This is a genomic window from Nocardia mikamii NBRC 108933, assembly GCF_001613505.1.
GTDB lineage: Bacteria > Actinomycetota > Actinomycetes > Mycobacteriales > Mycobacteriaceae > Nocardia > Nocardia mikamii.
Window position 1 is genome coordinate 171,378 of record NZ_BDCM01000007.1, and the last position, 115,343, is coordinate 286,720.

The 115,343-nt window shown below is 68.9% G+C and carries 43 protein-coding genes (2 of these 43 cut by a window edge); 17 read left to right on the plus strand and 26 right to left on the minus strand.

Going from position 1 to position 115,343, the window contains the following annotated elements; translation table 11 throughout:
* The 3 genes from NMI01S_RS10045 to NMI01S_RS10055 form a co-directional block, all read left to right on the plus strand.
* A protein-coding gene (locus tag NMI01S_RS10045; RefSeq protein ID WP_157126117.1) for an MFS transporter crosses the window boundary here: on the plus strand, nt 1-6,003 show its 3' end. Its footprint begins 41,985 nt before the window's first position; only the last 6,003 of its 47,988 coding nucleotides appear in the window; the start codon falls outside the window, past its left edge; it ends in the stop codon at nt 6,001-6,003.
* 193 nt (nt 6,004-6,196) lie between these two features.
* A complete protein-coding gene (locus tag NMI01S_RS10050; RefSeq protein ID WP_062995877.1) occupies nt 6,197-6,442 on the plus strand; it encodes a DUF2630 family protein in 246 nt (81 codons plus the stop codon).
* Nucleotides 6,443-6,458: 16 nt separating this feature from the next.
* Nucleotides 6,459-7,964 carry a carboxylesterase/lipase family protein gene (locus NMI01S_RS10055; protein ID WP_062995879.1) on the plus strand — a complete coding sequence of 502 codons (1,506 nt, stop codon included), beginning with the start codon at nt 6,459-6,461 and terminating at the stop codon, nt 7,962-7,964.
* A gap of 1 nt (nt 7,965) precedes the next feature.
* On the opposite strand, the gene NMI01S_RS10060 is transcribed toward NMI01S_RS10055, so the two are convergent.
* The 3 genes from NMI01S_RS10060 to cobF all read right to left on the minus strand — a co-directional run bounded on the left by NMI01S_RS10060 (nt 7,966) and on the right by cobF (nt 10,821).
* Nucleotides 7,966-8,832 carry an Fpg/Nei family DNA glycosylase gene (locus NMI01S_RS10060; RefSeq protein WP_062995881.1) on the minus strand — a complete coding sequence of 289 codons (867 nt, stop codon included), beginning with the start codon at nt 8,830-8,832 and terminating at the stop codon, nt 7,966-7,968.
* A gap of 147 nt (nt 8,833-8,979) precedes the next feature.
* The gene (locus NMI01S_RS34045) at nt 8,980-9,936 is read right to left on the minus strand and encodes a hypothetical protein (RefSeq protein ID WP_157126118.1); all 957 of its coding nucleotides are present in this window, start codon (nt 9,934-9,936) and stop codon (nt 8,980-8,982) included.
* A gap of 132 nt (nt 9,937-10,068) precedes the next feature.
* The gene (gene cobF / locus NMI01S_RS10070; RefSeq protein WP_062995886.1) at nt 10,069-10,821 is read right to left on the minus strand and encodes a precorrin-6A synthase (deacetylating); all 753 of its coding nucleotides are present in this window, start codon (nt 10,819-10,821) and stop codon (nt 10,069-10,071) included.
* Between the two features lie 71 nt (nt 10,822-10,892).
* Here cobF and NMI01S_RS10075 point away from each other — a divergent pair, with 71 nt between their 5' ends.
* From NMI01S_RS10075 to NMI01S_RS10105, 7 genes are all read left to right on the plus strand, one after another.
* Entirely contained in the window at nt 10,893-11,705 is an 813-nt protein-coding gene (locus tag NMI01S_RS10075; protein WP_062995888.1) for a thymidylate synthase, read from the plus strand.
* The gene (locus NMI01S_RS10080) at nt 11,702-12,208 is read left to right on the plus strand and encodes a dihydrofolate reductase (protein ID WP_062995890.1); all 507 of its coding nucleotides are present in this window, start codon (nt 11,702-11,704) and stop codon (nt 12,206-12,208) included. Before NMI01S_RS10075 ends, NMI01S_RS10080 begins: the two co-directional genes overlap by 4 nt.
* Before the next feature lie 132 nt (nt 12,209-12,340).
* Nucleotides 12,341-12,667 carry a cupin domain-containing protein gene (locus NMI01S_RS10085; protein WP_062995892.1) on the plus strand — a complete coding sequence of 109 codons (327 nt, stop codon included), beginning with the start codon at nt 12,341-12,343 and terminating at the stop codon, nt 12,665-12,667.
* Nucleotides 12,668-12,731: 64 nt separating this feature from the next.
* Nucleotides 12,732-13,784 carry a Dyp-type peroxidase gene (locus tag NMI01S_RS10090; protein ID WP_062995893.1) on the plus strand — a complete coding sequence of 351 codons (1,053 nt, stop codon included), beginning with the start codon at nt 12,732-12,734 and terminating at the stop codon, nt 13,782-13,784.
* The gene (locus NMI01S_RS10095; RefSeq protein ID WP_036505546.1) at nt 13,781-14,581 is read left to right on the plus strand and encodes a family 1 encapsulin nanocompartment shell protein; all 801 of its coding nucleotides are present in this window, start codon (nt 13,781-13,783) and stop codon (nt 14,579-14,581) included. The genes NMI01S_RS10090 and NMI01S_RS10095 overlap by 4 nt, the downstream gene beginning before the upstream one ends.
* A gap of 31 nt (nt 14,582-14,612) precedes the next feature.
* Nucleotides 14,613-15,203 (plus strand): hypothetical protein, encoded by a 591-nt coding sequence (locus tag NMI01S_RS10100; protein ID WP_245716806.1) that lies wholly within the window; start codon nt 14,613-14,615, stop codon nt 15,201-15,203.
* A 44-nt stretch (nt 15,204-15,247) separates the two neighbouring features.
* Nucleotides 15,248-15,646, plus strand: coding sequence for an NUDIX hydrolase (locus NMI01S_RS10105; RefSeq protein ID WP_084512839.1), 399 nt, complete (start codon nt 15,248-15,250; stop codon nt 15,644-15,646).
* Between the two features lie 37 nt (nt 15,647-15,683).
* Here NMI01S_RS10105 and NMI01S_RS10110 read toward each other — a convergent pair whose 3' ends face one another.
* Nucleotides 15,684-17,471 (minus strand): MFS transporter, encoded by a 1,788-nt coding sequence (locus tag NMI01S_RS10110; RefSeq protein ID WP_062995897.1) that lies wholly within the window; start codon nt 17,469-17,471, stop codon nt 15,684-15,686.
* Nucleotides 17,472-17,618: 147 nt separating this feature from the next.
* The gene (locus NMI01S_RS10115) at nt 17,619-18,101 is read right to left on the minus strand and encodes a MarR family winged helix-turn-helix transcriptional regulator (protein ID WP_062995899.1); all 483 of its coding nucleotides are present in this window, start codon (nt 18,099-18,101) and stop codon (nt 17,619-17,621) included.
* A gap of 104 nt (nt 18,102-18,205) precedes the next feature.
* Between NMI01S_RS10115 and NMI01S_RS10120 the strand changes: the two genes are divergently transcribed.
* The gene (locus NMI01S_RS10120; protein ID WP_062995901.1) at nt 18,206-19,321 is read left to right on the plus strand and encodes a GDSL-type esterase/lipase family protein; all 1,116 of its coding nucleotides are present in this window, start codon (nt 18,206-18,208) and stop codon (nt 19,319-19,321) included.
* A gap of 81 nt (nt 19,322-19,402) precedes the next feature.
* Here the strand turns inward: NMI01S_RS10120 and NMI01S_RS10125 are convergent, their stop codons facing one another.
* The 4 genes from NMI01S_RS10125 to cobM form a co-directional block, all read right to left on the minus strand.
* A complete protein-coding gene (locus NMI01S_RS10125) occupies nt 19,403-20,980 on the minus strand; it encodes a hypothetical protein (RefSeq protein ID WP_062995903.1) in 1,578 nt (525 codons plus the stop codon).
* On the minus strand, nt 20,965-21,732 hold the full coding sequence (locus NMI01S_RS10130; RefSeq protein WP_062995905.1) for an ABC transporter ATP-binding protein: 768 nt from the start codon (nt 21,730-21,732) through the stop codon (nt 20,965-20,967). Before NMI01S_RS10130 ends, NMI01S_RS10125 begins: the two co-directional genes overlap by 16 nt.
* Before the next feature lie 186 nt (nt 21,733-21,918).
* Nucleotides 21,919-72,279 (minus strand): non-ribosomal peptide synthetase, encoded by a 50,361-nt coding sequence (locus tag NMI01S_RS10135; protein WP_084512840.1) that lies wholly within the window; start codon nt 72,277-72,279, stop codon nt 21,919-21,921.
* 393 nt (nt 72,280-72,672) lie between these two features.
* Nucleotides 72,673-73,440: a precorrin-4 C(11)-methyltransferase gene (gene cobM / locus NMI01S_RS10140; RefSeq protein ID WP_062995910.1), complete on the minus strand. Its 768-nt coding sequence runs from the start codon at nt 73,438-73,440 to the stop codon at nt 72,673-72,675.
* A gap of 165 nt (nt 73,441-73,605) precedes the next feature.
* Here cobM and NMI01S_RS35830 point away from each other — a divergent pair, with 165 nt between their 5' ends.
* A complete protein-coding gene (locus tag NMI01S_RS35830; RefSeq protein WP_245716807.1) occupies nt 73,606-74,280 on the plus strand; it encodes a cupin domain-containing protein in 675 nt (224 codons plus the stop codon).
* 10 nt (nt 74,281-74,290) lie between these two features.
* On the opposite strand, the gene NMI01S_RS10150 is transcribed toward NMI01S_RS35830, so the two are convergent.
* The 3 genes from NMI01S_RS10150 to NMI01S_RS10160 all read right to left on the minus strand — a co-directional run bounded on the left by NMI01S_RS10150 (nt 74,291) and on the right by NMI01S_RS10160 (nt 76,627).
* The gene (locus tag NMI01S_RS10150) at nt 74,291-74,716 is read right to left on the minus strand and encodes a PPOX class F420-dependent oxidoreductase (RefSeq protein ID WP_062995912.1); all 426 of its coding nucleotides are present in this window, start codon (nt 74,714-74,716) and stop codon (nt 74,291-74,293) included.
* Between the two features lie 97 nt (nt 74,717-74,813).
* A complete protein-coding gene (locus NMI01S_RS10155) occupies nt 74,814-75,431 on the minus strand; it encodes a response regulator (RefSeq protein ID WP_062995914.1) in 618 nt (205 codons plus the stop codon).
* On the minus strand, nt 75,428-76,627 hold the full coding sequence (locus NMI01S_RS10160) for a sensor histidine kinase (protein WP_062995916.1): 1,200 nt from the start codon (nt 76,625-76,627) through the stop codon (nt 75,428-75,430). The genes NMI01S_RS10155 and NMI01S_RS10160 overlap by 4 nt, the downstream gene beginning before the upstream one ends.
* Nucleotides 76,628-76,756: 129 nt before the next feature.
* Between NMI01S_RS10160 and NMI01S_RS10165 the strand changes: the two genes are divergently transcribed.
* Together NMI01S_RS10165 and NMI01S_RS10170 are read left to right on the plus strand one after the other, a co-directional pair.
* Nucleotides 76,757-77,806, plus strand: a complete 1,050-nt coding sequence (locus NMI01S_RS10165; protein ID WP_062995918.1) for an FtsX-like permease family protein — start codon at nt 76,757-76,759, stop codon at nt 77,804-77,806.
* 25 nt (nt 77,807-77,831) lie between these two features.
* Complete coding sequence (locus tag NMI01S_RS10170; RefSeq protein WP_062995920.1) at nt 77,832-78,560, plus strand: ABC transporter ATP-binding protein; 729 nt, start codon at nt 77,832-77,834, stop codon at nt 78,558-78,560.
* Nucleotides 78,561-78,580: 20 nt separating this feature from the next.
* Here NMI01S_RS10170 and NMI01S_RS10175 read toward each other — a convergent pair whose 3' ends face one another.
* Genes NMI01S_RS10175 through NMI01S_RS10200 form a run of 6 tightly spaced genes read right to left on the minus strand, consistent with a single transcriptional unit; the run spans nt 78,581 to nt 86,638 of the window.
* Nucleotides 78,581-80,527: an acetoacetate--CoA ligase gene (locus NMI01S_RS10175; protein WP_062995922.1), complete on the minus strand. Its 1,947-nt coding sequence runs from the start codon at nt 80,525-80,527 to the stop codon at nt 78,581-78,583.
* A gap of 7 nt (nt 80,528-80,534) precedes the next feature.
* The gene (locus tag NMI01S_RS10180; protein WP_062995924.1) at nt 80,535-81,353 is read right to left on the minus strand and encodes an HpcH/HpaI aldolase/citrate lyase family protein; all 819 of its coding nucleotides are present in this window, start codon (nt 81,351-81,353) and stop codon (nt 80,535-80,537) included.
* An 8-nt stretch (nt 81,354-81,361) separates the two neighbouring features.
* Complete coding sequence (locus tag NMI01S_RS10185; RefSeq protein WP_062996075.1) at nt 81,362-81,847, minus strand: MaoC family dehydratase; 486 nt, start codon at nt 81,845-81,847, stop codon at nt 81,362-81,364.
* A gap of 8 nt (nt 81,848-81,855) precedes the next feature.
* The gene (locus NMI01S_RS10190) at nt 81,856-83,016 is read right to left on the minus strand and encodes an acyl-CoA dehydrogenase family protein (RefSeq protein WP_062995926.1); all 1,161 of its coding nucleotides are present in this window, start codon (nt 83,014-83,016) and stop codon (nt 81,856-81,858) included.
* Nucleotides 83,013-85,055: an acetyl-CoA carboxylase biotin carboxylase subunit gene (locus tag NMI01S_RS10195; RefSeq protein WP_062996073.1), complete on the minus strand. Its 2,043-nt coding sequence runs from the start codon at nt 85,053-85,055 to the stop codon at nt 83,013-83,015. Before NMI01S_RS10195 ends, NMI01S_RS10190 begins: the two co-directional genes overlap by 4 nt.
* A 5-nt stretch (nt 85,056-85,060) precedes the next feature.
* Nucleotides 85,061-86,638 carry a carboxyl transferase domain-containing protein gene (locus NMI01S_RS10200; RefSeq protein WP_062995928.1) on the minus strand — a complete coding sequence of 526 codons (1,578 nt, stop codon included), beginning with the start codon at nt 86,636-86,638 and terminating at the stop codon, nt 85,061-85,063.
* Nucleotides 86,639-86,765: 127 nt separating this feature from the next.
* Between NMI01S_RS10200 and NMI01S_RS10205 the strand changes: the two genes are divergently transcribed.
* Nucleotides 86,766-87,389 (plus strand): SACE_7040 family transcriptional regulator, encoded by a 624-nt coding sequence (locus NMI01S_RS10205; protein WP_062995930.1) that lies wholly within the window; start codon nt 86,766-86,768, stop codon nt 87,387-87,389.
* Here the strand turns inward: NMI01S_RS10205 and NMI01S_RS10210 are convergent.
* Entirely contained in the window at nt 87,386-87,829 is a 444-nt protein-coding gene (locus NMI01S_RS10210; protein ID WP_062995933.1) for an SRPBCC family protein, read from the minus strand. The two genes, NMI01S_RS10205 and NMI01S_RS10210, sit on opposite strands and share 4 nt — an antisense overlap.
* Before the next feature lie 504 nt (nt 87,830-88,333).
* Between NMI01S_RS10210 and NMI01S_RS10215 the strand changes: the two genes are divergently transcribed.
* The gene (locus tag NMI01S_RS10215) at nt 88,334-89,524 is read left to right on the plus strand and encodes a TetR/AcrR family transcriptional regulator (protein WP_063920699.1); all 1,191 of its coding nucleotides are present in this window, start codon (nt 88,334-88,336) and stop codon (nt 89,522-89,524) included.
* A 4-nt stretch (nt 89,525-89,528) separates the two neighbouring features.
* Here the strand turns inward: NMI01S_RS10215 and NMI01S_RS10220 are convergent, their stop codons facing one another.
* From NMI01S_RS10220 to NMI01S_RS10230, 3 genes are read right to left on the minus strand one after another with little or no spacing between them, the layout of a single operon-like run.
* Entirely contained in the window at nt 89,529-90,179 is a 651-nt protein-coding gene (locus NMI01S_RS10220; RefSeq protein WP_062995935.1) for a hypothetical protein, read from the minus strand.
* A 47-nt stretch (nt 90,180-90,226) separates the two neighbouring features.
* Nucleotides 90,227-90,937, minus strand: coding sequence for an NUDIX hydrolase (locus NMI01S_RS10225; RefSeq protein ID WP_036505725.1), 711 nt, complete (start codon nt 90,935-90,937; stop codon nt 90,227-90,229).
* A gap of 52 nt (nt 90,938-90,989) precedes the next feature.
* Nucleotides 90,990-91,427: a hypothetical protein gene (locus tag NMI01S_RS10230; protein ID WP_036505726.1), complete on the minus strand. Its 438-nt coding sequence runs from the start codon at nt 91,425-91,427 to the stop codon at nt 90,990-90,992.
* Between the two features lie 529 nt (nt 91,428-91,956).
* Between NMI01S_RS10230 and NMI01S_RS10235 the strand changes: the two genes are divergently transcribed.
* Nucleotides 91,957-95,304: an ATP-binding protein gene (locus NMI01S_RS10235; RefSeq protein ID WP_084512841.1), complete on the plus strand. Its 3,348-nt coding sequence runs from the start codon at nt 91,957-91,959 to the stop codon at nt 95,302-95,304.
* Nucleotides 95,305-95,373: 69 nt separating this feature from the next.
* Here the strand turns inward: NMI01S_RS10235 and NMI01S_RS10240 are convergent, their stop codons facing one another.
* The 4 genes from NMI01S_RS10240 to NMI01S_RS10255 form a co-directional block, all read right to left on the minus strand.
* Nucleotides 95,374-95,775 (minus strand): ArsR/SmtB family transcription factor, encoded by a 402-nt coding sequence (locus tag NMI01S_RS10240; RefSeq protein WP_062995939.1) that lies wholly within the window; start codon nt 95,773-95,775, stop codon nt 95,374-95,376.
* Entirely contained in the window at nt 95,772-96,431 is a 660-nt protein-coding gene (locus tag NMI01S_RS10245) for an SRPBCC family protein (protein ID WP_062995941.1), read from the minus strand. The genes NMI01S_RS10240 and NMI01S_RS10245 overlap by 4 nt, the downstream gene beginning before the upstream one ends.
* A gap of 124 nt (nt 96,432-96,555) precedes the next feature.
* The gene (locus NMI01S_RS10250; protein ID WP_030517136.1) at nt 96,556-96,774 is read right to left on the minus strand and encodes an MbtH family protein; all 219 of its coding nucleotides are present in this window, start codon (nt 96,772-96,774) and stop codon (nt 96,556-96,558) included.
* A 420-nt stretch (nt 96,775-97,194) separates the two neighbouring features.
* On the minus strand, nt 97,195-115,343 hold the 3' portion of the coding sequence (locus tag NMI01S_RS10255; protein ID WP_062995943.1) for a non-ribosomal peptide synthetase. Its footprint extends 13,582 nt past the window's final position; only the last 18,149 of its 31,731 coding nucleotides appear in the window; its start codon lies beyond the right edge, outside the window; it ends in the stop codon at nt 97,195-97,197.

The following is a 115,343-nucleotide window of genomic DNA, read 5'->3' on the forward strand; positions in this document are numbered from 1 at the left end:
GTCGCCCCCGAATTCGATCCGGCGATCCTCGACCGTCCCGACCGCGGCGCCGACCGACGACCGGTCGACCATGTTCCGGCAGAACCGATGTGGGCGATGGGTTTCCATCATGGGCCGAACGGGCGACCTTGGGACGCACCGCAGGCCGCGGACGAGCAGCCGGTCACGAGCCGGGTGGCCGCCCCGCCCGCCGCACGGCCCGAGAACACAACGAGCACTGCCCCGGTACCGGCGTTCCCGAGCCGTCCGAGTGACGAGGCGATCGAGCTGTTCGAGCGAATTCTCGAGGCGGAGAAAGCCGGTAATCGACCGGCGACAGCCCTGCGGGCCGAGGCGCACCGACTCATCCCCGACGAGATCGACCGTGCCTATGCCGAGCGATATACCGGGAATGCTCGCCGGTCGGCGGCACTGGCCGCAGAACTGGGGATCACACCGGAACAACTCGACGCGCTGACGGCCGAGGAGCTGAAGCAAGCATTCGAGGGTGAGATCGTGCATCGCGCCAAATCCTCGGATCTGCTGAAAATCATTCGAGACGGCAGGTTCAAGACCCTGTTCGAAACCGCAGGGCGAAATATGCGTTTTCTCGGACGAGGTCCGCTGGACGACAGGCAGAAACTCGAACAGGTCCTGTTCGGGTACGGTCCGGATCTTCCGGGGGAGCTGCGACCGATCCACAGCCGGATTCGCAAGACGTCGCGCGCGTGGATCGACGAAGCCGATTTCGCGCCGGTGCAGGACTACGGCGACGCGGACATCGTGTTCAAGTCTGCGGTCCGGGAGCGAACCACGGCCTGTCTCGGTAGTCCGTCCCTCACCGCGGTCACACCGAGCGCACTCTCCGATCCGCGGCCGGAATCCTTCGGTGCGACGCCGACCGGGCACGGCGAGTTCGGTTATGTCGGCCTCGAAGGTGTCGGCCGTGATTACGAGGGCAACCGTTTTCACCGAAGGGTTCTGATCCAGGCCCAAACTCACGGCGGTGTGCGAGTTTCCGACATCGCCTACGTCGTATTCCACGGCGAACGCCCCGATCAGGAATTGCGGGAAGCGCTGGCGGCGGCCGGCATCGCCTGGATCAGTTCGATCGACAATCCGGGCCCGACGCCACCGTCGCTCGCAGCCGCCGTCCGACCCGCCGACCACAATTCCGACGCTCTCCGCGGCGCGAACGCGCAGGCCGGTGCGGAAGCGAGCACGAACCCGCTGCTCACCGCCGCGGACCAGCCGTTCGGGTTACCGCCGCTCGATCGGATCACCGTGCAGCACATATGGGAGGCGGCCGAATTCGCGGGAAGGACCGATCTGGCGGCGATGGAGGCGATCGTCGCGAATCCGGAGGCTGCGACATTCGAGAACACTGTGCGTCCCTACGCGGAGTTGGGTCACACCTTTGCACTTGTCAATACGATTTCGAAGGTTGTCGCCACGGCCGATCCGGAGATAGACGCGATTCTGCCGGAGCTTGCGAAATGGGCCAGCCGGCATCTGCACGACTTGCGATCGAACGAGAAATTCCGTGCCAGAATTCAGGACCTGCACGACCGTCTCCGACGCAACGAACTCGAGTTGACACCTCGGCAGGCAGAGCATTTGGAACGGATCCATCGGGATTCGACCCCGGAGCGACGAGTTCTGTCCGACGCGGACCGCGACCGGCTACTCGCCATCGAGGACGAGTTGATCGAGTTGTACGACACCTACGGCCACAACCAGCGCGAGGCAACCGAACAGGCCGCACTGCACTTCGACGATGCGGCGGCACTCGACGGATTGTCGGAAGGTGAAATCGCCAGAGCTCGAGCGGCTGCCGAGGCACAGGGACGGCCCGGCTACATATTGAAGCTCGCCGGCAACCGGAGCGGCAGCCGGCAACTCGTCATCGACCGGCTGAACGACCCCGATACCCGACATCGCCTTCACCAGGCGACGACGACACTGTGTGTCGGCGGCGAATTCGACAACACCCGGATTGCCGACCGGATCTTCGCCCTACGGGCCGAGAAGGCCGGACTGCTGGGTTATCCCAACTTCGCCGAATACGCGAGTGTCAACGAGCCCATCAGCCCGGCACGATCGTTGGAATTGATACGGAATGTCGCACCCCTGGCCGCTGCGACGGCCGCACGGGAGTACCGCGACGCGGCAGCGAAGACGGGCCGCGACCAACTCGAACCGTCCGACTACTACAACGCGCGATCGCAATCCGCGGTGGCGTCGGTCCCGTCAGCCGCCACGACCGCCGACGACGTGCGCGATCACCTGTATTTGGGCATGACCTCCGAAGACAACCACGGGATCGTTCACGATGGCTTGTTCTTCACTGCGCGAAAACTGTTCGACCTCGATTTCCGTCCTCGTCCGGACATCCCCACCCATCATCCCGATATCCAGGCATTCGAGGCGGTCGACGCCCACGGCAGGACACTCGGCCTGCTCATGCTGGATCTCTTCGCCCGGCCCGGAAAACGCGGCGGCGCCTGGACCGAGCAACTGATCACGAAATACGAACCCACCGGACAGGTCCCGGTGATAGTTCTTTCGATGAACCACGCCAAACCAGCTGTGGGTAAACCCGATTCCATCGAGTGGGATCAGGTCCGCCTCCTGTTCCACGAGTTCGGGCACGCGATCAACATCATCTTCGGTGACAGCGTGCTCGAGCGCACCGGTACCCGCATTCCACGCCACTTCGGCGAGGGGCCCGGAAAAGTCATGGAAATGTTCCGCGACCACCCACTCGTGTTCGCCAACTACGCCAAACATCACCGAACGCGCCGGCCCATACCGGCAGATCTGGTCGAGACGCTGCACGCAAACACCACATCTCGCGGCGACAAGACCGTCGCGGACCTGACACTGTCCCTGCTGGACCTGGCAGTGCACATGCAGCCGGCCGGAGCCCGAATTCCCGGCACGACTCGCGCAGCCCTCGAACAGATGGGGGCGCCGGTACTCGATCTACCGTGGTTCGAGAACATCTGGCGCAAACAGTTTTTCGGCCATATTTGTGCGCCACCGACCAAGGAATACAACTACGAAGGAACCTACGGCTCCTACGTGACCACCGAAATGTTCGCCGCCGCCGCACGTGAGGCGTATAAGCGTGAGTTCGGAGACGGAGCGGAGGCTCTGGGCCCCGAGGGCGGACGCTGGCTGATCGACAAGATCTACCGGCACCACGAATCCAATCTCCGTCCCGTCGTCGAGGCTTGGTTCGCCGCCGACCCCCACGGTCTCGCCTTCGCCAGAAGCCGAGGCCTGTACCGTTCCGCTGCTCCGGCGAATCCGTTCTCCCCGGAGGAGGCGCTCGACCTGCCGCGGAAGAAGAATCGGAGACGAGCCCCCGATCCGAACGCGTATCACCACCGCCCGGCTGACGGCATGCCATGGGATCCTGTAGTGCCGCAACACAAACCGGCGACACCGTCGCCCTGGAGCGGTACGAACACCAGTACGCCCGACGCCGAACGCGCCACACCGTCGCCCGACACGCGCTCGGATGCTGCCGGTGCGAAGACCCGGACCGAGAAGGCCGGCGCAACACCGCGCGCGGCCGATGAGCGGGAGACGGACCCGGTCCGGCGACGGATCGATGATCACCTCTCGCAGGGCGAGGTCCACAAGGCAGTCGCGTTACTCCGGGAACGATTCGCGCACAACGTCTTTCCGTGGGTTCGACAGAATGTGCGTTCACCTGAGGCGGCGCGAGAGATCTTCGAGGCGGCGTGTCGGCGCGCGATAGGGGATATCGGCCGGATCGGAGACCGGGATCTCGAACGATGGCTCGTCGTCAACGCCAGAGAGCTCATGTCCCAGCACCGCGCCGAGACTCGGCCGGCAACGACCGAACCCGGCCGGTCCGCAGCAGCCCAGCCCGGCACGCGGCGCGGCGCGATGCCCATTCACGGCGGAATACCCGACGGCGCAATAGCTTTCCATCACCAGCCCGACGGCACACCGTGGTCCGCCAACCCACAACGGCGACAGAACGAACTGGATCGACAGCATTCGGGTACCGGTTCCGAGCACCCTACCGATGATGGCTCGCAACTCCCGGCCCCACCGCATGCCGACCTGCCCAGTTATGACGCCGAGACGGCGCGCGGCATCAAGCAGGCTCTGGCCTGGGAAATTTTCGATACCTACCACATCGATGTGGTCGGTCTCGAGAAACTATCGGTTGCCGGGGCGCTCTCGGTGCGGAACGCGATCATCGATGAATACGACGAGATATTCGAACTGTACAAGCACGGGATCACCCTGGATTCTTCGCTTGCCGAGCGAAAATCTTTACTCGAAACACTGCCCGCGCCATCGGGGTTCAGGATCGATGTGTTGGCCGTCGCCCCGATCAACGCAAAAGCCGACGGCGTCGCCATACAACTGAAGATGGTGCCCGGTCTGCGTCTGTTCGTTCTCAGCGAGCAGTTGTTCCAGGAAAGATACGGACAAGAAGCTTTGGTCGCGGCGAGCAACGGCTTCGTACACCATCCGACAGGCGACCCTCTCTACACCGTAGTGCGGCACGAAATCGCGCACCTCCGAGACCCGAAGGGGCGCAGTGACGACCGACAGCAAAAGCTCGAATCAATCGAGGCGAAGACATTCGGGTATCTCCTGACATATTTCGAATGTCTGAAGAACCCGGAGCGATCGCTTCGGAACGAAGAACTCGGCCACTGGACCGAGAACGATTCGAAAATCCTCGGAGAATTCCCTTCCATACCTGCGGACACCAGTTTCGAAGACTGGTTGAACCAGCTCGACGGATACAGCAGAGTAAAAAAGACCACATACCCGAACGACCGCATATTCGAAGTATTCCGGCATTGGCTGAATCAACCGAAGAGCAAACCCGGATTCGATATCGATATGTCCGAACTGGACCGCGCCTACCCGAACGGAGACATCCCTCTGCCGGAAGTCTTCGCCAGGTGGTGGGGAAAGATCTCCGCGGACCCTGCGCGGCAGTCACTACTTCTCGCGGACCTGTCACGCCACAAACAGGCATCGCGCGGCCGAAACTCCGAGCCGCCTCCCGCATTCGGTAGCCGCGAGGTTTTCAACCCGATCGAAGCCCTGGCGGAGGCGAATCTCGCTTTCGGTAGGAGCGCGCCGGCGGACTTCACGGATCCGGCCTACGCCCTGCAAGCGCTGCTGCGCGGACTCACACCGGTAGAAGTGTGGCGTGATGCCGCCCGACGCAATGAGGTTGCGCGCCGACGAGCCGCGGACCGCGGGCCTGTCCCCGCGGCATCGAAATCACACCCGACCATAGCCGCCGACGGCCCGGCAGCACGGCTCGCACGTGCCTGGCGTGCGGGCCCGGACCCCGAGCAACAGGCGATACGCGCCGAACCCGGATTCTTTCAGGTGCCCCCGGGCACGCCGTTCGTATACGACGAAATGGCGCGCCTTGTGGATCGACAGCGCGGCCTGTGGCTGGGTGTCGAACCGGACGCGGTCGTGACAGCCGCCGAACAGCCGGCATCACAATTCATCGAACACCACCATGTCCCGACCGGTGAGCTGGCGCAACAGATTCAGGAAATGGGGGACCTGGCCCGAGAGCGCATGCACCGCCTGGGTTCGATCCACGACGCACTGACTGCCGCCGGTATCTCCGACATGCTGGGGCTCGGCGAGTGGGCACGTGCGGGAGCCACCGCAGCCGAACTGGACCTGCCGCTACTGCGGCAGCGAGTCGAGGACATGGTGGCTCGCGGCGCCGAGCAAGGCTTCGAGATGGCTGCGATCCTATCCACCGCGAACATCGACGCGGTGGCTCGGATCGAGGCCGATCTGAGGCAGGCCAAGGCTCGGGCGGAGGAGTTGGCGATCAGGGCCATCACGAAGTCCTCCGACGGCACCCGATACAATTATGACAAATTCCGCACCGAATTACTCACGCGTGCAGATGATTACGACCACCCCGCAGAGTTCCCTCGAGTACTCCTGCAAATCGATCTATCCGGTCGGATACTCATAGAGCAATAATCGAGCAGCTCACCCAGCACACCACAGCACCTTGCCTCGACCTCACGCTGTTTCGGCATATGTTGACGGCCGACACCCGCCCCGGGGTCGCGCAGGATGCCCGGGAGACCTTCGAGACGGCGTGCCCGCGCGATCCGTCAGGCTGCATCGGGAGGACCGCATCACACCCCGCCGCGCGCCGTACCATGGCCTCATGACCGAACAGGACATCCTTGCCCGCATCCAGGACCTGGTGAAGCAGGAGCATCAGCTGCGGTCCAAGGCCACCAGCGGGGAACTCGATCCCGAGACCGGGCGGGCCAAGCTGGCCGATCTCGAGGTGATGCTCGATCAGTGCTGGGATCTGCTGCGGCAGCGGCGGGCCCGCATCGAGCAGGGCGGCAACCCCGACGAAGCCCAGGCCAACCCCGTGAAGCAGGTCGAAGGGTACCTGCAGTAACGGTTACCATCGGGAAATGGTTGACATCACGACCGCCGACGGCGTTGTCCGCGGTCTCCGGCGGCGTCGTATCGCGCAGTGGCGTTCGATTCCCTTCGCCGCGCCGCCCGTCGGCGATCTTCGTTTCCGCGCGCCGCAGCCCGTCGAGAGCTGGTCCGGCGTGCGCATGGCCACCGAATACGGATTCGCCGCGATGCAGCAGCGCGACGGCGCCCGCATCGGCCCGCGCGGCCCGCAGCCGACGAGCGAGGACTGCCTGACCCTGAACGTCACCGCGCCCCTGGAACCGGCCACCGCGCCCCGGCCGGTCATGGTGTTCATCCACGGTGGCGGGTACGTGCTGGGTACCTCGGCGCTGCGGCTGTACTCCGGCGCCCGGCTGGCATTGCGCGGCGATGTGATCGTCGTGTCGTTCAACTATCGGCTGGGCGCCTTCGGCTATGTCGACTTCAGTGAGTTCTCCACGGCGACACGGCCGTTCGAATCCAATCTGGGTCTGCGCGACCAGGTGGCGGCCCTGCGATGGGTGCAGCGCAATATCGCGGCCTTCGGCGGTGATCCGAACAATGTGACCATCTTCGGCGAATCGGCCGGCGCACACGCGGTGGTCAGCCTGCTCGCCACCCCGGCCGCGGCCGGGCTGTTCCATCGAGGCATCGCGCAGAGCGCGCCGGCGGACTGGTCGCTGACCGCCGAGGAGGCGCGGATCTTCGCCCGGCGCTGCGTCGACAATCTCGGCGCCACGTCGGACGACGCGGCCGAGGCGCTGAGCAGCGCCGGTGCGAACGACATCCGCAAGGCCGCCGACCGCGCGATCGGCGACGTGCTGTGGCGCCAGCCGGGCAGCTTCCCCGCCGCCCCGGTCGTCGACGGCGACTTCCTGCCGATGGATCCGATCGATGCCATCGCCGCCGGGCGCGCCCACGCCGTCCCGCTGATCATCGGCACCAACCGCGACGAGGCGACCCTGTTCAAACGCTTCGACCGCACCCTGCCCACCACCGCCGAACAGCTGCATGTGGCGCTGTCGCGATGCGGCGACGCCGACCTCGAAAAGCGGGTCGTAGCAGCCTATCCCGGCTATCCGTCGCGGCGGGCCGCCGTGCGCATGGGCGGTGACTTCGTCTTCTGGCGCCCCACCGTGGAGGTGCTCGAGGGCCACAGCCGCCACGCCCCGACCTACGCCTATCGGCTCGACTACGCACCGCGCGCGGTCCAGCTGGCCGGTTTCGGCGCCACCCACGCGTTCGATCTGATTCCGGTATTCGGCGGCGTGGACAGCGCGATCGGACGTAGCCTCACCGCGGCCGGCGGCTATCGGGACTTCCTCGCGGTGCAGCGCGAATTCCAGGACAACTGGCTGTCGTTCGCCCGCAAGGGCGAGCCGCTGCCGTCCTGGCCGCAGTACACCGAGCAGCGGCGCAGCACCCGCATCATCGACAGCCCGGCGCGGGTGGAGGTCGATCCGGATCGCGCGAAACGGCTCGCGTGGCACGGAGTCCGGGTTCCGGCGCTGGTCTGAGCTATTTGAGCAGCCGGGACATCCGCCGATCGGCGAGGATCTTGCCGCCGGTCTGGCAGGTCGGGCAGTACTGGAACGATTTGTCGGCGTAGGCGACCTCGCGCACGGTGTCACCGCAGACCGGGCACGGCAGTCCGGTCCGCGCGTGCACCTGCATGCCCGACCGCTTCTCCCCCTTGAGCCGCGCCGCGTCCTGACCGACGGAGCGGGTGATCGCGTCGGTGAGGATGGCGCGCATCGCCCGGTACAGCTCGGCGGCCTTGTCCGCGCCGAGTGTGGAGGCGGTGGCGAAGGGTGAGAGCCGGGCGGCGTGCAGGATCTCGTCGGAGTAGGCGTTGCCGATGCCTGCCAGCACGGTCTGATCGGCCAAGACGGTCTTCAATCGCTGCGAGGTGCCGGCGAGGAGTTCGGCGAACTGGTCCTCGGAGATCTCGAGCGCGTCGGGGCCCAGGCGGGCGATTCCGGGCACCGACCGCGGGTCCTCGGTGATCCAGACCGCGAGGCGCTTCTTGGTCCCGGCCTCGGTGAGATCGAAGGCGGGCGTCGCGCCCTCGGGGGTGAAGAAGTGGACCCGCAGCGCCAGTGGGCCTTTTCCGGGTTTCGGTGGCGCGGCACCGGGTTCGTCGATCCAGCGCAGCCAGCCGCCGCGGGACAGATGCGTGATCAGCCACAGCCCGTCGCAGTCGAGGCCCAGATGCTTACCCCAATGCCCGGCGCCCGTGACGTCACGCCCGGACAGCGCGGTCACCGGCGGATCGAACGTCTTGAGCACACTCAGTGCCGCGACGTCGACCCGCCCGACAACCGCGCCGACGGCATGCTCGACCAGAAACTGTTCGAGCGCCATGATCTCCGGCAACTCGGGCATTCCCGCAGCCTACCGGCGCCCACCGACAACCGGCCGCATTCGCGCGACGGCCGCCGGCCCGGCCGACGCGGACGGCCGCGTTCCCACGGGGAGAACACGGCCGTCGGCATCACGGAACGCGCGAATCACAGCCGAACGCGATGCGGATCACATCTGAGCGGGAGCCGCCTGCGGCGGTGTGGCCACACCGGGGGCGACCGCACCCTCGATCGCGCCCACTCCAGCGCCGATCGCGGCGCCCGCGGCAGCGGCCGGCGCCGCGATCACCGCGTAACCGATGGCCGCGCCGACGATCGGCATGACGACCAGGCCTGCGGGCAGGAACGGGATCCCGGCGATGAAACCGGCGACCGCGCCGACGACCGCGCTGGTACTCGCGATGGGGCTGCTGACGATATTGCCCACGCTGGACCCGATCACCGCGCCGCCGAGGGTGTCCGCGGCGATGCGGTCCGAGCGCGACGGCTCGAACCCGGCCGAGTCCAAGGTCTGGGCCAGCCCCGCCTCGGTCTGCGCGGCCGAATCGTTGATCTGCGCGGACAGCTGCGGATCGATGAAGTCGGGCCGGGGCGTGACGACCGAACCGATCCGGATGGTGCCGTCGGGCGCCTTGATCGGCGCCACCTGCGGCGCCGGATGGGCGAAGTCGGGCAGATGCAGCGCGCCCGGATTCACCATGGCCGGCGCGGTGAGATCGGGAACCGCCCGAGTGCTGTTGGCGGCGTTGCGGTTCGACGAGACGGCGCCCGGGGCGGGTGCGGCGGCCGGCGCTGCGGCGGAGGCATTCGGTTCGGCATCGGCGACCGCCGCGGCGAACGGCGGTACGGCCGGGTCGGTCGCGGCACTCGGCTGGAACTGCCACGGGTTGGCCTGGGTGACTACGCGTGCCACGGCATCCGCCGCGCTCGAGACGCCGGCCGCGACGGTTCCGGCGTCCGGCAGCATCCCGGCGGCCGGCGCCACACCCGCATCGGCGGTCGGTGCGGCCGCCCCCGCCACACCCGTCTGCCACAGCGCCACGGTCAGTGGCAACGCGCCGATGACGAGTGAGGAACCAACGCGCCGGCACCACTGCCCCGATGCCGCCGAATGCTGCCCTGCCATGAAGACCTCCAGTCGGATTTCGATCGAATGACAGTGATTCGACACCGGCCGGTGGTCTGGATCACATTCGTATCGATTTATTCCACAGCAATTTTGGGGCTATTTCGGACATATCTGCGGCACGAACACCCGCTAATCGGCTCTGCGCAAGAGGTATATGTCCATCACCCATCCTTTGGCTTCCCGAAGTTCGTTGCGGCGCCGAACGATTCGATCCTCGACCGCGCGCAGCGGACCCTCGATCAACGTCTCGTCCGGCATGCCCAGGTAGGCACCCCACCAGATGTGCAGATCGTCGCCGGGTACCTGCGTGAACGAGCACTCGCCGTCGAGCATCACCAGTGTCGACCCGTCGGCCGCCGCGCCCTCGGTGCGCAGGCGGCGGCCGGTGGTGATGTGCACCGGTTCGCCGATCTCGTGCAGCACGATGCGATGGGCCGCCGCCAGCGCCTGGGCGCTGGTGACGCCCGGGATCACCGCGTACTCGAATCGCGTTCCCGCGTCCAGCACTCGCCGCACCATCCGCAGGGTGCTGTCGTAGAGCGAGGGATCACCCCAGACCAGGATGCCGCCGACCCCCTCGGTGGCATCGAATGCCTCGGCCAGCAGTTCGGCGCGGCGGCGATGCCAGTCCTCGACCACCTCGCGGTAATCGGCGGCGCCCTCGACCGTGCGTTCGCGCGGCGGATCGGCGATGGACACCACGCGATGCTCCGGATCGGCGTGTCCGGCGAGGATCGCGGCGCGGACCTCGGTCAGTTCCCGCTTGGTCCCGCCCTTGCCGATGACGAAGAACGTGTCGACCTGCCGAATCGCCTCGACCGCCTGCACGGTCACCTGCCGGGGATCGCCCGCGCCGATTCCGATCACATAGAGCATGCGCACGGTGCCCCAGGCTAGCCAGCGGACCACCGGGCGATGAGGGCGGTGGTCGCCCGAAGGCTAGGCTTGCGGATATGGACGGCGCGCCCGGAAACGACACTCAGTACGAGGATCTGCTGCGGCTGGTACTCGAGCGCGGTACGCCGAAATCCGACCGCACCGGGACGGGTACGCGTTCGATCTTCGGACATCAGCTGCGCTACGACCTCTCCGCCGGATTCCCGCTGATCACCACGAAAAAGGTGCATCTGAAGTCGATCGTCTACGAATTGCTGTGGTTCCTGCGCGGCGATTCCAATATCCGCTGGCTACACGAGCACGGCGTCACGATCTGGGACGAATGGGCCGACGCGCACGGTGAACTGGGCCCGGTCTACGGGGTCCAGTGGCGCAGCTGGCCCACGCCGGACGGCACCCATATCGACCAGATAGCGCAGGTTTTGCAAACCCTGCGCACCGACCCGGATTCCCGCCGGATCATCGTCTCGGCCTGGAATGTGGCGGAGCTGGACAAGATGGCGCTGGCGCCTTGCCACGCGTTCTTCCAATTCCACGTGGCGGACGGAAAACTGTCCTGTCAGCTGTACCAGCGCAGCGCCGACCTGTTCCTCGGGGTGCCGTTCAATATCGCGAGCTACGCCCTGCTCACCCATATGGTCGCGCAGCAGACGGAATTGGAGCCCGGCGATTTCATCTGGACCGGCGGCGACTGCCACATCTACGACAACCATCTGACCCAGGTCCGCGAACAGCTGAGCCGCGAACCGTATCCGTTCCCCCGGCTGCATCTGCGGCCCGCGCCGAGCCTGTTCGACTATGCCTTCGAGGATGTGGAGGTGCTCGACTACCGCCATCATCCGGCGATCAAGGCGCCGGTGGCGGTATGAGCCGCATCGGGCTGATCTGGGCACAGACCCCGGCGGGCGTGATCGGCGCCGACAACGCCATTCCGTGGCGGGTGCCCGAGGATATGGCGCATTTCAAAACGGTCACCGCCGATCATCCGGTCCTGATGGGCCGGCGCACCTGGGATTCGCTGCCCGCGCGCTTCCGGCCGCTGCCCGGGCGGCGCAATATCGTCATCACGCGGCAATCGCAGTGGTCGGCACCGGGCGCCGAACGCGCCGATTCGGTGGCCGGCGCCATCGCACTGGCCGCCGCCGACACCGTATGGATCATCGGTGGCGGCGAAATCTACCGGCAGGCAATGGATTACGCGACCGACCTGATGGTCACCGAAGTCGACACCGATATCCCCGGCGACGCCTACGCACCCGCGATCGAGGGCGAGTGGCAGGTGGAGGACGCGCCGTGGTCGCAGTCGCGGTCGGGTCTGCGTTACCGGATCCGGCGCTTCGCCCGCGACACCGCCCCCGCGACCGTCGGCTGAACGGACCCGGCAGGTCTCGAACCCGAATCGCATCGGCGAAACGCCCGACCGGGCGAGGTGGGTCCGGCATACTCAGCGATATCCAGCCTGTGACCACAGCCCCGATCCCGGCTGAACCGCGAGAGGCAGATCATGGACAAGAAATCGCTGACGGCGGCGGCTCGCCAGCAGCTGAAACTGGCCGCATCCGCCACGAGTGGACGCAGTTCGCAAACCCTCTACGGCGGCCACACCCACAGCCTGCGCCAGACCCTGATCGCGCTGACCGCCGGCCAGAGCCTGGCCGAGCACGAAACTCACGGTGAAGCCACCCTGCAGGTTCTGAACGGAACCCTGATTCTGATCTGCGGCACCAACGAGTGGAAGGGATCGCCCGGCGATCTGCTGGTCATTCCGTCGGCCCGGCACAGTGTGAAAGCGATCGACGACGCGGTATTCCTGCTGACCGTCGCGAAGTGAGGCCGGTCTCGCCGGCCCGGGCCGTCCGCACGCCCTGTCGGGCGAGCACCGTACCCTGTTGATCATGGGTGAGCCGCAGCCGATCCTCGATCCGCTCTCGCGCGCCGCGATCTTCCTCGTCGCGACCATCGACGAGGGCGGTGAGCCGGTGGTGCGCGAGCTTCTCGCCGATCTGGCGGGACTGCGGCGCTCGATCGGATTCCGGGTGCCGCAGACGCGGCTGTCCTGCGTGACGAGTATCGGTTCCGCCGCCTGGGATCGGCTGTTCGCCGGCCCCAAACCCGCTGAACTGCACGAATTTCCGGGCTACGCCGGGGCGAAGCATCAGGCTCCGGCCACGCCGGGCGATCTGCTGTTTCACATCAAGGGCGAATTGCCGGACGCCTGTTTCGAATTGGCGATGTTGATCGGTTCCCGGTTGAAGGGCGCGGCAACGATCATCGACGAGACGGTCGGATTCCGCTATTTCGAACAGCGCGATCTGCTCGGCTTCGTCGACGGCACCGAGAATCCCGAGGGCCCCGCCGCGGTCGCCGCGGCACTGATCGGTGACGAGGATCCAGCCTTCGCCGGCGGAAGTTACGTCGTCGTGCAGAAGTATCTGCACGATCTGGAGGCGTGGAGTTCGCTGACCGTCGAGGAGCAGCAGCTCGTCATCGGCCGTACCAAACTCGAGGATCTGGAACTGTCCGACGAGGACAAGCCGGCGGATTCCCATGTGGCGGTCAACACCCTGATCGACCCGGACGGCACCGAACGTCAGATCCTGCGCGCCAACATGCCCTTCGGCAGTGTCCGCGAGGGCGAATTCGGCACGTACTACATCGCTTACGCGGCCACCCCGGATGTCACCGAACGGATGCTGGTGCGCATGTTCCTCGGCAGCGACGAAGCGCCCTACGATCGGATTCTCGATTTCTCCACCGCGATCACCGGCACCCTGTTCTTCACCCCGGCCAACGATTTCTTCGACGACCTTCCCGACGCCCCCGAGCAGGAGGCGAAGCCGGAACAGGACCTGGAACTCGGGGCAGCAGGTATCGCCGAGCTGCCCGTGGCCGCGCCTTCCGGCGACGGCTCCCTCGGTATCGGCACGTTGAAAAGGATTCCTCAATGAACAATCTGCACCGTGAACTCGCGCCGATCACCTCCGAGGCGTGGTCGGCCATCGAGGAGGAGGCGACGCGCACCTTCCGGCGTCATATCGCCGGTCGCCGGGTGGTGGACCTGTCCGGTCCGCACGGCACCGACTACTCCGCGGTCGGATTGGGACGCACCACCGTCATCGACGCGCCGGATCAGGGCGTGCAGGCCCGCCAGCGCCTGGTGGCGCCGCTGGTCGAGTTGCGGGTGCCGTTCACGCTCTCCCGTGAGGAGCTCGACAACGTCGAGCGCGGCGCCGAGGACGCCGATCTGGATCCGGTGAAGGATGCCGCCCGCAAGATCGCGTTCGCCGAGGACCGCGCCGTCTTCGAGGGCTACCCCGCCGCCGGGATCACCGGCATCCGGGCGGCCGTGTCGAACACCCCCGTCACCGCGCCGAGCGATCCGCGCCTCATCCCCGAGGCCATCGCCCAGGCATTGAGCAAGTTGCGACTCGCCGGTGTCGACGGGCCGTATTCGGTGCTGCTGAGCGCCGATCTGTACACGGCCGTGAGTGAGACCTCCGACCACGGCCATCCGATCCGCACGCATATCGAGCGGTTGATCCCCGAGGGCGAGATCATCTGGGCACCCGCCATCGACGGCGCCTTCGTGCTGACCACCCGCGGCGGCGACTTCGATCTGCAACTGGGTCAGGATCTGTCGATCGGCTACCTGTCCCACGACGCGGAGAGCGTGCAGCTGTACTTCCAGGAGAGCTTGACCTTCCTGGTCTACACCGCCGAGGCCGCAGTCCCGCTGCGCGGCTGAGCACCGCGCGAGCGATCTTCGAGGTATCACCATGAGTGACGACGTCCCGCCGGTTTCCGAACCCGATATCTCCCGCCGGTCCCGCGGGCCGATGCGTGCGGTGCGGGCCGGTGTCGTCACCGGCCGCCGCACTCTCACCTACAGTGCGCTCGCCGCGCTGTCGGTGCTGGTGATCTGTGGTGCCGTGGTGGTCCTGTTCGGGGTGAACCGGATCTTCACCGGGCTGCTGGCCGGGGCGGTGGCGGGCATCGCGCTACTGGTGGCGCTGTTCGGTCGCGATGTCGTCGTTCTCACCGACCGCGCGATCTATCGGCGCACCCCGTGGGGCGAATCGCGGCTGGAGTGGAATCGTGTGGTGGCAGGCCGGTTCGCCCTCGACGAGCGCGCCCGCTGGTCGCTCGCGCTGGATCTGACCGGCGGCGACGAACCGCACGACGAGCTGGTCCTGCTCAGCATTCCGCCGGTGCGGCATCCGGTGTCCAACGCCTACGAACATCGCAAGCGCGAACAGGTCGCCGAGATTCGCCGGATCCTGCGGGAGAAGCGGATACCGGTCACCCTGCTGCCCGAGATCGCCTCGGCCCTGCACGAACACTGGAAGCTGGCACCGGCCGCCCAATGAGCTCCGCGCCCGCCCGTACCGACCGTATCGTGAAGGCTCCCTCCATGATTCGCACCGCCGCGCTCGCCCACATCCGGGATCGTCGTCTGCTGCAGACACGGTCGACCGGCAAAGAGGTGTTCTACATGGCGGGCGGGAAGATCGACCCCGGCGAATCACCGGTGCAGGCGTTGTACCGCGAGGTGCGGGAGGAACTGGGTGTCGAGGTGACGGCCCATGACGAGCTCGGTGTCTTCGAATGTGAGGCGTACGGGCACACGCCGGGCACCGCACTGCACATGACCTGTTTCACCGCGGATCTCACCGGCGAACCGACGCCGACGAGCGAGATCGCGGAACTGCGCTACTTCACCGTCGGCGAGTACGCGGCCATGCCGCATGTCGCGCCCGGCTCGATGCTGGTGTTCCGGCGGCTGCACGAACTCGACCTGATCGACTGGTGACGGCGACGGGCGATCCCGTGCGGTGACCGCGGGATCGCTACGTCGCGTCGCCGCCTTCGACCGGCGCGGCGCCCTCGCCATCGGTGGTCGGGCGCGACTCGGGTCGCTCCAGGTCTCGGTCGCGGGCCACCGCGCCGGGCGGTTCGCCATCGATCCGCCCGGCGCCGGTCTGCTCGGTGCCGGTCTGCTCGGTGCCGGTCTGCTCGGTGCCGGTCTGCTCGGTGTCGGACGGAATGCGTGTCGCGACCACGAACGCGAGGAGCAGCACGACCGCGACGCCGAGCAGGGCCACGCGGGTCGCGTCGGCGAATCCGTTGGCCAGCGCGTCGGTGACCGCGGCCGGTGCGTGCTGGGCACGCAGGCCGGCGATCGCGCCGCCCGCCGAATCGCGGGTGGCCGCACCCACGGCCCCGGCGGCGCGGGTGGCCAGGCCCGGGACGTAGCTCAACCGGTCCGGCAGGAAGTGGCCGAGACCGATCGAAAGGGTACTGCCGAGCACCGCCACACCCAGCGCGGCACCGGCGGGCCGGGCCGTGGCCGCGGTGATCGATCCCGGATCCGATGCCACGGCTCCCGCGCCGCCCCGCATACTCGCCGTGAGCGGGGCGGCGGCCAGCCCGAGACCGATGCCGTAGCAGGCCAGTAGCACGGTCGGCACCCACACCGGAATCGTCGAGGTCAGCGCCAGCGCGGTCACCGCCATCGCGAGCAACGCGATCGCCAGGCCGATCCGTACCAGCCACAGTGGAGGTACCGTTCGCAGTGGTCCGGCGGTCAGGACCGCCGAGATGAGCGCGCATCCGGTCAGTACCACGAGAATCGAACCCGTTCGCAGCGTGGACAACCCGAGGCAGTTCACCAGGTACAGCGGCAGCACGAAGAGCAGTCCGAACTGCGCCGCCGCGATCAGCAGGGCCGCGCCGTCGCCCCAGTGCCGGGGATCGCGCAGATGCGAGAAGTCCACCAGCGCGGCATGTTCCACCTTCACCCGATGTCGTTCCCAGAAGACGAACAGCACCAGCAGCAGCACCCCCACGCCGAGTACGAAGGGTATGGGCGAACTCGCCGATTGGGTCGACCAGGTCACGCCGAACACGGTGAACTCTCGCCGCGGCCGCAGCCAGCCGTAGCGCTGCCCCTCGATGAGGGCGAAGATCACCAGCGCGAACCCGGCGGTACTGAGCAGCCATCCGTCCACATCCGGTCCGGTGGCCGCGGCGCCGATGCGGGTTTCGGGCACGAGCACGGTCCCGATCAGTACGACCACCGCGATCGGCACGTTGATCAGGAAGATCCACGGCCAGGTGAAGGAGTCGACGAACCACCCGCCGAGCGCCGCGCCGACGACCGCCGCGGCGGCCGGGGCGACCACCCACGCGGTGAACGCGATCACGCGTGCGCGACCGTGGAACGTCGCGGCTACCGTGCCCAAAGATCCCGCCACGACCGCCGCACCGCCGATGCCCTGCACGAGCCGGCCCCAGATGAGCGGGCTCGCGGAATCGGCGGAGGCGGCCAACAGGCTGCCACCGACGAAGATCAGCACTCCGAGCGCGAAGAGGGCGCGGCGGCCGAAGCGGTCGCCGATCCGGCCGGCGGTGATCAGCAGGACCGCGAGCACCACCGAGTACACGCAGAAAACCCACTGCGCCTGGGTGAAATCGAGTCCCAGATCATCGATGATCGCCGGCAGCGAGACACCGACGGCGGTGCCGTCCAGTGTCACCATCGCGAGCCCCAGCGCGAGGACCGCGAGGGCGTACCACCGTCTGGCACCGGTGGGTGGCGAACCGAGCTCAGCGTCTGTTCGAACGTGATCAGCCATGCGCCGCTCCCGTCGTCGACCGATGTCGCTGGGAAGTAACTCGTATCGGTCGAGTCTACGAGCCGAACCGGGCGAATCTCGGCAATAGGGACCGGGCGATACCGGACCGTGCGGTGAACGCGAGCATTCGGCTACCCCGGCACCGGATCAGTCGGAGAGCCGGCCGGCTTCGGGGAAGGTGGCGTCGCGGATGATCCGGAGTCCGCTGATCAGCGCCTCGCACTGCTCCGGGGTGAGCTGACCGTAGAACCAGGTGTCGAGGATCTTCAGATATTCCGGCAGCACCTTCGCCAGGCGCGTCGCACCGGCGGCGGTGAGGGCGGCATAGGAGCTGCGGCGGTCGTTCGGGTCGGACTGGCGACGGGCGAATCCGTTGCGTTCGAGCCGATCCACCAGGCGGGTGACACCACTGGTCGACAGCTGGGCCTGATCGGCCAGATCGGTCATGCGCAGCCGACGGCCCGGCGAGCGGCTCAGACGCATGAGTGCGGTGAAGTCCAGCACCGACAGCCCGTTGGCCGACCAGGTCGGTTCGAGTTTGCGGCGGATGCCGCTCGTCGCCTCGAACAGCATGCCGATGTCGGAGAGGCGCGGGTCGTCGAAGACGTCGGCGGCGTGCGTGTGCTCCATGCGGTCAGCCTAACGCACAGTTGTTGCGCGGATAGTTGACATGAGGAATATCTTCCATATTATTGCTGCGGGGATATTCCTCGCAGCAACTAAATGGAGATGTCATGACCAGCACCTGGCTCGCCGGATTCCGCTCCGCGATCATCAGCCCCTACGAGCAGTTCCAGTTGACCGAACCCCGGGGGTTCACCGATCGGACCGTGCGCCAGGTGCTGCACATGGCCGGCGGCGGGCGGCAGCTTCGGGTGCGATTGAGCAATCGGTACGGACGCGACGCGCTCGAGATCGGTGCCGCTCGAATCGCGTTGCGCAAGAGCGGGTTCGCGACCGTCGCCGAGACCGATACCGTGCTGCGTTTCGACGGAGCCGACCGGGTGCGCATCCCGGCAGGTGGCGAACTGGTCAGCGACGCGGTCGATCTCGCGGTGGACGGCGGCGACGATCTCCTGCTGAGCCTGTATCTGCCGAAGCCGACCGGACTCGCGACCTTCTCACATCAGCCGATGGAGATCGCCGCCGTGGTCGCCGGTGATCACACCGCCGATCCGGACCTGTCCCAGGTCGAGGAGGTTGCCTCGCGCTTCTATGTGACGGGTGTCGACGTGCTCGCCGACGCCGACACCCCGGTGGTGGTGGCGTTCGGTGACTCGTGGTTCGACGGCGCCGGCACCACGGTCGGCGCGAATCGCCGCTCGGTCGACGCGCTGAATTCGCTGCTGACCCGCGGCTGGGTGGTCAATCAGGGCATCGGCGGCAACCAGCTGCTCACCGACGAGGTCGGCGAACACGCGCTGGCCCGGTTCGACCGCGATGTGCTCGCGGTGCCGGGCGTCACCCACGTGGTGGTCAATCTCGGTATCAACGACCTCGGGCTGGGCGAGGTGGCCGCCGCCGACGATCTGATCGCCGGTTACACCGAACTCGCCGCGCGGGCACACGCCGCCGGACTGCCCGTCTATGCCAATACGATCGGGCCCTTCGCCGGGGTGATCTATCCGGAGGTGAATGTGGATCCCGCACTGCCGGTGCGCGTCGTCGTCAACGAATGGCTGCGGACCACAACGGTTTTCGACGCCGTCTTCGATGTGGCGACCGCGGTGGCGGACCCGGAGCGACCCGACTTCATCCGCCCGGATCTCGACAGCGGCGACGGACTGCACCTCAACGACGAGGGCGCCCGCATCATGGCGGAGACGATGCGGATCCCCACGCTGCGCTGACGGATCCGCCGGAACCCTACCCGGCCGGCCTCGGCGAACTGCCGGCCGCAGGCCTCGGGTTTCCGGCGGATCGCCTCGGGATCATCGCGGCTTCACCTCGGCGAGCAGTTCCGGCCCATGGGATTCGATGCGCCGGGTGGCGAGGTGCGCACCCAGTACGGCCGCGCCGAGGCCCAGTGCCAGGCCCACCGGAAGCGCACCCCATTCGACGAGCGCGTTGCCGAGGTACGTGCCGAGGACGAGCAGGCCCAGCACCGGCAGGCCGACGATCAGCTGGCCGAAGGCGACCGCGAGTTGTATCAGTGCGCGCGCACAGCCCGGATTGCCACTGTTGCCGGCGAACGGGTTACCGCGTTGCTGCGGAAGGGGATACGCGGCGTAAACCGACAACAGCATCGCGGCCGCGACGCCGACACCGAGTACCACCGGCAGCATCGACACCACCCACGGATACCACCGCGCCGCGCCGACCGCACCGGGCAGCACGAGGGTGAGTACCACCGCCACGGGACCGACCAGCACCAGCCAGCCGATGATGCGGCCCCGCACATCGGCACGCACCGCGCCCGGAATCACCAGGGTGTGCCACAGTGCGGTGCCGTCGAAGGCGTACATGTTCGCGCCGGCCATCGCGGCCAGCCACACCACGAACAACCCGGCGAACGGCACACTGGCCCCGCCGTTCTGCAGGCCGAGGAAGATCGGCAGCACGACACCGACGAGTATCAGCGGCAACAGCGCAGCACGTCGCCGGCCGTCGCGCCACCACGTGCGCAACTCCTTGAGGACGACCGCGCCGACGGGAGTCGGGCGGATCATCCGCTCCAGCCGGCCCGAACCCGCCTGTGCGCGAACGGGACCGGCCGCAGCCGCAGCGGTCGTGAGGCGCCGGCGCAGCAACACCGCCCACGCCTGCCACAGCAGCGCCGACAGCGCGGCGAGTCCGGCCAGTGCCGCCACACCGAACCACCACCGGCCCTCCTCGGCAGCCTGCACGGCATAGGGCGCCCACCCCGAGGGCAGGATCCGCAAGGTCGCGCCCAGGCCCGGCGACACATGTTCCAGGCGCGGGCCCAGATACGACAGCAACAGTTGCAGCGGGTAATAGGCGAGTCCGGTCAGAGCGGCGAGGACCACTCCCAGATCGCGACCGCGTCGCGACCGCATCGCGGCACCGATCCACGCGAGCAGGGCGCGGGACAACAGCACCACGAAGACGAGCTGCAGACACATTCCGAGGACGGCGAACACCGCTGGTACGACGCCCAACTGGATGCCGAGGGCGAGCAGCCCGGCGAAGGCGATCAGATTCACCGCACCGGCCGGGCCGGTGAAGGCCACCGCCGCGAGACCTATCGACAATTGGCGGTAGCTCAGCGGCAGCAGCCGGAAATGTTCGGGCTGCAGGGTTTCGTCGCTGCTGCCGGTGAGGATGGGGCCGGCCAGCCAGCCGAGTGTCCACACCGCGTACAGGGTGGCGGCCACATTGATCGCGGCCCGCGGCTCCCAGCCGTGCCCGGCGATGGCCATCAGCACGGCCGTGCCGACGGCTGCGACGAGGCCGACGAACAATCCGATCCAGAAGCCGACCGCGGCCCGGCCGCTGGTCATCGCGCGGACGGTCAGCCGCCAGCGCATCCGGATCAGGACGCCAACCACGACAGCCCCTCGTCTCCGCCGATGCGGCCGCCGACCAGGCGGACGAACGCCTCCTCGAGACTGCCCTCGCCACGCACCTCGGCGACCGATCCGGCGGCGACCACCCGTCCCTTGTCGATGACGGCGAGGTGATCGCACAGATTCTCCACCAGCGCCATCACATGACTGGACAACACCACCGATCCGCCGGCGGTGACGAACCGCTGCAGAATCGTGCGAATGGTACTGGCCGACACCGGATCCACCGCCTCGAACGGTTCGTCGAGCACCAGCAGCTTGGGCCCGTGCAACAGTGCGGTGGCGAGCCCGATCTTCTTGCGCATCCCGGCCGAATAATCCACGACCAGAGTGTGTTCCGCCTCGGTCAGTTCCAGCACCGAGAGCAATTCCTGAGCGCGCTCGGCCACCGTCCCCGCCGGCATACCGCGCAAAAGCCCGGTGTAGGTGAGCAATTCGCGACCGGTGAGCCGCTCCGGCACGGCCAGACCGTCCGGCAGCACGCCGACGATCGTCTTGGCCCGCACCGGATCCGCCCACACATCGGCGCCGAAGATCTGCGCCCGCCCCGCATCCGGCCGCACCAACCCGACCGCCATCGACAACGTGGTGGTCTTACCGGCGCCGTTGGGCCCCACCAGTCCGAAGAACGACCCGGGCGGCACGGCCAAGCTCACCCCGTCGACCACCCACGGTCCGCCGAATCGCTTGTACAGACCGCTCAATTCCAGCGCAGGAGTGTTATCCGGTGGCATATCCCCTCCTCTGCGAGCCTGGCCCGCCTCACGATACGGATATCGCCCGTGTGCGACACCCCTGCGAAAGATGTCGCCGTCCGGCATCCGGTTCGTTATCGCCACACAGCGACCGGATCCGGTCGGCCGGTGCCGAGCCGCGACCGCGCACCGTATGTGCGGCCGCACCCCGTGCACCGGCCTCGCTCACTCCGCGACGATCACCCGGACCTCGTCGCCGGCCGCCTCGGTCGACTCGCCCACTGGGGCGAACCAGTGGCTCACCTCGCCCTCGGCCAGGTCGCTACCGATATCGCCGGTGGGCAGTACCGACAGGGCACCGGCCGTCGCGGCGACCAGGAATTCCGCCAGCGCCGCCGGACCCGCTGCCGCGGTGGTGTACGTGGTCGATTCGTAATCGATCTCGTACTCGTCGCGCAGGGTGTCCGCGTGCTGGAGGGCCTGCTCCTGGGTCAGGGTGCGCAGTGCGCCATCCGCCGCGCGGACCACGAACGCCGGGTGGTCGTCCTGCAGCGTCCGTACCCGGTCGGCGTAGGAAACCGGATGCGCTTGTGCCGCATCGATTTCCGCGCGCACCTTGGGGTCGGTCGGGACCAGCCAGCGCACCGACTTGGCAGCCGGCTCCAGCGCGATCCCGAATCCGGCTCCGGCGGAAACTATGTCACCGAAGGAGAGCCCTGCGGCGAACAGCGCCGCCGCACCGGCCTTTTGGACGGCCCACAAGGCGATCACCGCGTCCACCGAATGCGGTAGCGCCACCGCGACGATGTCGCCCGGCCCCACACCCCGGCTGATCAGCACCCGCGCCAGCTTCGAGGAGCGGGAATCGACCTCGTGGTAGGCGGTTTCCGCGTCGCCGGCCAGCAGTGCCGGTGCCTGTGGGTCCGCTTCGACCACCTCGGCCAGCGCGGCGGCCACCGTCCGGGCACCGATCCGGGTCGGCTCGGGGTCGGGTGCGGTGGCGACCCGCGACTCCGCGAGGATACGGGCGCGCTCCGCCTGATCGAGGATGTCGACCGCGCCCACCGACCGCTGCGGATCGTCCACCAGCGCGGTGAGTACCCGGACCAGTCGTTCGGCGAGTGTGCGCACGTCCGATTCGGAGAAACGGCTGGTCAGATACTCGAGGTTCAGACCGATGGTCGCTTCCGCGGTGACCCACAGGGTCATCGGATAGTGCGTCGCGCCGGCGAAGTCGACACCCGTCACCGACATGCCGTCGATCGAGGTGACCGCCTCGATCGACTCGCGATCGACCGGATAGGACTCGAAGACCACCAGCGAGTCGAAGGCCGCGGCCGGCCCGCTCACCCGCTGGATATCGGTGAGGCCCACATAGTGGTGGTCCAACAGGGAGGCCTGTTCCCGCTGCAGAGCGGTGAGCATTTCCGCCACCGTTGCCCGATCATCGAGATGCACCCGGACCGGCAGGGTGTTGATGAACATGCCGACCATGGACTCCACCCCGGGCAACTCCGGTGGACGACCGGAGACGGTCGCACCGAAGACCACGTCTTCACGGTTGGTCAACCGCCCGAGCAGCAGACCCCACGAGGCCTGCACCAGGGTGTTCACCGTGATGCCGAGGTCGGCGCAGAACTTGTTCAGCCGCCGCGTCAACGCGGTGTCGAGTTCGGTGAACCACTTGTCGGAACCGTAGGTTTCCGCCGACTGCGCCTGGTGAGCCAGCTGAGTCGGCTCGGTGACCCCGGCCAGCGCCTGCTGCCACGCCCGCAGCGAATCCTCGATATCGCGGGTCGACAACCAGGCCAGGAAGTCGCGATACGAGTTCACCGCGGGCAGCGCGGTCACGTCACCGGCGGTGGCGTACAGCACCAGCAGATCGCGCATCAGCAGCGGCATCGACCAACCGTCGAAGACGATGTGATGCGCCGTGATCGCCAGTTGCCACTGCTGCGCCTCGGTGGAGCCGACCCGGTACAGCGTGAACCGCAACAGCGGTGCGATCGCCATGTCGAAGCGCGTGCTGCGATCCTCGGCGAGCCGCTCCCGCAGTCTCGCCTCGCCTTCGGCGGCCGGCAGACCGGTGAGGTCCACTTCCTGCCACGGGACGTCGACCTGGTCGAGCACCAGTTGCACGGGCAGGCCGTCGTGGTCGACGGTGAAGGCGACCCGCAGGTTGTCGTAGCGGTTCAGCATGGCCTGGGCGGCCGCGCGCAACCGCTCGACCTCCAGCGCTCCTTCGAAGGCGATGATCGCCTGCTGTCCGTACACATCGACCGTGGACTGGGTCATCATCGCGTGGAAGTGCAGACCCGACTGCAGCGGCGACAGCGGCCACACTTCGACCAGGCCCGGATACTCCCGTTCCCAGCGACTCAAATCGTCCGGATCGACCTCCACCAGCGGACCGGTCGGCAATTCGAGCGGTCCGCGATCGCCGAGCTCGGCCGCGGCGGCGAGTGCGGCGATGGTGCGACGTTCGAAAACGTCTCGGGCACCGAAGTGCACGCCCCGCACCTTCGCCCGCGCCACCAGCTGGATCGAGAGGATGCTGTTTCCGCCGACGGCGAAGAAGTCGTCGTCGACACCGATCTCGTCGTTGCCGAGCATCTCGGTGACGATCTCGGTCAGCACCTGCTCGGCCGGAGTCGACGGAGCCCGGTACGCCGTGGTCTGGAATTCGGGTTCCGGCAAGGCCTTACGGTCGAGTTTGCCACTGCTGTTGAGCGGCAACTCGGGTAGCACCACAAAGGCCGACGGCACCATGTACGACGGCAGGGCCTCGGTCAGCGCCGCCGCGATCGCATCCGGATCGACACCGGTCTCGGCGTCGGCCGGGACCAGATAGGCGACCAGCCGGTCGCCCAGCCGCTCGTCCGTCTTCGCCAGCACCGCGGTCCGCGCGACGGTGCCGAGTGCGAGGATGGCTGCCTCGATCTCGCCCAGCTCGATGCGGAAACCACGGATCTTGACCTGGAAGTCGGTGCGGCCGCGGTAATCCAGTTCGCCGGACGCGGTCCAGGCCACCAGGTCACCGGTGCGATACATCCGCTCTCCCGCGACGAACGGGTCGGCGACGAACCGGTCCGCGGTCAGATCCGGGCGGGCAAAATAGCCACGCGCCAACTGCACGCCGCCGAGATACAGCTCACCGGCGACGCCGTCCGGCACCGGACGCAGCCGCGAATCCAGGACATAGACCCGGCTGTTCCACTCCGGCCCGCCGATCGATACCGAGAGCTGGTCGGCCTCGGTCACCCGATGGTTGGTGATCGACACCGCTGCCTCGGTCGGACCGTACACGTTGTACAGCCCGGCCCGGCTGGCGCCGAGGAAACGCTGCGCGGTCGCCGCCGGCAACGCCTCACCGATGGTGAGCACCTGCCGCAGCGAATCCGGCAGTGCCCCACCGGAATCGATCAGCAGCGCATCCAACAACGACGGCACCAGATGCAGACTGGTCACCGCTTCGGAGGCCATCAGCTCGTTCAGGTAGGCCGGATCGCGCTGACCACCGTCGCGAGCGATCACGACGCGGCCGCCCGTGACGGCCGGGGACCAGTACGCCCACACCGAGATGTCGAAGGTCGCGGGTGCCTGCAGCAGCACCACATCGTCGGCCCCGAGCTCGAATTCGTCGGCCAGCCAGAGCATCTGGTTGACGATGGCGGCGTGCGGGACCGCGACACCCTTCGGGCGGCCGGTCGAGCCGGAGGTGAACAACACGTAGGCCGTGTTGTCCGGGCGCAGCGGCGCCGTCCGGTCGGCGTCGGTGATCTCGGCGGCGGAGTACGCCGACAGGTCGAGTTCGTCGATCGTCAGCACCGGTGCGAACTCGGTGGCGAATCCGGTCTCGGCATTGGTCAGCACGCGCACCGGCGCGGCCGTGTCGAGGATGTAGCCGATGCGGTCGACCGGCTGATCGGGGTCGATCGGCACATAGGCACCGCCGGCCGTGGCCACCGCGTACACGGCCACCATCAGGTCGACAGAGCGGCGCATGGCCAGCGCCACCCGGGTCTCCGGACCCACGCCCAGCGAAATCAGGTGCCGGGCAAGGGTATTCACCCGCGCCGCCAGTTCGCCGTAGCTGACCTGTTCGCCCTCGGGCCCGGTCAACGCCACCGCTTCCGGTGCCGCCGCCATCGCCTGCCGCAGCAGCGACACCAGCGTCGCCGTGCGATCGGTCTCGTGGGCGGTCTCGTTGCGGGCCGCCAGCTCACGACGCTCGTCCGCATCGAGAATTTCCAGCTCGCCCACGGCCAGCTCCGGCCGGGCGACGATGCCGCGCAGAATCCGCACGAACCGGTCCACGAATCCGCGCACGGTGGATTCGTCGAAGACGGCGGTGGCGAAGGTGAGCGCACCGGTGATGCCGGTGGGCGCACCCGAGGTGTCGTAACCGTCGGTGACCAGCAGGTTCAGGTCGAACTGCGACACCTCGGTATCGAGTTCGACGCCGGACAGCCTCAGTCCGGGCAGCTCCAGGCTCGCCTGGCCCTGGTTCTGGAACGACAGGCCGACCTGGAACAGCGGGTGGTGCGCCGTCGACCGGACCGGGTTGAGCACCTCGACCAGCCGCTCGAACGGAATGTCCGCATGGGTGAAGGCCTGCAGGTCGGAGTCGCGCTGCCGGCCCAGCAGCGCGGCGAACGACTCACCGCCGTCGACCCGGGTGCGGAACACCAGGGTGTTGACGAACATACCGATCAGATCGTCGAGCTCGCGCTCGCCGCGACCCGCCATCGGGGTACCGATGGCGATGTCGTCGGTACCCGACAACCGCGCCAGCAACAACGCGAACGCGGTGTGCACCACCATGAACAGCGTGGCGCCACGTTCGCGCGCCAGCTCCACCAGCGCCCGGTGCAGCTCGGCGTCGATCTCCACCGCGACCGATGCGCCCAGATAGGACTGGTTGGCCGGCCGCGGGCGATCCAGAGGCAGATCCAGCTGATCCGGCAGATCGGCCAGGGCCTCGGTCCAGAACGCGATCTGCTTGGCGGCCAACGACTCCGGATCGTCCTCGGAGCCCAGCAACTCCCGCTGCCAGACGCTGTAGTCGGCGTACTGGACGGGTAGCGGCTGCCAGGTGGGCGCCTCACCGATCGAACGGGCGGCATAGGCGGTCATCACATCGCGGGTCATCGGTCCCATCGAGGAACCGTCCCCGGCGATGTGGTGGACGACCATCGACAGCACGTACTCACGTGCCGCGGGCTGATCACCCTCGGGCCGCACATCGGTCAGTTCGAACAGCACCACTCGCAGCGGCACCTCGGCGGTGATGTCGAACGAGGTCGACACCACCTCCAACAGCGCCGCCTCCAGGTCGGCCGAGGTGACCGTCCGCAGCTCCAGTTCCGGCACCGCGTGACCCACCGGCAGGATCTCCTGCACCGGATCCATCGTGGCCACACCGGATTCGTCGGTGCCGAGCGGATAGATCGTGCGCAGCACCTCGTGACGGGCCACCAGATCGCCGATCGCCGCGCGCAGCGCCGCGACATCGAGCACACCGGTCAACCGCACCGCGATCGGCATGTTGTAGGCGGCCGAATCCGGATCGAACCGGTTCAGGAACCACATGCGCTGCTGCGCCGGCGACAACGGAATCCGTTGCGGCCGTGGCAGACTGCCGAGCGCGGGCGCATCGGAGTCGCGAGCGTGCGATTCGATCGCCGCGGCGAAACCGGCCACCGTCGACCGCTCGAACAGCGCCCGTACCGCGATCCGCGTACCGACCGCCGTCGACACCCGGGCGATAACCTGGGTCGCGATCAGCGAGTTGCCGCCGAGTTCGAAGAAGTCGTCGTCGGCACCGATCCGCTCGACACCGAGCACCTCGGCGAACACGCCGGCCACGATCTCCTCGATCGGGGTGGCGGGCGCCCGGAACTCCCGGCGGCTGAACGTCGGCGCGGGCAGCGCCTTGCGATCCAGCTTGCCGCTCGGGTTGAGCGGGAACGCCGCCAGCTCGATGACCTGCGACGGCACCATGTAGGACGGCAACTGTTGGGCCGCGGCCTCGAGCAGGACCGCCTGGTCGAGCCGCTCGCCCGGCTTCGGCACCGCGTAGACCACCAGCTGGTCGCCCAGCTCCGAATCCACCACCAGCGCGGCGGCCTGGCTGACCGACGGCTGCGCGAGCACCACCGATTCGATCTCACCCAGCTCGATGCGCTGACCGCGGAACTTCACCTGGAAGTCGGTGCGGCCCAGGTAATCCAGGACACCCACACCATCGATCTCGCGCCACCGCACCAGGTCGCCGGTGCGGTACATCCGCTCACCGCGCCCGAACGGCGCGGCCACGAACCGCTCGGCGGTCAGGTCCGGGCGCTGCGCATAGCCGCGAGCCAGCTGATCGCCGGCCAGATACAGCTCACCGACCACGCCGGCGGGCACCGGCCGCAGCCAGCGATCCAGCACGTAGACCCGAGTATTGCCCTGCGGACGGCCGATCGGAACGCTCACCGCCTCCGCTCCGGTGGCGGTCCAGTGCGTCACACTCACGGTCGCCTCGGTGGGCCCGTAGAGGTTGTGCACCTGCGCGTCACCGATCGCGTGGACGGCCGCCACCGTTTCCGGCGGCAACGCCTCACCGGCGGCGAAGATCGTCCGCAGCGACGGAATCGATCCAGCCGGGGTGTGCGCGGCCAGCACCGTCAGCATGGACGGCACGAAGTCGGACATCGTGACCCGCTGCGCGGCAATGGTTTCCGCCAGGTACAGCGGATCGCGATGACCGTCCGGGGTGGCCACGACCAGCTTCGCGCCCACCCGCAACGTCATGAAGTAGCCCCACAGCGAGATGTCGAACGTGGTGGGCGTCTTCTCGAGGTAGACGTCGTCGGCGGTCATCGGATACTGCGCCAGCATGACGCTGATCTGGTTGTGGATCGTGGCGTGCGAAATCACCACGCCCTTCGGCCGGCCGGTGGAACCCGACGTGAAGATCACGTAGGCCGGGTTGTCCGGACGGATCGGCGCCACCAGCTCGCCCTCGCGGATCGGAGTGGTGTCGAAGCCGTCCAGATCCACGGTGTCGAGGTTCATGACCTCGACACCCGCGGGCACCGGCACCGCATCCGCGGTCCGGGTCAGCACGCAGACCGGCTGCGCGGTTTCCAGCACGTGCGCGATCCGCTCGGCCGGATGATCCGGATCCAGCGGCACGTAGGCGCCACCGGCGGCGACGATCGCGTACATGCCGACGACCTGATCCAGCGAGCGTCGCAGCGCGAGGCCGACCAGCGATTCCGGGCCCACGCCCTGCCAGATCAACCGGCGGGCGAGCAGATTCACCCGCTCGTCGAATTCCCGGTAGGTCAGTTCGTCGCCCTCGTAGGAGACCGCGACCCGGTCCGGATAGTCGGCGACCGCGCGGCGGTAACCGTCCAGCAACAGGCCGGGTTCGACCGGTACGCCGGTGTCGTTCCACTCGACGAGGATGCGGTGGGCTTCCTCGTCGCCGAGCAGCACATCGACATCGGCCACGCGGGCATCGGCGGCGCCGGCGAGTGCGGTCAGCACCCGGACCAGCCGCGTCCCCAGATCGGCCACCTCGTGTTCGGTGAAGCGGCTGGTCAGGTATTCGAGCCCGATCTCGATGACCGATTCCGCGGTCACCATCAGGGTCAGCGGATAGTGCGTGTTGCCGACGAAGTCGACACCCGCCACCGACATCCCGTCGATCGCGCTGGCCGCCGCGATGGCGTCCTTGTCGACCGGATACGACTCGAAGACCAGCAGCGAATCGAATTCGACCGCGTCACCGGCGGCCTGCTGGATATCGGCGAGGCCCAGGTAGTGGTGATCGAGCAGAGCGGCCTGCTCACCCTGCAGGCGGGTGAGCAGTTCGCCCAGGGTCGCCTGACCGTCGACGCGCACCCGCACCGGGAGCGTGTTGATGAACAGACCGACCATCGATTCGATACCCGGCAGCTGCGCGGGGCGACCGGAGACGGTCGCGCCGAACAGCACGTCGTCACGCCCGGTCATCCGGCCCAGCAGGAGGCCCCACGCCGCCTGCATCACGGTGTTGACGGTCACCCCGAGTTCGGCCGCCCGCCGGCTGATCCGGCCGGTGGTCTCGGCGTCGAGCACGACACGGTGCTTGCCCACCTCGTAGGTTTCGGCCGTCCTGGCCTCGCCCGCGAGCAGGGTCGGCTCGTCGACGCCGGCCAGCGCCTCGCCCCACACCCGCATCGACTCGTCGCGATCGCGAATCGACAACCAGGCCAGGAAGTCCCGGTAGGAGGTGAGTTCGGGCAGGGCGCTCCGATCGCCGTGCACGGCGTAGAGCACCAGCAGATCCCGCATCAACAGCGGCATCGACCAGCCGTCGAACAGGATGTGGTGGGCGGTGATCGCCAGGCGCCACAGCGGCTGCGCGCCGTCCGCGGCGACGGTCCGGTACAGCGCGAAGCGGACCAGCGGCGCGGTCGCCATATCGAAGTGCCGGGACCGCTCCTGCTGAAACTCCCGCTGCAGTTCGGCTGCCCGCTCGGTGTCGGGCAGTTCGGTCAGATCGACCTCGCGCCACGGCACCCGGACCTGGTCCAGCACGATCTGCACCGGCCGGCCCTCGGCGTCCGAGGTGAAGGCCACCCGCAGGTTGTCGTAGCGGTCGAGCAGGCCCTGCGCCGCGGCCCGCAGCCGCTGCGCGTCCAGGGCACCGGTGAAGTCGATCACCGCCTGCTGGGTGTAGATGTCGACCCCGGACGAGGTCAGCATCGCGTGGAACAGCAGGCCGGACTGCAGCGGCGAGAGCGGCCACACCTCGACCAGGCCGGGGTAGGTCTGCTCCCAGCGCCGCAGATCGGCCGGATCCGGCTCCACCAGCGGCCCGGTCGGCAGCTCCGGCTCGTCCAGATCGGTTTCCACCGAGGCCGCGGCCAGACCCGCGACGGTGGGACGTTCGAACACGTGCCGCGCGGTGAACCGCACGCCGCGCGCCTTGGCCCGCGACACCACCTGGATCGACAGGATGCTGTTACCGCCGAGACCGAAGAAGTCGTCGTCGATACCGATGTCGTCGCGACCCAGCACATCGGCGAAGACCTCGGCGACGATCCGTTCGGCCGCCGTCGAGGGCGCCCGGTACGGCGTGGCCTCGAACTGCGGATCCGGCAGCGCCTTGCGATCGAGTTTGCCGTTCACGTTGAGCGGCAACGCATCGAGCACGACGAAGGCGGCCGGCACCATGTACGACGGCAGCGCCTCCTGCAGAGCCGAATTCACCTGCGCCACATCGAGATCGGAGCCGACGGCCGGCACCAGATAGCCGACCAGCCGATCGCCGAGGCGCTGATCGGACTTCGCGATCACCGCGGCCGCGCCGACCTGCGGCAGGGCCAGCAGAGCGGCCTCGATCTCCCCCAGCTCGATGCGGAAGCCACGGATCTTCACCTGGAAGTCCACGCGACCCCGGTAGTCCAGTTCACCCGCGGCAGTCCAGGCCGCCAGGTCACCGGTGCGGTACATCCGGGTGCCGGGCTCGAACGGGTTGGCGACGAACCGCTCGGCGGTCAGATCCGCGCGACCGAAATAGCCCCGCGCCAGCTGCGCGCCGGCGAGATACAACTCGCCCGCGACACCGCGCGGCACCGGCTGCAGCCGCGAATCCAGCACGAACACCCGGGTATTCCACTCGGGAGCGCCGATCGGCACCGAACCGGTGTCGGCGGCGGTGACCTCGTGACTGGTCACCGAGACCGCGGCCTCGGTCGGACCGTAGAGGTTGAACAGCCCCGCGGTGTTGGCGCGGCGGAACCGCTGCGCCGTCGCACCAGGCAGCGCCTCACCGATGGCCAGCACCCGCCGCAGCGAATCCGGCAGCGCCCCACCGGATTCGGTGAGCAATGCGTCGAGCATCGACGGCACCACATGCAGTGTGGTGACCGATTCCCGGCGCATCAGCGCGTTCAGGTACTCCGGATCCTGATGTCCGTCGGCCGTGGCGACGACCAGTCGCCCACCACAGACGACCGCGGTCCAGAACTCCCAGACCGACAGGTCGAAGGTCGCCGCCGTCTTCAACAGCACGGCGTCGTCGGCACCGAGCTCGAATGCGTCGACCGCCCAGAGCAACTGGTTCACGATCGCGCCGTGCGACACGGCCACACCCTTGGGGCGGCCGGTCGAACCCGACGTGAAGATCACATACGCGGTCTGCTGCGGTCGCACGACCGCGGTCCGCTCGTCGGCCGACAGCGGCGTCGTGTCGAGATCACCGAGTTCGTCGATGCGAACCAGCGGCGCCACCTCGGTGTCGAACCCGATTTCGGAGCCGGTCAGCACGCAGACCGGTGCCGCGGTGCGCAGGATGTAATCGGTGCGCTCGGCCGGCTGATCCGGGTCGACCGGGACATAGGCGCCGCCGGCCATGGTGACCGCATACATCGCCACGACCAGATCCACCGAGCGGCGCAGGGCCAGCGCCACCCGCGATTCCGGTCCGACACCCAGCGAGATCAGGTGGCGGGCCAGCCCGTTCGCCCGTGCACCGAGTTCGGCGTAACTCACCGTGCCGCCGTCGGGCCCGACCAGCGCGATCGCGTCCGGCGTCGCGGCGATGCGGTCGGTGAGCAGCGAGACCAGCGTCGCGTCCGGATCGACCGGGTGATCGGTGGCGTTGTGACCGGCGATCAGTTCCCGGCGTTCGGTCGCCTCGAGCAGGTCGAGATCACCGACCGCGGTGCGCGGCGCGGCGACCATCGCCGCGAGCAGACGCACGAACCGGTCGGCGAAGCCCGCCACGGTCTCGGCGTCGAACAGATCGGTCGCGTACGTGAAGTGTCCGCCGATACCGGCCGGCGCGCCGGACTCGTCGTAACGGTCGAACACGATCAGATGCAGGTCGAACTGCGACACCTCGGTTTCGGCGCCGAGTCCGGAGACCGTCAGGCCCGGCAGTTCCAGACTGGTCTGCGCCAGGTTCTGGAACGACAGGCCGACCTGGAACAGCGGATGCCGCGCCGTCGACCGCACCGGGTTGAGCACCTCGACCAGGCGCTCGAACGGCACGTCCGCATGCGCGAAGGCCTGGATATCCGATTCCCGCTGACGCGCGAGCAGATCCGTGAACGCGGTGTCGCCGTCGACCCGGGTCCGGAAAACCAGGGTGTTGACGAACATACCGATCAGATCGTCGAGCGCCGCCTCACCACGGCCCGCGACCGGCGTACCGATCGCGATGTCGTCGGTACCGGACAGGCGAGCCAGCAACACCGCCAGCGCCGTGTGCACGACCATGAACAGCGTCGCACCCTCGGACCGGGCGAGGTCGACCAGCGCGGCGTGGGTATCGCTGTCGATCTGCACGTCCACGCTGCGACCGGCGAACGACTGCACCGCCGGGCGCGGCCGGTCGGCCGGTAGGTCCAGCTGATCGGGCAGGTCGGCCAGCGTCTCGGTCCAGTAGGAGAGCTGCTGTGCCGCAATCGATTCCGGATCGTCCTCGCTGCCGAGCAGTTCCCGCTGCCAGATGCTGTAGTCGGCGTACTGGACCCGCAGCGGCGCCCAGTCCGGCACCTCGCCCGCCGACCGGGCGGCGTAGGCGGTCATCAGGTCCCGCGTCATCGGTCCGGCCGACGAACCGTCACCGCTGATGTGGTGGATGACGATGGCCAGGACGTGATCGCGCTCGCCGATCTCGTAGAGCGCGACCCGGATCGGCACCTCGCCGGTGACGTCGAAGGTGGTACCGAAGAATTCGGTCACCGCGTCGACGACCGCGTCGGCGGCGATCACCCGCTGCTCGGGTTCGACCACGCCCGACCCTGGCGGCAGGATCAGCTGCACCGGTCCGCTGTCGGTCTCCGGGTACATCGTCCGCAGCACCTCGTGCCGGTCGACGAGATCGCCGAGCGCGGCACGCAGCGCCGCCACGTCCAGCTCGCCGGTGAGCCGCAGCGCCATCGGCACGTTGTAGGCGGTCGAATCCGGGTCGAAGCGGTTGAGGAACCACATCCGCTGCTGCGCCAGCGACAGCGGAATGCGATCCGGCCGGGCGAGGGTGCCCAGTTCGGCCACCTGCGCACCGCGCGACTGCTTTTCGATCGCCGCCGCGAGGGCGCCGACCGTCGGCATCTCGAACAGCGTGCGGATCGGCACCCGGCTGTCCACCGCGGCGCCCAGGCGGGCGACGACCTGAGTCGCGATCAGCGAGTTACCGCCGAGGGCGAAGAAGTCGTCGTCCACACCGACCCGGGCGACGCCGAGGACGTCGGCGAAGATCCCGGCCACGATCTCCTCGATCGGTGTACTCGGGGCCCGGAATTCGGAACGCGTGAACGTCGGCGCCGGCAGGGCCTTGCGGTCCAGCTTGCCGCTGGTGTTGAGCGGGAAGGCGTCGAGTTCGACGATCACCGCGGGCACCATGTAACTCGGCAGCACCTGCGTGATCGCGGCGAGCAGCTCGGCCTGATCGATCCGCGCGCCCGGCACCGGCACGGCGTAGGCGACCAGCTGATCACCCAGCTCCGAATCCATCACCAGAGCCACCGCCTGGCTGACCGACGGCTGCAGCAGCAGCGCGGATTCGATCTCGCCCAGCTCGATGCGCTGACCGCGGAACTTCACCTGGAAGTCGGTGCGGCCCAAGTACTCGAGCACACCATCGCCGCCGCTCGCGCTGCGGTCGGCGCGCCAGCGCACCAGGTCACCGGTGCGATACATCCGGGTACCGGCGCCGAACGGGTCGGCGACGAAGCGGTCCGCGGTCAGGTCGGCCCGGCTCACATAACCGCGAGCCAGCTGGTCACCGGCCAGATACAACTCGCCCACCACACCCGCGGGCACCGGCCGCAGATGCGAATCCAGCACGTATACCTGCGAATTCCACTGCGGGCGGCCGATCGGCACGACGCCGGTTTCGGCGCCGGTGGCCGGCCAGTAGGTGATGGACACGGCGGCTTCGGTCGGGCCGTAGAGGTTGTGCACCACGGCATCGGACACCGCGCCCACGGCCGCGACCGTCTCCGGCGGCAGGGCCTCACCGATCGCGAAGATGTCGCGCAGCGTCGGGATCGACCCGGCCGGGGTGTGCGCGGCGAAGACGGTGAGCATCGACGGCACGAAGTCGGTGACCGTAACCCGTTGCGCCGCAATGGTTTCCGCGAGGTAGAGCGGATCGCGGTGACCGTCCGGCGTGGCGACGACCAGGGTCGCACCCACCCGCAGCGGCATGAAGTAGCCCCACAGCGACACGTCGAAGGTCGTCGCGGTCTTCTGCAGATACACGTCGTCCGCGGTCATCGGGTACTCGGCGAGCATCCAGGTGATCTGGTTGTGGATCGCCGCGTGGGACACCGCCACACCCTTGGGGCGGCCGGTCGAGCCCGACGTGAAGATCACGTAGGCCGGGTTCTCCGGCCGGACCGGACGCAGCATTTCGTCCGCACGCACCGGCGACGCGTCGAAGGCGGCGAGGTCGGCGGAGTCGATGGTGACCACGTCGAGTCCGTCCGGCACCGGCACCGCGTCGGCGGTGGTGGTGAGGACACAGACCGGTTGCGCCGTCTCCAGCACGTGCCCGATCCGCTCGGCCGGATGATCCGGATCCAGCGGCACGTAGGCACCGCCGGCCGTGATGATCGCGTACATCCCGACGACCAGGTCGAGCGAACGCCGCACCGAGAGCGCGACCAGGGATTCCGCTCCGACACCCCGCTCGATCAGCAGGCGCGCGAGCCGGTTGACCCGCTCGTCGAATTCGCGATAGGTCAGTTCGACGCCCTCGTGGGAGACCGCGATCCGATCCGGATGCGCGGCCACCGCCGCGCGGTAACCGTCGAGCAGCAGCTGCGGCTCGATCGGGTGGGCGGTGTCGTTCCACTCCACCACGATCCGTTCGCGTTCGGCCGCGTCGACCAGGATGTCGAGCTCGCCCACCTGCGTGGCGGGATCACCGAGCAGCGATTCGAGCACCCCGATCAGCCGGTCCGCGAGCGTCTGCGCCTGTTCGGCGGAGAAGCTGCCGACCTGGTACTTCAGCGCGAGCTCGATCGTCGACTCCGCCGTCACCAGCAGGGTGAGCGGGTAGTGGGTGTTGTCGTCCACCCGGACACCCGTCACGGCCATACCGTCGATGGCACTCGCCGCGGCGATGGAGTCGCTGTCGATCGGATAGGACTCGAAGATCAGCAGCGTGTCGAACAGCGCGCCGGCGCCCACGGCCTGCTGGATCTCGGTGAGCCCGATGTAGTGGTGATCGAGCAGATCGGCCTGTTCGCCCTGCAGCCCGGTCAGGAAGTCGGCGATGGACCGGTGGTCGTCGATCCGCACCCGCACCGGGAGCGTGTTGATGAACAGGCCCACCATCGACTCGATATTCGGCAGGTCTGCCGGACGTCCGGAGACGGTGGTGCCGAAGACCACGTCCGAGCGCCCGGTCAGACGGCCGAGCAGAATGCCCCACGCCGCCTGGACCAGGGTGTTCACCGTGACACCCAGCTCGGCCGCCCGGCGGCCGATGTGCGCGGTGCGCTCGGCGTCGATGGCGACGATCAGCTTGCCGATCTCGTCCTGCTCGTCGGCGCTGCGCTTGGCCTGCGTGACCAGCTGGGTCGGTTCCGTCACGCCGGACAGGGTGCGGGTCCACATCCGCAGCGATTCCGCGCGGTCGCGCTCGGCGAGCCAGACCAGGAAGTTGCGGTAGGACGGGATCCGCGGCAAGGCCGCCTGATCGCCACGAACGGCGTACAGCACCAACATGTCTCGCATCAACAGCGGCATGGACCAGCCGTCGAGCAGGATGTGGTGGGTGGTGATCGCCAGCTGCCAGGTGTCGGCGCCGGTCCGGTACAGGGTGAACCGCATCAGCGGCGGCTCGGCCAGATCGAAGTGGTGCTCACGATCGGCCGCACCGCGCCGCTGCAGTTCCGGAATTCGTTGCGGCTCCGGCAGATCGGTCAGATCCACCGACCGCCACGGCACCTCGACCCGATCGAGGACCACCTGAACCGCACGGCCGTCCGCATCGGTGACGAAGGCGGTGCGCAGGTTCGGGTACCGATCGAGGATGGCCTGGGCGGCGGCACGCAGCCGCTGCTCATCCACCGCGCCGGTCAGTTCGACAGTCGCCTGCATGGTGTAGACGTCGACCGTCGACTGGGTCAGCAGCGCGTGGAACAGCAGACCGGACTGCAGCGGGGACAGCGACCACACGTCCGACAGCGACGGGTATTCGCGTTCCCACTTCACGATCTCGGACTGGCCGACTCGGACCAGCGGCAGATCCGACGGAGTGAGACCACCGGCCTCCGGGCGGCGGGCATGCTCGGCCAGTGCGGTGAGCGCGGCCGTCCACAGATCGGCGAACTCCTGCACCCGCTCCCGGCTCAGCAGCCCGGACGGATAGGCGAACGAGGCACCGAGCTGCGGACCGTCCGGACCGTCGGTGACGATCGCGTTGATCGACACGACGCCGTGGGCGGGCATATCCGCATCACCGGCGGCTTCGAACTGACCCAGATCCGAGACCGGTGCCCAGCCCAGTTCGCGCAGTTGCGCGGCGAGGTCGCCGGTTTCCGCGGTCGCACCTGTCGCGACCCGGCCCAGGTAGTTGAAGCTGATCTGAGCGCTGTCGCCGAGGTGCGCGGCCGTTTCGGCGTTCAGATACCGCAGCAAGCCGTAGCCGATGCCCTTGTCCGGCACCGCGAGCAACTGCTCCTTCACCGATTTCACGATGTCGCCCAGGGCATTTCCGCCCGCGAAGGCGTCGTTCAGGTCGGCGCCGGCGAGGTCGAGCCGCACCGGGCCGGCACTGGTGAACCAGCCGATCGTGCGGGACAGGTCGGCGCCGGGCGCCACCTCTTCCTCACGACCGTGGCCTTCCAGGTGGACCAGCACCTTGTCGACCGATTCCCGGCGCCAGCGGGCAACCGCCATCGCCAGCGCCGACAGCAGGCCGTCGTTGACGCCGCCGTGGTACAGGGCCGGTGCGGCGGTCAGGACCGCATCGGTCACCTCGGCGGAGACGGAGACCTCCACCTGCTCCACCGTGGCGATGGTGTCGACCGCCGGGTCGAGGGCACGAGATCCGAGCAGCGGATCCGGAGTCGCGCAGACCTCCTGCCAGAACGGCAGTTCCGCGACCCGCTCCGCACTGTGCGCCGCATCGACGAGGGCATGCGCCCAGCGCCGCATCGACGTCCCGTTGGCCGGCAGTGCCACCGGCTGCCCGGCGATCAGCTGCGACCAGGCGGTGGCCAGGTCCGGCACCAGGATGCGCCAGGACACACCGTCGACCACGAAGTGGTGGGCGACGACCAGCAGCACATCGCGATGGCCGGCGGCCCGGCCCTCGGCGTCGAAGGCGAACCAGACGAACTGCAGCATCACCGCGCCGGCGGGATCGAGACGATCGAGCGCGGCGTCGGCCTCGCGGCCGGCCAGGGCGGTCAACGCGGCGGCGTCGACGTCCGCGGGGACGTCGATCCGGTGCACCAGGGCATCGACCCGGACGGCACCGGGCTCGAGCGCCTCGAAAACCCACCCGCCGGGGGCCGATTCGCCGGCACGCAACCGGGTGCGCAGCACGTCGTGGTGGTCCACCACGGCCGCGATGGTCGCGACCAGGGTGTCGCGGTCGATCCCGTCGGGTAGCCGCAGCGCCACCGACTGCGAGAACCGCCGGTAGGACGCGCCGCTCGACAGCACCGAGGCCATGATCGGCGTGAGCGGGATCTCGCCGACCCCGCCACCGGGCAGCTCCGCCAACCGCGGCACATCCGAATCCCCACCGCGGGTGGCGATTTCGGCCAGCGCGGCGACCGTGCGACGCTCGAACACATCGCGCGGGGTGAAGACCACGCCCCGTGCCTTGGCCCGCGACACCAGCTGGATCGACAGGATCGAGTCACCGCCGAGGGCGAAGAACGAATCGTCCAGACCCACCTGGTCGACACCGAGCACCTCGGCGAAGACCGCCGCGACGATCGCTTCCACCTCGGTGGCCGGTGCCCGGAATTCGCGGGGCGCGAGCTGCGGTTCGGGCAGCGCCTTGCGGTCGAGCTTGCCGACCGGGGTGAGCGGAATCTCGTCGAGTACCACGATCGCGGCCGGCACCATGTGCGGCGGCAGAGCCGCGGCCACATGATCGGTCAGCCGTGCCGGATCCGGCGCAGTGCCCGGCGCGCCGAGCACATACGACACGAGAATCGTTGCGCCCGCGTCGGTTTCGCGGCCGATGGTGGTCGCGAATTCCACGTCCGGATGCTGACCGAGGACCGCGTCGATCTCGCCGAGTTCGATACGGAAACCGCGAATCTTGACCTGGAAGTCGCTGCGGCCGACGTAATCGAGCTCCCACGCCACCGTGTCGCGCGCGATATCGTCGCCCCGCACCCCGGGGGCGGCATACCAGCGGACCACGTCACCGGTGCGATACATCCGGGTACCGGGCGCACCCCACGGGTTGGGAACGAACCGCTCCGCGGTCAGACCCGGCCGGCGCTGGTAACCCCGGGCGAGGGCGCCACCGGCCAGATACAGCTCACCCGCGACACCCGGCGGCACCGGGTTCATCCGAGCGTCCAGCACCAGCGCCGACATGCCGTGCACCGGCGAGCCGATGGTGATGTGCTGCCCCGGGAACAGCCGGGCGTAGGAGGAGATGATCGTGGTCTCGGTCGGACCGTAGGCGTTGAAGTACTTACGCCCCGGCTGCCACTTCGCCAGCAGCTCCGGCGTGGTGACATCGCCACCGACCGAGGTGACCAGCAGCTGTTGCTGACCCTCCGGATCCATCGTGCCCAGCACCGCGGGCGTGATGATGGTGTGGGTCACCTGCTCGGCTCGCAGCAACTGCGCCAACTCCGGACCACCGATGATCTCGGCGGGCACGATGACCAGCGTCGCGCCGGTGTAGAAGGCGCACACCCATTCCAGCACCGACGGGTCGAAGCTCGGCGAACAGATCTGCAGGAACCGATGGTGCGGCTCCAGCTCGTACAGTCCCGTCGCCACGTCGGCGAGACCGCCGAGACCCGCGTGGGTGACCGTCACGCCCTTGGGCATACCGGTCGAACCGGAGGTGTAGATGACGTAGGCCGGATGCGACATGCGCAGCGGCTGCAGCCGGTCGGCATCGGTGATCGGGGTGGCCGGCTGCGCCGCGCACAACTCGGCCGTGGTCTCGGCGTCGAGGACCAGCCAGTCCACGTCCGCGGGCAAGGCATCGACATGCCGCGACCCGGTGATGCCCAGAACCGCACCGGAATCGGTGAGCATGTGCCGCACCCGATCCTCGGGGTAGGTCGGATCGACCGGGACGTGCGCACCGCCGGCCTTGGTTACCGCGAGCACGGCCAGCACCATCTCGAACGACCGCGGGAACGAGACCGCGACCAGCTTCTCCGGTCCGACACCACGCTCGATCAGCACCCGCGCCAGCCGCGAGGACCGCTCGTCGAGTTCGCCGTAGGTGATGGATCGGCCGTTGTAGCGCACCGCGATGCGATCGCGGCCCAAGCGCAGGCCGTGGCTCATCAGATCCGGCAGGAGGCCGGTCGCCATGACGTCGTCACCGTGGACGTGGGTCAACAGCTCGTATTCGGCCGCGTCCAGCAGCGCCAGATCGCCGACCGGCGTCTGCGGCTCGGTGGTGATCGCCGCCAGCAAGCGGGTGAACCGACGGGCGAATACGGCGACCGTCTCCTCGTCGAAAAGGTCACGCGCATAAGAGAATTCGGCATACATACCGCCGCCGTGGCCGATTTCGCGGACGGTCAGCGACAGGTCGAACTTCGCGGTGTCGACATCGAAGTCGACGGCCGAGACCCGCAGGCCGGGCAGTTCGAAGGAACCCTCGGGCAGGTTCGCGAACGACAGCGCCACCTGGAACAGCGGGTGCCGGGCGGTGGACCGCTCCGGGTTGAGCAGTTCCACCAGCCGCTCGAACGGGATGTCGGCATGGGCGAATGCCTGCAGATCCGCATCCTTGGCGGCCGCGAGCAGTTCACCGAACGTCGATCCACCCGGCACGTGGGTGCGCAGGACCAGCGTGTTGACGAACATGCCGATCAGGTCGTCGAGTTCGGCCTCGCCGCGACCGGCGATCGGGGTGCCGATCGCGATGTCGTCGGTCCCCGACAAGCGGGCCAGCAGTACCGCGAGGGCGCTGTGCACCACCATGAACATGGTGGCGTTGTGCTCGCGCGCGATCCGCTGCAACTGCTCGTGCAGTGCGGGATCGATCTCGAAGGTGACCTTCCCGCCGCGGAACGACTGCACGGTCGGCCGGGGCCGGTCCGCGGGCAGGTTCAGCTCGTCCGGCAGGCCGGCCAGAGCCGACCGCCAGTAGTCGGCCTGAGCCCGCAGCAGGCTCTCCGGATCGTCCTCGGAGCCGAGCAGGTCACGCTGCCAGATGCTGAAGTCCGCGTACTGCACCGGGAGCGGCGCCCAGGCCGGCGCCTCACCCTCGGCGCGCGCCGCGTAGGCGACCATCAGATCGCGGGTCAGCGGACCCATCGACCAGCCGTCGGCCGCGATGTGCTGGGCCACGAAGACCAGGACGAAGTCCTCGGCGCTCAGCTGCAACAACCGGATCCGGAACGGGATCTCGGTGGTCACGTCGAATCCGGTCGCCACCGCATCGGCGACCGCGCCCATCACCTCGTCCTCGGTGACCGAGACGATGTCGAACCGCACCGAGACCTGCGCCGGCGACAGCACCTGCTGCACCGGTCCGCCGGCCGTTTCGGGGTAGACGGTACGCAGAATCTCGTGCCGGGCAACGAGATCCGCGACGGCGGCACGCAACGCCGGGATGTCCAGCGCACCGGACAGCCGGATCGCGGCCGGGATGTTGTCCACCGCCGAGGTGGTGTCGAACTGGTTCAGGAACCACATGCGGGTCTGCGCCAGCGACAGCGGGACCCGATCGGTGCGGTGCTGCGCGGTCAGCGCCGGGCGGCCACCGCCACCCGCGTGCTGGGCGAGTTTTGCGGCCAGACCGGCGACCGTCGAGGCCTCGAACAGAGTCCGCACCGGCACGTGGGTGTCCAGCAGTGCGCCCAGGCGAGCGGCGACCTGCGTCGCGAGCAGCGAGTTACCGCCGAGCGCGAAGAAGTCGTCGTCCAGGCCGACGCGCTCGACGGACAGGACCTCGCCGTAGACGGTCGCGACCGCCTCCTCGATCGGCGTCTCCGGCGCCCGGAAGACCGCCGCTTCGAACTCCGGCTCGGGCAGTGCGCGCCGGTCCAGTTTGCCGTTCACGTTGAGCGGCAGCTCGGCCAGCTCGACGAAGGCAGCCGGGACCATGTAGGACGGCAACGTCGAATGCAGCTCGGCACGAACGCTTTCCACGTCGATCGGCGCGTCGGCCGGCACCAGGTAGGCGACCAGCCGGTCGCCCACGCGCGGATCCGACTTGGCCACCACCGCGGTCTGCGCGATCTGCGGCAACGCCAGCAGCGCCGACTCGATCTCGCCGAGTTCGATGCGGAAACCGCGAATCTTCACCTGGAAGTCGATGCGACCGCGGTATTCCAGTTCGCCCGCGGCGTTCCAGGCCACCAGGTCACCGGTGCGGTACATCCGCTCGCCGGTGCCGAAGGGGCTCGCGACGAACCGCTCGGCGGTCAGATCGGCCCGGCCGAAGTAGCCGCGCGCCAGCTGAGCGCCCGTCAGGTACAGCTCACCCGACACCCCGGCCGGCACCGGGTGCAGCCGGTCGTCGAGCACGTACACACCGCTGTTGAACTCCGGGACGCCGATCGGCACCGAGGTGGTGTCGGCGGCGGTCACCCGATGCGTGGTGATCGAGACGGCCGCCTCGGTCGGACCGTAGAGGTTGAACAGCTCGGTGCGCGGCGCCTCGGTACGCAGCCGCTGCGCCAGGCTCGCGGGCAGCGCCTCGCCGATGGCCAGTACGCGCCAGACCGAATCGGGCAACCCGTCGGCGACCAGGGCGTCCAGCATCGACGGCACCACGTGCAGAGTGGTGACCCATTCCCGTTCCATCAGCTGGTTCAGGTAGGTCGGGTCGCGATGCCCATCGGGCGCCGCGATCACCAGGCGGCCACCGCAGACCGCGGCACTCCAGAACTCCCAGACCGACAGGTCGAAGGTCGCCGCGGTCTTGAGCAGGACGGCGTCCGAGGAATCGAGGCCGAATTCGGCTGTCTTCCACTGCAATTGGTTCGCGATCGCGGCATGCGACACGGCCACGCCCTTGGGGCGGCCGGTCGAACCGGAGGTGAAGATCACGTACGCCGTGTTCGACGCGCGCAGCGGCGCGATCCGATCGGCATCGGCGACCGGGGCACTCGCGTAGCCGGACAGTTCCACCTCGTCGATCCGCACGACCGGCGCCAGGGTGGTGTCGAACGCGGTCTCGGCATCGGTCAGGACACAGACCGGTGCCGCGGTACCGAGGATGTAGTCGGTGCGCTCGGCCGGCTGATCGGGATCCACCGGCACATAGGCGCCACCGGCCGCGGCCACGGCGTACATGGCCACCACCAGATTCACCGAGCGCCGCAGCGCCAGCGCCACCCGGGCCTCCGGGCCGACGCCCGCCTCGATCAGCTTCCGGGCCAGCGTGTTCACCCGGTCGCCCAGCTCGGCGTAGGTCAGCGTCTCACCCTCGGGGCCGACCAGGGCCTCCGCCTTCGGCTGCGCGGCCACGGTCGCGGCCAACAGGGAGGTGAGGGTCGCCTCCTGATCGACAGCGTGAGCGGTGGCGTTGCGGTCGACCACCAGGGCCCGGCGCTCGGCCGGCTCGAGCAGGTCGTAGTCGCCGACCGCGGCCCGCGGCGCGGCGACGACGGCGGCCAGCAGCCGCTGGAACCGCTCGACGAATCCGACCACCGTGGCGTGGTCGAAAAGGTCCGTGGCGTAGGTGAGTACGCCACTGAGGCCTTCCGGTGCACCGGATTCGCTGTAGGTGTCGGCGACGATCAGATGCAGGTCGAACTGCGACAGCCGCGTATCGAAGTCGATGCCGGAGACCGTGAGCCCCGGCAGTTCGAGGTTGGTCTGCGCCAGGTTCTGGAACGACAGGCCGACCTGGAACAGCGGATGCCGCGCCGTCGACCGCACCGGGTTGAGCACCTCGACCAGGCGCTCGAACGGCACATCGGCATTGGCGAACGCCTGGATGTCGATGGCGCGCTGGCTGGCCAGCAGATCAGTGAAGGATTCGCCGCCGGCCACCCGGGTCCGGAAGACCAGGGTGTTGACGAACATGCCGACCAGATCGTCGAGCGCGGCCTCACCACGGCCCGCGATCGGCGTACCGATCGCGATGTCGTCGGTTCCCGAGAGCCGGGCCAGCAGCACCGCCAGCGCGGTGTGCACGACCATGAACAGCGTCGCACCCTCGGCCCGCGCCAAATCGGCCAGCGCGGCGTGGATGTCGGCGCCGATCTCGACCGGCACCTTGCCACCGGCGAACGACTGCACGGCCGGGCGCGGGCGGTCGGCAGGCAGATCCAGCTGATCCGGCAGATCGGCCAGGGCCGAACGCCAGTAGTCGATCTGCTTGGCCGCGGGCGATTCCGGATCGTCCTCGTCGCCCAGCACGGCGCGCTGCCAGACGCTGTAGTCGGCGTACTGGATCGGCAGCGGGGCCCAGCCCGGCGCCGCACCTGCGGAACGTGCCGCATAAGCGATCATGAGATCCCGGGTCAGCGGCCCCATCGAGGAACCGTCACCGGAGATGTGGTGCACGACCATCGCGAGCACGTACTCGCCGGTGTGCGGCTGCCCCGGTTCGGCGGCGATCTCGAACAGCGTCACCCGCAGCGGAACCTCGCGCGTGACGTCGAAGATGGTCGAACTGAGTTCGACGACGGCGGCTTCGACCTCGGCCGCGGTCACCGTGCGCACCTCGAGTTCGATGCCGACCTGCGACGGCGCGAGGATCACCTGCACCGGGCCGCTGTCGGTCTGCGGATAGACCGTGCGCAGCACCTCGTGCCGGATCACCAGATCGTCGATCGCCGCGCGCAGCGCGTCGATATCCAGGGTGCCGGTCAACCGCACCGCCATCGGCACGTTGTAGGCCGCGGACTGCTGGTCGAAGCGGTTGAGGAACCACATGCGCTGCTGCGCCAGCGACAGCGGAATACGGTCCGGCCGCGGCCCGGCCACCAATTCCTGGCGGCCGGAACCGGCGCGGCCCTCGACCCGGGCGGCCAGCGCACCCACCGTCGGCGCCTCGAACAGCAGCCGCACCGGGATGCGGGTGTTCAACGCGCTGCCGAGGCGGGCCACCACCTGGGTCGCGATCAGCGAGTTGCCGCCGAGTTCGAAGAAGTCGTCGTCGACGCCCACCGCGCGGGTGCCGGCGTCGAGGCCGAGCACCTCGGCGAAGGTGTTGGCGACGATCTCCTCGATCGGCGTGGCCGGGGCCCGGAACTCGCGGACCTCGAAGGCCGGCTCGGGCAGGGCACGGCGATCGAGTTTGCCGTTGGGGCTCAGCGGCAGCCCGTCCAGGACCACGATCGCCGACGGCACCATGTAGGACGGCAGTGCGCCGGCCAGCCGGGTGCGCAACTCGGCGTCCAGCTCACGCGGCTCGACGGCCGGATCGGCCGGCACCACGTACGCGACCAGCCGCTCGCCGGTGCGTTCGCCCGAACGCACCAGGACGACCGCCTGCGCCACCGAATCATGTTCCAGCAGTGCGTATTCGATCTCGCCCGGCTCGATGCGCAGACCGCGCAGCTTCACCTGGAAGTCGCTGCGGCCGCGGTAGAACAGCACGCCGTCGCGGTCCCGGGCGACCAGGTCACCCGTGCGGTACAACCGCGTTCCAGCGGCGCCGAACGGGTTCGCGACGAACCGCTCGGCGGTCAGGCCGGCGCGCCCGACGTAGCCTCGGGCCAGCTGGTCGCCCGCCAGATACAGCTCACCGGTAACCCCGGAGGGAACCGGGTGCAGACGTGAATCCAGTACATAGGCCTGGGTGTTCCACACCGGCATGCCGATCGGCAGGGTCGCCGGGACGCGGTCGCCGTCGGACGGCGCGACCGAATAGGTCGCGTTGACGGTGAATTCGGTCGGGCCGTACAGGTTGACCAGCGTCACGTCGGACAGTCCGAGTCGCCGGAACGCCCGGATGGTGTCACCGGTGAAGCTCTCACCACCGACCAGCAGCGCCCGCAGCGAGCCGAGTGCCTCGGCATCGGCGGTACCGGCGAAGACGGTCAGCAGCGACGGCACGAACGAGGCCCGCGTGATGCGCTCGGCGGCGATGACTTCGCGCAGGAAGTCGGTATCGCGGTGACCGTCGGGGCTCGCGATCACGACGCGCGCGCCCACCGCCAGCGGAGCCAGCGGCTCCCAGACCGAGGCGTCGAAGGTCGCCGGGGTCTTGTACAGCACCACATCCTCGGCACCGAGACCGAATTCCGTGATGAGCCAGCGCATCTGGTTGTACAGGGCGCCGTGGCTCACCCCGACGCCCTTCGGGCGGCCGGTGGAACCGGAGGTGAAGATCACATAGGCCAGATGCTGCGCCCGCAGCGGCGCGATCCGGTCCGCATCGGTGATCGGATCGTCGGCGAACTCGGACAGATCCAGCTCGTCCACGACCAGTGCCGGTACGTCGCCCACGGTGAAGGCGTCGCGAGAAGTGGTCAGCACACAGCCGGGTGCCGCGGTCGCCACGACGTGCGCGATGCGCTCCTCCGGCTGGTCGAGGTCGAGCGGCACGTACGCACCACCGGCGGCGAGCACCGCGTGGATCGCGACCACCAGATCGACCGAGCGGCGCATACCCAGCACCACCCGCACATCCGGGCCGACACCGGCGGCGATGAGCCGGCGCGCCAGGCGATGCACACGACCGGTCAGTTCCGCGTAGGTCAGCGTCGGCGCGATCGATACGGCCGCCACCCGGTCGGCGGCCGACCGGTCAACGACCGCGACGACCTCCGGGGTCGCCTGCGCCTGCGCGTCCAGCAGCTCGGACATCGAAACCGGTGAGCCGACGGTGACCGCGGTGGAATTCCAGCCGCGCAGCTGCTGGGCCGCCTCCCGGGTGTCCAGGACCGGCAGATCACCGACCGGCCGATCCGGAGCAGCGGTGACGGCCCTCAGGATGCGCACGAAACGCTGGGCGAAGCCGACCACGGTCTCGGGGTCGAACAGGTCCGTCGCATAGACGAACTTGGCGGTGATGCCGGCCGGTTCCATCCCGCCGTGGCCACCGGCCTCGGCCGGGCGCAACCGCTCGGTGAGCTCCACCGCGAGATCGAATTTCGCTGTCTCGGTGGGCAATTCGACGCCACCGACGGTCAGGCCCGGCAGTTCCAGGGTGGTCTGGCGGGTGTTCTGCAGCGACAGCAGCACCTGGAACAGCGGGTTGCGGGCCTGCGAACGACGCGGGTTGAGGATCTCGACCAGTCGTTCGAACGGCAGATCCGCATGCCCGAAGGCCGCGATATCGCCGCTGCGCACCGTCTGCAGCAGATCGCCGAAGGTGGTGGCGCCGTCGATCTCCGTGCGCAGCACCAGGGTGTTGACGAACATGCCGATCATGTCGTCGAGCGCCTTGTCACCGCGACCGGCCACCGGCGTACCGATGTTGATGTCGGATTCACCGCTCAACCGGGACAGCAGCACGGCGAGCGCCGCGTGCACCACCATGAACATGGTGGCACCGCGATCGCGGGCCAGATCGGCGAGGCGGGCCTGCACCTCCGCACCGATCTCGAAGGTGTGGATCCCGCCGCGTCCGGACGCCACGGCCGGCCGCGGCCGATCGGAGGGCAGATCCAGCTGTTCCGGCGCGCCGCCGAGGGTCTGCTTCCAGAACGCGATCTGCTGGGAGATCGTCGAATTCGGATCGTTCTCCGACCCCAGCACGGCGCGCTGCCAGAGCGCGAAGTCGGCGTACTGGACCTCGAGCGGCCGCCAGCCGGGCTCACCGCCCTCGACTCGCGCGCCGTAGGCGATCATCACGTCCCGGGCGAACGGTCCCATCGAGAACCCGTCGCCGGAAATGTGGTGCACCACCACGGCCAGCACGTGTTCGGTCGGGCTGATCTCGAACAGCCGCGCTCGGAACGGCGGCTCGGCCGTCACGTCGAATCCGGTCAGGACGAGTTCGGAAAGCCGCAGCGGCAGTTCGTTCTCGCTCACCTCCACCGGGGTCAGATCGGGAATCACTCCCCCGGTGGGCATGATCTCCTGGTACGCCGCGCCGTCGACCTCGGGGTAGCGGGTCCGCAGCGATTCGTGCCGGGCGATCACGTCGGCGACCGCGATGTGCAGCGCCTGCCGATCCAGCAGGCCGGACAGCCGCACAACGATCGGGATGTTGTCGACGGCCGATTCCGGATCGAAGCGGTTCAGGAACCACATCCGCTGCTGTGCCAGCGACAGCGGGATGCGTTCCGGACGCACCTGCGGCACCAGCGGCATCCGCGCCACGGTCCCGGCGCCGGATTCCGCACGGGCGGCCAGGGCCGCGACCGTGGACGCTTCGAAGATCTCACGCACGCCCAGCTGCGCGTCCAGCGATGCCGACAGCCGCGCCGCCACCTGGGTGGCGATCAGCGAGTTGCCGCCCAAGGCGAAGAAGTCGTCGTCCAGGCCGACCCGGTCGACGCCCAGCACCTCGGCGAACGTGGTGGCGACGATCTGTTCCACCGGCGTGTTCGGCGCGCGGAAGACCGCGGCCTCGAAGACGGGCGCCGGCAACGCGCGGCGATCGAGTTTGCCCGAGGCGTTGAGCGGCAGCTCGTCGAGCACCATCACCACGGACGGCACCATGTAGGCGGGCAGACGCTGCGCCAGCTCGTCGCGCACCGCCTCCGGCTCGACCGTACGGCCCGGTGCCGCAACGACATACGCCACCAGGTGATCGCCGGTGCGCTGATCGCTGCGGACCACCACGACCGATTGCGAGACCTCGTCGAGCGCGGCGAGATCGGCCTCGATCTCGCCGAGTTCGAGGCGCTGACCACGCAACTTCACCTGGAAGTCGGTGCGGCCCAGATAGTTCAGTTCGCCGTCGGCATTCCACATCACCAGGTCGCCGGTGCGGTACATGCGCGCACCGGCCTGCCCGAACGGGTTGGCGACGAAGCGGTCCGCCGTCAGCTCGGCGCGCGAGACGTACCCGCGGGCCAGCTGATCGCCCGCCAGATACAGCTCACCCGCGACACCCACCGGCGCCGGGCGCAGACGCGCGTCGAGCACGTAGACCCGGGTATTGAACACAGGCCGGCCGATCGGCACGGCCTCGACATCACTGTCGACCACCCGGTGATAGGTGACGTCGACCGCGGCCTCGGTCGGACCGTACAGGTTGTGCACCTCGGTCCCGGTGAGTTCACGCAGGCGATGAGCGGACTTCGGCGTCAGCGCCTCACCGGAGGCGAAGACCATGCGCAGCGAAACACACTGCGCCACCGCCGGTTCCATGACGAACACCGACAACATGGACGGCACGAAGTGGGTCACGGTGACCCCTTCGGCGGTGATCAGCTCGGCCAGATAGCCCGGATCCCGATGTCCCTCCGGCTTCGCGACCACCAGCCGCGCACCGATCTGCAACGGCCAGAAGAACTCCCACACCGACACGTCGAAGGTGGACGGGGTCTTCTGCAACACCACATCCGCGGCGGTGAGCTCGTACTGCGCCTGCATCCAGACCAGGCGGTTGACGATCGCCGCGTGCGAGACCGCCACGCCCTTGGGCCGTCCGGTCGAGCCGGAGGTGAAGATCACGTAGGCCGTGTTCTCGGGACGCAACGGCGCCCGGCGTTCCCGATCGGTCACCGGCTCGGCCGAATAGCCCGACAGATCCAGCAGATCGATCCGGACCTGCGCGGTGTCGATCTCGAGATCGGCACCTGAGGTCAGCACGCACATCGGATCGGCGGTGGCGAGGATGTAGCGGGTGCGCTCGGCCGGGTGGTCCGGGTCCAGCGGCACGTAGGCCGCGCCGGTCGTGGCCACCGCGTACATCCCGATCAGCAGATCGAGCGAACGCCGCATCCCCAGGGCGACCAGCGTCTCCGGGCCCACGCCGCGCTCGATCAGCCAGTGCGCCAGGCTGTTGGCGCGTGCCGCGAACTCGCCGTAGGACAGACTTGTCCCCTCGAACGTCAGCGCGGGCGCGTCCGGGGTGCGTGCCACCTGAGCTTCGAACGTCGCGACCAAGTCGGGCCGGGCGATGTCACGCTCGGCCAGGGCGGCGGCGGTGTCGAATTCGGTGCTGTTCCAGCGCGAGACGAGCAGGTCGCGCTCGCCGGCCTCGAGCAGATCGATGTCACCGAGCGCGATATCCGGAGCGGCGGTCATCGATTCGAACACCCGCACCAGCCGATCCGCGATCCGCCGGACCGTGCTCTCCTCGAACAGATCCTGCAGGTAGCCCGCCCGGATCCGCAGGTTCTGCCGCGGGCCGGTCGCATTCTGCTCGTCCGCGAGCGTGTCGAGCTGCACGATCAGCGTCAGCGGATAATGCGTGGCGTCGGTGGCGTCGAGGCCGGTGACGGCCATACCGTCGATATCGGCGGCCTGGGCCTGAATTCCCTCGGCATCGACCGGATACGACTCGAACACCACCAGGGTGTCGAACAGATTGCCGACACCGGCCGCGGCCTGGATCTCCGCCAGACCGACGTAGTGGTGGTCGAACAGATCCGCCTGTTCGCCCTGCACCCGCCGCAGCAGATCCCGCGTCGATTCCGATTCGTCGAAGCGGATCCGCACGGGCACCGTGTTGATGAACAGGCCGACCATCGATTCGACGCCGGTCAGCTGCGGCGGCCGGCCGGACACGGTGGTGCCGAACAGCACGTCGTCGTGGCCGGTCCACCGGCCGAGCAGGACGCCCCAGGCCGCCTGCAGCACGGTATTGACCGTGACGCCGAGCTCGCTCGCGAGCGCGGTGAGCCGCCCGGTGGTCTCCGCACCGAGATCGAAGACGTACTCGCCCGCGAGCGCGGTGATTTCCCGGCCGGCGTCCGGACGGGTCAGCAGAGTGGGCTCGTCGACCCCGGCCAGGGCCTGCCTCCAGGCCTCGATCGAAGCCGAATGATCCTGCTGCGCAGCCCATTCCAGGAAGTACCGGTACGAGCGCACCGGTGCCAGCGCGGCGGCGTCGCCGTGCGTGGCGTAGAGCACCAGCAGATCCCGCATCAGCAGCGGCATCGACCAGCCGTCCAGCAGGATGTGGTGGTTGGACACCGCCAGCCGCCAGCTGTCGTCGGCGACCTGGATGAGGGTGAAGCGGATCAGCGGCGGCGCCGCCAGATCGAAGCGATCCATCCGATCGGCTTCGATCAGGTCGGCGAAATCGCCACTGGCCCGGCGGTCGTGCTCGATCCAGGCCAGGTCGACTTCGTCGAGGACCACCTGCACCGGGTTGCCCTCGGCATCGGAGACGAAGGCGGCCCGCAGGCTCTCGTGCCGATCGACCAGTGCCTGTGCGGCCGAACGCAATCGGGCCGCGTCCACTCGCCCGGTCAGGATGAGGACGGCCTGCGCGGTGTAGACGTCGACCGAGGCCGAGGCCAGCTGCGCGTGGAACAGCAGGCCGGCCTGCAGGGCCGACAGCGGCCACACGTCGGTGAGGGCCGGGAAGCGCCGCTCCCACTCGTCGATATCGCGCTGCGTGCTGGGCACCAGCGGGAAGTCCGACGGCGTGTGGCCGCCGGCCTGCGCCGATTCCGCGTGCTGGGCAACGGCTTCCACGGCCGCGGCCCACAGGCGACCGAATTCGGCGACCGCCTCGGCGTCGAGCAGGGTGCTCGGATAGCCGATGGTGGCGATCAGCTCGTCACCGACCACGATGGCGTTGATGTCCAGCGGCGCCATCACCGGCATATCGGCGTCGTAATCGCCACCGAGCGAACCCAATTCGGGCGCGGGAATCCAGCCGAATCCGCGCAGCGCGTCGGGAATCGCACCGTCGGCGACCCGGCCCAGGTAGTTGAAGCTGATCTGGCCGGGCAACTGATCCGGCAACCGCTGCGCGGTCTCCTCGTTCAGGTAGCGCAACAGTCCGTAACCCAGACCCTTGTCCGGGACGGCCCGCAACTGCTCCTTGACCGCCTTGATCGCGGCGCCCATCGCCGGACCGCCGGTCAGCGCGGCCTCGACGTCGATATCGGTCAGATCGAAGCGGACCGGGAAGATCGAGGTGAACCACCCCACGGTCCGAGACAGGTCCGCACCCGGGACCAGATCCTCTTCGCGGCCGTGGCCCTCCATCCGCATCAGCAGCGAATCGGACGGGGTGGTCCGGCGCGCCCGCCAAGCGGCCGCGGCCAGCACCAGTGCGGTCACCAGGCCATCGTTCACCCCACCGTGGAACAGTGCCGGAACCGTGGTCAGCAGCGTCCGGGTCACCTCGGCGGAGGTCTGCACCCGGTGCCGCTCCAGCACCGCGGAGACATCGACCAGCGGGTCCATCGGGCGTCGGGTGAACAGCGGGTCCGGACCCTCGACGACCTCGAGCCACCGCTCGAGTTCACCGGCGCGCTCGGCCGCCACCCGCTCCAGGGCATGAGCCCAGGTGCGCATGCTGGTCGCCGCCGGGGCCAGCTCGGGGGTCTGCCCGGCCGAGATCTGTCCCCACGCCATGACGAAATCGGGGACCAGGATGCGCCAGGAGACGCCGTCGATCACCAGGTGATGGGCGACGACGACCAGCCGGCCGGCGCGTTCACCGGACCGCGCCGGATCCAGCCAGAGGAACCGGATCACCACGCCCGCTTCGGGATCCAGGCGATCCAGGGTCTCGTTCAGGGCGGCGGTCGCGAGGTCGAACAGGGCGTCGTCGTCGATCGCCGGATCGAACTCCACCCGGTCGATCAGCGCGTCGACATCCACGGTGCCGGGCTCGGCGGTCTCGACGATCCACTCCGCACCCGCGTGCCGGCGCAGCCGGGCCCGCAGCATGTCGTGGCGGTCGATGACGGCACCGGCCGTGGCGGCGATACCCGCCCGATCGATTCCCGCCGGAAGTTCCAGCGCCACGGTCTGGTTGAAGCGCCGGATCGAACCCGGCCGCTCCATCATGAACCGGACCACTGGCGTCAACGGCATGGTACCGACGCCACCGCCGGGAAGTTCGGCCAGCCGGACGGGCGCCGCCCCCTGGGCGTCGCCGGTCCGCGCCACGGCCGCCAGCCCGGCGACCGTCCGCTGTTCGAACACATCGCGCGGAGAGAACACCACGCCCCGGGCCTTGGCCCGCGACACCAGCTGGATGGACACGATGCTGTCGCCACCCAGCGCGAAGAACGAGTCCTCGATACCGACCCGATCCAGGCCGAGCACTTCGCAGAACACCTCGGCGATGGTGTGCTCCAACGGCGTACGCGGGGCCTGGAACGCGACGTCTGACGCGAAGACCGGCGCCGGCAGCGCACGGCGGTCCAGCTTGCCGGCCGGGGTCAGCGGAATCCGGTCCAGCACCATGATCGACGCGGGCACCATGTACCCGGGCAGCCGCTCGGCGGCGTGGTCGGTGATCGCCCCGACGTCGATCGAACGCCCTTGCGCCGCAGTGACATACGAAACCAGCGAGACGGCGCCGGTGCTGCTGCGGTGCCCCACGGTCACGGCGAAGTCCACCGCCGGATGGGAGGCGAGCGCGGCGTCGATCTCGCCCAGCTCGATACGGAAGCCGCGGACCTTCACCTGGAAGTCCGAGCGGCCCATGTACTCGATGCGGTTCTCGACGTCGCCGTCGGGCAGCTGGCGCGAGGTCCAGCGCACCACGTCACCGGTGCGATACATGCGCTCACCCGGAACGAACGGGTTCGCGACGAACCGGTCGGCGGTCAGACCCGGGCGGCCGAGATAACCGCGCGTCACCGCCATACCGGAGACGTACAGCTCGCCGACGACACCGTCGGGCACCGGCTGCAGGAGGTTGTCCAGCACCAGCGACCGCACGCCGCGAATCGGACCGCCCATGGTGACCGAATCACCGGGCAGCAGCGGTTCGCCGATGTTGACCACGATGGTGGCCTCGGTCGGACCGTAGATGTCGTAGAAGCCACGCACGCGCCGGTCGTGACCGTCACCGATCGGGATCGCCCACTTGGCGATCAGATCCTGGGTGAACGACTCACCACCGACGGCGATCATCCGCACGCTGTCCAGCCCCGCGGGTTCGATCGTGGCCAGCACCGCCGGGGTGCTGAACAGATGCGTCACCCGCTCGCGCCGGATCAGGTCGTACAGCTCGGATCCACCGAACACACCGGCCGGAACCACGATCAGGGTGCCGCCCGGGCCGAGTGCGTACAGCAGCTCCATGACCGAGGCGTCGAAACTGGGGGACGAGAAGTGCAGGGTGCGCGACTCGGTGTCCAGCCCGTACCGCTCGATCTGCTCGGCGTTCAGGGTCGCCAGACCGGCGTGCGGCACCACGACACCCTTGGGCACACCGGTGGAACCGGAGGTGTAGATGATGTAGGCCGGATGCTGCGGGTGCAGCGGACGCACCCGATCGGCATCGGTGATCGCCTCGCCGGCGAAAGCGGCCAGCTCGGTCTCGGTGATCCGGTCCAGGACCAGCCAGTTCACCGAATCGGGCAGATCGTCCACCGCCTCGGCGGTGGTCAGGCCGATCCGGGTCCCGGAATCGGTGACCATGTGCAGGATGCGGTCGGCCGGATAGGTGGGATCGATCGGCAGGAAGGCCGCACCGGACTTCGCCACCGCCCACTGGGCGAGATACGAATGCGCCGAACGCGGGGCCGCGATCGCCACCAGGTCCTCGGGGCCGACGCCCTGCGCGATCAGCAGGCGCGCCAGGCGGTTGGACCGCTCGTCGAGCTCGCGATAGGTGAGCCGGACGTCACCGTGAACCACGGCCTCGCCCAACGGATTACGGGCTACCGAGGCAGCCAGCAGGTCCGGCAGGCGGCCACCCGGCAGGGCGGAACCACCGGTCCGGGAGACCAGATCGGCACGCTCGGCCGCATCGAGGATCTCGATCCGGCCCACCGGCACATCGGGGTCGGCGGCGATCGCCTCGAGCACGCCCAGCCAGCGCACCACGATCGCTTCGGCGGTCGCCTCGTCGAACAGATCGGTGGCGTAGGTCAACGCCAGCGCCATCCGCGACGCGTCCTGTTCCGCGAGCGTGAACTGCAGATCGAAGCGTGCGATGTGCTCGTCGAGTTCGAGCGCGGACACGGTCAGGCCGGGCAGCTCCAGCGTCGCCCGCTCCATGTTCTGGAACGACAGCGCCACCTGGAACAGCGGGTTGCGGGCCTGCGACCGCTCCGGCGCGAGCACATCCACCAGTCGCTCGAACGGCACGTCGGCGTTGCCGAAGGCCTCGAGGTCGACGTGGCGGACCCGGTCGAGCAGCGCGGCGAAGGGTTCGCCACGGTCGATCTCGGTGCGCAGCACCAGCGTGTTGACGAACATGCCGACCAGATCGTCGAGCGCGGCCTCACCACGGCCCGCGATCGGCGTACCGATCGCGATGTCGTCGGTACCCGACAGCCGGGCCAGCAACACCGCCAGCGCACCGTGCACGACCATGAACAATGATGAACCGCGTTGCCGCGCAACCTCTTCCAGCGCCGAGATCAATTCCGGCGAGAGGGTGCGGCGCAGCGTCGCGCCACGATGCGAGGCCGCCGTCGGGCGCGGCCGGTCGGTCGGCAGGGACAGCTCGTCGGGAACACCGTCGAGCGCCTGCTGCCAGTAGGCGATCTGCCGGGCCAGCACCGACCTCGGATCGTCCTCCGTGCCGAGGACCTCGCGCTGCCAGATCGCGAAGTCGGCGTACTGCACGGCCAGTGGCGCCCAGCCCGGAGCACCACCCTGGGTGCGCGCTGTGTAGGCGGTCATCACGTCACGAGCCAGCGGCCCCATCGAGATACCGTCACCGGCGATGTGGTGCACCACGACCACGAGCACGTGCTCGTCCGGATGCACCTCGAACAGGCGCACGCGCAGCGGAACCTGCTCGGCCACATCGAATCCGATGGCGGCGAACTCTGCCAGCGCACTGGTCAGCTCGGCCTCGTCGATGCGGTAGGCGCGCAGATCCAGCGGGATCCGTTCGGCCGGAACCACCAACTGGGTGGGGGTGCCGCCGTGCTCCGGGTACCGGGTGCGCAGCGACTCGTGGCGGCGGATCACATCGAAGATCCCCAATTCGAGTGCGGCGGTGTCCAATTCACCGGAAAGCCGGATCGCCAACGGCAGGTTGTAGGCCGCCGCGGAGGTGTCGTACTGGTTGAGGAACCACATCCGCTGCTGGGCGTAGGACAGTGGCACCAGCTCCGGCCGCGGACGCGCGACCAGCCGCTGCCGGGCCTCACCACCGGTATGCGATTCCACCTTGGCGGCCAGCGCCTCCACGGTGGACGCCTCGAACAGCGCCCGCACCGCGACCGGGACGCCGAGCGCGTCGGAGATCCGGGCCGCGACCCGGGTCGCGATCAGCGAGTTGCCGCCGAGGTCGAAGAAGTCGTCGTCGAGCCCGACCCGGTCCAGGTCGAGGACGTCGGCGAACACCGCGGCCACCGTCTCCTCGACAGGGGTCTGCGGCGCCCGGAAAGCCCGGGCCTGCACGGCCGGGGCGGGCAGCGCCCGACGATCCAGTTTCCCGTTGACGGTCAAAGGAATTCGATCGAGCACCACGAATGCCGCGGGCACCATGTAGGACGGCAGCAGCTCGGCCGCTCCGGCGCGGACCGCGTCCAGATCGGGTGCGCCGCCGTCGGGCACCAGATAGGCGACGATGCGCTGATCGCCCGGCTGGTCCTCGCGCACCACCACGGCGGTCTGCGCGAGTCCCGGCTGGGCCAGTATCGCGGCCTCGATCTCACCGAGTTCGATGCGGAAACCGCGCACCTTGACCTGGTCGTCGGCGCGGCCGAGATATTCCAGTTCTCCGAACCGGTTCCAGCGCGCGACGTCACCCGTGCGATACAGGCGGGTTCCGTGCGCACCCAGCGGATCGGCGACGAACCGGGCCGCGGTCAGATCGGGCCGGCCCAGGTAGCCGCGGGACAGCTGCGGTCCGGCCACATACATTTCGCCGGCGACGCCGACCGGTACCGGATGCAATCGGTCGTCGAGCACGTACACGCGCAGCCCGGCGATGGCCCGGCCTACGATCGAACCCGTTGCGGTGGCGATGGTTTCGGCATCCAGCACGCGATGCGAGACGTGCACCGTGGTCTCGGTGATGCCGTACATGTTGACCAGCTTCGGCGACCCCGGACGGGCGTCCGGGCCGTGCCCGTCGCCGTGGCGAGCCACCCAGTCGGCGAGCCGGCGCAGTTCCAGTGCCTCACCGCCGAACACCACGTACCGCAGCGCCAGCGGCGCCACCACGTTCGGGCGCGGCTGAGAGACCGCGGGCGCGGCGTTGCGATCGGCCTCGGCCAGTTGGTAGAACGCCGACGGCGTCTGGTTGAGCACCGTGACCTGTTCGCGCCGCAGGAGTTCCAGGAACTGTTCCGGCGAGCGCGAAGTGTAGTAGTCGACCACCACGAGGCGGCCGCCGTAGAGCAGCGGGCCCCACAGCTCCCACACCGAGAAGTCGAAGGCGAACGAGTGGAACAGCGTCCACACGTCGTCGGCGCCGAAACCGAATTCGCGATCGGTGTTGGCGAACAGCCGCACCACGTTCCGGTGTTCGACGGCCACACCCTTCGGCCGGCCGGTGGACCCGGAGGTGTAGATGACATAGGCGACGGTGTCGGCCGTCAGCGGCGCCAGGCGATCGGCATCGGTGATCGGTGTCTCCCCGGCGTCGACCATATCCGGGACGTCGATACCGTAATCGTCCATCAGGACGGTCGGCAGGGCCGCGACGATCTCGGCGGCCGGCCCGGCCGGATCCACGGTCACCGAACTGTCGACGACGAGCGCCGCGGGCCGCGAGTCCTCGAGCACGTACGCGATGCGTTCGGCGGGATAGGTCGGATCGACCGGCACGTACCCGGCGCCGGATTTGACGACGGCCAGCAGCGCGACCACGAGATCGGCTGAGCGCGGCAGCATCACCGCGACCAGGCTGCCCGGGCCGGCACCCTCGTCGATCAGGCGGCGGGCGAGCTGATTGGCGCGCTGATCCAGCGACGCGTAGGTCAGCCGGTCACCGCCGAAGGTCACCGCGACCCGGTCCGGATGCGCGGCGGCGACGGCGTCGAACAGATCCGACAGGGTCACCGACTCGTCCGCGAACCGTCCGGAGACGTTGTCCCGGCCCGAGGAGACCCAGCGATCGGCGACGTCGATGCGCTCGGCCTCGCCGAGCAGATCGATATCGCCCACGACGGCCGCGGGGTCCTCGACCACGGTGTGCAGAATCCGCACGAACCGGTCGGAGAAGGCGGCGACCGTCTCCGGGTCGAACAGATCCGTGGCGTAGTTCCACAGCAGGTCGAGGCCGCCGGTGACGTTCTCACCGACGGTCAGCTGCAGGTCGAATTTCGCCGTGCCCGCGTCGAATTCGACGACGTCGAGGTTCAGTCCGGGCAGGGCGACCGTGGTCGCGTCCGCCTGGCCGGCGGCCTCGAAGGTCAAGGCCACCTGGAACAGCGGATGGTGGGCCTGCGACCGGACCGGGCTGAGCACGTCGACGAGCCGCTCGAACGGCACGTCCGCGTTCGCGAAGGCGGCCAGATCGGTGCGACGCACCTCGTCCAGCACGTCGGTGAAGCTCGCCTCCGAACGCACCGGCGTGCGCAATACGAGCGTGTTGACGAACATGCCGACCAGATCGTCGAGCGCGGCCTCACCGCGGCCCGCGATCGGGGTACCGATGGCGATGTCGTCGGTGCCCGACAGCCGCGCCGCCCAGGTAGCCAGCACGGCGTGCACGAGCATGAACAGCGTGACGCCCCGGGCACGAGCCAGTTCGGTCAGGGCGGCGTGCAGCTCCGCGTCGATCGAGAAGCCATGGGTCGCACCGGCATTGTCGGCCACCTCCGGGCGAGGCCGGTCGGCCGGGAGCTCGATCTGATCCGGCAGATCGCGCAGCTGCGCGCTCCAGTACGCGATCTGGCGCGCGGCCGGGGACTCCGGGTCGTTCTCGTCGCCCAGGACCTCGTGCTGCCACAGCGCGTAGTCGGCGTACTGCACCGGCAGCGGCGTCCACGCCGGCGCCTCCCCGCGCGTGCGTTCGGCGTAGGCCGAGACGACATCGCGCAGCAGCGGCCGCAGCGAGAAACCGTCGCTGCTGATGTGGTGCATCACCAGGACGACGACGTGCTCGTTCCGATCGAGCTCGAGCAGCGTCGCCCGGAACGGGATCTCGAGGGTGACGTCGAAGAACACACCGACGAGTTGTTCGATGCGCGCGGGCAATTCGGCCGCGGTCACCGGTTCGGGCGTCAGATCGAGAGCGACCTGCGATACCGGCAGCACCTGCTGGTAGCCGACACCGGCGACAGCCGGGTACACGGTGCGCAGCACCTCGTGGCGGGCCAGCACATCGGTCACCGCGGCGGTCAGCGCCGCGACGTCGAGTTCGCCGGTCAACCGGATCGCGACCGGAATGTTGTTCACCGCGGTGCGGTTGTCGAACCGGTTCAGGAACCACATCCGCTGCTGCGCCGGCGACAACGGAACCAGCGCCGGGCGGGTGCGCGGCGCCAGCGGAACCCGGCTGCCCTCTCCGGCATGGGATTCCACCCGTGCGGCCAGTGCCGCGACCGTGGTCGCCTCGAACAGCGTCCGCACGGCGACCTGGGTGTCCAGGGCCGCGCCCAGGCGGGCGGCTACCTGGGTGGCGATCAGCGAGTTGCCGCCGAGTTCGAAGAAGTCGTCGTCCAGGCCGACCCGCTCCACACCCAGCACCGCGGCCAGGGTGTCGGCGACGGTTTGCTCCACCGACGTGGTCGGCGCCCGGAACACCTTCGCCTCGAAGGTCGGGGCGGGCAGGGCACGACGATCGAGTTTGCCCGAGGCGTTGAGGGGGAGCTCGTCCAGCACGACATACGCGTTCGGCGCCATGTAGGACGGAAGCTGCTGTGCCAGACCGGATTTCACCGCGTCGATATCGATGTCGGCACCGGACGGGACCAGATAGGCCACCAGTTGATCGCCGAGTCGATCGTCGGAGCGCACCACCACGACGGCCTGCGCCACCGCGTCCATCGCGGTCAGGGCGGACTCGATCTCGCCGAGTTCGATGCGCTGACCACGCAACTTCACCTGGAAGTCGGTGCGGCCCAGATAGACCAGTTCGCCGCCCGCTCCGGTACCGCCGTTGGCGGCCGCCGGGCTCCAATACACCAGGTCACCGGTACGGTACATCCGCTCACCGGTGCCGAACGGATTGGCCACGAAGCGATCCGCGGTCAGATCCATCCGGCCGACGTACCCGTGGGCGAGCTGCGCGCCCGCCAGATACAGCTCACCCGCGACCCCCGCCGGCACCGGCCGCAACCGCGAATCCAGCACGTAGACCTGGGTGTTGAAGACGGGAGCGCCGATCGGCACGACCGTGGTGTCGGCGTCGACCACCTCGTGATAGGTGACGTCGACCGCGGCCTCGGTGGGCCCGTACAGGTTGTGCAACCGAGCGCCGGTCACGGCACGCAACTGCTGCGCCGTCTGCGCCGGCAGCGCCTCACCGGAGGCGAAGACGTGGCGCAACGCGCTGCCCGCGCCGGCCTCGGAGCCCAGCGCGGTCAGGTAGACCGCCAGCATCGACGGCACGAAGTGGGCGACGGTGACACCCTCGGCCGCGATCAGCTCCGCCAGATAGGCCGGGTCCCGATGCCCGTCCGGCTTCGCCACCACCAGCCGCGCGCCGATCTGCAAGGGCCAGAAGAACTCCCAGACCGACACGTCGAACGTCGACGGGGTCTTCTGCAGCACCACATCGAAGGCCGCCAGCCCGTACTGGGCGTGCATCCATACCAGGCGGTTGACGATCGCCGAGTGCGGTACCGCCACACCCTTCGGCCGACCGGTCGAACCCGACGTGAAGATCACGTAGGCGGTGTCGCCCGGGTGCAGCGGCGCCAGCCGATCCGCGTCGGTGAGCGGCTCGGCCGAGTGCTCCGACAGATCGACTTCGTCGACGGCAACGACGGCCGCACCGGCGGGCAACTCGGCGAAGGCATCCCCGATCCGGTCCGCGCTCGAGGTCAGGATCATCGCCGGGCGCGCGGTCTCGACGATGTAGCCGATGCGCTCGGCCGGATGATCGGGATCCAGCGGCAGATACGCGCCGCCGGCGGCGGTCACCGCGTAGATTCCGACCACCAACTCGATCGAACGCCGCATGCCCAGCGCCACCACCGACTCCGGCCCGACACCGGCGGCCACCAGGTGACGCGCCAGACGGTGCACCCGCTCGGCGAATTCGGCGTAGGACAGACTCGTCCCCTCGAAGGTGATCGCGGTCGCCTCCGGCGTGCGCGCCACCTGCGCCTCGAACAGCGAAATCAGCGTCTGAGCGGCGTCGCCGGACGTACGCGGCAGCGCCGCGTCGATTTCGAACGCCGTCTCGTTCCAATGCCGCACGAGCAGCGCGCGCTCGGCCGGATCCAGCAGTTCGATCTCGCCGACCACGATCGCCGGATCGGCGGTGACCGTCTCGAACACCCGCAGCAGTCGCGCCGCGAAAGTCCGGGCGAAGGCGGCGTCGAAAAGGTCGGTGGCATAGACGAGTTCGGCATCCATGCCGGTGGCCTCGGCACCCGGCTCGGTGCTGTCGGTCAGGGTCAACTGGAGGTCGAACTTCGCCGTGGGCGGATCGATGCGCAGCTCGGAGACCGCCAGTCCGGGCAGCTCCAGCGCGCTCGGACCGGTGTTCTGGAAGGTCAGCATCACCTGGAACAGCGGATGCCGGCCCTGCGAGCGGGCCGGATTCAACACCTCGACCAGCCGCTCGAAGGGCACCCCCGCATGCGCGAAGGCCGCCAGATCACGTTCGCGTACCAAGGCCAGCAGGTCGGTGAACGAGGCGGTCGTATCCACCTCGGCGCGCAACACCAGCGTGTTGACGACCATGCCGACCAGATCGTCGAGCGCCTGCTCACCACGCCCCGCGACCGGGATACCGATGGCGATGTCGTCGGTGCCGCTCAACCGCGACAACAGGGTGGCGAACGCGCTGTGCACCACCATGAACAACGTGGTCTGCTGGGCGCGGGCCAGCCGGTTCAGCGCCTCGACCAGATGGGCCGGGACCTGGAAGCGGTGGGTACCGGCCGCATTGGACGCGACCGCCGGCCGCGGCCGGTTGGACAGCCGCAGTTCGTCGGGCAAACCGCCCAGGGTCGTGCGCCAGTAGTCGAGCTGGGTGGAGATCAACGACCGCGGATCGTTCTCCGAACCGAGGACATCACGTTGCCACAAGGCGTAATCCACGTACTGGATCGCCAGCGGTGGCCAGTTCGGCACCGTACCCGCGGTGCGGGCCAGATACGCCGTCATCAGATCGCGCACCAGCGGACGCATGGAGAAGCCGTCCGCGGCGATGTGGTGGGCGACGACGACCAGGACGTGGTCGTCGTCGCTGCGGCGGTAGAGCCGCATCCGTAGCGGCGGCTGGGTGGTGACGTCGAAACCGCGTTCGGCGAAGTCGGTGACCGATACGACGAGCTCAGCGGCATCGTGCTCGTCGTGCAGCTCGATCGTCTCGATCTCGGGCACCGCGTGCGCGGCCGGCAGCACCTGCTGATAACCGACGCCGTCGTGCGACGGGTAGATGGTGCGCAGCGATTCGTGACGGGCGACGACATCGGCGACCGCGCCGCGCAGGGCGGCCGGATCGAGGTCACCGCGCAGCTGCACGGCGATCGGGATGTTGTTCGCCGCCGAGTCGGTATCGAACCGGTTGAGGAACCACATCCGCTGCTGCGCCAACGACAACGGCGGACGTTCCGGCCGCGGCTGCGGCGAAAGCGCCTGCCGGGCACCGGAACTCGTCTGCAGCCCGACCAGCGCGGCCAGTCCGGCCACGGTCGACGCCTCGAACAGCGCGCGCACACCGACCTCGACGCCCAGCGCGGCACCGAGCCGCGCCGTCACCTGGGTGGCGATCAGCGAGTTGCCGCCGAGGGCGAAGAAATCGTCGTCGGCGCCGACTCGTTCGACGCCGAGCAGGTCGGCGAAGGTGTTCGCGACCAGTTCTTCGATCGGACCGGCCGGAGCCCGGAATTCGCGGGCGGCGAGTTCGGGCGCCGGCAGCGCCCGGCGATCCAGTTTGCCCGCCGGAGTCAGCGGGATCTCCTCGAGAACCACCAGCGCGGTCGGCACCATGTAGGCCGGAAGCCGTTGCGCCGCATAGGCAGACACCGCATCGACGTCGATGGCCCGACCGGGCACTGCCCGCAGGTACGACACCAGCATGGTCACACCGCTGTCGGCCCGATGACCGATGGTGACCGCGAAATCGACCGACTCGTGGCTGGTCAGGGTGGCGTCGATCTCGCCGAGTTCGATGCGGAAGCCGCGGATCTTGACCTGGAAGTCGTTGCGGCCCACATACTCCGCCGCTGCCGCACCCGTCGCGTCGCGTCGCCAGCGCACCACGTCGCCGGTGCGGTACAGGCGGCTGCCCGCGGGACCGTACGGATCGGCGACGAATCGCTCGGCGGTCAGGCCGGCCCGCGCGTGGTACCCGCGGGCCAGTTGAATGCCGGAGACGTAGAGCTCCCCGGTGACGCCCTCCGGGACGGGGCGCAGGCGGCTGTCGAGGACCAGGGCCCGCATTCCGCGGACCGGGCCGCCGATGGTGACCGGGGCACCCGGCCGCAGCGGAGCGCTGATGTTGGTGGCAATCGTCGCCTCGGTGGGACCGTAGGCGTTGTGGAAGCGCCGTTCCACCGGCGGATGCGAACCGTTTCCGGTATTCGAAAGGCGCGGCAGTACAGACCATTTCGCGACCAGATCGGCCGACAGCGCTTCGCCGCCGGCGATGATGACCGACATTCCGGCCAGCGCCGCGGGGTCCAGCGACGCCAGCACCGACGGCGTGATCAGGCCGACGGTGACCCGCTCACGCGCGATCAACGCGCCGAGTTCGTCACCGCCGTAGGTACCCGGCGGCACCACCACGAGACCGCCGGCCGAGCCGACGGCGAGCAGCAACTCGAGCACCGACGCGTCGAACGACGGAGAAGCGAAGGCCAGCGCGCGCGTGTCCCGATCGAGCCCGTAGTGCTCGACCTGCAGCGCGCTGAAGTTGGCCAAGCCCGCATGGCTCACCACCACACCCTTGGGCAGACCGGTGGAGCCCGAGGTGTAGATGACGTAGGCGGCGTTGTCCGGTCGCAGCGCGGCGCGCCGATCGCGGTCGGTGACCGGATCGGCGGAGCACTGCGCGACCTCGGCCGCGAAGGCCGGGTCGTCGATCGCCAGCCAGGTACCGCCGACCGGCGCGGGCAGCGCGTCGAGTTCGGCGTTCACCGTAATACCCAGCAGCGCACCGGAATCGGAGACCATGTGCGCGATGCGATCCGCCGGATAGGCGGGATCGACCGGCAGGAAGGCGGCACCCGTGCGGGTCACGGCCCACAGCGCCAGCACCGATTCGACCGAGCGCGCGACGGCGATCGCCACCACGACTTCGGGTCCGGCGCCGTGTGCGATCAACGTGCGGGCGAGACGATTCGCCGCGGCATCCAATTCGGCGTAGGTCAGCGACCGGCCCTCGAAGATCACGGCCTGACCGTCGGGGTTGGCGGCTACCGCGGCCGACATCAGCTCGGGCAGAGTCGAGGGCGCGACGGGCGCGCCGCCGGAACGCTCGAGCAGCTCCGCCCGCTCCCGGCCGGACAGCATCTCCAGATCGCCGACGGGCGCATCCGGGGCGGTGGTGATCGCCTCGAGCAACCGCACGAACCGCTCGGCAATGGTCGCCACCGTCGACTCGTCGAAAAGGTCACGGGCGAAGGAGATTTCGGCGAGCATGCCGGTCTCGCTCACCGTGCCGGCCTCGCGCAGGGTCAGGGCCAGATCGAATTTCGCGGTCTCGACATCGAAATCGACCGTGGTGACCCGCAATCCGGGTAGCTCGAAGTTGCGTTCGGGCAGATTCTCGAACGACAGCGCGACCTGGAACAGCGGATGCCGCGACTGCGAGCGCGCCGGGTTGAGGACCTCCACCAGCCGCTCGAACGGCACATCCGCATGAGCGAAAGCCTGCAGATCGGTATTGCGCGCATCGGCCAGCAATTCGGCGAAACTCGCCCCGGCATCGACATTCGTCCGCAGCACCAGGGTGTTGACGAACATACCGATCAGGTCGTCCAGCGCCGCCTCACCGCGACCGGCCACCGGGGTGCCGATCGCGATATCCGAGGTACCCGATATGCGGGCCAGCAGCACGGCCAGGGCGCCGTGCATGACCATGAACAGCGAGGCGTTGTGCCGCCGGCCGAGTTCGGCCAGCCGCGACTGGATCTCGGGCGAGATCACGAAACTGTATGTACCGCCCCGATAGCTCGACACCGCGGGACGCGGCCGATCCGAAGGCAGCGTCAACTCGTCCGGTAGCTCCGCCAGCTCATCGGACCAGTACTGAATCTGCTTGGAGATCAACGAGTTCCGATCGTCTTCGGAACCGAGCGTCTCGCGCTGCCACAGCGCGTAGTCGGCGTACTGGACCGGCAGTTCGGTCCAGGCCGGCTGCTCCCAGCTGGTCCGCGCGGCGTAGGCCACCATGACGTCGCGGGCCAGCGGACCCATCGACCAGCCGTCGGCGGAGATGTGGTGCACCACCATGCCGAGCACGTACTCGGTCTCGCTGATCTCGAAGAGACTGGCGTGCAACGGCACTTCGTTGGTGACGTCGAAGGCCATCGACGCCAGCTCGACCAGATGCTCGATCAGATTGGCCTCGGTCACCGGTACCGGAGTCAGGTCGGGAACGATCTGCGCGGCGTCGAGCACCACCTGCACCGGTGCGCGACCGGTCTCCGGGAACACCGTACGCAGCGATTCGTGCCGGTCGATCACGTCGATGACCGCGACCTGCAGCGCCGCCACGTCGAGCTCACCGGACAGCCGGATCGCGACCGGAATGTTGTTGACCGCCGATGTGGTGTCGTACCGGTTCAGGAACCACATGCGCTGCTGCGCCAGCGACAATGGCACCTCGGCGGGCCGCTGCCGGGCCACCAGCGCCTTTCGAGCGCCGTCACCGGCCTGGGATTCGACGCGGGCCGCGAGCGCGGCCACGGTCGGCGCCTCGAACAGCACCCGTACCGGCACCCGGGTGTCGAGCGCGATCCCCAATCGCGAGGCGACCTGGGTAGCGACGAGCGAGTTGCCGCCCAGTTCGAAGAAATCGTCGTCGACACCGACCCGCGGCAGATCCAGCACGTCGGCGAAGACCTGGGCGACGATTTCCTCGATCGGCGTGGACGGCGCGCGGAAGGCACGGATCTCGAACAGCGGCGCGGGCAGCGCACGCCGGTCCAATTTGCCGTTGACGGTCAGCGGGATCGCGTCCAGCACCATGAACGCGGACGGCACCATATAGGCGGGCAGCAGTTCTCCCGCACCATCGCGCACGATCTCGGGATCGAGCTCATGGCCCGGCTCGGCCACCAGATAGGCGACGATGCGCTGGCCGCCGGGCTGATCCTCGCGCACGATCACAGCGGCCTGCGCCACCCCCGGCTGTGCCAGGACGGCGGCCTCGATCTCGCCGAGCTCGATGCGGAAACCACGCACCTTCACCTGGTCGTCGGCACGACCCAGATATTCCAACTCGCCGAAGCGGTTCCAGCGCGCGAGGTCACCGGAGCGGTACAGCCGCGAACCCGCCGCCTCCGGACCGGCCAGCGGGTTCGCGATGAACCGAGCGGTGGTCAGATCGGGACGACCCAGATAGCCGCGGGCCAGTTGCGCACCGGCGACATACATCTCGCCCACCACGCCGACCGGTGCCGGACGCAGCCGGTCGTCGAGAACGTACACGCTCAAGCCGCCGATGGCGCGACCCACGACGCTGCCCGCCGCGTTCGCGATGGCCTCGGCGTCCAGACGCCGATACGTCACGTGCACGGTGGTCTCGGTGATGCCGTACATGTTCACCAGGACCGGCGACGAATCACCGTGCCGGGCAACCCAATCGGCGAGCCGGCGCAGTTCCAGCGCTTCGCCGCCGAACACCACGTAGCGCAGCGCGAGCGGTTCGGCCGGATCGGCGCTCCGCTCGGCCTCGGCCAGCTGGTAGAACGCCGACGGGGTCTGGTTGAGCACCGTGACGCCTTCGCGCCGCAGCAGCTCCAAGAACTGTTCCGGGGCGCGCGAGGTGAAGTAGTCGACCACCACGAGGGAGCCACCGAAGGCCAGCGGACCCCACAGTTCCCACACCGAGAAGTCGAAGGCGAACGAATGGAACATCGTCCACACGTCCTGCGGCCCGAAGCCGAAGTCGGCGTCGGTGTTGGCCAGCAGCCGCACCACATTGCGATGCGCGACCGCCACGCCCTTCGGCCGACCGGTCGAGCCCGAGGTGTAGATGACGTAGGCGATATTGTCCGGCAGCAGCGGCGCCCGCCGGTCGGCGTCGGTCACCGCGGCGACGGCGCCTGGATCGGCGGTGTCGAGCTCGGACAGTTCGGCGAGAGTCACCACCGGGACGTCGGCCGGCGGTTCCACCTCGGCCGACTGGTCCACGATCACCCCGGACAGCCGGGAGTCGGACAGGATGTAGGCGATGCGGTCGGCCGGATAGGTCGGATCGACCGGTACATATCCCGCACCGGACTTCACCACCGCCAGCAGCGCGATCACCATCTCCAGCGATCGCGGCGCGATCACCGCCACCAGCGATTCCGGCCCTGCCCCGGCGGCGATCAGCCGGCGGGCCGCTGCGTTCACGCGGCGATCGAGCTCGGCGTAGGTCAGCGATCGGTTTTCGAAGATGACCGCGGTGCGGTCGCCGTGTTCGGCGACGACGGCGTCGAACAGATCCACCAGAGTCGCTTCGGAATTCGCGAACCGGCCCTCGGCACGGTCGGGCCCCGAGGACACCCAGCCGTGCGAGACATCGGTGCGCTCGGTCGCACCGAGCAGATCGATATCACCCACCGCGACCGCCGGATCGGCGGCGACTCCGCGCAGCACGCGCAGGAACCGCTCCGCGAAACCCTCGATCGTGACGGCGTCGAACAGATCCGTCGCAAAGTCCACCGCACCCGCGATGCCGCTGGGTTCGCCACGGCCCCCGCGCTGTTCGGTGAGCGTCCACTGCATGTCGAACTTCGAAATCGGGATTTCGAGTTCTTCGGCGGTGATCGACAGCCCCGGCAGTTCCAGTGCCGCGTGCGACATCTCCTGGAACGACAGCATCACCTGGAACAGCGGATGCCGCGCCTGCGAACGGGCGGGGTTGAGCAGTTCGACCAGCCGCTCGAACGGAATATCCGCATGCGCGAAGGCCGACAGGTCGTTGTCCCTGGTCCGGTCGAGGAAGTCGGTGAAGGACTCTGCGCCGTCGACCTCCGACCGCAGCACGAGGGTGTTGACGAACATGCCGATCAGGTCGTCGAGGGCCTGCTCACCACGACCGGCCACCGGGGTGCCGACGGCGATATCGCTGGTGCCCGACAATCGGGCCAGCAGCATGGCCAACGCGCCGTGCAACACCATGAACAGCGAAACGCCTTGGGCCCGCGCGAGATTCGACAAGCGAGCGTGCAGCTCCGCATCGATCTCGAAACCGATCCGGCTACCCTGGAAGCTCTGCGTCGCCGGCCGGGGACGGTCGGTGGGCAGATCCAGCTGATCCGGAAGTCCGGCCAGCGCGGAACGCCAGTAATCGATCTGGCGCGCGGCGATCGATCCCTGATCGTCCTCGTCGCCGAGCACCTGACGCTGCCACAGCGTGTAGTCGATGTACTGCACCGGCAGCGGCGCCCACTGCGGTGCCCCACCTTCGGTGCGGGCCAGGTAGGCCGCGGCCACATCGCGGGACAGCGGACCGAAGGAGAAGCCGTCGGCGGCGATATGGTGCACCACGAAGGCCACCGCGTAGTCGTCGACCTCGGCATCGGAATCGGAATCGATGATCCGGTAGATGCGGACCCGGATCGGCAGTTCGCGCGAGACATCGAATCCGATCGCGGCGAATTCGGTCAGCGCACCCTGCAATTCGGCCGCGGCGATCGGTGCGACCGGGATGACGAAGTCGACCTCGTCGATCGGCACTACCTGCTGGTAGCCACCGTCACCGGATTCCGGGAAGACGGTGTGCAGCGACTCCTGCCGCTGCATGACGTCCAGCAGCGCCTTGCGCAGCGCTTCGATCTCGATGTTTCCCCGCAACCGCACCACGAACGGCAGGTTGTAGGTAGGCGCACTCGGATCGAACTGGTTGAGGAACCACATCCGCTGTTGGGCCGGCGACAGCGGCACGATATCCGGCCGCCGCTGCGCCACCAAGGGCGGGCGAGCGGGGACATCGTCGTCCGCGCCCGACTCCGCGGCCGCCTCGGCACGGGCCGCGATCCCCGCCACGGTCGGGGTCTCGAACAACGCCCGCACGCCCAGCGCGATCCCGAACGCGGACGAGATCCGCGCGACCACCTGCGTGGCCACCAGGGAGTTACCGCCCAGGTCGAAGAAGTTGTCGTCGGCACCCACCCGCGGCTGGCTCAGCACATCGCCGAAGATTCCGGCGATGATCTCCTCGGCCTGGGTCCGCGGGGCGCGGAACCCGGCGGCGTCCGCGCTGAATACCGGTTCCGGCAACGCCTTTCGATCCAGCTTGCCCGAGGTGTTGAGCGGGAAGGCGTCCAACACCATGATCGACGCGGGCACCATATAGCTGGGCAGATGCTCGGCGACGAAACGACCGAGTTCGGCCGGATCGGCCGAAAATCCCGGCGCGGGAACCACATACGCGGCCAGCTGCTGCCCGGTCGCGGTGTCGGCGACCAGCACCACGGCCTGGCTGACCGCGGGGTGGGTCAACAGATGGGTCTCGATCTCGCCGAGTTCGATGCGCTGACCGCGGAACTTGACCTGGAAGTCGGTGCGGCCGATGTACTCGAGAACACCTGTTCCGTCTTCGCCGGCCACCCAGCGGACCAGGTCACCGGTGCGGTACATCCGTTCGCCGTTGCCGGAGAAGGGATTCGCCACGAAACGATCCGAGGTCAGATCTGCACGCCCGCGATAGCCGCGCGCCAGCTGCCGGCCGGCCAGATACAGCTCGCCCGGGGCCCCGATGGGCGCGGGCCGCAGCCGCGAATCCAGCACGTGAACATCGACATTCCACTCCGGAACACCGATCGGAACGGTGAGAGCGTCGGATTCGCCGACCTCCCATGCCGTCACCGACACCGCGGCCTCGGTGGGGCCGTAGAGGTTGAACAGGCGCGCACCGGGATTGACGGCCCGGAACATCGCCCCGGTCTCCGGCGGCAGCGCCTCACCGATGACGAAAACCGCTCGCAGCGAATCACATTGACCGGCGCTCACATGCGAGAGGAAAACGGTCAGCATCGAGGGCACGAAATCGGTGACGGTGACCGCGTGCCGTTCGATCATCTGCGCGACATAGACCGGATCGCGATGTCCGTCCGGATCCGCCACGACGAGCTTCGCGCCCACCAGCAACGGCAGGAAGTAACCCCACAGCGAGACGTCGAAGGTGGTCGCGGTCTTCTGCAGGTAGACGTCGTCGGCGGCGATGCCGTATTCCTGCAGCATCCACAGCTGCTGATTGACGATGGCGTCGTGGGTGACCGCCACGCCCTTGGGACGTCCGGTCGAGCCGGAGGTGTAGATGACGTAGGCGGTATGCGCCGGGCGCAGGGGCGCGCACCGATCGGCATCCGTGATCGGAGTGTCCGCGATCCCGGTCGTGTCGAGCGTGTCGATCCGCAACTGCCGCACCGAATTCGGCAGTTCCAGCTCCACCCCGGCGGTCGTCAGCACACAGACCGGATCGGCACTGTCGAGGATGTAAGCCGTGCGCTCGGCCGGATGATCCGGGTCGATCGGCACGTAGGCGCCACCGGCGCGCAACACCGCGTGCATGCCGACCACCAGGTCCAGCGACCGGCGCATCCCCAGCGCCACCAGCGACTCCGGGCCGACGCCATCGGCGATCAGCACCCGGGCCAGCCGGTTGACGCGGGCGGAGAACTCCCTGTAGGTCAATGCCTCGCCGTCGAATTCGACGGCGATCCGCTCCGGGTACCGCGCGATCGCGGCATCCAGGAGGTCCGGAAGTGTGGTCGAGACGACCTCGTGCGGATTCGAGCTCCACGTGTCGACGGTCGCGTGCAGTTCTGCTGCCGTCGTGATGGGCAGTGTCCACAGCCGGTCGTCGCCGCCGGCGGCCAGCAGCCGGTCGAAGAATTCCAGAAAGCGCGAATGATGCTGCTGCGCTTCGGCTTCAGTGTACAGGTTGGGGTTGACCTCGAAGTCGATCCGAGTGTTCGCCCCGCCCTGGCTCTGATAGAAGTTGACGCCCAGATCTTCGATCGAGCCGGTGGACAGCACGTGCACCCGGCCCGGGATCTCACCCAGCACGATCTCGTCCTGGAACAACATGATGTTGATCCACGGACCGAAGAATTCCTTGGTGACGACACCGTCACCGGTCCCGGCCGACAGCGCGGCCGCGGCGCTGTCTCGGCGGATGTCCTCATGGCGGTACCGCTGATGACGCAGTGCGCCCGAAACCTCGACCTGGACCGACTTCAGCAACTCGTCCACGGTGGACTCATGTCCGACACGCAGACGCAGCGGCACGATATTCGAGGCGGCACCGCCGGAACGGCGCATCGCGGCGGTCGTGCGGGCGGTGACCGGCAGGCTGAGAATGACGTCCTCGACGCCGGTCCACTGCGCCAGATAGGCGGCGAAGCCGGCGATGAGCAGGGCCGCCGGCGATGAGTCGTGCCGGTGGACCGCGTCGGTCAGCAGGCTGTTGCGGGTCTCCGACAGCTCCGCGCCCACCACGGTGTTCAACGGCGCCGGGGCGGCGTTACGGCCGGTGAGGCTGGAGCCTTCCTCCAGGCCCGCGACGCGCTGCGCCCAGTACTGCTTGTCGTTCTCGAAGCGAGCGCTGTCGCGGTAGGCGAATTCGGATTCGACGAGCGTCGCCAGAGCCGTCGCCTTGCCAGGGGCGGGCTCGGCGCCGGACCGGTACGCGGTATAGAGCTCCGCGACCCGGTTCATGTTGTTCATCGCGCCGAAACCGTCGAGCACGATGTGATGGGCGCGCGAGTACCAGAACCAGCGATCCTCGGCCACCCACAGCGCGGCCGAGCGGATCAGGCGGTCGGCGACGATGTCGAGTGGGCGGCCGTAGTCGGCACGCATCCAGCGGTGTGCCGCGGCCACCGGGTCGGCCTCGGCACGCAGATCGACCAGTTCGACCTCGTCGGTGGCGAGGTCGTGGTCGACGAACTGCATCGGTTCCCCGTCGCGTTCGACGATGCGAACGAAGCCGGACCCGAGTTCGTGGGAGGCGTCCCGGCTGGCCCGCGTCAGCACCTCGACGTCGATCTCACCGGGAAGGTCGACGTATTGGGCGATCGTGATCGGCACCTGGGGATCCAGGTGCTGGGCATACCAGATTCCGAGTTGCGCGGGCGACAGCGGAAACAATTGCTCCCCGGACCCTGCCGCAGGCGTTACCTCGCCGCCAGCTTCGCCGTTTCCGCCGAAATCCAGCCGGTCCAACCCGTAACCTCACTTCCGGAACGCCACGCAGCGCTCCCCGATGGCACACCGATGCGGACGCTCACCTCATCCGAGCGTGGCGTCCGGCAGTCGGGGCTCACTTCGATTGCAATCAGACAAAAATGTTCATAGGACCTATCCGTCCGTCGGGCCGATCTTGTTACATGGGCCCGACCACACCCACCGGCCACGGATCGGCCTCGTTTCGAGATTCGCTGATGAACACCGAACCAATCTACCGCCAGGTACCGACAATGAGCCAAGAAGGGCGATAGCGCTCCGACATCAGCACTGGACTCCGTTGCCCCCGCCACCTCGCGGTTCGGTCCGGCACTGGGAAGCCGCTGGGAATCATCGGTTCCGAGTGACGGAAATCGCGATGCGCGCGGTGGGTCACGCGCCGGGCCCGGACACCGGGTGCCGCTCCCGCCCGGGGTCGTAGAGATGCGACTGCGCACAGTCGAGCGCGGGGGTCAGCGCCCGCCCGACCAGTATCACCGCGGCCTGCCGCAACCCCGCCGCCTCCACCCGGCCGGCGATGTCGGCGAGCGTCCCGCGCAGAATCCGCTGCTGCGGCTGACTGGCCCGGTAGACCACCACGGCCGGACAGTCGGCGCCGTACTCGTCCGCCAGTTCCGCGGCCAGTTCCCGGATCCGCGTGATCGCCAGATGCAGCACCAGACTGGCCCGCGTCCGCGCGAAATTCCCCAGCGCCTCGGACTCGGGCATCGCGGTCGAACGCGCCCGCGTCCGCGTCAGCACCACCGACTGCGCCACCTCCGGCACGGTCAGCTCACTGCCCAGGACCGCGGCCGCCGCCGCATACGCCGGCACCCCCGGCGTCACATCCCAGGAGATGCCCAAACCGTCGAGCCGCCGGGTCTGTTCGGTCAGCGCCGAATAGATCGACGGATCCCCCGAACACAGCCGGGCCACATCCTTGCCCGCGGCATCGGCCCGCGCACAGTGCGCGACGATCTCGTCCAGGTCCAGTCCCTGGGTATCGATCAGTTCCGCCTCCGGCGCGCAATGCGCCAGCACCTCGGGATCCAGATACGTCCCCGCATACAGGCACACCGGAGATGCCCGCAACAGCATCACCGCCCGCAGCGTGAGCAGATCGGCCGCCCCGGGCCCCGCCCCGATGAAATGCACGGTCATGCCCGGAGTCTAGGTGCCCGGCCGATCCCGGAAAGTTCAGCCCGGCCGCCCGAGTTCGACGCTGAGCGGGGGCAGGGTGGTGATCTCGTTGCCGCGCAGCTCCACCCGGGGCTGCGCGGCGTAAAATCATGCCCGGGGTCATCCACAACTTCGAAGGTGACCACGATGACGAAATTCGTTCAGACCATCGAGTTCAAGACCTCGCAGCTCGACGAGTTCAATCGCACGCTGGACCGGTGGCTCACTGCCACCGAGGGGACGCGGTCGGCGACGCACAGTATGGAAACCAGGGACCGCGACCACCCGGACACCTACCTGCAGATCGTGGAATTCCCCTCCTACGAGCAGGCCATGGCGAATTCCGCACTGCCCGAGACGACCGGATTCGCCGAAACCCTCGCCGCCCTGTGCGACGAGCCGGCGGTCTTCCGCAACCTCGACCTGGTGCGTGAGGACGACATGGACGGGGCAGCGAGGACATCGTTGCTGGTGAAGAACTTCGATGCCGCCGACGAGACGCGGGAATTCGAATCCGGCAGCGGGCGCCTCGAGGTCGTGCAGGCGCCCTCCGGCGCGGTCGGCCGGGCCGTCTTCGAACCGGGCTGGCGCTGGTCCACCCACGTCAAGCCGATCGCGGGTACCGACAGCTGCCAGGTCGCGCATATCGGCTACTGCGTGTCGGGGCGGATGCACATCCGGATGGACGACGGTACCGAGTGCGAGATCGGCCCCGGAGATCTCATGGAGTGCCCGCCCGGCCACGACGCCTGGACCGTCGGTGAACAAGCCTGCGTGGTGATCGACTGGGCCGCGGCCGCGGAGTACGCCCGGCGCCGCTGAGTTCTTCCGGCTACCCGGTCATATTCAGCCCACCGAGGATCTTGTCGGGGCGTACCCGTACGACCAGCTCGCCGGGGACGGCGTTGCGGCGGCCGAATTCCTCGGCACGGTCCGGGCCCATGTACCGCGCGGCGATGGCGGTGGCGGTGCGCAGGAGTTCGGCAGGGTCCTCGGAGAGCGTGGCGACGCCTTGCACCTGGAAATAGGCGTACGGCGGTTCGTCGAGGTCCACGCAGAGGGCGACGCGGGGGTCGCGCGCCAGCGCCTTGCCCTTGGCGGTGGTTGTGCCGGTGTTGAAGACCAGGTCGTCGCCGTCGAGGATGAACCAGACCGGATTGACGATCGGGCGGCCGTCGGAGGCGACCAGAGCCAATTTGCCGGTACGGGTTCCGGCGGCGAGGAATTCCCGCACTTCGGGATCGGTGATGGAAGGCATGAGCACACCCTAGGAAGAGGCGGCCGGTGGCGGGCCCCGACACGCGCCGACGGCCCCGGCCGCGATCGACATCGGGGCCGGGCGCGCTCGTCGCCGTTCAGATGGCCCCGCGCTCGCGCGCCCGCGCCACCGCCGACGTCCGCGATCGCACGCCCAGCTTCGAATAGATATGCACCAGATGGGATTTCACCGTCGTCTCGCTGAGGAACAGGTGTTTGCCGATATCGCGGTTGGAATGGCCGTCGGCGACCAGGCGCAGCACCTCGATCTCGCGGGCGCTCAGGGTCGTGTCCGGTTTGCGGACGCGGGTCATCAGCTTGGAGGCGACCGAGGGCGAGAGCACGCTCTCCCCCGCCGCCGCTCCGCGCACGGCGGCGAGGAGTTCCGGTGGCGGCGTGTCCTTGAGGATGTAGCCGCAGGCACCCGCCTCGATGGCGCCGAGGATGTCGGCGTCGGTGTCGTAGTTGGTCACCACCAGGACGTTCGGCGGCTCGGGCAGGGCGCGCAGGGCCAGGGTCGCGTCCACGCCGGATTTGCCGGGGCCGAAGCGCAGGTCCATCAGCACCAGATCGACGTGCGTGGTGGTGCAGAAGGCCACGGCCTCCTCGGCGGTGGCGGCCTCCCCGGCCACCGTGATGTCCTCGCCGGAATCCAGCAGGGCCCGCAGCCCGGCGCGGACGATGGCGTGGTCGTCGGCCAGCAGCAGATGTATCACGGCAGGTCCTCCCGCGAGATGAGCTCGGCGGCAGCGGTTTCCGAGTCGTGCAGCGGAAACGACACGGTGACGGCGGTATGTCCCGGTTCGGATTCGACGTCCATGACACCGCCCTGCTGTTCGACGCGGCTGCGCATGGCGTTGAGGCCGAAGGTGCCGCCCCCGAAGACCGCCGGATCGATACCCACACCGTCGTCGACCACGTCGAGATGGACGGCGTCGTCACCGTAGGTGAGCGTGATCCGCATCCGGTCGGCGCGGGCGTGCCGGACCACATTCGACACCGCGCCCTGCGCCACCCGCACCAGCGCGGCCTCGATGGGCATCGGCAGCCGCATCGGGGTCCCCTCGACCACCGTGCGGGCGCTCAGCCCGGGGCCCTCGGCACGCCGGGCGATCCGTTCGAGCGCATCACTCAGCGATTGCCCCTCGAGCACCGCCGGGGTGAGGTCGCCGATCAACTGCCGGGTCTCGACCAGGTTGTCCGCGGCGGTCTCGCGGGCGAGCCGGATCTGTTGCAGCGCGGGATGATCCGGCGCGTCGCGCTCGGCGGCGTGCAGCAGCATCTGGATGCTGGACAGTCCCTGGGCGACGGTGTCGTGGATCTCCTGGGCCAGCCGCTCCCGTTCGGCGAGTTTGCCGGCCGTGCGTTCACGTTCGGCGAGAGTGGCGCGGGTGGAGAGCAATTCGTCGATCAGCTGCTGACGGTCGGCGGCCTCCCGGAACAGCGCCCGATAACCCAGGCCGATCGCGATCGCGACGATCGCACCCAGCACCGGCCCGGCGATTCCCGGAACCGTCCACCCCTCGTGTAATCCCCACCCGACCACCGAGACGACCGTGGCGGCGACGACCGCGGCCAGCCCCCACAGTCGCGGCAGCAGATGCAGATAGAGAAAGAACAGCCCGAACACCAGGTAGACGGCCTCCGGAACCAGCACGATCAACGCCAGCCACAACACCGTGAGCCCGCCCAGCCACACCCGGGCGGCGACCGGACGCCCGCGCAGCAGTCCGCCCGCGAAGTACACGACCAGGAACAGCGCCGCGAGCACGATCACCGCGGCGGTGGGCCGGGTGCCGTCGTCACCGGGCACGGCCGCCCGCACCATCACCACGACCACCAGCGCCGTCATCAACACATGCAGTCCTACCTGCAGCGCGGCGAAAACCGGGGTGAGTGGAGAGCGGTGCACGCTGCCAGCTTATGCGCGGTTATCGGGGCGGCATCCATCGAAAGGTGGAATCGGCACCCCACCGTCGGGCGGTCGCGATGTGTCCGCGAAGGCGATGCCCACCGGCGGATTCACCGCGAGGGTGGGGATATGTTCGTCGCACTGCGAGATCTGCGGGCCGCCCGCGGCCGATTCCTGCTCATCACCCTGGTCGTCACCATGGTGGCCCTGCTGGTGAGCTTTCTGAGCGGACTCACGGCCGGGCTCGCCCATCAGAATATTTCCGCCCTCGAGCGGCTGTCCGGCGGCAGCGTCGTGTTCGCCGATACCGGCGCCGACCCGTCGTTCGATTCCTCGGCGTTGACCGGCGAACAGGTGCAGCGCTGGCAGCGAGCCGGGGGAACCGTCGATCCGGTGGGCATCGGCCGTAGCCAGGCCGTCCGTGACGGGTCCGCGCCGACCCAGGTGGCGATATTCGGCGTCGACGGCACGGCATTCGGCAATGAGGTGGTTACCCGCCCCGGCACCGTCGTGCTGAGTAAGGCCGCCGCCGTAGACCTCTCGGCCACCGCCGGTGAGCGCGTGTCGATCGGCGACCGGACCTTCACGGTCGCGGGGATCGGCGGCGACGACTGGTACGCGCACACCCCGGTGGTCTGGACGACGCTGTCCGACTGGCAGCAACTCGATCCGCGCGGCGGTGCCGCCACGATTCTGGTCGCCTCCGGCGTGCCCGGCGCCGATGCGGTGAACAGCGCCGCGCACACCCGCACGACGAGCGTCGACGGCGCACTGCAGGCGATCGGGTCCTATCGGGCCGAGAACGGTTCGCTCACGCTGATGACCGTGATGCTGTTCGTGATCTCGGCCCTGGTGATCGGTGCGTTCTTCACCGTCTGGACCATCCAGCGCACGCCGGATATCGCGACGCTGAAAGCACTGGGCGCCACCACGACCGCGCTGGTCCGCGACGCACTGGGGCAGGCGCTGATCGTGCTGCTCCTCGGTGTAGGCGTCGGGGTCGCAGTGACCGCACTGGCCGGGGCGTTCCTCGGCGGGGCGGTGCCGTTCGTGCTCAGTGCCGCCACGACCGTGGTACCCGCACTCGCACTCATCGGGCTCGGGCTGCTCGGCGCGGTGTTCGCCCTGCGCTTCCTAGTCACCACCGACCCGCTCACCGCGCTCAACAACTCTCGTTGATTCGATTACCGCACAGGAGCTTTCGATGACCACCACCCTGACCGTCTCCGATCTCACCCTCACTTTCCCCGACGGCGCCGGCCGCGTCACCGCCCTCGACCGGGTGGCACTGACCGTGCGCGGCGGCGAGATCGCGGCCATCACCGGGCCCTCCGGTTCGGGCAAATCCAGTCTGCTGGCGACGGTGTCGACGCTCGTGCGCCCGGATTCGGGCCGGATTCTGCTCGACACCTATGACGGCGGTGTCGACCTCGCCCTAGTGTCGCGGCGCGAGGCCACGACCCTGCGCCGGGAACGCATCGGGATCGTCTTCCAGCAGCCCAATCTCATTCCCGCCCTCACCGCGGTCGAACAACTCGAGGTGATGCGCCACCTCGGTGGCCGCGGCGTCGTCTCGCCGCGACTGCGACGCCGAACGAGGGACAAGGCGATGGATCTGCTCGATGCCGTGGGGCTGCGCGGTCACGAGAAGAAGCGCCCGGCACAGCTGTCCGGCGGTCAACGACAGCGCGTCGACATCGCCCGCGCTCTCATGCACGACCCCGCGCTGCTCGTCGTCGACGAGCCGACGAGCGCTCTCGACCAGGAACGCGGGGCCGCCGTCATCGACCTCATCCTCGGCGTCGTGCACACCCACGCCGCCGCCACCCTGCTGGTGACCCACGATCGCACCCACCTGCACCGCATGAACGCGGTCTACCGCATGGTCGACGGCCGGTTGTCGGTGGACGAGGCGGGAGAGCTCGCCGCCTGATCGACACCGCCCGGCGCGGGCTACGTCGCTCGTTTCCGCGCCGGCACCGCCGCATACCAGGTCAGCAGGTCCGGATTGTCCACCGCACTGCGTTCGACCACGCGATCCGGGTCCGCGCCCTGGAACAGTTTCTTGATCGGCACCTCGAGCTTCTTGCCGGTGCGGGTGTGCGGAATACCCGGGGCGGCGATGATTTCGTCGGGGACGTGACGCGGCGAGACCTCGCTACGGATCGTCGCGTTGATGCGATGTTTCAGCTCGTCGGTCAGTTCGGCGCCCGGGGCGAGGGTGACGAACAGCGGCATCCAGTAGCCGCCGTCGGGCTGTTCGGTGCCGATCACCAGGGCCTCGGCGATCTCCGGAAGCTGTTCCACCGCTTGGTAGATATCGGCCGAACCCATCCGGATGCCGTGCCGGTTCAGCGTCGAATCGGAGCGGCCGTGCACGACGACGCTGCCGTGATCGGTGACGGTGATCCAGTCACCATGTCGCCAGACACCGGGAAACATCTCGAAATACGCTGCGCGATACCGGCTTCCGTCGGGATCGTGCCAGAACGACACCGGCATGGAGGGCATCGGGGCGGTGATCACCAATTCTCCGACCTCGTCCCGCACCGGCCGCCCCGAATCGTCCCAGGCATCCACCGCGGCGCCGAGGAACGGCACCGACAGCTCACCCGGCCACACCGGCACCGTGCGCACACCGCCGAGGAACGCGGACACCACATCGGTGCCACCGCTGATGGAGTTCACGTGTACCCGCTCGCCGATGTTGTCGCGCAACCACAGTGCCGACGAGGGCGGCAGCGACGATCCGGTGATACCGACCGTGCGCAGCGCCGAGAGATCGTGGTCGCGCCGCGGCACCACCCCGGCCTTGATGCAGGCGAGCACATAACCCGGGCTGGTCCCGAGCACAGTGGTGCCGGTACGTGCCGCCAGGTCGAACAGCGAATCGGCGTGCGGGAAGGTCGGACTGCCGTCGTAGCAGACGATCGTCGCGCCCACCAGCAGGCCCGCGACCTGGAAGTTCCACATCATCCAGCTGGGGCTGGTGTACCAGAAGAAGACGTCGCCGCGTCCGATATCCGATTGCAGCGCAGCGGCTTTCAGATGTTCGAGCAGGACGCCGCCGTGCCCGTGCACGATCCCCTTCGGCAGACCGGTGGTCCCCGAGGAGAACAGAACCCAGAGCGGATGCGCGAAACCGACCGGCTCGGTGGACAATTCGGCGCCCTCGGGCGCGGCGACCGCATTCCAGTCCAGGGCGTCGGGCACCGCACCGCCGAGACGCGCCACCACGACGGTGGCGCGAACGGTCGGCAGCCCGGCCCGCAGGGCGGCGATATCGTCGCGCTTGTCGTGCGGCTTCCCGCCGAAGTAGTAGCCGTCGGCGGTGACCAGTACCACCGGCTCCAACTGCCCCAGCCGATCGAGCGCCGCCTTGGCCGAATAGTCCTGCCCGCAGGCACTCCACACCGCGCCGACACTGGCCGTGCCGAGGAAGGCGATCACGGCCTCGGGAATGTTGGGCAGATAGCCGACGACCCGATCGCCGAGTCCCACCCCGAGTTCGCGCAGCGTCGCCGCGAAGGAAGCGGTGCGGCCCAGCAGTTCCGCCCAGGAGATCTCGGTCAGACCGCCCTGTTCGCCGGCGTAGACGATGGCGGGCCGGTCGGCGCGGGCATGGCGGGCGATCTGATCGACGTAGTTCAGCAGTTGCCCCGGAAACCATTGCGCCCCCGGCATGTCGGCACTCGCCAGCACCGTGTCCGGCGCGTCGCCGAGCTCGAAATACTCCCACAGCGCACCCCAGAACCCGGGCAGATCGGTGATCGACCATTCCCACAGCGAGTGATAGTCGTCGAATTCTCGTCCGGTCCGGGCCCCGACGAATCGGGCGAAGTCGGCGACCCGCGCCGTTTCCAGGTCCCCGGCGTCGGGTTCCCACTGTGGCTGCGTCATGACTCTCCTAGGTCTGCCGGGCCCCGGCACGCTGCAGAATGCGCTCGGCGTGCCGGATCACCGGGCCGTCCACCATCCGTCCCTCGAAACTGAACACACCGCGATTGCTGGGCACCTCCGCCAGTACCCGGCGGGCCCAGTCCACTTCCTCGTCCGCCGGCGCGTAGGCGGCCCGGATCACCGCGAGCTGCTTGGGATGGATGGCGACCTTGACGTCGTAGCCGACCGCCACCGCCTCGTCCGATTCCGCGCGCAACCCGTCGAGGTCCGCGATATCGAGGTACACCGAGTCCAGCGCGATCTTGCCGTACGCCTTCGCCGCCAGCAACGCGGTCGAGCGCAGCTGCCGCGCCACATCGCGATAACCACCGTCGGCGCGGCGGCTGGAGTTGCCGCCGAGCCCGGCGACCAGATCCTCCGCCCCGGCCATCGAGGCGATCGCATTCGGTGCGGCCATGACCTCTTCGGTGCGCAGCGCGCCCAGCGGCGATTCGAACAGGGCGAGCACCTCGTAGTCCGACAGCAGCGAGAGCTGTTGTGCCGATTCGCATTTCGGCAGCATGACGCGACGATAGGGCGTCGAGGCCAGCGCGGTCAGGTCGGCGTCGAACTCGTGCGTACCGGCCGCGTTGACCCGGACCACCGTCCGCTCCGGATCGAGCGGCGTGGCCATCAGCACCTCACGCGCGGCCTCCTTGTCCCCGGCCGCGACGCCGTCCTCCAGATCGATGATCACGACGTCGGCCGCCGCGGCGGCCTTCTCGTAGCGTTCGCCCCGGTCTGCGGGACAGAACAGCCAGGCCGGCCCAGGGAGTTCCCAGTTCATCCGCTCTCCTACTCGCCGTTCGGGCGCATCCGCATCAGGGTTTGACGGACCGCGGTGGCCACCACATCGCCGTGCTGGTTGCGTCCGGTGTGCGCGAAGGTCGCGATCCCCTCACCCGGACGGCTTTTCGACTCCCGCTTGGCGGTCACCAGGGTTTCGGCGTACAGGGTGTCGCCGTGGAACATCGGCTTCGGGAAGGCGACCTCCGAGAAGCCCAGATTGCCCACGATGGTGCCCTGCGTCAGCTGCGTCACCGACAGGCCGACCAGCGTCGACAGCGTGAGCATGGAATTGACCAGTCGCTGATTGAACGGCGGCAGTCCGTCGGCGAAGGCCGCGTCCAGATGCAGCGCCTGGGTATTCATCGTCTGCGTGGTGAACGCGACGTTGTCCGCTTCGGTGATGGTGCGCCCGGGCCGGTGTTCGTACAGCACACCGACTTCGAGCTCCTCGAACCACAGTCCGCGCTGCACCACCCGGCGCACCGGCTCCATCGGCTCGCTCACAGTCCCAGCTCCCGTCCGATCAGCATCAACTGCACCTCGGTCGTGCCCTCGCCGATTTCCAGAATCTTGGAATCGCGATAGTGCCGGGCCACAGCATATTCGTTCATGAAGCCGTAGCCGCCGAAAATCTGGGTGGCATCGCGGGCGTTGTCCATCGCGGCCTCACTGGCGACAAGCTTCGCGATCGCGGCCTGCTTCTTGAACGGTTTGCCCGCCAGCATCAACGCCGCCGCGTCGTAGTAGGCGGTACGTGCGGCGTGCGCCCGCGCCTCCATTCGCGCGATCTTGAAGGCCACGGCCTGATTGCGGCCGATGGTGCGGCCGAACGCCTCCCGCTCACCGGCGTAGCGCACGCTCTCGTCGACACACCCCTGCGCCGCGCCGACCGACAGCGCCGCGATCGCGATCCGGCCCTCGTCCAGGATCCGCAGGAAGTTCGCGTAACCGCGGCCGAGTTCACCGAGCAGATTCGACTGCGGCACCCGCACGTCGGTGAAGCTCAGCGGATGGGTGTCCGAGGCGTGCCAGCCGACCTTGTTGTAGGCCGGTTCGGCGACGAATCCGGGAGTGTCGGTCGGCACCAGGATCGTGGAGATCTCCTTCTTGCCCTCCGACTCGCCGGTCACCGCGGTCACGGTCACCAGCCGGGTGATATCGGTGCCCGAGTTGGTGATGAACTGCTTGCTGCCGTTGATGATCCAGTCGTCGCCGTCGCGCACGGCGGTGGTGCGGGTACCGCCGGCATCGCTGCCCGCACCAGGTTCGGTGAGACCGAACCCCGCGAGCGCGCGCCCGGAGGTCAACTGCGGCAACCACTCCTGCTTCTGCCCCTCGTTGCCGAACCGATAGATCGGCATGGCGCCCAGCGACACCCCGGCCTCGAGCGTGATCGCCACGCTCTGGTCGATCTTGCCGAGTTCCTCGAGCGCCAGGCACAGCGCGAAGTAGTCACCGCCCATCCCGCCGTACTCCTCCGGGAACGGCAGGCCGAACAGGCCCATATCCGCCATGCCGGATACGACCTCGTACGGGAACGTATGGGCCGCATCGTGTTTCGCCGCCACCGGCGCGACGACCTGATTCGCGAAATCGCGGACCGTCAGCGCCAGCTCCCGGTACTCCTCCGGCAGCGTGCCGGTGGACAGGAAATCGCTCATGCCTGTGCCTCTTTCTGCTCGGTGTCCGATTCCTCGGGGCTCTCGGCGGGTTCGGCCGCGATCCGCGCCAGGAGCTGTTCGACCTGCACCTGGTCGCCCGCGGCGACCAGCAACTCCACCTTTCCGGCGACCGGCGCGGTCAAGGTGTGTTCCATCTTCATCGCCTCCACCACCACGATCGGGATACCGGCTGCCACCTCGGCGCCCGGCGCCACATGCACCGCGATCACCGAACCCGGCATGGGGCTGAGGATTTCGGCGTCGGTGAGCTGTTCGTCGCCGCCGCGCAGACTCGGTTCGGCCACCTCGCGCACGGCCGCGACACCATCGGCGCCGGCCACCCAGATCGGGCCGGCCTGTTCGGCGACGCGGTAGCGCAGCCGGATGCCGTCGAGGACGAGCGTCAGCACCGCGTCGTCGAGCTCGGCGGTCAGCGAACGTGGCAACCCGGTGTCCACCGCCACCCACGCGTCGGCGGGTGTGCCCGTAATCGCCACGTGCACAACGCGATCGCCACCTTCGAGCCGCAGCACCGTGGGCGCCGCGGTGCCGATGCGCCAGCCGTCCGGGATTTCCCAGGGGCCTTGCGGTGCGGCCGGCCACGCCCGCAGCCAGCGCGCCACCGCCGCGGCGACGAACTGGTCGTCGGTGACCGGGGCGGGCCGGAAATCTCCGGCGCGCCGATCCAGCAGCCCGGTGTCGAGATCACCGCGCAGCACATCGGGATCGGCCAGCAGGAACCGCAGGAAGTCGGTATTGGTTCGCACGCCGAGCACCTGGGTGTCGGCCAGCGCCTGATCCAGCCGGGCGATCGCGGTTGCGCGATCCGGGCCGTGCGCGATCACCTTCGACAGCATCGGGTCGTAGTCGCTGCCGATCACACTGCCGGTGCCCAGCCCGGAATCCACTCGCACCCCGGGCCCCTGCGGTTCGGCCAGCGCCAGCACGGTGCCGCCGGTGGGCAGGAAGTCGCGGCCGGGATCCTCGGCGTAGACGCGGGCCTCGACGGCGTGCCCGGTGAGCTGGATGTCGTCCTGTTCGGCGACGATCTTCTGCCCGCCCGCGACGCGAACCTGGCATTCCACCAGATCCACCCCGGTCACAAGTTCGGTCACCGGATGTTCGACCTGCAGCCGGGTGTTCATCTCCATGAAGAAGAACTCGTCCGGCCGGTCCGCGGAGACGATGAATTCGACCGTGCCCGCGCCCACGTAGTCGACGCTGCGGGCGGTATTGCAGGCGGCGGCGCCGATCCGGGCCCGAGTCTGCTGATCCAGCAGCGGCGAGGGCGCCTCCTCGATGACCTTCTGATGCCGGCGCTGCAGGCTGCATTCCCGCTCACCCAGATGCAGTACGTTGCCGAACCGGTCGGCGAGGATCTGCACCTCGATATGCCGGGGCGTGGCGACGAACCGCTCCAGGAACAGGGTGTCGTCGCCGAACGCCGCGGCGGCCTCCCGGCGCGCGCTCACCAGCGCCGCGGGAAGATCGGCGGGGTCGTCGACCCGGCGCATCCCCTTGCCACCACCGCCCGCCGACGGCTTGACCAGCACCGGATACCCGATTTCGGTTGCGGCCGAGATCAATTCGTCGTCGGTGAGGCCCGGCCGGGCGATCCCGGGCACGACCGGAACGCCGAAATCGGCGACCGCGGTCTTGGCCGCGATCTTGTCGCCCATGATCTCGATCGCCCGCACGGGCGGACCGAGGAAGACGATGCCCGCCTTCTCCAGCGCCGCGGCGAAGGCCGAATTCTCCGACAGGAAGCCGTAACCGGGATGCACGGCCTGCGCACCGGACCGCACGGCCGCATCGACCACCCGATCGATGTCGAGGTAGCTCTGCCGCGCCGGCGCCGGGCCCAGCCGCACCGCGACGTCCGCCTCGGCCACGTGCCGGGCGGCGACGTCGGCGTCGCTGTAGACCGCCACCGAGCGAATACCCATGGCGCGCAGCGTGCGGATCACGCGCACCGCGATCTCGCCGCGGTTGGCGACCAGCACGGTGTCGAAGGGCACCGGGTGAGATTTGTTCAGCATGGTGATCACATCCGGAATACGCCGTAGGAGACAGGTTCGAGGGGCGCCTGCGCGCAGACCGACAAGGCCAGGCCGAGCACGGTTCTGGTGTCGGCGGGATCGATGACCCCGTCGTCCCACAGCCGGGCGGTGGAGTAGTACGGATTGCCCTGGCGCTCGTACTGGTCCCGGATCGGCGCCTTGAACTCCTCCTCCTGCTCCGCGCTCCAGGCATCGCCGAGCTGATCGCCGCGCACCGTGGCCAGCACCGACGCGGCCTGTTCCCCGCCCATCACCGAGATGCGGGCGTTCGGCCACATCCACAGGAAGCGTGGCGAGTAGGCGCGCCCGCACATCGAATAGTTGCCGGCGCCGTAGGAACCGCCGATCACGACCGTCAGCTTCGGCACGCGCGCGCAGGCGACCGCGGTCACCATCTTCGCGCCGTGTTTGGCGATACCGCTCGCCTCGTAGTCGCGACCGACCATGAAACCGGTGATGTTCTGCAGGAACACCAGCGGAATGACCCGCTTGTCGCACAATTCGATGAAATGCGCGCCCTTCTGGGCGGATTCGCCGAACAGCACGCCGTTGTTGGCGACGATGCCGACCGGGTGCCCGTGGATGCGCGCGAAGCCGGTGACCAGGGTGCGGCCGTACTCGGCCTTGAATTCCTGGAATTCACCGCCGTCCACGACGCGCTCGATCACCTCGTGCACGTCGTAGGGCGTACGCAGGTCCACCGGGACCACGTCGTAGAGTTCCGACTGCGGGGCGACCGCATCGACCGGCGCCGCGATCTCCCACGGACTCGGCGACTTCGGTGCGAAGGTCCCGACGATGCGGCGCACGATGCGCAGCGCGTCCTCGTCACTGTCGGCCAGATGGTCGGTGACACCCGATGTGCGCGAATGCAATTCGCCGCCGCCGAGTTCCTCCGCGGTGACCACCTCGCCGGTGGCGGCCTTCACCAGCGGCGGGCCGCCGAGGAAGATCGTGCCCTGATTGCGCACGATCACGGCCTCGTCGCTCATCGCGGGAACATACGCGCCGCCCGCGGTGCAGGATCCCAGCACCGCCGCGATCTGCGGAATTCCCTTGGCGCTCATGGTCGCCTGGTTGTAGAAGATCCGGCCGAAGTGTTCGCGGTCGGGGAAGACCTCGTCCTGATGCGGCAGATGCGCGCCGCCGGAGTCCACGAGGTAGATGCACGGCAGATGGTTCTGCAGTGCCACCTCCTGGGCGCGCAGATGCTTCTTGACCGTCATCGGGTAATAGGTGCCGCCCTTGACCGTCGCGTCGTTGGCGACGATCACGCATTCCCGGCCGGACACCCGTCCGATACCGCCGATCACCCCCGCGCCGGGGCAGTCGTCGCCGTACATTCCGTCGGCTGCCAGCGGCGAGAGTTCCAGGAACGGGCTGCCGGGATCCAGCAGCCGGTCCACCCGCTGGCGCGGCAGCAGCTTGCCGCGCGCCAGATGCCGCTCGCGGGCCCGCTCGGGTCCGCCGAGCGCACTCGCCGCCAGCTTCGCGCGCAGCTCGTCGAGCAGCGCCAGATGTGCGGCACGATTTCCGGCCTGCACGTCCTGCGTCAGGGTCATCACGCCATCCTGCCCATTCGGTTAGTGGCCAATAACTGGAAACTAAGATAATCTTCGTTAACTGAAATGTCCAGGCGTGCCGGAAACCGGACCCGCCGAACGCCCCCGACCCGCGGAGAGGAGCCCGATGAGCAGCAGTGAGGCCATCGCCCCCACACGCCGGGAGCAGCTCAAGGCGCAGCGGCGGCAACAGTTACTGGAAGCCGGGGCGCGACTCATCGCCGACCGCGGCTTCCCCGGCGTGCGGCTCGACGACCTGGGCGCGGCGGCCGGCATAAGCGGCCCGGCGGTCTACCGGCACTTCCCCAACAAGGAAGCCGTCCTGGTGGAATTGCTGGTCGGGATCAGTACCCGGCTGTTCGAGGGCGGCAAGGCGGTCGCCGAACAGGCAGAGTCCCCGCGCTCGGCACTGTCCGGGCTGATCGAATTCCACCTCGACTTCGCCCTCGGCGAGCCCGAACTCATCCGCATCCAGGACCGGGACCTGGAAAGTCTGCCGGAATCCGCGCGGCGGCAGGTGCGCCGCCTGCAGCGGCAGTACGTGGAGATCTGGGTGGGGGTGCTGCGCGGCCTGCACCCGGAACTGGACGAGACCGCCGCACGGGTCACGGCGCACGCCACCTTCGGCCTGATCAACTCGACACCGCACAGCGCCTCCCCCACCCTGGCCGGACGGGCTCGGCCGATCCTGCGGGAGATGGCCTGGGCAGCGTTGAGCCGAGGCGCCGACCGGAGGGCCGAGCCGGCCTAGTCGCGACGCAGTTCGGCCTCGGCGGTGGACAGGACCGCGCTCACCCCCAGATAGACGGCGGGGATCAGCGCCAACGTCCACGCGGCCGCGAAAAGCGGTGTGGCGACCTCGAATTGAGAATGCCAGCGCACCCGGGTGCCCGACGGATGGTCGTCGAAGGTCACGGTTCCGTCCTGGCGGCGCAGCGGCGGAAGCGATTTCAGCACTCGATAACGGAACAGTCGCGGCGGGTCGTAGTCGACGACCTCCTCGGTCAGCCGCACCAGCGGCGTCACCAGCAGCCGCACCGCCCCGACCCCGTGTTCGGAGACATTGCCCGGACGGACCGGAGTGACCCGCCGGATCGCCGGAACGCGCTGGTAGTTGGTGGCGTCGGTGATCCAGTCGAAGACGTCGGCGCGAGGTGCCCGGATGATCCGTTCCAGGTCCAGCGTGCGCATCGAGAGTCCCTTCGCTACCACGGTGTCGTATGAGTTCCCGACCGGCGGGGATGCCGGTTGGGTGCCGAGTGCCAGCGCAGCGTACGGCGCGGCGGGCGCCCGCTGCCAGAGTCGAGAGTCGAAACGATGCTATTTCGATACGAGCAAGCGATCTGGTCGCACGCCCAAGCCGGGCGGCCGCCGTGAAAAGATGAATCCGGTCGGTATTTCATTGCGACAGAATGCCTTTCATTCATTCCTTCGCACCCCGCAGCTCGCGAGTCGGCGGCGATAGGACACAATTGTCCCGATCCGGCCCGGCATCGGTCTTCGCCGACGCACCGATTCCCCGTCGGCCTCCCGGAACCGGCGGTAACACCGGGCAGCCCGAAATCACCCGGTGACTACCATGGCATTCATGAGTGCCGAGGAGTGCCGCCGCACCACAGACAGGCCGGAACCGTGAGCGCAGAGCGCGGCACCGCGAGCCCCGCAGAACAGCCGACAACAAAGCCGCAGGAGCGGGTGATTCGCCGACGCCCGAAGAATCGGCGCGCCCAGATCGCCGCGACCTCGGCGGCGGCCTTCGGCTCGCTGGGGTATCACGGCGTCAGCATGGAAGACATCGCCTCCCGCCTCGGCATTTCCTCGGCGGCCCTGTACCGGCATTATCCGAGCAAGTACGCGCTGTTCCGGGAGGAACTGCTGCGCCTCGGCGCGCTGACGGTGGAATCGACCACGGTGGATCCCGAAGCCGCCGAACTTCCGGCGCAGCAGCGGCTGGCCGGCGTGCTCGATGCCATGATCGCCGCGACCATCGCCAATCGCCCGACCGTGACGCTGGCCCGGTGGGAAGGTCGCTACCTCGACGACACCGATCGCGCCACGCTGGACGAGCAGTTCACCACCTCGATCCGCGCCCTCGCCGGCCTGCTCGGTGAACTGCGCCCGGAGCTGACCCGCCGCGATCGGCTGGTCAGGGCGGTGGCCTTGCTCAGCATCGTCAGCAGCATCGGCGACCACCATGCCACCCTCCCCGTGAAATCGCTGACCGCCGTGCTGAATTCGGCCGCGTGGGCGATCATCGGCGCCGAACTTCCGGACGCCGCGCCGTCGGCCGCCACTGCCCGGCCGGCGGAGATCCCGCAGTCGTTCAAACACGAACTGCTGCTGAAGAAGTCGGTCGAGCTGTTTCATCAGCGCGGCTATCCGAATGTGAGCGTGGAGGATATCGCCACGGCCGCGGATCTGTCCGCGGCCTCGGCCGTCTACCGGTATTACCGCAGCAAGAGCGACCTGCTCGCGGCCGCGTTCCGGCGGGCGGCGGATCGGGTGTCGGGCGCGATCGGCCCGGCCACCGCCTCGTCGAAATCCCCGGCCGAGGCACTGTCGAAACTGATCGACCTGTATGTCACCGGGTCGTTCGAAGAACGCGAATTGACCTTCGTCTATTACGCCGAGTTCAGTCACGTCCCGCCCGAGGAACGCACCGTACTGCGCAATATTCAGCGGTTGATCGTGGCGGAATGGGTGAAGTTGCTGGTCGCGGTGCGGCCGGAGTTGTCCGAGGCGCAGGCGCGCATTCTGGTGCAAGCCGGATTCGGACTCGTGGTCGATCTGGGCCGGGTCTTCGGTGACGACGAAAGCCTCTGCCCGCCGGAGCGAGTCATGGCGCTGATGGAGGTCGTGCTGTTCGGGTCGCCGCGCCGCGAGTGATCGGTCAGCTGTTCATCCGCGGCCACGGGTAGAGCGCGAGGTGGATGAGCAGGATCGCCAGCAGTCCGAGCAGCAGCGCGGCGACGAATCCCGCGCGATGGTCGAGATAGCCGATGGTGCGAAACAGGGTGGGGAACGGCACTTCCCGCTCGAAGAACATCGACAGCACGCTCGGCACGATCACCCACATCACCGCGATGGTTCCGTAGAGCACGTACGCCCCGGTGAAGGTCCCCGGATCGACCGCGCGGGCCCCACCGGCGAAAGCGACCGCCGCGGCCAGTGCCGCGCAGGCCAGTACCAGATAGCCGCCCATCCCCTCGGTGCGCACGGCGTCCGGGTCCGGGGTGAGCCGGCCGTTGGCCGTGGTCTGCCGGCCCGATACCTCGGCCGGTCGCTGCGGCGGCATCGCCAGCTGCGGTAGCGAATAGTAGGCGAGCACGACGATCACGAAGACGACCACGAGCCGCACCCACGAATGCGCGTCCTCGAGGTGGCCGATCGTCGCCGAAATCGTCGGCCAGTCGGCCAGAGCGAAGACCGCGGCCAACTCCGGGACCGCGATGACGATGCCCGCCAGCCCCCACATCAGATATCCCCAGAACTCCGCCGAGCGCCCGGCGACCGTCGGCGCGCCGGTAGTGACCTCCGTCATACTCCCGGTGTACCACCCTGCGGGCACACGGCGGCAACGACGGGGAATCAGCTGGGCCGCAACATCGGTGGGTGCAGCACCTGCGCGGGACCGGCGCGATAGAGCTTGGCGGGTCGACCGCCGTCGCGGGTCGTGGTGGCGCCGGTGGCCAGGACGAAACCCGGTGTGGTGGTGACCTTGCGGTGGAAATTGCGGGGATCGATGTCGGTGCCCCACATGACCTCGTAGACCCGGCGCAGTTCGGCCACCGTGAATTCGCGGGCACAGAAGGCCGTGGCCAGCGGCGTGTATTCCAGCTTCGCGCGGGCCCGCTCGACGCCGTCGGTGAGAATTCGGCGATGGTCGAAGGCGATGCGGCCGCGCTCGGCCAGCAGTTGCTCCACCGACCAGATGCCGGCCGCGGTGGCCTGCGAACCCGCTTGCGGCGCGGGCAGATTCGGCGCCAGCGCCAGATAGGCGGTACTGATGACCCGGCCGCGCGGATCACGGCCGGGTTCACCGTAGGTCGCCAGCTGCTCCAGATGCATGCGGTCGCCGCGAATTCCGGTTTCCTCGCGCAACTCCCGTACCGCGGCGGCGGAAAGGCTTTCCTCGGGACGGACGAAACCACCCGGCAGCGCCCATCGCCCGCGATACGGGGCGTAGAGCCGCTGGACCAGCAGCGCGCAGAGCGTGTCGTTGGCAGTGTGGCGGGCGCCCAGGGTCAGAACCACCAAATCGACCGCGACCGCTGCATTGAGGCGAAAACCACTGCCCATGACGGGCATTGTAATCGTCAGTCTGACGATAAAAACTCCGGCGGTGAATTCCTCAGCTCGCCGCGACGAAAGTGAACGGGCCGAATTCACCCACGTGGCCGAGGATCCAGTCCCAATGTGAAACCGGGTCGACCACCACGCCGGCCTGCAGCAGCAACCGCCATCCGAGCTCGTCGTGCTCCCATACGTCACCGTCGGCGTCGACATAGAGACCGCGGGTGACCGGTTCCGGTTCCGTGACGGAATTCTCGCCCGCGTCTCCGAAGGCGCCGAGCGTTCCCTCGTCCGGCCGGTCGGCGTGAATTCCGCCGCCGACCAGGGCGCGGTCGGCCAGTTGTGCGACAGCGCGGGCCATGGCCACGAATTGACCGGCCGGTACCGCGATCACCTCGTCGGTCCGCATGAACAGTTCTCCCGCCTGATCGTCGTCGTGAAAGAGGGCCACGATGTCCGGCACGGTGGGCCGGGGACGGATCCTGTTCTGACTCATGATTTCTCCTGCCCTGCGCCACCGAATTCCGTTACCGCGTTCTGTGACGTTCGAACCATTCGAAACCTCCCCATCCATCAGGTTTGTGAACGTCAGCCTCGCCCATCCCACTTCTGGTTCACTTCCGGTCGAATCGGGTGACAAGCAATTGGACCGATATCGAGAGCAATTCCGAAGTTGCGATGAAATATACGAGCCGAGCGGGGCCGTCCGACCGCGAAACCACGGTTTGCCGAAAAAGTCACAATTGCATTACAAGCCGCTCACCTCGCCACTCAGGATCGAACCACGTGTGTCGCAACCCGGAACGGCCGGATCGCGATGCACAACACGCCCACACCGGAACTACCACACGGAATGGATATAACGATTTGGCAACCATGAAGCTAACGACAGACAGCGTCGAAAATTTATAGTAGAGATTCTGATTTAAAACAGATGTCCAGCGTTTTGGCCGTCCCGTCGGCGCACGGACGGGGCGGGCCATTGGGGAAGGTGTCCGGGATGTCGCGGTGGCAGGGGGCATGGTATGGCTGATCGGCGCATCCATGTCCTCGGGCCGATGCATATCGCACTCGACGGAACTCCGATCCGCCTCGCGGGCCGGCTCACCCGAGCCCTGCTGGCACGCTTGGTGATCGCGCAGGGCCGGGCGGTGTCCACCGATCGGCTGGTCGACGAGTTGTGGGACGGGGAACCCCCGCCGAAGGCGACGTCGGTACTGCAGGTGCACGTCCACAACCTGCGGCGGGTGTTCGAACCCGAACGTCCCGCCCGCGCGCCGGCGACGGTGGTGGTATCGGAGGGTCTCGGCTACGCGCTGCGGTTGCGCGACACCGAAGTCGACGCCTGGCAGTTCGAATCGCTGCTGCACGAATATCTGCGAGTCAGTAGCGGTGCCCATGCCCCCGAGGCGGCCACCCGCACCCGCATGCTGGATATCGCGCTGGCCTGCTGGAACGGACGGGCGCTGGAGAGTTTCGCCGATTGCGGCTGGGCGGCGGCCGAGGCGGCGCGGCTGACCGATCTGTATCTGACCGCCGGTGAATTGCGCGCCCAGGCCGCGCTGGAACTCGGCCGCACCACCGAGGTGATCAGCGGCCTGCGGCGCACCGTCGAGGACCGGCCCGACCGCGAGGAAAGTGTGCGACTGCTCGCCCTCGCGCAATATCGACTGGGGCAGCAGACCGAAGCGCTGGCCACGCTGCGGCGCACAGCGGAATTCCTCACCCGGGAAATGGGGCTGGATCCGGGACAACGCATTCAGGAGCTGGAGACCGCGATCCTCAACCAGGCGGTACCGGTACTCGACTCCACCGTGCCGAGCGCGCCCGTCGCGGTACGCGCCGACCTCATGCGCGACATCACGCGCTCGCCGACCGAGCCGGGCGAGCGCGCCGCGACCACGACGGTGCCCGGCTATCCGGTGCAACGCAAGGTCGTCCTCGAAGCCGCCTGCGAGGCCGCCGAACACGGCGCCCGGGTGGTGTGGGTCTGCGGCGGCGCGGGTTTCGGCAAGTCCACCCTCACCGAGACCGTCGCCGCCGAATTGCGCCGCCGCGACTGGGTGGTCGCGACCGGACGCTGCCCGGAGGTCGACGGAGCGCCGCAGGCGTGGGTGTGGGCGGAGGTCGCCGCGCGCTTCGGCGCCGATCTGACCTCGCGGCCGGTGCTCGGTGGGGCATTCGAGATCTCCCGGGTCATCGCCGACCGTTGCCGGAAGGCCGTCGCCGAAGGCCCGGTCGCGTTGATCCTCGAGGATCTGCACCGAGCCGACGACGCCACGCTGCAGATCCTGCGCCAAGCCATGGCATGGCTGCACGATCAGCCGCTGCTGGTCATCGCCACCCTGCGCGAGACAGAGGCGCCGCCACCGGTGCGAACGGCCGTGGCCGCCCTGGCCGACCCGACCGCCGCGCATATCGAGCTCACCGGCGTCGATCTGGACGGGACCTGTGCCATCGCGCGCGCCGCCGGACTGTCCGGACTCGACACCGATCTGCTCGCGCTGCTGCACGAGCGCACCGGCGGTAATCCGCTGTTCCTGCGCGAACTCACCGCCGCGATGGCGGCGGGCGGCGACGTGCACGCGCTGCCGCCCAGCACCCGGGGTGTGATCGAACAACAACTGGCGCGGATGCCGGATCCGGCCCGCGAGGTACTCGAGTACGCGGCCGTGTGCGGCGAGCGGGTGGAACCGGCGACGCTGGTGGCGTTGACCGGACGATCCGAGCACGAGATCGTCGAACTCGTCGGCACCGCCGAGGTGGCGCGGTTGGTGATCATCGATCCGGCGGGGCGAATCATGTTCGCGCACCAGCTTATTCGCGACACCGTCTACGCGGGGATCGCGCAACTGCGGCGGACCCGGATGCATCAGGGTGTGCTGGCACTGCTGGGCGGGTGCCGCCCCGACGACACCCGGGCCGTCGAGGTGCTCGCTCATCACGCCGTACGAGCGGCCACGGCGAGTACCGCCGATTCCGCGGTCGACTACATCACGACGGCGGCGCGGCACTGTGTCGAACGCGGTATGCGCGCGGACGCGGCGCCGCTGTGGCGCACGGTGATCGAATTGCGGCGGCTGGCCGGGCACGAGGAGGGCGATGCCCCGCCCGCCGATCGGATCGCCTGTGTGGACGCCTACTGCGAACTGGTCACCGCCTCCGCCTACGCCGGACGGATCGTCGCGGCACGCGACGCGCGGGAACAGGCGCTGCGATTGGCCACCGACCTGGGCGACGGGGAATTGGTGGTGCGCGCGCTGACCAGTTGGCGGGCCCCGGTGGTCTGGGCGATGCGGGACTGGAGATGGTCGAATCCGCGGCTGCGGCGGGCACTCGCGGTGGCCTCCGCACGCGACCAGCCGGTGGCGACCCAGGCGCGTCTGCTGATCACGGCGGTCTTCGAAGCCGGCCCCGCCGCGCACCGGCTCGCCCACACCCGCGCCCATGCCGCGCTGAAATTGGCGCGCGGCACCGGCGACGCCGAATTGCAGTGCATGGCCTTGAACGCGCTGACCCATCTCGTATTGGACGGACATTCCGGCGACGGCCTGGGGTACTGGACCACCGAGCTCGAGCGCATCGCTACCGCCGCCGAGCTGCCGCAATATCGTGCCCTCGCACACTATTTGCACTTCCGCACCGCCTGCCGGAACGTCGACCTGATCGAGGCCGGACGGCAGGCGACACTGGCCCTCGAGTTCGCGGCGACCGCGCAGGTGCGCCCCCTGACGACGATCTTCGGTTACTTCCGCGCGGCCACCGAAATCCTGCGTGGCGATATCACCCGGGCGGCGCACTACTTCGACGAAAGTATCTCGGCGGCAAAAGATTCCGGCTTCCCGCACGGCGACGAGGCCGCTCTGATCGCGCTGCTTCCGCTCGGCTGGGCTCGCCGCGACCTCTCCCGCGCCGCGGACGCCCTCGCCGATATCGAAGCCGCCCTGCCCGGGATGCTCACCCAGATCTACATCGTCGCGCTCCTCGACGCCGGCCAACGCGCCGAAGCCGCCGCCCTGTTCCACCACGGCCCCGAGGTCGACGAACACTTCTACCCCGTCCTGATGCGAGCCCACCGCGCCCGCGCCGCCATCGCCCTCGGCTCCACCGCCGACTGCGCCGAACTGTATCGCCGGCTCCTTCCCGCCGCCGGCACCGTCGCCGGCCTCGAAACCGGCTTCACCCCACTGGATCCGGTGGACGAGATCCTCGCCGACCTGGCGGCGGCCTGCGGCGACGGCGTCACCGCGGCCAAGCACCGCGCCGCAGCCACCCGGCTCCGCGAGCGAATTCGCAAGCAGCTCAAATCAACTCAGCTGATGAACACCGACACCATCGGTCCGGCCGCAAGGGACTTCACGGCGCCGTTCTGATCCCGCGGCCAACTCAGCACTCGGCGAGTGTAAAGCGCGGGCGCAGAGCCGATCTCGGATCAACCGACGTCACCCCGTCGCCCGCTTCTCCTCGCCGCCGGCACCTCGGACTCCGGATTCGGCATCCCGCGTCCGTTTGCCGCGAGCGATTTCGGTGGCGAGGGCATCGAGAGGGTTCGCCAGGTGGTGCAGGGGGTCGAGCAGGGCGGTGAGCCAGGTTCGGGCGATCTCCACACCGTCGGGGTCGAGGCGGTAGTACCGGCGGGTGCCTTCGGCGCGGACGGTGACCAAACCGGTGTCGCGCAATATTTTCAGGTGTTGCGAGACCGCAGGCTGGGAGATCGGGGTAGTGGCGCGGATCGATTCGACCAGGGCGCCGGCGGAGTGTTCGCCGGCGGCCAGGAGTTCGAGGATGTGACGGCGAACGGGGTCGCCCAGTGCATCGAAGATGCGGGCGGGTGGAGCGGTCATCGAGGTTCCGGGGTGTCCTCTGGTTCGGTGGTGTAGAAGGCGAAGGTCTGTTCGGCGGCGGTGCGGGCCGCGGTGGGGTCGTCGCCGTCGGCTATCGCGGCCTCACCCCACGCCGTGGCGGCGGTGCGGATGAATGTACGGCCCTCCGGCGTGGTGTGCAGCGTGAGCGCCACGGTCGGATCCACCGGCTCGCCGCTGTCCAGATGCATCCCCAGGCCGAGGAGGGCGAGGTCCCAGCCGACACCGACCGCACCGGGACCGAATTGCGTCCACATGGCCGGATCGATCGGCGCCTCGTGCTCGAGCTTCAGTTCGGTACCGTCGCCGACCGGGCCGAGAGTGACCTCCAACCAGGAGATCTGCGGGCCCATCTCCCACGTGACGGCGAAGTGTTTCGGCGCGTCACAGCGTTCGACCACGCCGTTGGCGTTGCCCTCGAGCTGGTATCGGCCGCCGACCTCCAGTGAGCCGCTGATCGGCAGGAACCAGCGCGGAATGCGCTCGGGATTGGTCAGCGCGTCCCACAGATCGGCCTGATCGGTGGGATAGCTGCGCCGGGCGACGGCGATTCTGGTGGTCGCCCCGTCGCGGGAGCCGGTGCGGACCTCGCGGGTGACCAGGCCGGCGAGGGCGGCGGGGTCGGACAGCAAGGGCATGACATACCTCCTTTATAAGTGTGAACTTATATTAGCAGGCATCCACCGCCCATGCGAGGAGGACGTGAACGCCGCGACGTGCCGGGTGCAGGGGGTTCGGAGGGCACGCCGCGGCGCGACGCATTCAGTTGGCTTGCAGACGCATGGCCTCGATCAGTGATTTCGGGCGCATATCGGTCCAGTGCGATTCGACATAGTCGAGGCAGAGCTGACGCAGACAAGGGCCGTGAGCGATCGTCCATCCGCTCGGCACGGCCGCGAACACCGGCCACAACGAGTGCTCGCCTTCATCGTTGGTCAGGACGTAGAACTCGGCGTCGTCATCGTCGAATGGGTTGCTCATTCGAATACCTTTCGTGCGGAACTGTTTCCGGTGCGGTGGCGCCGCCACCGCACCGGGGGTGGTGCGGGCCCGCGGTGTTCGAGCCCGCACCGCGATCAAGCGCCCGGTGTCACCGACACCGCCGATCCGGTGGAGAGCAGGTTCGCGAGGGCGGTGAAGATGCTGCCGAGGCCGGAGCTTCCGGTATCCATCAGTCGAAAATCCTTTGCTGGTGCGGGTTTACTTCGGGGTGTAGGCGATGCTGGAACCGGAGCTGAGGAAGCTCAGCACCTGAGTGATGATCGCGGCGTAGTCGACAGTGCCGTCCATACTTTCTTCCTTCTTCCTTTCACGGTCGCGAACCTCGGACGCCGGACCGGCGCCCGAGGGCCGCACGGAACCTGATCGGCTCCGGGCTGGTGAGGCGACAAGCGAGGCGGGTCAGGCCGTTTCGCTCTCGTCCGGGTGTTCGCCGACCACCGCGCCGATGCGTCGCAACGATTCCGCGGAAGTCATGCGCCAGTGGGTGGTGGGCAGATGGTGGCGCCGCACCGTTCCGCTGACCGCCGGTCTCCACCGTTCGGCGGCCGGCTCGCTCGAGGCGTCGTGGGCGGCGACGAAGTACGTCAGATCACCGCGGTAGATCCGGGGCCGATAGGCGGCGGCCAGATCGACCGATCCCAGCGCCGCGTCGAGGACGGCGGTGATCCGCTCCCGGCCCAGCGACGCGAACGGTTCGGGCAGCGCGTCCAGGATCGCGGCGGGATCGTCCGGCACGGCATCGCCGAACTCCTCGAACCGGTCTCCCAGCAAGCCGCCGAGCAGCTCCGCCGTCGCGACCGGCTCGGACTCGCCGGCATCCGGTTCGCCGAACCGGCTGTCCATCACGGCCAGCAGGTCGACCCGCTCACCCTCGTCCTGCAGTTGCACCGCGACGGCATGGGCGAGCACGCCACCGAGCGACCAGCCCAGCAGGTGATAGGGCCCTTCCGGCTGCACCGAGCGGATCGCCTCGACATACCGCCGCGCCCACTGTTCGACGGTGCCGGGCAGGTTCTCCCCGCTCAGCGCCGGCGATTGCAGGCCGTAGAGCGGCCGCTCCACCGAGGCGGCCAGGCCGGCGAACGACCAGGCGACACCGCCGACCGGATGTACACAGAACAGCGGCTCACCGATACCGTTGCGCCGCAACGGAAGCAGCACATCGAAGGCGGCATCGGGATCGATCTCCCCCGCCCGGTCCAGTTCGGCCAGTACTGCCGCGGGCGTCGGCGCGGTGAACAGCGTCAGCACCGGAACCTGGGGCCCGAGGGCCACACTCAGCCGCGCCGCGAGCGTGGTCGCCGAGAGCGAGGTGCCGCCGAATTCGAAGAAGTTGTCCTCCAGGCCGATCCGCTCCACACCCAGCACCTGCGCGAAGGTGGTGCAGACCAGCGCCTCGGCCGGGGTCCGCGGAGCGCGGAATTCGCGCGCCGCGCGCGGCGGCGCCGGCAGGGCGCGACGGTCGAGCTTGCCGGACGCGTTCACCGGAAGTTCGTCGAGGACGACCACGGCCGCCGGAACCATATAGCCGGGCAGACGCCGTGCGAGTTCGGTCCGCAGCCGATCGGCGTCGACGGCGCGACCGGTCTCGGCGACCACATAGGCCACCAATTGCTGGTCCGCACCCTCGTCACCGCGCACCAGTGCGACGGCCTGAGCGACCTCGGGCCGAGCGACCAGCGCCGCCTCGATCTCCCCGGGCTCGATCCGCAGCCCGCGCAGCTTCACCTGGAAGTCCGAGCGGCCGCGGTACTCCAGTTCACCGTCGGCGTTCCACACCACCAGATCGCCGGTGCGGTACATGCGTTCCCCGGCCGCCCCGCCCATGCCGGCGAAGGGGTCGGCCACGAACCGGTCCGCGGTCAGATCGGGTCGCGCGAGATATCCGCGCGCCAGCTGGGTCCCGGCGAGGTAGAGCTCGCCGGTGACACCCGCCGGTACCGGGCGCAGTCGCGAATCCAGCACGTAGACACGGGTGTTGAAGACCGGCCGGCCGATCGGCACCACATCGGTGTCGGCGTCGGTGACCTCGTGGTACGTCACGTCCACCGCGGCCTCGGTCGGCCCGTAGAGGTTGTGCAACCGGGCGCCGGTCAGCGTCCGCAACCGCTGCGCCACCGCCGGCGGTAGCGCCTCGCCGGAGGCGAATACCCGCCGCAGCGAGCTCACCGCCGCGGCCGCCGGCTCGGCGACGAACACCGCGAGCATCGACGGGACGAAATGCACGGTGGTGACCGATTCGGCCGCGATCAGGCGGGCCAGATATGCGGGATCGCGGTGTCCCTGCGGTGCGGCCAGCACCAGCTTCGCCCCGGTCTGCAACGGCCAGAACAACTCCCACACCGACACGTCGAAGGTGACGGGCGTCTTGTGCAGCACCACATCGTCGGTATCGAGCCGGTATTCCGACTGCATCCACACCAGCCGGTTCACGATCGCCCGGTGGCTGACCGCCACCCCCTTCGGCCGGCCCGTCGATCCGGAGGTGAAGATCACGTAGGCGACGGTGTCGGGACATACCGGGCGCACCCGGTCCGCATCGGTGACGGCGGCGTCGCCGTATTCGGTGAGGTCCAGCCGATCCAGGGCGAGCGCGCCGCTGATCGTCGAATCCGCGAGCGCCAGAACGCATTCCGGCTCAGCAATGTCGAGGATGTGCCGAATGCGCTCGGCCGGCTGATCCGGATCGATCGGCACGTAGGCGGCGCCGGCCTTGAGGACCGCGTAGACGGCGACCAGCAGTTCGACCGAGCGCGGCAGCGCCACCGCCACCCGCTGCTCGGGGCCGATCCCCCGGCCGATCAGATACCGCGCCAGCCGGTTGCTCCGGGCGTCGAATTCCGCGTACGTCGCAACCCTGTGCGCCACAGCGCTTCCCGCGCGGTCCTCGGCGAGTGCCACGGCCTCCGGATGTGCGGCCACCGCGGACGCGAACCGGGCGATCAGCGTGTCCGGATCTTCGCTGCCCGGCAGGGGTGGTAGCTCCCGCACGGTGTCGTTGTAGTCGACGAGAACGCGGGTGCGTTCGGCGTCGTCCAGCAGGTCGATATCGCCGATCGCGACCTCCGCGTCGGCGGCGACCCGGTCGATCACCCGCAGGAAGCGCCGCACGAAGTGCCGCACCGTGGCCGCGTCGAACAGGTCGGTGGCATAGGTGACGGCGGCGGAGATGCCCGCCGGGGCGCCCTGCTCGTCGTAGGTGTCCGTCAGATACCAGTGCAGATCGAATTGCGATGTGCGCGTGTCGATCTCGAGTTCGCCGACCGTCACGCCGGGCAATCGCACGTCGGTCCGATTCAGGTTCTGGAACGACAGACCCACCTGGAACAGCGGATGCCGTGCCGTCGACCGGACCGGATCGAGCAGTTCCACCAGCCGCTCGAACGGCACATCGCTGTGGGCGAAGGCCGCCAGATCCGTCTCGCGCACCTGGTCGAGCAGTTCGGCGAACGATGCCTGCGGCGCGACCCTTGCGCGCAGGACCAGGGTGTTGACGAACATGCCGATCAGGTCGTCGAGTTCCGCCTCGCCCCGGCCCGCGATGGGCGCACCGACCACGACATCCTCGGTGGCGGCGAGCCGGGCCAGCAGGATCGACAGCGCGGCGCGGACCACCATGAACAGGGAGGCGTGCCGGGTGCGCGCCAACCGGTGCAGGGCCGCATGCCGCTCGGCGCCGATCTCGAACGTCAGCGCCCGGCCTCGCAGCGACTGCACCTTCGGGCGCGGCCGGTCCGTGGGTAGCGCCAACTGTTCGGGCAGATCCGCGAGGGCGGATCGCCAGTGCGCGAGCTGATCCGCGATCAGCGACCCCGGATCGTCCTCCGCGCCGAGCAGTTCGCGCTGCCACAGTGCGTAATCGGCGTACTGCACCGGCAACGGGGTCCACTGCGGCGCCGCAGCGGCCGTGCGCGCCGCGTAGGCGGTCAGCAGATCCCGGGTCAGCGGCGCGGCCGAGGCGCCGTCGGCGCAGATGTGGTGCATCGACAGCACCACGATGTGCTCGGAGGTGTCGGTGACCCGCAGCAGTGCCGCTCGCACCGGAATATCGCGCGTGACATCGAACGATCGCGAAAGCATCTGCGCGACCGCGTTTTCCACCTCGTCCGAGGTGACCGATCCGACCGTGAACTCGGCATCGGCGCGGGACAGGATCTGCTGGAACGGTCCGTCGTCGGCCTGCGGGTAGACGGTCCGCAACACCTCGTGCCGCTCGACCACATCGGCGAAGGCGAGCTCGAGTGCCGCGGCGTCCACCACACCGGTCAGGCGGACCGCGAACGGCACGTTGTAGGCGGCGGAGGCGGGATCCATGCGGTTGAGCAACCACATCCGCTGCTGTGCCGGTGACAACGGGATCCGTTGCGGCCGGGGCCGGGCGGTGAGCTCGACCCTCGCCGTACCGGCGTGGGCGGCGAGCCGTCCGGCCAGCGCACGCACCGTCGGCGCCTCGAACACCGTGCGCACCGGGATCCGGGACGCCGTCCGGGCGCCCAGGCGCGCGACGACCTGGGTGGCGATGAGCGAGTTGCCACCGAGTTCGAAGAAGTCGTCGTCGGCGCCGACCCGTGGCACACCGAGCGCCTCGGCCAGCACCGCGGCGACCAGACGCTGCTGCGGCGTGGCCGGTTCGCGATACGGCCGTGCCTGGAACTGCGGTTCCGGCAACGCCTTTCGATCCAGTTTGCCCACCGGGGTAAGCGGCACGCGGTCGAGGACGACGACCGCGGCCGGCACCATATGCGACGGCAGACTGCGCGCGGCATAGGCGGTCACCTGCCGCGGATCGATCGAACGTCCGGGCACCGCACGCACGTACGACACCAGTGCGGTGGCACCGGCCGGGGTCTCGCGGCCCAGGGTGACCGCGAAATCGATGTCGTCGTGGCCGGTGAGCACCGCGTCGATCTCGCCGAGTTCGATGCGGAAGCCGCGCACCTTGACCTGGAAGTCGGTGCGGCCCAGATATTCCAGCTCCCACTCGCCCGTGCCGCCGACGATCCAGCGCACCAGGTCGCCGGTGCGATACATCCGGGTGCCGGGCGCCCCCCACGGGCACGCGACGAAACGGTCGGCGCTCAGCCCCGCCCGGGCGTGGTACCCGCGGGCCAGGGCCTCGCCCACGACGTACAGCTCACCCGCGACACCGGGCGGCACCGGCTGCATACGCGCGTCGAGCACGAGCGTGGTCGTGCCCGGCACCGGTGTGCCGATGGTGATCGGCACACCCGCGACCAGGATCGCGTAGGCGGAGGAGATGGTGGCCTCGGTCGGGCCGTAGCTGTTGACGAAGCGGCGGCCGGGCTGCCATTTGGCCAGCAGTTCCGGCGTGGTCGCGTCGCCACCGGCACCGACGACCTCGAGGTCCGGCAATCCGGACGGATCCACGGTGGCCAGCATGGCCGGGGTGATCATGGTGTGGGTGACCCGCTCGTCGCGCAGCAGATCGGCGAGTTCCTGGCCGCCCAGCACCGACGGCGGCGCGATGACCAGGGTGGCACCGCTGCCGAAGGTCAGCAGCCACTCCTCCAGCGACTGATCGAAACTCGGCGAGCAGACGTGCAGGAAGCGATGCCGCGGTTCCACCCGGCACAGCCGGGTGGCATGGGCGGCGAGATTGGCGACCCGCCGGTGCGTGACCGTCACGCCCTTCGGCAAACCGGTCGAACCCGAGGTGTAGATGGTGTAGGCGGCATTGTCCGGGCGCAGCGGACGGAGGCGGTCGGCGTCGGTGATCGGATCGGGCGAGCGGCGCGCGCAGGCGGCGGCGGTGGCCTCCTCGTCCAGTGCCAGCCAGCTGGTGGCCGCGGGCAGATCGGCGGCGAATTCACCTGTGGTGATACCGATTACGGCGGCGGAGTCGACCACCATGTGCCGCACCCGATCGGGCGGATAGCTCGGATCGACCGGCACGTACGCGCCGCCGGCCTTCGCGACCGCCCAGACGGCGGCGATCATCTCGTAGGAGCGCGGCAGCGCGATCGCCACCGACCGCTCCGGCCCGACGCCCGCGTCGATGAGCACGCGGGCCAGCTGCGAGGACTGCCGATCCAGCTCCCCGTAGGTCACCGATCGGCCGTCGATGCGCACCGCGACCCGGTCGGCACCGTGCCGCAGGCCGCGCGTGAAGATCTCCGGTAGTAGTCCGTCGGCGAGGACCGGGCCGCCGTCCATCCGGGTGAACTGCTCGTACTCCGCGTCGGACAGCAGCGGCAGGCTGCCGACGGCCCGCTCCGGAGTAGCGGCCACGGCCGCGAGCAGTCCGGTGAAGCGACGGGCGAACGACTCGACCGTGGTGTGGTCGAACAGATCACGCGCGTACGAGAGGTCGGCGAGCAGCCCCTCCCCGGTCTCCTGCACGGTCAGCGACAGATCGAATTGTTCGGCGTCGAAATCGAAATCGACGGCCTCCACCCGCAGACCGGGCAGTGCGACATCGCGCTGCGGCAGGTTCTGGAAGGTCAGCATCACCTGGAACAGCGGATGGCGTGCCGTGGAGCGCTCCGGATTCACCAGCTCCACCAACCGCTCGAACGGCAGATCGGCGTGCCCGAACGCCTGCAGGTCGGTATCGCGCGCGGTGCGGAGCAATTCGGCGAAGGTCACCTCGCCCGGTACCCGGGTGCGCAGCACGAGGGTGTTGACGAACATGCCGACCACATCGTCGAGTTCGGCCTCGCCGCGGCCCGCGATCGGGGTGCCGACGGCGACGTCGTCGGTACCGGCCATCCGTGCCACGAACAGCGCCCACGCGGCGTGCACCACCATGAACAGTGTCGCGTTGTGGGCGCGGCCCAGCTCGACCAGATCCGCGCGCAGCTGCCCCGAGAGGGGGAACACCACCCGTCCGCCACGCGCGGACTGCACCGCCGGACGTGGGCGATCGGCGGGCAGATTCACCTCGTCCGGCAGACCGGCCAGCTGCTCGCGCCAGTAGCGGGCCTGCGTCGAGATCAGGCTGCGCGCATCGTCTTCCGAGCCGAGCACCTGCCGCTGCCACAGCGCGTAATCCGCGTACTGCACCGGCAGCGGAGACCAGCGCGGAGCCTCGCCCGCGCGGCGGGCGGTATAGGCGAGCATCACATCGCGGGTCAGCGGCCGCATGGACCAGCCGTCGGCGGCGATGTGATGCACCACGAACACCAGCACGTGTTCTTCAGACGAAAGCCGCAGCAGCGCGACGCGGATCGGCACCTCGGCGCTCACGTCGAACCCGGTCGAGGCCAGCTCGGCGATGCGCGCCGCGACCTCCTCCGCGCCGACCGGTCGCGGCGTGAGATCCGGGCCCACCTGGGACGCGGGCAGGATGTGCTGCACGACGCCCTGGGCCGTCTGCGGATAGACGGTACGCAACACCTCGTGCCGGCTCAGCACGTCGAGCACCGCCTGCTGCAGCGCGTCGACCCGCAGCTCACCGCGCAGCCGCACGGCGGCGGGCACGTTGTAGGCCGCGGATTCGGGTTCGAACTGGTTGAGGAACCACATCCGCTGCTGCGCCAGCGACAGCGGTAGCGCCTCGGGCCGCGGTCCGGCCGTCAGCGCCGTGCGGCCGCCGGAGCCGATGTGGCCGTCCACCCGCACCGCGAGCGCCGCCACCGTCGATGCCTCGAACAGCAGCCGGACCGGAATCCGGGCGTCCAGGGCCGCGCCGAGGCGGGCCGATACCTGGGTGGCCAGCAGCGAATTGCCGCCGAGGGCGAAGAAATCGTCGTCGGCACCGACCCGGGGCGACCCCAGCACCTCGGCGTAGATATCGGCGATCGTCTGTTCCACCGGGGTGGCCGGGGCGCGGTAGGCCGTCGCCTCGAAGGCGGGGCGGGGCAGCGCGGCCCGGTCCAGCTTGCCGTTCACCGTCAGTGGCAGCGCGTCGAGGACGACGAACGCCTCGGGCACCATATACGACGGGAGTGTCTGTGCCAGTGCTTTTTTCACGTCGGTGACATCGATGTCCGCGGCGGACGGGACGAGGTAGGCGACCAGCCGGTCGGCGGTACGCGGATCGGATACCGCCAGCACCGCGACCTGTGCGACCGCCGGCAGCGCGAGCAGCGCCGCCTCGATTTCCCCGAGTTCGATGCGGAAGCCCCGCACCTTGACCTGGAAATCGGTGCGGCCCCGGTATTCGAGTTCGCCGGCCGCGTTCCACGCCACCACGTCGCCGGTGCGATACATGCGCGTTCCGGGCTCGAACGGATCGGCCACGAACCGTTCCGCGGTCAGGTCGGCGCGGCCGTGATAGCCGCGAGCCAGCTGCGCACCGGCGAGATACAGCTCACCGGGCACGCCCACCGGCACCGGCAGCAGCCGCGAATCCAGCACGTACACCCGGCTGTTGGCCTCCGGGCGACCGATCGGGACCGCGACCGTATCGGTGTGGTCGACCGCGTGGCTGGTGATCGAGACCGCGGCCTCGGTCGGGCCGTAGAGGTTGTACAGCCGGGCGGAACTGTCGCGGCGCACGCGCTGCGCAGTGGTGGCGGGCAGGGCCTCGCCGATGGCGAGGACGCGGCGCAGCGAGGCCGGCAGGCTGCCGCCGGAGGCGGTCAGCAGCGCGTCGAGCATCGACGGGACGACATGCAGCGTGGTCACCTGCTCGCGCCGCATCAGCTCGTCGAGGTAGGCGGGATCGCGATGGCCGTCCGGGGTGGCGACCACGAGCCGGCCGCCGGAGACGGCGGCCGACCAGAACTCCCAGACCGAGAGGTCGAAGGTGGCGGCGGTCTTCAGCAATACCGCGTCGTCGGCGCTCAATCCGAATTCCGCTGTCTTCCAGCGCAATTGATTGACAATCGCCGCATGGGAGACGGTGACTCCCTTCGGGCGGCCCGTCGATCCGGAGGTGAAGACGACATAGGCCGGGTGCTGCGGCAGCAGCGGAGCGCGGCGGTCCCGATCGGTCACCGGCGCGGTGGACAGATCCGGCACGGTGTCGACGTCCACCACTCGCACCGTCTCGTCCCGCAGCGTCGGTGCGATATCCGAGGTGGTCAGCACACACAGCGGAGCGGCGGTCGAGAGGATGTAGCCGACGCGTTCGGCCGGCTGGTCCGGATCGACCGGCACATACGCACCACCGGCGACACTGACCGCGTACATGGCCGCGATCAACTCCCTGGATCGGCGCAGCGCCAGCGCCACGCGCGTCTCCGGGCCGACGCCCAGCGCGATGAGATGCCGGGCGAGCCGATTGACCTGCGCCGACAACTCGGCATAGCTCACCGGTTCACCGCTACCGTCGCGATCGATGATCAGCGCCGGTGCCGTACCGGCGGCGGTCACCGTCGCGTTCCACATCTCAGGAAGCGTTGTCGCGCAACCGGGTTCGGCGGTGTCGTTCCAGGTGCGCAGAATCCGCATCCGCTCCTGCGGTGCGAGCAGATCCACCGAGCCGACGGCCCGGGCCGAATCGGCGCACACGGCGTCCAGCAGCCGCAGCAGCCGCTCGCCGAAGCCGGCCACGGTGGGGGCGTCGAACAGCGCGGTGGCGTAGGTGAGGGAGGCGGCCATGCCGAGCGGCGCACCGGACGCGTCGTAGCGGTCGGTGATCACCAGATGCAGATCGAACTGCGAGACGGCGGTGTCGAAATCCGCCGCGCTCACCGTCAATCCGTCCAGCGCGAACTCCGCGGCGGCCTGATTGTGGAAGGAGAATCCGACCTGGAACAGCGGATGCCGGGCGGTGGACCGGACCGGGTTCAGCACCTCGACCAACCGCTCGAACGGGATGTCGGCATGGGAGAAGGCGGCCAGATCGCCGTCGCGCACGCCGGCGAGCAGTGCGGCGAAGCCGGCGCCCGGATCGACCTCGGTGCGCAACACCAGGGTGTTGACGAACATGCCGACCAACTCGTCGAGCGCTCGGTCACCACGGCCCGCGATGGGCGTGCCGATCGCGATATCCGTCGACGCGGCCAGCCGCGACAGCAGGGTCGCGAAGGCGGCGTGCATCACCATGAACAGCGTCGCACCGTGGGTGCGGCCGATCTCGATCAGGCGGGTGTGTGTCGCCGCGTCCACCGTGAAGTCCACGGTGCCGCCGGCGGTGGAGACCGTCGCCGGACGCGGCCGATCGGTGGGCAGCGCCAGCTGGTCGGGCAGCCCCGCCAGCGCGCGCGTCCAGTAGCCGATCTGGCGGGCGGCCAGCGATTCCGGATCGTCCTCGGAGCCGAGTACCTCCCGCTGCCAGAGCGCGAAGTCGGCGTATTGGACGGGCAGCGGTGTCCAGCCGGGCGCGGTCCCGGTGCGGCGGGCGGCGTAGGCGGTCATCACGTCCCGGGCCAGGGGTACCAGCGAGGAACCGTCGGCGGCGATGTGATGGACGGCCACGACGAGCACGTACTCGCTGCGCGGTGCGTCGGTGACGACGAACAGCCGGGCCCGCAGCGGCACCGCGGCCGTCACGTCGAACGGCTCGGTGACGAACTGCGATACCGCATCGAGCATGTCGGCACCGGGCAACGGCACCGGCGCCAACCGCGGCGCCGAGCCGTCGGCGACGGGGAGGATCACCTGCACCGGTCCCGCCTCGGTCTGCGGATACACCGTGCGCAGCACCTCGTGCCGGGCCACCACATCGGCGAACGCGGCGTTCAGCGCGGCCACGTCGAGGTCGCCGCTCAACCGCATGGCCAGCGGGATCGTGTACGCGGCGGAATGTTCGTCCATACGGTTGAGCAGCCACATGCGCTGCTGCGCGAGCGACAGCGGTACCGGCCCGTCGACAGCGCGCGGGGCCGGCGCCACCCGGGCCGGCCCGCCCTCCGGCGCCGCGGCGGCGGACGCCAGGTCGGCCACCGTGGGGTGTTCGAAGACGGCGCGCACCGGCACCGTCGTGTCGAACGCCGCGCCGAGCCGCGCGGCCAATCGGGTTGCGGTGAGCGAATTTCCACCCAGCGCGAAGAAGTCGTCATCGAGGCCGAGGCGACGGGATTCGCCGAGCCCGAGGACCCCGGCGACGATCTCGGCGACCGTGGATTCGGCGGCGGTGCGCGGGGCACGGAATTCGGCGACCCGGAAAACCGGCTCCGGCAGTGCCTTGCGATCCAGTTTGCCGGTCGGCGTCAGCGGAATCCGGTCGATGACCATGATCGCGGCCGGCACCATGTACGCGGTGAGGCTGCGGGAGGCATGGGCCACCAGTTCGTCCACGTCGACGGTGTGCCCGGGCGCGGGGACCACGTAGGCGACCAGCGACGTCTCCCCCGTCGCGTCGAGATGTCCCAGGGTGGCGGCGAATTCGACCGACTCGTGCGCGCCGAGCACCGCGTCGATCTCGCCCAGTTCGATACGCAGACCGCGCACCTTCACCTGGTGATCCGAGCGGCCCACATATTCGACGACGTATTCCTCGCCGCTCACGATCCAGCGCACCAGATCGCCGGTGCGGTAGAGCCGCTCGCCCGGCGCGCCGTGCGGATCGGGGACGAAACGCTCGGCCGTCAGCGCCGCCCGCGCGTGGTAGCCGCGCGCCAGACCCGGGCCGCGTAGATACAACTCACCGGTGACGCCGGCCGGCACCGGGCGCAGTCGCCCATCGAGTACCACCGCCGACATCCCGGCGATCGGAGCACCCATATCCAGCGGGTCACCCGGACGCTTCACCGCGCTCACGGTCGCGAAGACGGTGGTTTCGGTCGGGCCGTAGGTGTTGTGGAATTCGCGGTCCGCGGCCCAGCGGGCCATCAGGTCCGGACCGTAGGCCTCACCGCCGACCGTCAGCCGCCGCAGCCGAGGCAGTGCGGCGGGGTCGAGGGTCCGCAGTACGGCGGGAGTGATGAAAGCGTGCGAAACCCGCTGGGCTGCCAGCAATTCCGTCAGTTCGTCGCCACCGTAGACGCCGGCCGGCGCGATGACGGCGGTCGCCGAGCCCGCGAAGGCCATCAGCAGTTCCAGCATCGAGGCGTCGAAGCTCGGCGAGGAGGCGTGCAGGACGCGCGCGCCCGAGTCGATCCGATAGTGGCGGCGATGCGCGGCCACGATCGCACCGATACCGCCGTGGGTCACCACGACGCCCTTCGGCTTCCCGGTCGTGCCGGAGGTGTAGATCATCCATGCCGGATTCTGCAACCGGACCGGGCGCGGCAGTTCGTGCGCCTCGATCGGCTCCGCAGAGGTAGTGCGCAGGCGCGCAGCGATATCCGGCGCGTCGACGGTGATCGCGCGCACCGTGCCGGGAAGGGCGGCGGCGTCGGCGACGGTCGTGATGCCCACGGCCGCACCGGAATCGGCGAGCATATGCGCGATCCGCTCCGCCGGATAGTCCGGATCGACCGGCAGGAAGGCGGCTCCCGCCTTCGCCACCGCCCACCAGGCCACCACCCACCGCACCGAGCGAGTGATCGCGATCGCGACGAAATCCTCGGCGCCGACCCCGGATTCGATCAGAACCCGCGCCAACCGGCTGGACTCGGCATCCAGTTCCGCGTAGCTCACGTCCCGGCCGTCGCCGCACAGCGCGGTACCGGTGGGGTTGCGCCGGGCCGCCTCGGTCAGGAACTCCGCCAGGGTGCGGGCGGCGACGAACGGGGTGGGGCGGGCGTCGAGCAGGGCCGCGTGTTCGGCCGGGGACAGTAGGTCGATATCGCCGACGGCGCGCTGCGGTTCGGCGACGGCCGCGCCGATCACCCGGCCCAGCCGTCGCAGCAGTCCCGCCGCGGTGGCCGGGTCGTACAGATCGGTGGCGTAGGTGAGTTCGAGCGGCAGATGCCCGTCGGCGTCGAGGTCGTCCGATACGGTGAACTGCAGATCGAATTTGGCCACGGGGCGGTCGAATTCGACCGGTTCGAGGATCAGGCCGGGCACGGCGTGGGTCTGCGAGCCGAGGTTGAGATAGCTCAGCGACACCGTGAACAGTGGGTTGCGGTCGGCCGTGCGCGCCACGCCCAGGGCGTCGACCACGCGGTCGAAAGGCAGTGCCGCGTGGGCCAATGCGGCCAGATCGACGGCCCGCGTGTGGTCGAGTACCGCATCGAAGCTGTCGGTGTTCCGGAGCCTCGTCCGCAGCGTCAGGGTGTTGACGAACATGCCGACCAGCTCGTCCAGTGCGCTGGCGCCACGCCCGGCGACGGGGGTGCCGACGGCGATGTCGTCACCACCGGACAGCCGGCCCAGCAGCACGGTCAGGGCGGCGTGCCAGACCATGAACGGGGTCGCGCCGTGCGCCTTGGCGAGGCGGTGGACCGCAGCGGCGACGGCGCCGTCGATGCGACCGCGCACGACCGCCCCCCGGCGTGAGGCCACGGGCGGGCGCGGCCGATCGGCGGGCAGGGCGAGTTCGTCCGGCAGATCCGCCAGCGTGCGGGTCCAGAAGTCCAGGTGTTCGGCCTCGGCGGCGTCCAACGACTCCTGTTGCCACAGTGCGTAATCCGCGTACTGGACGGGCAGTTCGGGCCAGTTCGGCGCGGTCCGGGTACGGCGGGCCAGATAGGCGGCGATCAGATCCCGCAGCAGCGGATTCAGCGAATAGCCGTCGGCGGCGATGTGATGGACGACCACCACGAAGACGTGGCTGGTCTCGGATTCCCGGATGAGCAGGGCCCGCACCGGCGGTGCGGCGGTCACGTCGAAACCGCATCCGGTGAAGTCGGCGATCGGCTCCGCCGCGGCGCCGGAGCGGGTCTCGAATTCGATGGGCGCCTGGCCGGGTGGCAGGACCACCTGGCGGCCCGCGCCCTCGGCATCGAGCGGATAGTAGGTGCGCAGTGCCTCGTGACGGGCGATCACATCGGTGAAGGCGGCGAGCATGGTCGGCTCGTCGAGGTCGCCGAGGATGCGGACCGCGACCGCGATGTTGTCGGCCGCCGAATCCGGAGCCAGGCGGTTGAGGAACCACATGCCCTGCTGCACCGGCGCCAGCGGAACGACGTCGGGCCGTGCGGCGGCGACGGGGCCGGGCAGATCGATTGCGGCGCCGTCGGTGTCGGCGATCATGGCGGCGGCCAGACCGGCGACGGTCGGGTGTTCGAACAGCATCCGGACCGGAATGCGGCGACCGTGGCGTTCGCCCAGCCGGGCCAGCACCCGGGTCGCGACGAGCGAATTGCCGCCGAGGGCGAAGAAGTCGTCGTCGGCGCCGACCCGTTCGATGCCGAGTACCTGTGCGAAGGTCTCGGCGACCAGCCGCTCGGCCGGTGTGCTCGGCTCGCGGTATTCGTCACCGCCGAAGACCGCCGCGACCCGCGGATCACCGGCATCGGGCAGTGCGCCGCGATCGAGCTTGCCGGAGGCGTTGAGCGGGAACGCGTCCAGGACGACCACGGCCGAGGGGACCATATATCCGGGCAGTTGGGCGGCGGCCGCGTCGCGCGCCCGGTCACCGAGGCCGGGGGCGGCGGATCCGTCGCCGGGCGGGGTGACGAAACCGATGAGGTGGTCGCCACCCGCAGCCGCCACGATTCGCACGGCCGCCGCGGCGACGCCGGACACCGCCGCGAGGACCGCCTCGATCTCACCGAGTTCGATGCGCTGGCCGCGGAATTTCACCTGGAAGTCGGTGCGGCCGAGGTAGATCAGCTCGGGTGCATCACCGCTGACGTCCCAGCGCACCAGATCACCGGTGCGGTACATGCGGCAACCGGGCTCGCCGAACGGGTCGGCCACGAACCGGTCTGCGGTGAGGTCGGCGCGGCCGTGGTAGCCGCGCGCCAGCTGGGTGCCGGACAGGTACAACTCGCCCGCGACGCCGGGCGGGGTCGGCTGCAGCCGCGAATCCAGCACGTAGACGCGGCTGTTCCATTCGGGCCGGCCGATCGGCAGGGCGGGGCGGTCGGTCACCCCGGTGACATCGCGGTAGGTGATGGAGACGGCCGCCTCGGTGGGCCCGTACAGGTTGTGCAGCCGCGCCGGGCTGATCGCGCCGAACGCCCGCACCGTCTCGGCGGGCAGTGCCTCACCGATGACGAACACCTGCCGCAGCGACCGCACCTGCGCCGGGTCGACCTGGGCGGCGAAGACGCTGAGCATCGAGGGCACGAAATCGGTGACGGTGACGCCGTACTCGCCGATGGTTTCGGCGAGATAGCCCGGATCGCGGTGGCCGTCCGGGGCGGCCAGCACCAGGGTGGCGCCGATCCGCAACGGAAGGAAGTAGCCCCACAGCGAGACGTCGAAGGTGGTCGCGGTCTTCTGCAGGTACACGTCCGCGGCGGTGAGCCGGTATTCGGCCTGCATCCATGTCATCTGATTGACGATCGCGGCGTGGGTGATGGTGACGCCCTTCGGCTTTCCGGTCGAACCGGAGGTGAAGAGCACGTAGGCCGGATGATTCGCGTACATCGGGCTGTGGCGTTCGCGCACCGCGATCGGATCGTCGCGGTAGGCGTCGAGCGCGACGGTGTCGACCGTGACGGTCGGGCCCTCGAAGTCCACCTCGGCGCCGGTGGTGGTGAGCAGCACCGCGGGCCGGGCCGTATCCAGAATGTGGGCGATGCGCTGGGCCGGATGGTCGGGATCGATCGGCACATACGCACCGCCGGCCTTGAGCACGGCGTACATCGCCACCACCAACGCCGGTGAGCGCCGGATCGACAGGGCGACCAGCGATTCCGGGCCCACCCCGGCGGCGATGAGGTGGCGCGCGAGGCGGTTGCTGCGGCTGTCGAGTTCGCCGTAGGTGAGGACGGCCGGCGCCGAGCCGTCGTCCGGGACATAGCGCACCGCGGGTAACTGCGGTGCGGTCGCGGCCTGCGCTTCGAACTCGTCGAGCAGCAGTTCCGCCCCGAAACCGATATGCGCCGAGTCGTTCCACTCGGTGAGGACGCGCTCGCGCTCACCGACGGCGAACAGGTCGATATCGCCGACGACGCGTCGCGGGTCGGCGACGACGGACTCGATCACCCGCAGGAACCGCGCGGCCAGGTGCTCGACCGTCGCGGCATCGAAAAGCTCTGTCGCATAGGTGAACCCGATCTCCCGTTCGGTGACCGTGACCTGCAGGTCGAACGGATTCACCGCGGTGTCGAGGCGCACCTCACCGACGCTCAGCTCACCCAGTTCGACCGTCACCGGGTTCAGGTTCTGGAAGAACAACGCCACCTGGAAGAGCGGATGGCGGGCTTGCGAACGCGGCGGGTCGAGCACCTCGACCAGCCGCTCGAACGGGATGCCGGCGTGGGCGAAGGCGGCGAGATCACCCTCACGCACCTGCCGCAGCACGGCCGAGAACGGCTGCGCCGGCCGGATCTCGGCTCGCAGCACGAGAGTGTTGACGAACATGCCGACCAGATCGTCGAGGACCGCCGCACCGCGGCCGGCGACCGGTGTGCCGATGGCGATATCGGCGGTGCCCGACATCCGGGCGAGCAGCACCGCCAGCGCGGCGTGCACCACCATGAACGGCGTGCTCTCGTAGCGTCCGGCCAGTTCGTCCACGCCGGTTCGCAGCCGCGCGTCGAAGTCGACGGTGACCGTGGCCGCGGTGTGACCGGCAACCGCCGGGCGCGGCCGGTCCGTGGGCAGGTCCAGCCGGGCCGGGAGTCCGCGCAACCGATCGCGCCAGAACTCCAGTTGCCGCGCGGCCGAGGACCCGGGGTCGGATTCCGCGCCGAGTACCTCGCGCTGCCACAGCGCGTAGTCGGCGTACTGGATCGCCAGCTCGCGCCACCGTGGGGCGGTCCCGGTGCTGCGGGCCGCGTACGCCGTGGCGATATCGCGGGCCAGCGGTCCCATCGAGAAGCCGTCCGCGGCGATGTGGTGGACGACGAGGACCAGAATATGTTCGGGCGCACTGCTTTCCGATCGCACGGGCAGCAGGGCCACGCGCAGCGGAACCTCGGTGGTCACATCGAACGATTCGGCGATGAATGCGCCGAGGGCCGTGGCGATGTCGTCCCCGTGCAGCCGTGAGAGCACCGGTACGTGGTCTGCGGGCCGGATCTGCTGATAGCCGATGCCACCGATATCCGGATACACCGTGCGCAGCGTTTCGTGCCGCGCGACGATATCGGCGAGCGCGGATTCCAGGGCCGCCGTATCCAGCGCACCGGTGAGGCGCAGCGCGACGGGAATGTTGTGCACGCTCTGCCCGGGGTCGAACCGGTTGAGGAACCACATGCGCTGCTGCGCCGGCGAGAGCGGCACCAGATCGGGGCGCGGACGCGCGATCAACGGCACCGTGGCGCCGCGGCCCGCGAATTCCGCGGCGCGGGCGGCCAATTCACCGACTTCCGGAGCGTCGAAGATCAGGCGTACGGGCAGTTCGGCATCGAGTTCGGCGCCCAGCCGGGCGGCGACGCGGGTGGCGGTCAGCGAATTGCCGCCGAGGGCGAAGAAGTCGTCGTCGAGTCCGACGTGGTCGAGCCCGAGCAGTTCCGCGTAGACGGCGGCGACGGCGAGTTCGGCCCGCGTACCGGGAGCGCGGAAGGCGCGTGCCCGGAAAGCCGGCTCCGGCAGGGCTTTCCGGTCCAGTTTGCCCGACGCGTTGAGTGGCAGCGCGTCCATGGTCATGACCACCGCGGGGACCATGTATTCGGGCAGCCGCCGGGCACAGTCGGCGCGCAGCCGCTCGGCGTCGAGGTCGCGTCCGGATGCGGCGACCACGTAGGCCACGATCCGATCGCCGGTGTCGCGGTCGTCGCGCACCACGGCCACGGCCTGGGCGACGCCCTCGGATTCGCGCAGGGCGCTTTCGATTTCGCCGAGTTCGATGCGCAGGCCGCGCACCTTCACCTGGAAGTCGGCGCGGCCCACGTATTCCAGTTCGCCCGTGGCCTGCCAGTGCGCGATATCGCCGGTGCGATACATGCGTTCGCCGGCGCGGAACGGGTCGGCGACGAAGCGGTCCGCGGTCAGGGCGGGGCGGGCGATATATCCCTCGGCCAATTGTGTTCCGGCCAGGTACAACTCGCCCGCCACGCCGACGGGGACCGGGCGCAGCGTCGAATCGAGCACGTAGACACGGGTATTGGCCACCGGACGACCGATCGGCACCGTCACGGTGTCGGCATCGCTCACCTCGTGGAAGGTGACATCCACCGCGGCCTCGGTCGGACCGTACAAGTTGTGCAGCGCCGCACCACCGAGCTCGCGCCAGCGCGCGGCCGTATCCACCGCCAACGCCTCACCCGAAGTGAATACGCGACGCAGGCTCGCAGGCGCCATCGCGGAGGTATCGGCCAGTGCGTCGACGAAGACGTCCAGCATCGAGGGCACGAAGTGCGCGGTCGTGATCGTTTCCGCGCTCATCAGGTGCGCGAGGTAGGCCGGGTCGCGATGCCCGTCCGGACGCGCCACCACCAACCGCGCACCCACCTGCAACGGCCAGAAGAACTCCCACACCGACACATCGAACGTCGCCGGAGTCTTCTGCAACACCACATCATCCACCCCGAGCCGATACTCGGACTGCATCCACACCAGACGATTCACAATCGCCCCGTGACTCACCGCCACACCCTTGGGACGACCCGTCGACCCCGACGTGAAAATCACATACGCCACATGCTCCGGCCGCAGCTTGCCCAGCCGATCCACATCCGTCAGCGGACCGTCGGCATAGCCGGACACGTCCAGCCGATCGAGGTCGAGCACCGCCGGCGCCGGCTCCGCCCGCA

Excerpts from the sequence above, each read along its gene's own strand:
- NMI01S_RS10050 (WP_062995877.1), top strand. The coding sequence starts at position 6,197 with ATGACCGAACAGGACATCCTTGCCCGCATCCAGGACCTGGTGAAGCAG.
- NMI01S_RS10055 (WP_062995879.1), top strand. The coding sequence starts at position 6,459 with ATGGTTGACATCACGACCGCCGACGGCGTTGTCCGCGGTCTCCGGCGG.
- NMI01S_RS10060 (WP_062995881.1), bottom strand. The coding sequence starts at position 8,832 with ATGCCCGAGTTGCCGGAGATCATGGCGCTCGAACAGTTTCTGGTCGAG.
- NMI01S_RS34045 (WP_157126118.1), bottom strand. The coding sequence starts at position 9,936 with ATGGCAGGGCAGCATTCGGCGGCATCGGGGCAGTGGTGCCGGCGCGTT.
- NMI01S_RS10075 (WP_062995888.1), top strand. The coding sequence starts at position 10,893 with ATGGACGGCGCGCCCGGAAACGACACTCAGTACGAGGATCTGCTGCGG.
- NMI01S_RS10080 (WP_062995890.1), top strand. The coding sequence starts at position 11,702 with ATGAGCCGCATCGGGCTGATCTGGGCACAGACCCCGGCGGGCGTGATC.
- NMI01S_RS10085 (WP_062995892.1), top strand. The coding sequence starts at position 12,341 with ATGGACAAGAAATCGCTGACGGCGGCGGCTCGCCAGCAGCTGAAACTG.
- NMI01S_RS10090 (WP_062995893.1), top strand. The coding sequence starts at position 12,732 with ATGGGTGAGCCGCAGCCGATCCTCGATCCGCTCTCGCGCGCCGCGATC.
- NMI01S_RS10095 (WP_036505546.1), top strand. The coding sequence starts at position 13,781 with ATGAACAATCTGCACCGTGAACTCGCGCCGATCACCTCCGAGGCGTGG.
- NMI01S_RS10100 (WP_245716806.1), top strand. The coding sequence starts at position 14,613 with ATGAGTGACGACGTCCCGCCGGTTTCCGAACCCGATATCTCCCGCCGG.
- NMI01S_RS10105 (WP_084512839.1), top strand. The coding sequence starts at position 15,248 with ATGATTCGCACCGCCGCGCTCGCCCACATCCGGGATCGTCGTCTGCTG.
- NMI01S_RS10110 (WP_062995897.1), bottom strand. The coding sequence starts at position 17,471 with ATGGCTGATCACGTTCGAACAGACGCTGAGCTCGGTTCGCCACCCACC.
- NMI01S_RS10115 (WP_062995899.1), bottom strand. The coding sequence starts at position 18,101 with ATGGAGCACACGCACGCCGCCGACGTCTTCGACGACCCGCGCCTCTCC.
- NMI01S_RS10120 (WP_062995901.1), top strand. The coding sequence starts at position 18,206 with ATGACCAGCACCTGGCTCGCCGGATTCCGCTCCGCGATCATCAGCCCC.
- NMI01S_RS10130 (WP_062995905.1), bottom strand. The coding sequence starts at position 21,732 with ATGCCACCGGATAACACTCCTGCGCTGGAATTGAGCGGTCTGTACAAG.
- cobM (WP_062995910.1), bottom strand. The coding sequence starts at position 73,440 with ATGACCGTGCATTTCATCGGGGCGGGGCCCGGGGCGGCCGATCTGCTC.
- NMI01S_RS35830 (WP_245716807.1), top strand. The coding sequence starts at position 73,606 with ATGACGAAATTCGTTCAGACCATCGAGTTCAAGACCTCGCAGCTCGAC.
- NMI01S_RS10150 (WP_062995912.1), bottom strand. The coding sequence starts at position 74,716 with ATGCCTTCCATCACCGATCCCGAAGTGCGGGAATTCCTCGCCGCCGGA.
- NMI01S_RS10165 (WP_062995918.1), top strand. The coding sequence starts at position 76,757 with ATGTTCGTCGCACTGCGAGATCTGCGGGCCGCCCGCGGCCGATTCCTG.
- NMI01S_RS10170 (WP_062995920.1), top strand. The coding sequence starts at position 77,832 with ATGACCACCACCCTGACCGTCTCCGATCTCACCCTCACTTTCCCCGAC.
- NMI01S_RS10175 (WP_062995922.1), bottom strand. The coding sequence starts at position 80,527 with ATGACGCAGCCACAGTGGGAACCCGACGCCGGGGACCTGGAAACGGCG.
- NMI01S_RS10180 (WP_062995924.1), bottom strand. The coding sequence starts at position 81,353 with ATGAACTGGGAACTCCCTGGGCCGGCCTGGCTGTTCTGTCCCGCAGAC.
- NMI01S_RS10185 (WP_062996075.1), bottom strand. The coding sequence starts at position 81,847 with ATGGAGCCGGTGCGCCGGGTGGTGCAGCGCGGACTGTGGTTCGAGGAG.
- NMI01S_RS10190 (WP_062995926.1), bottom strand. The coding sequence starts at position 83,016 with ATGAGCGATTTCCTGTCCACCGGCACGCTGCCGGAGGAGTACCGGGAG.
- NMI01S_RS10195 (WP_062996073.1), bottom strand. The coding sequence starts at position 85,055 with ATGCTGAACAAATCTCACCCGGTGCCCTTCGACACCGTGCTGGTCGCC.
- NMI01S_RS10200 (WP_062995928.1), bottom strand. The coding sequence starts at position 86,638 with ATGACCCTGACGCAGGACGTGCAGGCCGGAAATCGTGCCGCACATCTG.
- NMI01S_RS10205 (WP_062995930.1), top strand. The coding sequence starts at position 86,766 with ATGAGCAGCAGTGAGGCCATCGCCCCCACACGCCGGGAGCAGCTCAAG.
- NMI01S_RS10210 (WP_062995933.1), bottom strand. The coding sequence starts at position 87,829 with ATGCGCACGCTGGACCTGGAACGGATCATCCGGGCACCTCGCGCCGAC.
- NMI01S_RS10220 (WP_062995935.1), bottom strand. The coding sequence starts at position 90,179 with ATGACGGAGGTCACTACCGGCGCGCCGACGGTCGCCGGGCGCTCGGCG.
- NMI01S_RS10225 (WP_036505725.1), bottom strand. The coding sequence starts at position 90,937 with ATGGGCAGTGGTTTTCGCCTCAATGCAGCGGTCGCGGTCGATTTGGTG.
- NMI01S_RS10230 (WP_036505726.1), bottom strand. The coding sequence starts at position 91,427 with ATGAGTCAGAACAGGATCCGTCCCCGGCCCACCGTGCCGGACATCGTG.
- NMI01S_RS10235 (WP_084512841.1), top strand. The coding sequence starts at position 91,957 with ATGGCTGATCGGCGCATCCATGTCCTCGGGCCGATGCATATCGCACTC.
- NMI01S_RS10240 (WP_062995939.1), bottom strand. The coding sequence starts at position 95,775 with ATGACCGCTCCACCCGCCCGCATCTTCGATGCACTGGGCGACCCCGTT.
- NMI01S_RS10245 (WP_062995941.1), bottom strand. The coding sequence starts at position 96,431 with ATGCCCTTGCTGTCCGACCCCGCCGCCCTCGCCGGCCTGGTCACCCGC.
- NMI01S_RS10250 (WP_030517136.1), bottom strand. The coding sequence starts at position 96,774 with ATGAGCAACCCATTCGACGATGACGACGCCGAGTTCTACGTCCTGACC.